This is a genomic window from Nocardia sp. CNS-044 (assembly GCF_059570515.1).
Genome location: NZ_JCANSX010000006.1, coordinates 1,094,734 through 1,210,076, shown reverse-complemented (window position 1 = coordinate 1,210,076; position 115,343 = coordinate 1,094,734). Strand labels below are relative to the sequence as shown.

At 68.9% G+C, this 115,343-nt stretch carries 81 protein-coding genes, 4 tRNA genes and 2 pseudogenes (2 of these 87 only partly in view); 61 read left to right on the top strand and 26 right to left on the bottom strand.

Annotation, left to right across the window (positions count from 1 at the left end; all coding sequences use genetic code 11):
* From T333_RS14045 to T333_RS14035, 3 genes are all read right to left on the bottom strand, one after another.
* On the bottom strand, nucleotides 1-88 hold the 5' end (the start) of the coding sequence (locus T333_RS14045; RefSeq protein ID WP_354998911.1) for a demethylmenaquinone methyltransferase. It extends 617 nt beyond the left edge of the window; only the first 88 of its 705 coding nucleotides appear in the window; the start codon lies at nucleotides 86-88; the stop codon falls past the left edge of the window.
* 75 nt (nucleotides 89-163) lie between these two features.
* The gene (locus tag T333_RS14040) at nucleotides 164-1,306 is read right to left on the bottom strand and encodes a glycosyltransferase family 4 protein (protein WP_496424666.1); all 1,143 of its coding nucleotides are present in this window, start codon (nucleotides 1,304-1,306) and stop codon (nucleotides 164-166) included.
* A gap of 99 nt (nucleotides 1,307-1,405) precedes the next feature.
* A complete protein-coding gene (locus tag T333_RS14035; RefSeq protein WP_496424665.1) occupies nucleotides 1,406-1,873 on the bottom strand; it encodes a MarR family winged helix-turn-helix transcriptional regulator in 468 nt (155 codons plus the stop codon).
* 68 nt (nucleotides 1,874-1,941) lie between these two features.
* Here T333_RS14035 and T333_RS14030 point away from each other — a divergent pair, with 68 nt between their 5' ends.
* Entirely contained in the window at nucleotides 1,942-2,307 is a 366-nt protein-coding gene (locus T333_RS14030) for a cupin domain-containing protein (protein WP_354998914.1), read from the top strand.
* Nucleotides 2,308-2,331: 24 nt separating this feature from the next.
* Here the strand turns inward: T333_RS14030 and T333_RS14025 are convergent, their stop codons facing one another.
* The gene (locus T333_RS14025) at nucleotides 2,332-2,793 is read right to left on the bottom strand and encodes a DUF3592 domain-containing protein (RefSeq protein WP_496424664.1); all 462 of its coding nucleotides are present in this window, start codon (nucleotides 2,791-2,793) and stop codon (nucleotides 2,332-2,334) included.
* A 40-nt stretch (nucleotides 2,794-2,833) separates the two neighbouring features.
* Between T333_RS14025 and T333_RS14020 the strand changes: the two genes are divergently transcribed.
* Complete coding sequence (locus T333_RS14020; RefSeq protein ID WP_496424663.1) at nucleotides 2,834-3,340, top strand: DUF2505 domain-containing protein; 507 nt, start codon at nucleotides 2,834-2,836, stop codon at nucleotides 3,338-3,340.
* A 64-nt stretch (nucleotides 3,341-3,404) separates the two neighbouring features.
* Here T333_RS14020 and T333_RS14015 read toward each other — a convergent pair whose 3' ends face one another.
* Nucleotides 3,405-4,676 (bottom strand): geranylgeranyl reductase family protein, encoded by a 1,272-nt coding sequence (locus T333_RS14015; RefSeq protein ID WP_496424662.1) that lies wholly within the window; start codon nucleotides 4,674-4,676, stop codon nucleotides 3,405-3,407.
* A gap of 187 nt (nucleotides 4,677-4,863) precedes the next feature.
* Between T333_RS14015 and T333_RS14010 the strand changes: the two genes are divergently transcribed.
* Together T333_RS14010 and htpX are read left to right on the top strand one after the other, a co-directional pair.
* Nucleotides 4,864-5,886, top strand: a complete 1,023-nt coding sequence (locus tag T333_RS14010; RefSeq protein ID WP_067791412.1) for a polyprenyl synthetase family protein — start codon at nucleotides 4,864-4,866, stop codon at nucleotides 5,884-5,886.
* Between the two features lie 275 nt (nucleotides 5,887-6,161).
* Entirely contained in the window at nucleotides 6,162-7,040 is an 879-nt protein-coding gene (gene htpX / locus T333_RS14005) for a zinc metalloprotease HtpX (protein ID WP_496424661.1), read from the top strand.
* Between the two features lie 137 nt (nucleotides 7,041-7,177).
* Here the strand turns inward: htpX and T333_RS14000 are convergent, their stop codons facing one another.
* A complete protein-coding gene (locus T333_RS14000; RefSeq protein WP_141808626.1) occupies nucleotides 7,178-7,669 on the bottom strand; it encodes a YajQ family cyclic di-GMP-binding protein in 492 nt (163 codons plus the stop codon).
* A 172-nt stretch (nucleotides 7,670-7,841) separates the two neighbouring features.
* Here T333_RS14000 and T333_RS13995 point away from each other — a divergent pair.
* From T333_RS13995 to T333_RS13940, 12 genes are all read left to right on the top strand, one after another.
* Nucleotides 7,842-7,924 (top strand) — tRNA-Tyr (locus tag T333_RS13995).
* Nucleotides 7,925-8,670: 746 nt separating this feature from the next.
* Nucleotides 8,671-8,743 (top strand) — tRNA-Thr (locus T333_RS13990).
* Nucleotides 8,744-8,825: 82 nt separating this feature from the next.
* Nucleotides 8,826-8,901 (top strand) — tRNA-Met (locus T333_RS13985).
* Between the two features lie 41 nt (nucleotides 8,902-8,942).
* The gene (rpmG, locus tag T333_RS13980; RefSeq protein WP_011211653.1) at nucleotides 8,943-9,113 is read left to right on the top strand and encodes a 50S ribosomal protein L33; all 171 of its coding nucleotides are present in this window, start codon (nucleotides 8,943-8,945) and stop codon (nucleotides 9,111-9,113) included.
* Nucleotides 9,114-9,299: 186 nt separating this feature from the next.
* Nucleotides 9,300-10,367, top strand: coding sequence for a fused (3R)-hydroxyacyl-ACP dehydratase subunits HadA/HadB (locus T333_RS13975; protein WP_354999044.1), 1,068 nt, complete (start codon nucleotides 9,300-9,302; stop codon nucleotides 10,365-10,367).
* Between the two features lie 239 nt (nucleotides 10,368-10,606).
* Nucleotides 10,607-10,679 (top strand) — tRNA-Trp (locus tag T333_RS13970).
* A 31-nt stretch (nucleotides 10,680-10,710) separates the two neighbouring features.
* Nucleotides 10,711-11,103 carry a preprotein translocase subunit SecE gene (gene secE, locus T333_RS13965; protein WP_354998919.1) on the top strand — a complete coding sequence of 131 codons (393 nt, stop codon included), beginning with the start codon at nucleotides 10,711-10,713 and terminating at the stop codon, nucleotides 11,101-11,103.
* A 115-nt stretch (nucleotides 11,104-11,218) separates the two neighbouring features.
* A complete protein-coding gene (nusG, locus tag T333_RS13960) occupies nucleotides 11,219-11,995 on the top strand; it encodes a transcription termination/antitermination protein NusG (RefSeq protein ID WP_354999045.1) in 777 nt (258 codons plus the stop codon).
* 244 nt (nucleotides 11,996-12,239) lie between these two features.
* On the top strand, nucleotides 12,240-12,674 hold the full coding sequence (rplK, locus tag T333_RS13955; protein ID WP_354998920.1) for a 50S ribosomal protein L11: 435 nt from the start codon (nucleotides 12,240-12,242) through the stop codon (nucleotides 12,672-12,674).
* Nucleotides 12,675-12,785: 111 nt separating this feature from the next.
* Nucleotides 12,786-13,499 carry a 50S ribosomal protein L1 gene (gene rplA / locus T333_RS13950; protein WP_354998921.1) on the top strand — a complete coding sequence of 238 codons (714 nt, stop codon included), beginning with the start codon at nucleotides 12,786-12,788 and terminating at the stop codon, nucleotides 13,497-13,499.
* A gap of 138 nt (nucleotides 13,500-13,637) precedes the next feature.
* Complete coding sequence (locus T333_RS13945) at nucleotides 13,638-13,889, top strand: AbrB/MazE/SpoVT family DNA-binding domain-containing protein (RefSeq protein WP_354998922.1); 252 nt, start codon at nucleotides 13,638-13,640, stop codon at nucleotides 13,887-13,889.
* The gene (locus tag T333_RS13940) at nucleotides 13,886-14,299 is read left to right on the top strand and encodes a type II toxin-antitoxin system VapC family toxin (RefSeq protein ID WP_354998923.1); all 414 of its coding nucleotides are present in this window, start codon (nucleotides 13,886-13,888) and stop codon (nucleotides 14,297-14,299) included. The genes T333_RS13945 and T333_RS13940 overlap by 4 nt, the downstream gene beginning before the upstream one ends.
* Nucleotides 14,300-14,345: 46 nt before the next feature.
* Here the strand turns inward: T333_RS13940 and T333_RS13935 are convergent, their stop codons facing one another.
* The gene (locus T333_RS13935; RefSeq protein WP_496424660.1) at nucleotides 14,346-15,968 is read right to left on the bottom strand and encodes an MFS transporter; all 1,623 of its coding nucleotides are present in this window, start codon (nucleotides 15,966-15,968) and stop codon (nucleotides 14,346-14,348) included.
* Nucleotides 15,969-16,417: 449 nt separating this feature from the next.
* On the opposite strand from T333_RS13935, the gene rplJ reads away from it, so the two are divergent.
* The 16 genes from rplJ to T333_RS13855 all read left to right on the top strand — a co-directional run bounded on the left by rplJ (nucleotide 16,418) and on the right by T333_RS13855 (nucleotide 37,272).
* Nucleotides 16,418-16,951, top strand: a complete 534-nt coding sequence (gene rplJ, locus T333_RS13930) for a 50S ribosomal protein L10 (RefSeq protein WP_067791433.1) — start codon at nucleotides 16,418-16,420, stop codon at nucleotides 16,949-16,951.
* A gap of 60 nt (nucleotides 16,952-17,011) precedes the next feature.
* On the top strand, nucleotides 17,012-17,392 hold the full coding sequence (gene rplL, locus T333_RS13925) for a 50S ribosomal protein L7/L12 (protein WP_067791435.1): 381 nt from the start codon (nucleotides 17,012-17,014) through the stop codon (nucleotides 17,390-17,392).
* Between the two features lie 244 nt (nucleotides 17,393-17,636).
* Nucleotides 17,637-18,713, top strand: a complete 1,077-nt coding sequence (locus T333_RS13920) for an ABC transporter ATP-binding protein (RefSeq protein WP_354998925.1) — start codon at nucleotides 17,637-17,639, stop codon at nucleotides 18,711-18,713.
* 96 nt (nucleotides 18,714-18,809) lie between these two features.
* Entirely contained in the window at nucleotides 18,810-19,517 is a 708-nt protein-coding gene (locus tag T333_RS13915; protein ID WP_357251547.1) for an MlaE family ABC transporter permease, read from the top strand.
* 3 nt (nucleotides 19,518-19,520) lie between these two features.
* Nucleotides 19,521-20,387: an MlaE family ABC transporter permease gene (locus tag T333_RS13910; RefSeq protein WP_354998926.1), complete on the top strand. Its 867-nt coding sequence runs from the start codon at nucleotides 19,521-19,523 to the stop codon at nucleotides 20,385-20,387.
* Entirely contained in the window at nucleotides 20,384-21,730 is a 1,347-nt protein-coding gene (locus T333_RS13905) for an MCE family protein (RefSeq protein WP_354998927.1), read from the top strand. The genes T333_RS13910 and T333_RS13905 overlap by 4 nt, the downstream gene beginning before the upstream one ends.
* On the top strand, nucleotides 21,727-22,803 hold the full coding sequence (locus tag T333_RS13900) for an MCE family protein (RefSeq protein WP_496424659.1): 1,077 nt from the start codon (nucleotides 21,727-21,729) through the stop codon (nucleotides 22,801-22,803). The genes T333_RS13905 and T333_RS13900 overlap by 4 nt, the downstream gene beginning before the upstream one ends.
* Nucleotides 22,803-23,813: an MCE family protein gene (locus T333_RS13895; RefSeq protein ID WP_354998929.1), complete on the top strand. Its 1,011-nt coding sequence runs from the start codon at nucleotides 22,803-22,805 to the stop codon at nucleotides 23,811-23,813. Before T333_RS13900 ends, T333_RS13895 begins: the two co-directional genes overlap by 1 nt.
* 1 nt (nucleotide 23,814) lies before the next feature.
* Nucleotides 23,815-25,086: an MCE family protein gene (locus T333_RS13890; protein WP_496424658.1), complete on the top strand. Its 1,272-nt coding sequence runs from the start codon at nucleotides 23,815-23,817 to the stop codon at nucleotides 25,084-25,086.
* Entirely contained in the window at nucleotides 25,083-26,333 is a 1,251-nt protein-coding gene (locus tag T333_RS13885) for an MCE family protein (protein ID WP_496424657.1), read from the top strand. Before T333_RS13890 ends, T333_RS13885 begins: the two co-directional genes overlap by 4 nt.
* Nucleotides 26,330-27,571, top strand: a complete 1,242-nt coding sequence (locus T333_RS13880; protein WP_496424656.1) for an MCE family protein — start codon at nucleotides 26,330-26,332, stop codon at nucleotides 27,569-27,571. The genes T333_RS13885 and T333_RS13880 overlap by 4 nt, the downstream gene beginning before the upstream one ends.
* Before the next feature lie 30 nt (nucleotides 27,572-27,601).
* Nucleotides 27,602-28,222, top strand: coding sequence for a hypothetical protein (locus tag T333_RS13875; RefSeq protein WP_496424655.1), 621 nt, complete (start codon nucleotides 27,602-27,604; stop codon nucleotides 28,220-28,222).
* Entirely contained in the window at nucleotides 28,219-28,899 is a 681-nt protein-coding gene (locus tag T333_RS13870; RefSeq protein ID WP_496424654.1) for a hypothetical protein, read from the top strand. Before T333_RS13875 ends, T333_RS13870 begins: the two co-directional genes overlap by 4 nt.
* A gap of 477 nt (nucleotides 28,900-29,376) precedes the next feature.
* Nucleotides 29,377-32,868 carry a DNA-directed RNA polymerase subunit beta gene (gene rpoB, locus T333_RS13865; protein ID WP_354998934.1) on the top strand — a complete coding sequence of 1,164 codons (3,492 nt, stop codon included), beginning with the start codon at nucleotides 29,377-29,379 and terminating at the stop codon, nucleotides 32,866-32,868.
* A 109-nt stretch (nucleotides 32,869-32,977) separates the two neighbouring features.
* Nucleotides 32,978-36,931, top strand: a complete 3,954-nt coding sequence (locus T333_RS13860) for a DNA-directed RNA polymerase subunit beta' (protein ID WP_354998935.1) — start codon at nucleotides 32,978-32,980, stop codon at nucleotides 36,929-36,931.
* Between the two features lie 140 nt (nucleotides 36,932-37,071).
* Complete coding sequence (locus tag T333_RS13855; RefSeq protein WP_496424653.1) at nucleotides 37,072-37,272, top strand: hypothetical protein; 201 nt, start codon at nucleotides 37,072-37,074, stop codon at nucleotides 37,270-37,272.
* 469 nt (nucleotides 37,273-37,741) lie between these two features.
* Here the strand turns inward: T333_RS13855 and T333_RS13850 are convergent, their stop codons facing one another.
* Both T333_RS13850 and T333_RS13845 read right to left on the bottom strand, forming a co-directional pair.
* Nucleotides 37,742-38,224, bottom strand: coding sequence for an NUDIX hydrolase (locus T333_RS13850; protein WP_496424652.1), 483 nt, complete (start codon nucleotides 38,222-38,224; stop codon nucleotides 37,742-37,744).
* A gap of 41 nt (nucleotides 38,225-38,265) precedes the next feature.
* Nucleotides 38,266-39,663 (bottom strand): AAA family ATPase, encoded by a 1,398-nt coding sequence (locus tag T333_RS13845; protein WP_496424651.1) that lies wholly within the window; start codon nucleotides 39,661-39,663, stop codon nucleotides 38,266-38,268.
* Nucleotides 39,664-40,067: 404 nt separating this feature from the next.
* On the opposite strand from T333_RS13845, the gene T333_RS13840 reads away from it, so the two are divergent.
* The gene (locus T333_RS13840; protein ID WP_496424650.1) at nucleotides 40,068-40,742 is read left to right on the top strand and encodes a hypothetical protein; all 675 of its coding nucleotides are present in this window, start codon (nucleotides 40,068-40,070) and stop codon (nucleotides 40,740-40,742) included.
* Nucleotides 40,743-40,832: 90 nt separating this feature from the next.
* On the opposite strand, the gene T333_RS13835 is transcribed toward T333_RS13840, so the two are convergent.
* The gene (locus tag T333_RS13835; protein ID WP_496424649.1) at nucleotides 40,833-41,204 is read right to left on the bottom strand and encodes a VOC family protein; all 372 of its coding nucleotides are present in this window, start codon (nucleotides 41,202-41,204) and stop codon (nucleotides 40,833-40,835) included.
* Between the two features lie 85 nt (nucleotides 41,205-41,289).
* Here T333_RS13835 and T333_RS13830 point away from each other — a divergent pair, with 85 nt between their 5' ends.
* Nucleotides 41,290-41,754, top strand: coding sequence for a MarR family winged helix-turn-helix transcriptional regulator (locus T333_RS13830; RefSeq protein ID WP_354998939.1), 465 nt, complete (start codon nucleotides 41,290-41,292; stop codon nucleotides 41,752-41,754).
* A 120-nt stretch (nucleotides 41,755-41,874) separates the two neighbouring features.
* Complete coding sequence (locus T333_RS13825) at nucleotides 41,875-42,522, top strand: DUF8020 domain-containing protein (protein ID WP_354998940.1); 648 nt, start codon at nucleotides 41,875-41,877, stop codon at nucleotides 42,520-42,522.
* Nucleotides 42,523-42,621: 99 nt separating this feature from the next.
* On the opposite strand, the gene T333_RS13820 is transcribed toward T333_RS13825, so the two are convergent.
* A complete protein-coding gene (locus T333_RS13820; RefSeq protein WP_357251475.1) occupies nucleotides 42,622-43,092 on the bottom strand; it encodes a PaaI family thioesterase in 471 nt (156 codons plus the stop codon).
* 248 nt (nucleotides 43,093-43,340) lie between these two features.
* Between T333_RS13820 and T333_RS13815 the strand changes: the two genes are divergently transcribed.
* Together T333_RS13815 and T333_RS13810 are read left to right on the top strand one after the other, a co-directional pair.
* Nucleotides 43,341-43,673, top strand: coding sequence for an ArsR/SmtB family transcription factor (locus T333_RS13815; protein WP_354998942.1), 333 nt, complete (start codon nucleotides 43,341-43,343; stop codon nucleotides 43,671-43,673).
* Entirely contained in the window at nucleotides 43,670-44,149 is a 480-nt protein-coding gene (locus T333_RS13810; protein ID WP_354998943.1) for an SRPBCC family protein, read from the top strand. The genes T333_RS13815 and T333_RS13810 overlap by 4 nt, the downstream gene beginning before the upstream one ends.
* Nucleotides 44,150-44,321: 172 nt before the next feature.
* Here T333_RS13810 and T333_RS13805 read toward each other — a convergent pair whose 3' ends face one another.
* From T333_RS13805 to T333_RS13780, 6 genes and pseudogenes are all read right to left on the bottom strand, one after another.
* Nucleotides 44,322-45,311, bottom strand: a complete 990-nt coding sequence (locus tag T333_RS13805; RefSeq protein ID WP_496424648.1) for a pirin family protein — start codon at nucleotides 45,309-45,311, stop codon at nucleotides 44,322-44,324.
* Nucleotides 45,308-45,616 (bottom strand): GNAT family N-acetyltransferase, encoded by a 309-nt coding sequence (locus T333_RS13800; RefSeq protein ID WP_496424795.1) that lies wholly within the window; start codon nucleotides 45,614-45,616, stop codon nucleotides 45,308-45,310. Before T333_RS13800 ends, T333_RS13805 begins: the two co-directional genes overlap by 4 nt.
* 21 nt (nucleotides 45,617-45,637) lie before the next feature.
* A pseudogene (locus T333_RS13795) lies at nucleotides 45,638-46,090 on the bottom strand (carboxymuconolactone decarboxylase family protein); the annotation flags it as partial.
* Nucleotides 46,091-46,193: 103 nt separating this feature from the next.
* Entirely contained in the window at nucleotides 46,194-47,213 is a 1,020-nt protein-coding gene (locus T333_RS13790; protein ID WP_496424647.1) for an aldo/keto reductase, read from the bottom strand.
* Nucleotides 47,210-47,665 carry a MerR family transcriptional regulator gene (locus tag T333_RS13785; RefSeq protein ID WP_496424646.1) on the bottom strand — a complete coding sequence of 152 codons (456 nt, stop codon included), beginning with the start codon at nucleotides 47,663-47,665 and terminating at the stop codon, nucleotides 47,210-47,212. Before T333_RS13785 ends, T333_RS13790 begins: the two co-directional genes overlap by 4 nt.
* Nucleotides 47,666-47,848: 183 nt before the next feature.
* The gene (locus T333_RS13780; protein WP_354998947.1) at nucleotides 47,849-48,217 is read right to left on the bottom strand and encodes a VOC family protein; all 369 of its coding nucleotides are present in this window, start codon (nucleotides 48,215-48,217) and stop codon (nucleotides 47,849-47,851) included.
* 87 nt (nucleotides 48,218-48,304) lie between these two features.
* On the opposite strand from T333_RS13780, the gene T333_RS13775 reads away from it, so the two are divergent.
* Nucleotides 48,305-48,508, top strand: coding sequence for a hypothetical protein (locus T333_RS13775; protein ID WP_354998948.1), 204 nt, complete (start codon nucleotides 48,305-48,307; stop codon nucleotides 48,506-48,508).
* 28 nt (nucleotides 48,509-48,536) lie between these two features.
* Here the strand turns inward: T333_RS13775 and T333_RS13770 are convergent, their stop codons facing one another.
* Nucleotides 48,537-49,028 (bottom strand): SixA phosphatase family protein, encoded by a 492-nt coding sequence (locus T333_RS13770; RefSeq protein WP_354998949.1) that lies wholly within the window; start codon nucleotides 49,026-49,028, stop codon nucleotides 48,537-48,539.
* A 193-nt stretch (nucleotides 49,029-49,221) separates the two neighbouring features.
* Here T333_RS13770 and T333_RS13765 point away from each other — a divergent pair, with 193 nt between their 5' ends.
* Entirely contained in the window at nucleotides 49,222-50,892 is a 1,671-nt protein-coding gene (locus T333_RS13765; protein WP_496424645.1) for an FAD-dependent oxidoreductase, read from the top strand.
* An 83-nt stretch (nucleotides 50,893-50,975) separates the two neighbouring features.
* Here T333_RS13765 and T333_RS13760 read toward each other — a convergent pair whose 3' ends face one another.
* The 3 genes from T333_RS13760 to T333_RS13750 all read right to left on the bottom strand — a co-directional run bounded on the left by T333_RS13760 (nucleotide 50,976) and on the right by T333_RS13750 (nucleotide 53,406).
* The gene (locus T333_RS13760) at nucleotides 50,976-51,749 is read right to left on the bottom strand and encodes an acyl-[acyl-carrier-protein] thioesterase (RefSeq protein ID WP_354998951.1); all 774 of its coding nucleotides are present in this window, start codon (nucleotides 51,747-51,749) and stop codon (nucleotides 50,976-50,978) included.
* A 191-nt stretch (nucleotides 51,750-51,940) separates the two neighbouring features.
* The gene (locus T333_RS13755; protein WP_496424644.1) at nucleotides 51,941-53,083 is read right to left on the bottom strand and encodes a transglycosylase SLT domain-containing protein; all 1,143 of its coding nucleotides are present in this window, start codon (nucleotides 53,081-53,083) and stop codon (nucleotides 51,941-51,943) included.
* On the bottom strand, nucleotides 53,080-53,406 hold the full coding sequence (locus T333_RS13750) for a WXG100 family type VII secretion target (RefSeq protein WP_496424643.1): 327 nt from the start codon (nucleotides 53,404-53,406) through the stop codon (nucleotides 53,080-53,082). The genes T333_RS13755 and T333_RS13750 overlap by 4 nt, the downstream gene beginning before the upstream one ends.
* Nucleotides 53,407-53,517: 111 nt before the next feature.
* Between T333_RS13750 and T333_RS13745 the strand changes: the two genes are divergently transcribed.
* Nucleotides 53,518-54,492 (top strand): NADPH:quinone oxidoreductase family protein, encoded by a 975-nt coding sequence (locus T333_RS13745; RefSeq protein ID WP_354998954.1) that lies wholly within the window; start codon nucleotides 53,518-53,520, stop codon nucleotides 54,490-54,492.
* Nucleotides 54,493-54,508: 16 nt separating this feature from the next.
* Nucleotides 54,509-55,621: a winged helix DNA-binding domain-containing protein gene (locus tag T333_RS13740; RefSeq protein WP_496424642.1), complete on the top strand. Its 1,113-nt coding sequence runs from the start codon at nucleotides 54,509-54,511 to the stop codon at nucleotides 55,619-55,621.
* 6 nt (nucleotides 55,622-55,627) lie between these two features.
* On the opposite strand, the gene T333_RS13735 is transcribed toward T333_RS13740, so the two are convergent.
* Nucleotides 55,628-56,146 (bottom strand): Lrp/AsnC family transcriptional regulator, encoded by a 519-nt coding sequence (locus tag T333_RS13735; RefSeq protein ID WP_496424641.1) that lies wholly within the window; start codon nucleotides 56,144-56,146, stop codon nucleotides 55,628-55,630.
* 160 nt (nucleotides 56,147-56,306) lie between these two features.
* Here T333_RS13735 and hppD point away from each other — a divergent pair, with 160 nt between their 5' ends.
* From hppD to T333_RS13690, 9 genes are all read left to right on the top strand, one after another.
* The gene (hppD, locus tag T333_RS13730; protein WP_496424640.1) at nucleotides 56,307-57,485 is read left to right on the top strand and encodes a 4-hydroxyphenylpyruvate dioxygenase; all 1,179 of its coding nucleotides are present in this window, start codon (nucleotides 56,307-56,309) and stop codon (nucleotides 57,483-57,485) included.
* 39 nt (nucleotides 57,486-57,524) lie between these two features.
* Nucleotides 57,525-58,052 (top strand): DUF3558 domain-containing protein, encoded by a 528-nt coding sequence (locus T333_RS13725; protein WP_354998958.1) that lies wholly within the window; start codon nucleotides 57,525-57,527, stop codon nucleotides 58,050-58,052.
* Nucleotides 58,053-58,063: 11 nt separating this feature from the next.
* Nucleotides 58,064-58,618 carry a DUF3558 domain-containing protein gene (locus T333_RS13720; protein WP_354998959.1) on the top strand — a complete coding sequence of 185 codons (555 nt, stop codon included), beginning with the start codon at nucleotides 58,064-58,066 and terminating at the stop codon, nucleotides 58,616-58,618.
* Nucleotides 58,619-58,891: 273 nt separating this feature from the next.
* Complete coding sequence (rpsL, locus tag T333_RS13715) at nucleotides 58,892-59,266, top strand: 30S ribosomal protein S12 (protein ID WP_014353064.1); 375 nt, start codon at nucleotides 58,892-58,894, stop codon at nucleotides 59,264-59,266.
* A 1-nt stretch (nucleotide 59,267) separates the two neighbouring features.
* Nucleotides 59,268-59,738 (top strand): 30S ribosomal protein S7, encoded by a 471-nt coding sequence (gene rpsG / locus T333_RS13710; RefSeq protein WP_011211611.1) that lies wholly within the window; start codon nucleotides 59,268-59,270, stop codon nucleotides 59,736-59,738.
* A 150-nt stretch (nucleotides 59,739-59,888) separates the two neighbouring features.
* Nucleotides 59,889-61,991: an elongation factor G gene (gene fusA, locus T333_RS13705; protein ID WP_354998960.1), complete on the top strand. Its 2,103-nt coding sequence runs from the start codon at nucleotides 59,889-59,891 to the stop codon at nucleotides 61,989-61,991.
* A 134-nt stretch (nucleotides 61,992-62,125) separates the two neighbouring features.
* Nucleotides 62,126-63,316 (top strand): elongation factor Tu, encoded by a 1,191-nt coding sequence (gene tuf, locus T333_RS13700; protein ID WP_354998961.1) that lies wholly within the window; start codon nucleotides 62,126-62,128, stop codon nucleotides 63,314-63,316.
* Between the two features lie 270 nt (nucleotides 63,317-63,586).
* Nucleotides 63,587-65,713 carry an elongation factor G gene (gene fusA / locus T333_RS13695; RefSeq protein ID WP_496424639.1) on the top strand — a complete coding sequence of 709 codons (2,127 nt, stop codon included), beginning with the start codon at nucleotides 63,587-63,589 and terminating at the stop codon, nucleotides 65,711-65,713.
* Between the two features lie 226 nt (nucleotides 65,714-65,939).
* On the top strand, nucleotides 65,940-66,755 hold the full coding sequence (locus T333_RS13690; RefSeq protein ID WP_496424638.1) for an alpha/beta fold hydrolase: 816 nt from the start codon (nucleotides 65,940-65,942) through the stop codon (nucleotides 66,753-66,755).
* A 6-nt stretch (nucleotides 66,756-66,761) separates the two neighbouring features.
* Here the strand turns inward: T333_RS13690 and T333_RS13685 are convergent, their stop codons facing one another.
* Complete coding sequence (locus T333_RS13685) at nucleotides 66,762-67,418, bottom strand: TetR/AcrR family transcriptional regulator (protein WP_496424794.1); 657 nt, start codon at nucleotides 67,416-67,418, stop codon at nucleotides 66,762-66,764.
* Between the two features lie 73 nt (nucleotides 67,419-67,491).
* Complete coding sequence (locus T333_RS13680; RefSeq protein ID WP_354998964.1) at nucleotides 67,492-67,863, bottom strand: SPW repeat domain-containing protein; 372 nt, start codon at nucleotides 67,861-67,863, stop codon at nucleotides 67,492-67,494.
* Between the two features lie 188 nt (nucleotides 67,864-68,051).
* Between T333_RS13680 and T333_RS13675 the strand changes: the two genes are divergently transcribed.
* From T333_RS13675 to T333_RS13665, 3 genes are all read left to right on the top strand, one after another.
* Nucleotides 68,052-69,248, top strand: a complete 1,197-nt coding sequence (locus T333_RS13675) for an NAD(P)/FAD-dependent oxidoreductase (protein ID WP_496424637.1) — start codon at nucleotides 68,052-68,054, stop codon at nucleotides 69,246-69,248.
* Nucleotides 69,249-69,290: 42 nt separating this feature from the next.
* Nucleotides 69,291-70,055: a glutamate racemase gene (locus T333_RS13670; RefSeq protein WP_354998966.1), complete on the top strand. Its 765-nt coding sequence runs from the start codon at nucleotides 69,291-69,293 to the stop codon at nucleotides 70,053-70,055.
* 120 nt (nucleotides 70,056-70,175) lie between these two features.
* The gene (locus T333_RS13665) at nucleotides 70,176-70,919 is read left to right on the top strand and encodes a DNA alkylation repair protein (RefSeq protein WP_496424636.1); all 744 of its coding nucleotides are present in this window, start codon (nucleotides 70,176-70,178) and stop codon (nucleotides 70,917-70,919) included.
* 163 nt (nucleotides 70,920-71,082) lie between these two features.
* On the opposite strand, the gene T333_RS13660 is transcribed toward T333_RS13665, so the two are convergent.
* Nucleotides 71,083-72,138, bottom strand: coding sequence for a 2Fe-2S iron-sulfur cluster-binding protein (locus T333_RS13660; RefSeq protein WP_354998968.1), 1,056 nt, complete (start codon nucleotides 72,136-72,138; stop codon nucleotides 71,083-71,085).
* A 76-nt stretch (nucleotides 72,139-72,214) separates the two neighbouring features.
* Nucleotides 72,215-72,853, bottom strand: a complete 639-nt coding sequence (gene mftR2, locus T333_RS13655; protein ID WP_245910086.1) for a mycofactocin system transcriptional regulator MftR2 — start codon at nucleotides 72,851-72,853, stop codon at nucleotides 72,215-72,217.
* Between the two features lie 271 nt (nucleotides 72,854-73,124).
* Between mftR2 and mftA the strand changes: the two genes are divergently transcribed.
* The 8 genes and pseudogenes from mftA to T333_RS13615 form a co-directional block, all read left to right on the top strand.
* Nucleotides 73,125-73,229 (top strand): mycofactocin precursor MftA, encoded by a 105-nt coding sequence (gene mftA / locus T333_RS13650; RefSeq protein ID WP_067784055.1) that lies wholly within the window; start codon nucleotides 73,125-73,127, stop codon nucleotides 73,227-73,229.
* A 13-nt stretch (nucleotides 73,230-73,242) separates the two neighbouring features.
* Nucleotides 73,243-73,482, top strand: a pseudogene (gene mftB / locus T333_RS13645) (mycofactocin biosynthesis chaperone MftB); the annotation flags it as partial.
* A 120-nt stretch (nucleotides 73,483-73,602) separates the two neighbouring features.
* Complete coding sequence (gene mftC / locus T333_RS13640; protein ID WP_496424793.1) at nucleotides 73,603-74,838, top strand: mycofactocin radical SAM maturase; 1,236 nt, start codon at nucleotides 73,603-73,605, stop codon at nucleotides 74,836-74,838.
* A gap of 230 nt (nucleotides 74,839-75,068) precedes the next feature.
* On the top strand, nucleotides 75,069-76,472 hold the full coding sequence (mftF, locus tag T333_RS13635) for a mycofactocin biosynthesis glycosyltransferase MftF (RefSeq protein ID WP_354998969.1): 1,404 nt from the start codon (nucleotides 75,069-75,071) through the stop codon (nucleotides 76,470-76,472).
* A gap of 71 nt (nucleotides 76,473-76,543) precedes the next feature.
* On the top strand, nucleotides 76,544-78,016 hold the full coding sequence (gene mftG / locus T333_RS13630; RefSeq protein ID WP_496424635.1) for a mycofactocin dehydrogenase MftG: 1,473 nt from the start codon (nucleotides 76,544-76,546) through the stop codon (nucleotides 78,014-78,016).
* A 125-nt stretch (nucleotides 78,017-78,141) separates the two neighbouring features.
* Nucleotides 78,142-79,512, top strand: a complete 1,371-nt coding sequence (locus tag T333_RS13625) for a GAF domain-containing protein (RefSeq protein WP_354998971.1) — start codon at nucleotides 78,142-78,144, stop codon at nucleotides 79,510-79,512.
* Nucleotides 79,513-79,938: 426 nt separating this feature from the next.
* Nucleotides 79,939-98,181, top strand: coding sequence for a non-ribosomal peptide synthase/polyketide synthase (locus tag T333_RS13620; RefSeq protein WP_496424634.1), 18,243 nt, complete (start codon nucleotides 79,939-79,941; stop codon nucleotides 98,179-98,181).
* A 3-nt stretch (nucleotides 98,182-98,184) separates the two neighbouring features.
* Nucleotides 98,185-115,343, top strand: the 5' portion of a protein-coding gene (locus T333_RS13615; RefSeq protein ID WP_496424633.1) for a non-ribosomal peptide synthase/polyketide synthase. It continues 8,563 nt past the right edge of the window; only the first 17,159 of its 25,722 coding nucleotides appear in the window; it begins with the start codon at nucleotides 98,185-98,187; its stop codon lies beyond the right edge, outside the window.

Genomic DNA, 115,343 nt, shown 5'->3' with positions numbered 1-115,343 from the left:
CGTATCGCTTGGCGACCCCGTCGAACATCGCTGCGACCTCGCTCGGCCGCTTGTCCAGGGAGGCTCGACCTGCATGCGTTTGCGCCACGCCAACGACCTTAAGCGACTGTCCGTTACGGACTCGCGTGTACCCGATCACAGACCCGCAGGAGTCGGGTTCGGGTTACGCCGTGTTCGAAAGGCGGAAATCCTGTCCGGTGACGTCGGCGTAGTGACCCATCAGCTCGTCGCACACGGCTGGCCAGGTTCGGTGCAGTACGGATTTGCGTGCGGCGCCGGCGAATCGGGCGCGCAGCGCCGGGTCGCGCAGCGCGGCCACGGCGCTGGGCAGCAGTTCGGTGAACCGGTCGACCGGGAGCAGATAGCCGTTGCGGCAGTGCGCGACGAGGTCGCGCGGACCGCCCGCATCGGGCCCGATGACCGGGACGCCGGAGGCCAGCGCCTCCTGCACGCCCTGGCAGAAGGTCTCGTGCTCGCCCGCGTGCACCATCACATCCAGGCTCGCGTACGCCTGCGCGAGTTCGTCGCCGCCGAGTTCGCCGGTGAACACCGCGTCCGGCATGAGCTGGGCCAGCCGGTTCCGCTCCGGTCCGTCGCCGACGATCACCAGCTGAATCGTGGGGTCGCCCGCCAGCACGGCCAAGCGCTCGACGTGCTTCTCCGGCGCCAGTCTGCCGACGAACCCGACCACGAGTCGCTCGTGCCCGTCGAGCCAGCGCTCGCGCAGTTCCGCGCGGTGCGCCGACGGGGTGAACCTGGCGATGTCCACGCCGCGACCCCACCGACGCACCCGCGGGATGCCATGCCTGGCCAGGTCTTCGGCGGCCGCGCGGGAGGGCGCCAGCGTGCGAGTCGCGCCCTCGTGGATGCGCCGCGTCCATGCCCAGGCCGCACGGCTGGCCAGCCCGAGCCCGTAGCTCTGCGCGAAGCCCGCCACGTCGGTCTGGTACACCGCGATCGTCGGCAGGTCCAGCCGCAGCGCCGCGCCGAGACCGCCCGCGCCGAGCAGGAACGGGGAGGCCAGATGCACCAGGTCGGCGTCGAATTCGGCGATCGCGGCGGTGATCCCCGGCTGCGGCAACCCGACCGGCAGCGAGCTGACCTTGGGCACCATCACCGCGGGGACCCGGTGCACCGGGAAACGGCCGTATTCACTCGCCGCGGCGGGCAGTCCGCGGGGCGTGTCCGGCGCGATCACCAGCGCCTGGTGTCCGTGTTTGTCCAGGTGATCGAGCACCCGGAGGACCGAATTGACGACGCCGTTCATGTTCGGCAGGAAGGACTCCGAAACGATGGCTACGCGCACCACCTCAGCGTGACCCGCGCAGCGCGCGTCGCAGCCACGCGGACGTGAAGCGCGCGGAAAGTTCCGGCGAACTCCTCGCGCTGTCGCAGACAGTGGTGCTCAGAGGTACAGCGCCCGCAGTTGCGGATCCGCCAGCCGCTCCTCGGTCGCGACCGCGCCGAGCACCGCGCGTAGCGTGCGCAGCGCGTCCGGACCGAATTCGCGCACCAGGCGCTGTTCCCGATTCCGGTGGAATCGCCTCGCGGCGGCGAGGGCGGCGTTGCCGCGTTCGGTGAGGTAGAGCAGTTTCGCGCGGCCGTCGGCCGGATCGGGGCGGCGTTCCACGTAGCCGCGTTCCTGCATGTCGTCGACGATCTGCGCGGTGCCCTGCTTGCTGATCCCGAGGCGTTCGGCCAGCTCGCTGACGTTCATCGGCCGCTTCGACAGACAGCGGAAGACGTAGCCGTCGGAGCGGCCGCTGTCGTCGAAACCCTGCTCCGCCAAGGACGCTCGTAATTCGACGACGAACTGTTCGTAGGCGAGCCCGAGGAGGATGCCGAGATCCGGGTCTTGCGGTGTGGATGCCATGCCGTCATGATAGACAAGCCAACTTGATCAAGCTGGCTTGTCTATTTTCCAGTCTTCGAGGAGTGTCAATGCACGTCATCAAGGCCGCCGAAGCGCAGCGTTTCGAGCTCCCCGGCGTCGAATTCAGCGCCATGGCGGCCCCCAGCCGCGGTTCGGCGGACGTCTGTACCTGGCGGCTCACCGTCGCGCCGCACCGCGACAGCGACGCGGCACACGTCCTGGACCGCGACGAGATCTTCATGGTGCTTTCCGGCGTGCTGGAGGTCAGCGGTCAGCGGCTCGGCGCGGGCGATGTCGCGATCGTGCCCGCGGGCGCGCCCATCGCCGTGGGCAATCCAGGCGACGAACCGGCCGTCGCGCACGTCGCGATCGCCGCCGGATTCCAAGCCACCATGGCCGACGGCAGCAAGCTCAGCCCGCCGTGGGCGCAGTGAATCCGCCCGCGAAGGCGGACCGGCTCAGCGCGCCGCGGTGACCTTCGGTTCGCGCCTGCCCGCGCGGACGATCAACAACAGCGCGGGCAAAGCCAACGCCCACACCACCACGATCACCGAGAGGGCGGGCTGGATGGCGACACGGACGTCGCGGCCCGCCACCCGGACCAGATCGGGATCGCTGCGGCTGTACTCGACATTGATGCGCTCGCCCGCGGTCAGGTTGGTCGGGTAGAGCACGCCGACCTTCGGATTGTGCGTCTCGCCGTCGGGTGTGACATAGATGACCGCCGAACGCAATCGGCCCGCCGAAAGCACCTCGCCGGTGGTCACGCCTTTGTCGGAACTGATCAGGTAGTCGTTGCGCCAAGCGGCGAGCACCAGCAACGCCATGAGCACGCTGACGACCGTCGCGGCGGTGAGCACGCCGATCCTCGCCCGCCGCAGGCGGACGGTCCGCCTTTCGGACTGGCTGGTTTCCGACACCGCCACAGGCTACCGACCACCTCGGCTAGCGTGTGCGCCCATGTCCCGAAAATTCAGCTTCACCGTGCCCTACGCCGTCCCGGTCGAAGATCTTCACCGGGCACTCATCACCGACGACGCCTGGCGCTCCCGCTTCGCCGGCACCGAGACCGCGACGCTCGAGTTGTCGCACCCGGGCGGCGCGGGCACCATCCGCATCCATATGACCGAAAAGGCCCGTCGGGACAAGATTCCCAGCATCGTCGGCAAGGTACTGAAGAACGAATTGGTGCTTTCGCGCACCGACGACTGGCAGGCGTTGGACGGCGAGATCGCCAAGGGTGTCTTCCGGGCGAGCACCACGGGCGTCACGAGCGAAATGTCGGGCTCCTTCGAATTGCGCCCCACCGCCGAAGGGTGCGAGATCGACGTCGTCGGCACCGTCTCGGTGAAGGTGTCGCTGGTCGGCGGCGCCATCGAGCCGCTGGCCGAACAGCTGTTTCACCGGGTGCTCAACAGCGAGCGCAAATTCTTCGAGGAGTGGTTGGCCGCGGAGGCCACCGCCTGATCTCGTCTGTCGAATCGGGCGCCCCGCGTCGGGCGCTCGATTCCGGTCGAGCCCGTCGCGCGCCTCAGGTGAAGGGCGGCAGGTCGTCGTAGCGCATGGACGCCCGTCCCGCGAGCCGCCAGGCGCGCGCGGTGATGTCCAGGTCCTCGTCGGTGACCAGGTTGCCCATCACACGAACCGCTGTGCGCTGCAAATACTTCGAGCGCATCACCGGCGGGCCGCCGGTGGGGACCATGCGGGGATGGGTGGCCAGGCCCGCGATCCGGCGCGCCGCCGAGAACGTGCGGCCGTAGCGTGCGCGCAGCAGATCCGGCCACAGGCCGGTGAAATCGGGCGCGTCCAGCAGGTCGGCGAGCATGTGCCCGCTTTCCAGGCCGTAGTCGATGCCCTCGCCGTTGAGCGGGTTCACGCAGCCCGCGGCGTCGCCGATCAGCACCCAGTTGCGGCCCGCGACATTCGACACCGCGCCGCCCATCGGCAGCAGCGCCGAAGCCACCGCGCGCAGCTCGCCCTCGAACTGCCACTCCTCGTAACGCTGCGAGGTGTAGTGGCGCAGCAGCGGTTTCAGCGCGATGTGCGAGGGCCGCCGCTCGGTGGCCAGCGAGCCGACGCCGATGTTCACCTCGCCGTTGCCGAGTGGGAACACCCAGCCGTAACCGGGCACCAATTGGCCGTCGGCATCGCGCAATTCGAGGTGCGAGGTGATCCACTGATCGTCGCTGCGGCCGGACTTGATGTAGGCGCGCGCCGCGGTGCCGTACGCGAAACGCCGGTGCCAGACGCGGCCGAGCAGCTTGCCGACCGGTGAGCGAACGCCGTCCGCGACGACCAGGATGTCGCAGGCGATCTCGCGGGACCCCTCGGCTGTTCGCACCGTCACACCCGTGACGCGGTCACCCGCGCGGGTGACATCCACCACCTTCGCGCCTTCCAGTATCCGCGCGCCGGACTTCACCGCCGTTTCGCGCAGCTTGTCGTCGAGTTCGGTTCGCGCGACGGCGCTTCCGTAGCTCGGAAACCCGCCGCCAGGCCAGTTGAGCAGGGCTTCCCTGCCGAAACCGGTCAGGCGCAGGCCGTGGTTGACCGTGTGCGCGCGCAGCCACTCGCCGAGACCGAGGTGTTCGAGCTCCTTGGTCGCCCGCGGCGTCAGGCCGTCGCCGCAAGTCTTGTCCCTCGGGAAGACCGCGGCGTCGGTGAGCAGCACGTCGCGGCCCGCGCGCGCGGCCCAGGCAGCGGCGGCGGAACCGGCCGGACCTGCGCCGACGACGAGCACTTCGGCACGATCGGGCAGCGGGTTCCCCCCGCGGTCCTCGACTGAGACATCCGGTGCACCCATGCGCTCAATACTTGCAGGACAGTCGGATCGGTGTCGACGCAGGACCGCGCGCCAGGTCGGCCGATCCGGCCCCGCCGAAGTGTGGAAAAGTGTCTGATACACCGCATAGTGACGGTGTTCATGGGCCGCGCGGGCCGAACACGCTAGGTTCTCTACCGTGGGGTCGGACGCGGCGCTGGGAGATGAGATGAGCACATCGGCTGTTAGTGACGAGAGCACGGTGGTCGCCGGGGTCGAACTCGGTGACCCCGAACTCGCGGCGAGCGTCCGCAACGGCCTGGAAGAGGTCGAGAAACTCCTGATCGCCGAACTCTCCGACGGCGAGGACTTCCTGCAGGACGCGGCGCTGCACCTGGCGCGGGCGGGCGGCAAGCGGTTCCGTCCGCTGTTCACCATCCTCACCGGCCAGCTCGGCCCGCGTCCCACCGATCCCGCCCTGATCACCGCGGGCACCGTCGTCGAACTCGTGCACCTGGCCACGCTGTACCACGACGACGTGATGGACGAGGCCCCGATGCGCCGCGGCGCGCCGAGCGTGAACTCGCGCTGGGGCAACAACGTCGCGATCCTGGCGGGCGACTACCTGTTCGCGCACGCCTCCCGTCTCACCTCGACGCTCGGCCCCGACGCGGTCCGCATCATCGCCGAGACCTTCGCCGAACTGGTCACCGGCCAGATGCGCGAGACCGTCGGCGCCCGCGACTCGCAGGACCCGGTCGAGCACTACCTGCGCGTCGTGTGGGAGAAGACGGGCTCGCTGATCGCCGCGGCCGGTCGCTTCGGCGGCACCTTCTCCGGCGCGCACCCCGAGCACATCGAGCGGCTCGCCCGCCTCGGCGACGCGGTCGGCACCGCCTTCCAGATCTCCGACGACATCATCGATATCTCCTCGGCCTCCGAACAATCCGGCAAGACCCCCGGCACCGACCTGCGCGAAGGCGTGCACACTCTGCCGGTGCTCTACGCGCTGCGCGACGAGGGTGCCGAGGGCGACCGGCTGCGCAAGCTGCTCGCCCGTCCGCTGGAGACCGACGAGGAGGTCGCCGAGGCGCTGGAACTGCTCGCGCACTCGCGCGGCATGGTGCTCGCCAAGGAGAAGCTGCAGGGCTACGCCGACCTCGCGCACGCCGAGCTGTCGGCGCTGCCCGCGGGCCCGGCCAACGACGCGCTCGAACAGCTGGTCCGCTACACCATCGAACGCGTCGGCTGAATTTTTGGCGCGCTGGCGCGCGCGAACGGTCGCTCGTCGGGCTCGCTCCGGGGGTGGTCGGGCGGGTGTGGACCGTGCGTTGGCGATTGTTCTGGGCCGAGTCCGGGAGCGGCCCGGGGTCGGTGACCGAGTGCGTCGGTGATCGTCAGGGCCGAGTCCGAGAGTGATCTGATCGACTACCGTCGGAGCAGGAGCTACCAGGAACTTTCGCCGGGGGCCCTATCGTTGATCTCGCATAACGAACTCGATGGACGGGGGAGTGGGCAAGGAGACCTATGCACGGGCACGGGTATGCGAACGGATTGAAGACATTCGGTCTGATGGTCGGGCTCTCGGCCATCATCGTGTTCGCCGGGGCCATGTTCCGCAGCCCGACGATCCTGGTCATCTCCATCCTGCTGGCCGTCGGCATGAACGCCTGGGCCTACTTCAACAGCGACAAGCTCGCGCTGAAGGCGATGCACGCGCAGCCGGTCAGCGAGCTCGAGGCGCCGGTCATCTATCGGATCGTGCGGGAACTCGCGACGACGGCGCGGCAGCCGATGCCGCGGCTCTACATCAGCCCGACGAACGCGCCCAACGCCTTCGCCACCGGCCGCAATCCCCGGCACGCCGCGGTCTGCTGTACCAGCGGCATCCTGCAGATCCTCGACGAACGCGAACTGCGCGCCGTGCTCGGCCACGAACTCTCGCACGTCTACAACCGCGACATCCTCATCTCGTCCATCGCGGGCGCGCTGGCCGCGGTCATCTCCGGCCTCGCCAACCTCGCGTTCTTCGCCTCGGCCTTCGGCGGGCGCGGCAACGGCGGCCCGAACATGCTCGGCATACTGCTCGTCTCTCTGCTCGGCCCGATCGCGGCCACCCTGATCAAGCTGGCCGTCTCCCGCTCCCGCGAGTACCAAGCCGACCAATCCGGCGCCGAACTCACCGGCGACCCGCTGGCGCTCGCCTCGGCCCTGCGCAAGCTGGAACGCGGCGTACAAGCCGCTCCGCTGCCCCCTGAGCCGCAATTGACCTCCCAGTCACACCTGATGATCGCCAACCCGTTCCGGGCAGGAGAGCGGGCCGCACGCTGGTTCTCCACGCACCCGCCGATGGCCGAGCGCATCGCCCGGCTCGAGGAAATGGCGGGCGGGCCGCGCAACTACTGAGCGCGCGTCGGCGGCTGTGGGCCTGCCACGGCCCAGGCGGATAGTCGAGTGCGAGCAATGAAGCGAGCCCGCCGACCATCCGGCCGACGGGCTCGTTCAGCTAGTGCACCGCCGCGAAAAACATTGCGGCGCAACAGCTATCGGTAGTTGACGAACTGCAGCGCGATACCGAAGTCCTCGCCCTTCAGCAGCGCGATCACGGCCTGCAAATCGTCGCGCTTCTTGCTGCTCACCCGCAGCTCGTCGCCCTGGATCTGCGCCTTCACGCCCTTGGGGCCCTCGTCGCGGATCTTCTTCGAGATCTTCTTCGCCTTCTCGGCATCGATGCCCTGCACCAGGCTGCCGGTGATCTTGTACGTCTTGCCGGAGGCCACCGGCTCGCCCGCGTCGAACGCCTTCAACGAGATGTCCCTGCGGATCAACTTCTCCTTGAACACCTCGAGCGCGGCCTTCACCCGCTCCTCGGCCTCGGCCGTCAACACGATCGTTTCCTCACCGGACCACTCGATCTTCGCGCCCGTGCCGCGGAAGTCGTAGCGGGTGTTCAGCTCCTTCTCCGCCTGATGCAGAGCGTTGTCGACCTCCTGCCGGTCGACCTTGCTGACGACATCGAAAGACGAATCGGCCACACTACGCTCCTGTTCCTGACGGTCCGACGGGCTCACTGCACCGGTGCAACCGGCATCGTCAGTTCTACCCGGAAGCCCGACCGTAGTCCCGTCGCAGGGCCGTTGGCCAGCCGGTTTGCATTCGGCACCGGGGTTCGTTGTATTCTCACTGCGCGCCGAAAAGCGCACGTAAGGCAGGTTGCCCGAGCGGCCAATGGGAGCAGACTGTAAATCTGTCGGTGAAAGCCTACGTAGGTTCGAATCCTACACCTGCCACGAGATCGCGAGAGGGCGAGCCATGCGCGCGGAGAGCGCGCGCCGGCTCGCTCTCTTTGTGTTTTGTGGGGGGTGCAACCCCCACGCCCCGCCCGGCGGGGCTTCGCCCCCCGGACCCCCCTTGCAGTGGTTGCGTTTCGTGGGGAAGTGGCGGTTGGTCCATCGCTCGATTTCGAGGTGGTTTCGAAACGCGGCTGCTCCGAGGACAAGGGGTTTGCCTCGCTCTCCGTCGAAGTGCGGAGTTCGCCAAGGCAAGTGCTGCTCGACATGGATGGTGTTTCAGGCGGGCCGGAGCTTTCCGGTGTGGTCGGGGGCTCCGCGGCCTGGATGCCTGTGATCTTGGACGCTCTTTGCGCTCCCAGGTCCTTGGGTGGACGCGAACCTTTGGCGGATTCGCTGGTCCCACTTGCTTTTCTGCGGGTGGATCTTCTCCTCAGGGGAGTCGGCTGCGAAAGAGCGGAAGCTGCACGGCCGGGAGGCTCTCGCCGCCAAACGTGCAGCTACTGACGGCAGCGCCCAAGGGCGAGTGTTGTGGAGCGTCCATCGCGGGTTCGGCTCGATGACTTTGCTCGAGTCGGGGTTGGTTGTCAGCGGTGCTCCAGGGGGTGCATTCGGGGTGTTTGCTCGTGTGCAAAAAACCGGCTCTGACCTCGGAATTTGGAAGTGTGAGCGTTGGGTGTGTAATCTCGTTCAAGACTTCGCCGCCCCGGGGTCGAGAAGACGGATCACGGTGCGGAAGTAGTCATGCCCCCTTAGCTCAGTCGGCAGAGCGTTTCCATGGTAAGGAAAAGGTCAACGGTTCGATTCCGTTAGGGGGCTCGCCGGATTGCCGGTGGTGACCGACTCGGCATCGCACCCATGGTCGTGGGGCTGGGCTCGCACCACTGCAATGCGACGCCGTGGCGGTGTAGCTCAGTCGGTAGAGCAAACGACTCATAATCGTTGTGTCGCCGGTTCAAGTCCGGCCATCGCTACCAAAACCGATTACGCCCATCAGGTACCGGAAAGAAGGAAAGTCGTGGCCGCGAAGTCCACCGATGTCCGGCCAAAGATCACCTTGGCCTGCGAGCAGTGCAAGCACCGCAACTACATCACCAAGAAGAACCGGCGCAACGACCCGGACCGGCTGGAGCTGAAGAAGTTCTGCCCGAACTGCGGCACGCACCGGGCGCACCGCGAATCCCGCTGATCCCATCCACGCGTGAAATCGCCGCGTGCAGGGCAACCGGGACGCTGATCCCGGGATCTCGGAACCGTGAAGCTGTGCAGGGCCGGACATCCGTCCGGCCCTGAGCGCTTTCTACGGTCGGGTGCGGTGGTGAACGCTCGCCGACCCCGGGGTGCGGGGTCAGATAGGTACATTCTTCCCGTGACAATCAACACCGGTACTGAAGAAGCGGTCCAGGTGAGCGAGGCGGATCTCGATCCCGCCACCCACGCCGCGGCCATGGTCGGTCACCACTACCGCGTCGACGACTACTACGAGGTCGGCCGCGAGAAGGTCCGCGAATATGCCCGCGCCGTGCAGGACTACCACCCGGTGCACTGGGACGAGGACGTCGCCGCCGAATACGGCTACGACGGCCTCCTCGCGCCCCTCACTTTCATCTCCCTGGTCGGCATCCTGGCCCAGCGCAAGCTCTTCGAGCAGATCGTCACGGGCTACGACCTCAGCCAGATCATGCAGACCGACCAGATCCTGGAATTTCACCGGCCCATCCGGGTCGGCGACCAGCTGACCTGCGACGTCTACCTGCACTCCTTCCGGCAGGCCTTCGGTGGCGACATCATCGTCACCAAGAACATCGTCACCGGGCAGAACGACGAGCTGGTGCTCACCACCTACACCACGCTCGTCGGCCGCAGTGGTGCCGACATCGACCCCAACCTCGCCGACGCGGTCCGCAACGTGCTCATGCACGGCATCGGCGAGGAAGTGCCCGATCACCACCCGCGCACCGCCGCGCGCAGCGAGCAGCCCATCCCGATCGCCGTCATCCCGGAGGTCGCGCCGAGCAAGCACGCGATCAATTTCGAGGACGTCTCCGTCGGCGACGAACTGCCCACCCGCATCGTCCGCCTCACCCGCGGCGATCTGGTCAACTACGCGGGCGTCTCGGGCGACGCCAACCCCATCCACTGGAGCGACGACGTGGTCAAGCTCGTCGGCCTGGACAACGTGGTCGCGCACGGCATGCTCACGATGGGCCTCGGTGGCGGTTTCATCACCTCCTGGCTCGGCGATCCCGGCGCGGTCAAGGAATACAACGTCCGCTTCACCAGCCCGGTCTATGTCGGCTCCGACGAGGCGGCCGAAATCGAGTACACGGGTAAGGTGAAATCCGTGGATCCGGAGACCCGGACCGCGGTCGTCGCCATCGTGGCGAAGTCGGCGGGCAAGAAGATCTTCGGCCGCGCGACGGCTACCGTGCAACTGGCCTGACCTGGTCGATCGACCCTGATTGGCTATTGGCCTAGGCGGTAACGTACACTCAGGTTTCTGGGGTCACCAGCCGCTGCGCGCTGCTCTGTGGGGCTGGTTCCAGGCGGTCCGGAGGACGATCTCCGAAGGACTGCCCATGGGAGCCGGCAACCGCCGAGGCAGCGCGCGTGTTGTGTGGACCAGAGCGACAACTGAATACAGACAATGGTTCGGACACCGAGTTCCACCGTCCAAACCAAAGGGGCGTAGCTCAATTGGCAGAGCAGCGGTCTCCAAAACCGCAGGTTGCAGGTTCAAGTCCTGTCGCCCCTGCCCTTAAGCCAGCGACGGAGAGAGGATCGACGTGAGTGACGAGCGGGAACCTCGCCACGGCGCGGCCGACGAAGGCGATGGCACCGCCGCGGTGAGTCGGCCGAGCGGAAAGCGGTCCGCGCGGCGGGCCCGTTCTGGCTCCACGTCGGTCGACACCGGCTCGATCGCCACGATCGACCGGACGTCGCCCAAGAAGGACAAGACTGCCGGAAAGGCCAAGCGCGAAGGATCGGGCAATCCGTTCTCGCGTTTGATCAAGTTCCTGCGAGAGGTCATCGCGGAACTGCGCAAGGTGATCTGGCCCAACCGGAAGCAGATGGTCACCTATACGAGCGTTGTTCTGGTGTTCGTGGTCTTCATGGTCGCGTTCATCAGCGGGATGGATCTGGCGTTCGTCAAGGGTGTCGACTGGCTGTTCGGCTAGTAGTACGACGCCGACGCCGGTAGCCGATCCCGGGGGCGGACCGGCGGGAGCAATCCGCCGCGCCCGGCCCGGCACGCAGAGGATGTACGTGACGACACAGGAAGCGAGTGCCCTAGTGAGCACCCCGGAGAACGACACAAACGACGAGTTCCCGGTCGACGACGCAGTGGTGGAGCCCGCCGAGAACGAGGCGGAAGAGGCCGCGGCCGTCGAAGAAGCTGTGGTCGAGGAATCCGCACCCGCTACCCCGATCGATGCCGAGCCGGCGGATCCCGTCGCCGAGATGAAGGCCGCGCTGCGGCGCGCCCCCGGTGACTGGTACGTCATCCACTCCTACGCCGGTTACGAGAACAAGGTGAAGGCCAACCTCGAGACCCGCGTGCAGAACCTGGACCTCGAGGAGTACATCTTCCAGGTCGAGGTGCCGACCGAAGAGGTCACCGAGATCAAGAACGGCCAGCGCAAGCACGTCAATCGCAAGGTGCTGCCCGGCTACATCCTGGTCCGCATGGAGCTCAACGACGAGTCGTGGGGCGCGGTGCGCAACACCCCCGGTGTCACCGGGTTCGTCGGCGCCACCTCGCGGCCCTCGCCGCTGTCCATCGATGACGTGGTGAAGTTCCTGGTCCCGGCCGCGCAGCAGAAGAAGGCCCCGGCCGCCGCCGCGGCTGCCGCGAGCGCCGAAAGCGCCGCCGAGGTGGCGCCCAAGCCGGTCATCGAGGTCGACTTCGAGGTCGGCGAGTCGGTCACCGTCATGGACGGCCCGTTCGCGACGCTGCCCGCCAGCATCTCGGAGGTCAACGCCGAGCAGCAGAAGCTCAAGGTGCTGGTCTCGATCTTCGGTCGCGAGACGCCGGTCGAGCTCGCGTTCACCCAGGTCGCCAAGATTTAATCCGATCTCCGCCCTCGCCCCGGCCGCCGGGACCGAGGGCGGAGTGCGTCCGACCGGATGGCGCGGGCAACCGGCCCCACCCGAAGGACGAGGGCAGGCCCCCCGGTAAGGTGTATGGGTTCGTGCGCGGATCCGAACAGCGTCAGCCGGATTCGTTCGCGAGCGCCGGGCCGCGTGCCCGGATGTGGGCTCAGCCCGCAACAGGCTTACGGCAACCGTAAGGACCCGAAACCAAGGAAGAAAGATGCCCCCCAAGAAGAAGAAGCTCGCCGGGATCATCAAGCTGCAGATCCAGGCCGGCGCGGCGAACCCGGCTCCGCCCGTTGGTCCCGCCCTCGGTCAGCACGGCGTCAACATCATGGAGTTCTGCAAGGCGTACAACGCGGCGACCGAGTCGCAGCGTGGCAACGTCATCCCGGTCGAGATCTCCGTTTACGAAGACCGGACCTTCGACTTCAAGCTGAAGACCCCGCCCGCCGCCAGGCTGCTGCTCAAGGCCGCCGGTGTGCAGAAGGGCTCGGCCGAGCCGCACCGCACCAAGGTCGCCAAGGTGACCATGGACCAGGTTCGCGAGATCGCCAAGACCAAGATGGAAGATCTCAACGCCAACGACCTGGACCAGGCGGCGAAGATCATCGCGGGCACCGCGCGCTCGATGGGTATCACCGTCGAGGCCTGAGCGAAGCGAAGGCTTCAGTCGAGCGCAGCGGCGTAAGCCGCAGAACTCGGTGGGAGGGTCGGCCAGACCCGGAAACCACTTCTGAACCAAATACTTTAAGGACAGAGAATCATGGCAAAGCGAAGCAAGGCGTATCTCGCCGCGGCCGAGAAGGTCGATCGCACCAAGCTGTACTCGCCGCTGGCCGCCGCGCGTCTGGCGAAGGAGACCGCGACCACCAAGACCGACGCGACCGTCGAGGTCGCCGTTCGGCTCGGCGTCGACCCCCGCAAGGCCGACCAGATGGTCCGCGGCACCGTCAACCTGCCGCACGGCACCGGTAAGACCGCCCGCGTCATCGTGTTCGCGGTCGGCGACAAGGCCGCTGAGGCCGAGGCCGCCGGTGCGGACGCCGTCGGCGCCGAGGACCTGATCGAGCGGATCCAGGGCGGCTGGCTGGACTTCGACGCCGCGATCGCCACCCCGGACCAGATGGCCAAGGTCGGCCGCATCGCGCGTGTCCTCGGCCCGCGCGGTCTGATGCCGAACCCGAAGACGGGCACGGTCACCCCCGATGTGACCAAGGCCGTCAACGACATCAAGGGCGGCAAGATCAACTTCCGCGTCGACAAGCAGGCGAACCTGCACTTCGTGATCGGCAAGGCCTCCTTCGAAGAGGCCAAGCTGGTGGAGAACTACGGCGCCGCGCTGGACGAGATCCTGCGTGCCAAGCCGTCGACCGCCAAGGGCCGCTACGTCAAGAAGGTGACGGTCTCGACGAACACCGGACCGGGCATCCCGGTGGACCCGAACCGCACCCGCAACCTCCTCGAAGAGGACGCGTAAGCAGCACCGAGGTCCCCTGACCTCACCAAGCCGCCGAGGGCGGGAACGCAACCGCGTTCCCGCCCTCGGCGCGTTTCCGGGGGCTTACCATTGCTGGCCGGAGGTATCCTTACTTCAAGGGGTAGGTAAGGAGAAATGATGGACGCGCTAGCTCGATTGACGTCGAAGGGCCAGCTGACGGTCCCGAAGGCGGTGCGCGATGCGCTGGATCTGCAGGTCGGTGACAACGTCCACTTCCGGGTGGAGGGACAGATCGTGGTGCTCGCTCGGACTCCGGACCTTCTGGAGCTGGCTGGAAGTGTGTCGGTTCCGCCCCAAGTGCGGGGAAAATCTTGGGACGAGATCCGAGACGCGGCGTGGGCCGCGCAATGGCGGGAAGGGGACGCGTGACCGTCTTCCTCGATACCAATGTCGTGGTCCGACATCTAACGCAGGATCCGCCGGAGATGGGCCGCCGTGCCACTTCATTTCTGGCACAAGCCGATGCTCTGCATCTCGCGGACTTGATCCTGGCGGAAACCGTGTATGTGCTCCAGAGCGTCTACCGAGTTGCCCGGCCGGAGGTGGCGGCATTGGCCAGGGCGCTGGTCGGTTCGCGGAACATCGTCACAGATGACCCCGCTCTGTTGATGCGAACGATCGACGTCTATGAGCACCACCGGCTCTCGTTCGCGGACGCGTACCTGATTGCGCTCGCAGAGGTCGACGCCGATTCCGGGGTCGCCTCGTTCGACAGAGGGATCGACAAGGTCGGCACGATCACCCGGATCGAACCCGGCGAGCAGGGGTCCGACGAGTGATTCCGTGGGCCGGCCACAACAGGACCACGGAATCAGGTCGTCGACCCTAGTCGGGCGAATCCTGATCGGAGCCAGCGGATTCCCGCCAGGCGAGGAGGACGGACTCGCCGCTTTGGGCGCCCCACGGGAGGAAGAGGGCGACGAGCAGTGCGCAGACGACGACCGCGCCCGCGGCGACCAGCGATGCCGCGTGGGAACCCTGGAGCGCGGCGGTTTTCATTGCGGTGATGAGGTTTTCGCGCTGGGATTCGAGGAACGCGGGGAGTTCGCGTTTACGGAGTTCCAGCACGCTGAGCGGGCTGGCCGCGACCAGGCTCTTCTGATCCTCGTTCATCAGGGTGCTCGGCACGCGGTCGAGCAGCGGCGAGACGCGGGTCGTGTAGTAGGAGGCCACGATCGAGCCGAGGACGGCGACGCCGAGGGTGCCGCCGATCTCGCGGGTGGTGTCGTTGACCGCCGAACCCGCGCCCGCCTCGTTCAACGGCAGCGAGGACATGATGGATTCGGTGGCCGGGCCCTGGACGATGGCCAGGCCGAGCGCCATCGACACCATCGAGGGCAGCACGTCGGTGACGTAGCCGCTGTCCACCGTCACCTGGCCGCCCAGGTAGAGCCCCAGTCCGGTGAGCAGCAGGCCGAAGACGATCACCGGCGTGGTGCCCCAGCGTTGCGCGAGCAATGTCGCGACGGGCGCGCCGATGGCGACCGAGAACGCGAACGGCAATGAGGCGATACCGAATTCGAGCGGCGTGTACTCGCGCACCCCTTGGAAATACTGGGTGATCAGGAACAGAAATCCGAACATCGAGAAATAGCCGACGGCAATCGACAACGCGGGCATCGAAAAACGCCGATCGCGGAACAAACGCATATCCAGAATCGGCGCCGCCGTGCGCAATTCCCACGCGATGAACGCGGCGAGCAGCGCGACGCCGAGCGCGCCCGCGGTCAACGTGGTGACCGACAGCCAGCCGTAGTGCGGCGCCTCGATGATGGACCAGACGAGCAGCGTGATGCCCGCGATGGACAGCGCGATGCCGGGCAGATCCAGCCTGCCGACATGCGCGGAGCGCGATTCCGGCACCCACAGCAGCGTGGCGACCAGCGCGACCAGCGCCACCGGCACATTGATCCAGAAGACCGAGTGCCAGCTGAAGTGCTCGAGCAGCCAACCGCCGGAGATCGGGCCGATGGCGATGGCGAAGCCCGCCATGGCCGTCCACGCCGCGATGGCCAGCGCCCGCTCGCGTCGGTCGGTGAAGATGTTGATGATCAGGGCGAGGGTGGCGGGGAAGACGGCCGCGGCGAACACGCCCATGGCCGCGCGGGCCGTGATGACCGCGCCCATCGAATCCGACAGTGCGCCACCGACGGACATGACGGCGACGCCGATCAGGCCGATGACCATCACCTTCCGGCGGCCGTAGCGGTCGCCGAGGTTGCCGAAAGCGAGCAACAACCCAGCGAAAGTCAGGGTGTACGCGTCGACGACCCATTGCAGGCCGCTGACACCGGTGGCCAGCTCGACACCGATCGAGGGGAGGGCCACGTTGACGATGGTGTTGTCGAGGACGACCAGCAATTCGGCAAGGCAGATGACTGCCAGAGCGAGAAAGCGCTGGTTGCGTCGTTCCAGCAACACCGGTGGATCGACTATGGAGATTGCCATAGTCCAGCAGCTAAGCAGGTATCTGTCACTCTTGGTAACACTTGCCGAGCGCGATGTCCGACACATTCGGTTCCGAAAAGTGACGTGCGCCACAACAATTCGGTCGCCGAACGGTTCCGATTCGCGCCGAACCAAGGGCCGTTTTGGCAGATGAGGGGGGCGCCAGGTACTGTGGACGACAGTTATCGACGAGTTCGATCGCTACCCAATCCGTTCTACCGAAGACCGTTGGTCGCCGATCCCGCATGGGTTCGGTCGAAGGTCCGGCGACATTGCCGGCGGCCCACGCAGGGAAGAACCGAGGCTGGGAGTCGATTCGAGTCCTGTGGCTCGTGTTGATTTTTCCTTCGCGCCCCGGAACGCCTTGCGTCCGGGGCGTTCGTTTTGTCGCCGGGCTCTTGGATCGGTAGTTCGTGTACCCGAACCGACATCCAGAGAGGAGGCGAAGTATGGCAAAGGCTGAGAAGGTCACCGCGGTCGAGGAGATCGCGGAACAGTTCCGGAACTCGACGGCCACCGTTGTCACGGAATACCGTGGCCTGTCGGTCGGCAAGCTCACCGAACTGCGGCGTGCGCTCGGCGCGGAGGCCACGTACTCCGTCGCCAAGAACACCCTGGTCAAGCGCGCTGCCGCCGAGGCGGGCGTGGAGGGCCTCGACGACTTGTTCGTTGGACCGACCGCCATCACCTTCATCCAGGGTGAGCCGGTCAACGCGGCCAAGGCGCTCAAGACCTTCGCCAAGGACAACAAGGCGCTCATCATCAAGGGCGGCTACATGGACGGCGCCGCGCTGTCCGTCGCCGAGGTCGAGAAGATCGCCGACCTGGAGACCCGCGAGGTCCTGCTGGCCAAGCTGGCCGGCGCCCTCAAGGGCAACCTCGCCAAGGCCGCCGGCCTCTTCAACGCTCCCGCTTCGCAGGTGGCCCGCCTGGCCGCCGCGCTGGAGGAGAAGAAGCGCGCCGAAGGCGGAGCCGCCGAGTAATTCCCCCTGTGCGCGGGCGACACGCCCCCACGGACACCAACTACCGAAAGGAAAACAACAATGGCCAACGTTGACGAACTGCTCGAGACCTTCGGCAACATGACCCTGCTCGAGCTGTCGGACTTCGTCAAGAAGTTCGAGGAGAAGTTCGAGGTCACCGCCGCTGCTCCGGTCGCCGTCGCCGCCGTCGGTGGCGCTGCCGCTCCGGCCGAGGCCGCCGAGGAGCAGGACGAGTTCGACGTCATCCTCGAGGGTGCCGGCGACAAGAAGATCCAGGTCATCAAGGTGGTCCGCGAGATCGTCTCCGGCCTGGGCCTGAAGGAAGCCAAGGACCTGGTCGAGGGTGCCCCGAAGCCGATCCTGGAGAAGGTCGCCAAGGAGGCCGCCGAGGCCGCCAAGGCGAAGCTGGAAGAGGCCGGCGCCAAGGTTTCGGTCAAGTAATTCCACGAATTACTTCGAACGGGCGGTCCCCAAATTTGGGGGCCGCCCGTTTCGCATTTTCCGGAGACATGCGAGCGGGTTTTGTGGAAAAGTGCGAGAGCGTTCGGCTTACTCTGGAGTCAGGTAGGGGTGTGCCCCGTCTCCCACATGGGTTACAGTGACCGAACCCACTGTGACGTGACGCACCGCGATAACCGAGCGCGGTTCGCCGGTGGGCTGCTCGCTGAGAAATGTGGAGGTTGGCGTGGGCGTCGAGGTCAGGACCGAGGGTGTAACCAAGTCCTTCGGTTCGCAGCGAATTTGGCAGGATGTCAGTCTGACCTTGCCCTCCGGCGAGGTGAGCGCGCTACTCGGTCCCTCGGGTACCGGTAAGTCGGTGTTCCTGAAGTCGCTGATCGGCCTGCTGCGGCCCGAGCGCGGCTCGATCTTCATCGACGGCACCGACATCACCACCTGCTCCAACAAGGAGCTCTACGAGATCCGCAAGCTCTTCGGCGTGCTGTTCCAGGACGGCGCGCTGTTCGGCTCGATGAACCTCTTCGACAACGTCGCGTTCCCGCTTCGGGAGCACACGAAGAAGAGCGAGTCCGAGATCAAGAAGATCGTCATGGAGAAGCTCGAGCTGACCGGTCTGCTCGGTGCGGAGGGCAAGCTGCCCGGCGAGATCTCCGGCGGTATGCGCAAGCGCGCCGGTCTGGCCCGCGCCCTGGTACTCGACCCGCAGATCATCCTGGTCGACGAGCCCGACTCCGGTCTGGACCCGGTCCGTACCTCCTACCTGAGCCAGCTGCTGATCGACATCAACGCCCAGATCGACGCCACGATCCTCATCGTCACCCACAACATCAACCTGGCGCGCACCGTGCCCGACAACATCGGCATGCTGTTCCGCCGCCAGCTGGTCATGTTCGGTCCGCGCGAGGTGCTGCTCACCTCCGAGGAGCCGGTGGTCAAGCAGTTCCTCAACGGCCGCATGATCGGCCCGATCGGCATGTCCGAGGAGAAGGACGAGGCCCAGATGGCGCGCGAGCAGGCGCTCGTGGACGCGGGCCACCATCACGGTGGCGCCGAAGAGGTCGAGGGCATCATCCCGCAGATGAAGGCCACGCCCGGCATGCCGGTGCGCCAAGCGGTGATCCGCCGCAAAGCGCGCGTTATGGAGATCATGCACACCCTGCCGCACGCCGCGCAGGTGGCGATCCGCGAATCGATGGCGGAGAACGACGACACACAAGTGATGTCGTACAACGCCCCCAGTGTCGCCAGCTACCAGGGCGACTCGTTCGACACCACCGTGCGCCACAACACAACCAACGGGTAACATACGCCCGTGAACTCGACTCTGGCCCGTGTGCGGACTCCAGTCGAGTCGGCGTTTGCCCAGGCGGGCAACGTCTTTGCGCTCTTCGTCGACGTGATGCGCAAGATGTTCCGCCGCCCGTTCCAGTGGCGTGAGTTCATCGAGCAATCGTGGTTCATCGCCAGCGTCTCGATCTTGCCGAGCGCGCTGGTGGCCATCCCGTTCGGCGCGGTCGTCGCGCTGCAGACCGGTTCGCTGATCAAGCAGCTCGGCGCCGAGTCGTTCACCGGAGCCACCAGCGTGCTCGCCACCGTGCAGCAAGCCGCGCCGGTGGTGACCGCGCTGATCATCGCGGGTGCGGCCGGGTCGGCGGTCGCCGCCGATCTCGGCGCGCGCACCATCCGCGAGGAGATCGACGCCATGGAGGTGCTCGGCGTCGATCCGGTGGCGCGGCTGGTGGTTCCGAGAGTGCTCGGCATGACGCTGGTCGCGGTGCTGCTCAACGGGTTGGTGTCGGTCGTCGGCATCGCGGGCGGCTATTTCTTCAACGTGCTGCTGCAGGGCGGAACGCCCGGCGCGTACCTCTCGTCGTTCTCCGCGCTGGCGCAGCTGCCAGACCTGTGGATCGGCGAGATCAAGGCGGCGATCTTCGGTCTGCTCGCGGGGGTGATCGCCGCGTACAAGGGGTTGCATCCACAAGGGGGGCCGAAAGGAGTCGGTGACGCGGTGAACCAGTCCGTCGTGATCACATTCCTGGTCCTCTTCTTCGTCAATCTCGTTCTGACACTGGTCTATCTGCAGGTCGTCCCGGCCAAGGGCTCCTGACAGATGGCCACCTCCTACCGCAGCCCGGTGCTCGCCAAATCGGCCCGCCGGGCGGGCGAGATCGCGCGCGGGCCGCTGAACGTCATCGACCGCGCGGGCGAGCAGATGTCGTTCTACTCGCGTGCCATCGCGTGGATTCCGCGCACCGCGGTGCACTACCGCAAAGAGGTCATGCGGTTGCTGGCCGAGGTGACCTTCGGCTCCGGCGCGCTCGCGGTGATCGGCGGGACCATCGGCGTCATCGTCTTCATGTCCGGCTCGGTCGGCGTCGTGGTCGGCCTGCAGGGCTTCAAGGCGCTCGACGCGCTGGGCAGCTCCGTGCTCACCGGCTTCCTCACCGCCTACATCAACACCCGGGAAATTGCCCCGCTGGTGGCGGCATTGGCGCTCTCGGCGACGGTGGGCTGTGGCTTCACCGCGCAGCTGGGCGCGATGCGGATCTCCGAGGAGATCGACGCGCTCGAGGTGATGGCGGTGCCCGGCGTGCCGTTCCTGGTGACCACCCGGGTGATCGCCGGCTTTCTCGCGGTCATCCCGCTCTACATCGTCGGCCTGCTCGGCGCCTACTTCGCCTCGCGCTCGGTCAGCATCTGGTTCAACGGCCAATCCAGCGGTTCCTACGACCACTATTTCAGCCTGTTCCTGCCACCGGAGGACGTGCTCTATTCGTTCCTCAAGGTGCTGATCTTCGCGTTCGTCATCATCCTGGTGCACTGCTACTACGGCTTCACCGCCACCGGCGGACCCGCGGGCGTCGGCGTCGCCGTCGGTCGCGCGGTGCGCGCCGCGATCGTGCTGGTGAACATCCTCGACTTCTTCCTCAGCCTGGCGATCTGGGGGACGACCACGACCGTGCGGGTGGCGGGATGAGTGGCCGCGCGTGGCGGTCCACGGAGAAGACCCGGGTGCGGCTGCTGGGGATCGCGTTCTTCGTGATCGTCGGGCTGTTCCTGTGGACGACCGTCGCGATCTACAACAAGCAGTTCGTCAGGACCGTCGACGTGGAGCTGATAACCGACAGCGTCGGCAACGTGCTGAGCAAGAACGCCGATGTGAAGGTGCGCGGTGTGCCGGTCGGCGAGGTGCGGTCGAGCCGGTCCGAGGGCGGCAAGGTCACCCTCGATCTGGCCATCGATCCCGGTAAGGCCGAGCAGATTCCGGTGAACGCGACCGCGCGGCTGCTGCCGAAGACCCTGTTCGGCGAGCGTTATGTGGATCTGGTGATCCCCGAGGATCCCAGCCCGCAGCACCTCACCGACGGCGTCACCCTGTACCAGGACGCCAGCGGCAACGCCATCGAGATCAGCAAGCTGCTCGACGATCTGCTTCCGCTGCTGCAGGCGATCCCGCCGCAGGATCTTGCCGCCACGCTCGGCGCGCTCTCTCAGGCGTTGTCCGGTCAGGGCTTCGCCCTCGGCGAGACCGTGGACAAGCTGGACACGATCTTCCGCGACATCAACGGCGTGCTGCCGGAACTGCAAGAGGGTCTGCGCACTTTCGCCGAGACCGCCGCGGTGTACTCCGACGCCGCGCCGCAGATCATCGACGCGCTGGACAACCTGCGCACCACCAATGCCACCATCGTGCAGCGGCGTTCGGACATCGACACCCTCTACGCCGTGCTCACGCCGACTTCGTCGAGCGCCGCCGACTTCTTTCTCGTCAACCGCGACAACATCATCGACGTCTCCGCCGATTCCCGGCCCGCGCTGGAACTGCTCGCCATGTACTCGCCGAGCTACCCGTGCGCGCTGGCCAACTTCGCGAAGATGAAGCCGCGCATCGACGAGCTCTTCGGCATGGGCACCGACCGGCCGGGCTCCCGGGTGACGATCGAGTTGACCAACACCCGCGGTAGATACCTGCCCAACCAGGACGAACCGCGCTGGCTGGACACCCGTGGGCCCTGGTGCCTCCCCGAATACCCGGTGAACGTCGACCCGGGCCAATACACCGGCGGCCCGAACAACGACGGCTCCTACGCGGTGCCGAGCCGCTACCCGGGTGACCAGGAGAGCGGCAGGTTGCCCGTGCCGCAGTTCGGCGTCTACCCGGCCGCGCAGGTGCCGACACTGGCGGGCTCGCCGCGGGAGCAGCGGTCGCTCGGCGCGATCTACGGTGCGGCGCAAGGTGTTTCGCCGGACGACGTGCCGAGCTGGATGACCAGGATCGCGGCGCCCGCCTTCCGTGGCAGCGAGGTGACGGTGCGATGAACGAGAAGCTACGCGGGCTCGGCGGACCGCTGACCAAGCTGATCATCTTCGTCGCGGTGACGCTGTTCGCCACCACGCTGCTCGGTCTGTCGATCGCCAACTACACCGGCGGCGGCACGCTGTTCAAGGCCAGGTTCACCGACGTCACCGCGCTCAACCCGGGCGACGAGGTGCGCATCGCGGGCGTGCGGGTCGGCAAGGTCACCGACATCGCGATCGTGGACAAGCGGCTGGCCGAGGTGAAATTCGAACTCACCGACCGCGATTGGCTGCCCGCCTCCACCACCGCGACCATCCGGTACCGCAACCTGGTCGGCCAGCGCTACATCGCGCTGGAGCAGGGCACCGGCGAACAGGGCCGCAAGCTCAACGAGGGCGGCACCATCCCGCTGGAGCAGACCAGGCCCGCGCTGAACCTGACCACACTGTTCAACGGTTTCCGCCCGCTGTTCCGCACGCTGACCGCCGAGGACGTGAACAAGCTCTCCTTCGAGATCATCCAGGTCTTCCAGGGCGAGCAGGGCACCATCCACGACCTGGTGGCCAGCACCGCGAGCCTGACCAACAAGATCGCCGACAAGGACGCGGTCATCGGCCAGCTGGTGGAGAATCTGACCGCCGTGCTGGAGACGGTCAACGAGCGCGACGACCAGTTCGACGAGCTCATCGTCAACACCGAGGCGCTGGTCTCCGGCCTGGCCGCCGAACGCGACACCGTCGGCCGCTCGATCAGCTCGCTGGGCGATCTGACCACGGCCACCTCGGAGCTGCTCGTCCCCACCAGGCCTTCGCTGCAGGGCACGATCGCGGGACTGAACCAGCTCACCGGGACGCTGAACGAACGCTCCGACGAGGTGAACCAGGCGCTGGCCACGCTGCCGGTGAAGATGGAAAAGCTCGGCAGGGTGGGCAGTTACGGTTCCTGGTTCCAGTTCTACCTGTGCGGCATCGACATCGTGGTCGGCCCGGGCGCGGTGGACGCGCCGCAGCTCGAGCTGCCGGCGAGCCTGCCGACGATCAACCAGCCGCTGTACACGAACGCCGCGCCGCGCTGCCACGGGAAGGCCCGCTGATGGACGATCGCATCCTCCTCGGCAAGCGCAGCCCGGTCTTCCTCGGCGTGCTCGGCCTGGCCATGGTCGTGCTGGTGACGATGTCGGCGTTCGCGCTGGACCGGCTGCCGATCATCGGCGCCGGCACCAGGTACACCGCCGAGTTCTCCGAGGCAGCGGGACTGAAGAAGGGCAACGAGGTCCGCATCGCCGGCGTGAAGGTCGGCTCGGTCTCCGATGTTCGCCTGGCGGGCGACCGGGTGGTCGTCGAGTTCCGCACCAAGGACGCCTGGATCGGCAGCGAGACCACCGCTTCGATCCAGATCAAGACGCTGCTCGGCCAGAAGTACCTCGCACTCGATCCGCGCGGCTCCCGTCCCGCCGACCCGGACAAGCCGATCCCGTTGTCGCGCACCGTGTCTCCCTACGACGTGATCGACGCGTTCTCGGACGCGGCGGCCAACATCGAGGAGATCGACACCGAACAGCTGGCCACCAGTATGCGGGTGCTCTCCGAGGCGTTCGAGACGACGCCGCCGGAGATCCGCGGCTCCATCGACGGCGTCGCGCGGCTCTCGGAGACGCTGGCCAAGCGCGACGAGGAACTGAAGCGGCTGTTCAAGGCCACGCGCCGGACCACCGAGGTGCTCGCCGACCGCAACGCCGAGTTCGAGCGGCTGCTCGCCTCCGGCGGTCAGCTGCTCGCCGAGCTGAACATCCGCCAGCAGGCCATCCACCAGCTGCTCGTCGGCGCCAAGTCGGTGTCGGTCGAGCTGAGCGCGCTGGTCGCGGACAACTCCGAGCAGATCGGTCCGGCGCTGACCAACCTGGCCGCCGCGATCGAGATGCTCAACGACAACCAGCAGAACATCTCCAAGACGCTGGAACTCGCGGCGCCCTTCTACGGCCTGTACGCCAACGTGCTCGGCACCGGCCGGTGGTTCGACGCGGTGATCGTCAACCTGCTGCCGCCCGCACTGCCGGAGATCCCCGGCTACCGGGATCCGGTACGCGAGATGGGAGGTAACTGACGTGGCCGCGAGCTGGCGCAGCGATCCGCTCACCGCGTTCCGGGAGTCGGGGCGGGGCACCAAGATCGGTATCACGCTCGGTGTCGTCCTGGTGCTCGTCGCAGGGTGGGTGCTGTGGTGGGGCTTCGACCGACTGACCACCACCAAGATCACCGCCTACTTCGACAGCTCGGTCGGCATCTACGAGGGCTCCGACGTGCGCATCCTCGGCGTGCCGGTGGGTCGGGTCGAGTCGGTCGAGCCGATGGGCGACCAGGTGAAGGTCGTGCTGAGCGTCGACCGGGGCTACGACGTGCCCGCCGACGCGCAGGCCGCGCAGATCACCCCGTCGGTCGTCGCGGACCGCTATATCCAGCTGACGCCGGTCTACCGCGGCGGGCCGAAAATGGGTCGCACTGCGACTATTCCGCGGGAACGCACGGTCACCCCGGTCGAGGTCGACGAGCTCTACCGGAGCATCACCGAACTCAGCGAAGCCCTCGGCCCAGACGGCGCCAACAAAGAGGGCGCGGTGAACGAGCTGGTGCGCACCTCGGCGGCCAACCTGGCGGGCAACGGCGAGGCGCTGGCCAACAGCATCAGCCAGCTCTCCGGCGCGGTCAGGTACCTGTCCGAGGCGCGTGGCGACATCTTCGAGACCGTCGAGAACCTGCAGAACTTCGTGAGCATGCTGGCGCGCAACGATCAGCAGGTGCGCGAATTCAACGGGCAGCTGGCCGATCTCGCCGGATTCCTGGCCGACGAGCGGCAGAACCTCGGCGACGCGCTGCACTTGCTCTCGATCGCGCTCGGCGACGTCGCCCGGTTCATCGATGACAACCGCGCGCTGGTCGCGGAGAACGCCGCCGCGCTGACCACGCTCACCAAGACGCTGGCCGACCAGCGCGACGACCTCGCCGCCGCGCTTCCGGTGATTCCGGTCGCGCTGAGCAACCTGGTCAACATCCACAACGCCGAGTCCGGCACCCTCGACATGCGCGCCAACTTCACCGATCTGCAGGATCCTTTCGGCACGATCTGCCGGATGCTCGACCTGTCGAAGCTGATGCCCGGCGATCCGCGCTTCGAGGCGCTCGGCCGTCAGATGCGTCCGCTGCTCGACCACTGCAAGGAGATCACCGACCAGATCACCGCGGGGGTGCAGACTCCCACGCTGATCCTGCCGTTCGGCATCCTCTCCGGGGAGAACCTGCAGCGCGACCCCGTGCCAGGGACGGTGCCCGGCACGCCGTCGAACCAGTTGCCGCCGTCCGAGCAGGGAGGTGAGCGATGAGGACGACCATCGCCCGCGGGCTGAGCGCGGGAGTGCTCGCGGTCTCGGCCGCGCTGATCAGCTCGTGCGCCTCCGACGGCATCTACAGCGTGCCGCTGCCCGGCGGCGCCGACGTCGGCCCGCATCCCATCCACATCGATATCCATTTCGACGACGTGCTCGATTTGGTGCCACAGTCCGCGGTGAAGGTCGAAGGCGTGCCGGTGGGCCGGGTCGAGGACATCGCGCTCGCGGGAGACGGCTGGACCGCCAGTGTTCGCGCGCTGATCGACTCCTCGGTCGACCTGCCCGCCAATGCCAGGGCCGAGGTACGGCAGTCGAATCTGCTCGGCGAGAAGTTCATCGAGCTCGCACCGCCCGTCGCGGACCCGGATCCGGCGAGGCTGACCGACGGCGCGGTGATCCCGGTCGAGCACACCAGGCACGCCACTGAGATCGAGCAGGTGCTCGGCGCCATGTCGCTGCTGCTCAACGGCGGCGGCGTCGCGCAACTGCAACCGATCGTCAGCGAGTTGAACAAGACCTTCGGCGGCCGCGAGGGCAAGGTTCGTTCGCTGCTCGAGCAGGCCAACACCTTGATCGGCGGGCTGAACGAGCAGGTGGACGACATCACGCGGGCCATCGACGGTCTCGCCACGCTCAGCAGCCGGGTCAGCACCCAGACCGAGTCGATCGGCAAGATTCTCGACGAACTGCCCGATGGCATACGGATCTTGGAAGAACAACGGCCGGAGTTGATTTCGTTGCTCGCCCAGCTGGACCGGCTGGGGCAGGCGGGCTTCGACGTCATCAATACCGCGAAGAACGACCTGATCCGCGATCTGAACTCGCTGCGCCCGACGCTGCAGGAACTCGGCCGCGCCGCGCCGGATCTGGTGACCGCGTTCCCGCTGATTCCGACCTACCCGTTCCCCGATTCCGCGCTGGAGGGCACCTTCGGCGGCCAGGTCAACACGTGGCTCTCGGTGGACCAGCAGATCGGCGTCACGCTGAGCAATCTCGGCGTCGGCAAACCGGATCCGGTGTACATCCCGCCGCCCTACGGCCCGCCGGTGAACGTGGACCCGTCCAACCCGTACTACGGCGGCAACGGTCCGCGGCCGGGCTGGCCGACGGTGTCGCTGATTCCGCTGCCGCCGACCATGGCGGTGCTGCCCGCGCCGGGCGCGCCCATGCCGAACCCGCTCGGCCCGCTGCTGGAACAACTCGGCGTGACGCCGCCCGAGGCAGGGGGTGAGCCGCGATGACCCGTCTCGTTCGCAACCAGCTGGTCGTCTTCCTGGTGCTCGCGGTGGTCGGCGTGATCTTCGTCGGCGCCAAGTACATCCGGCTCGATCACATGCTCGGCTTCGGCCACTACGAGGTGCGCGTCGACGCCGAGCAGACCGGCGGCATCTACAAGGGCGCCGAGGTGACCTATCGCGGCGTCCCGGTCGGCCGGGTCGGCGACTTGGCGCTGACCGACGAGGGCGTCAGCATGACGCTGGTCATCGACTCGGACTCACCGCGCATACCCGCCTCGGCCGAGGCCGTGGTGGCGAACCGCTCGGCCATCGGCGAGCAGTACGTCGACCTGCGGCCGGACAGCGACAGCGGTCCGTACCTGAAGGAAGGCTCGGTGATCAGCGGGGCGCAGACGCCCGTTCCGGTGGAACAGCTGGTCTCCAGCGTCGACCACTTCACCAGGACGGTGGATCTGGAGGCGTTGAACACCACCGTCACCGAGCTGGGCAAGGCCTTCGACGGCAAGGGCGAGGACCTGCACGTCCTCCTGCAGTCGCTCAACGAGTTCACCACCACGTTCCACGAGACGCTGCCGCAGACCGTCCAGCTGATCCGCGACGGCAGGGTGGTGTTCGGCACCCAGGCCGAGCAAGCCGCCGCCATCCGGCGCTTCAGCGACGGCCTCGACCGGCTGACCGCGCAGCTGCGCTCCAGCGACCCCGCGATACGCAGGCTGATCGGCACCGGCGCCGACGCGGGCGAACAGTTCGGCGCACTGCTCGACGAGAGCGGCGGCGCGCTCACCGAGGACCTGGCCAACCTGCGGGTGCTGCTGCAGGGGATCTCGCCCAAGTTCTACGCGCTGCGTCCGCTGCTGCAGATGCTGCCGCAGCTGTCCCTCGGCGCGTCGGCGACCGCGCCCGGCGACGGGACCAGCCACTTCGGCCTTGTGCTCGAGACCAACAACCCGCCCGCCTGCACCGTCGGCTACGAGGGCACCCAGCGCATTCTCGAGCAGATGAAGGCGCAGAACCCGGACTTCGACGACACCCGCGACGAGTTCCCGTTCAACACGGACGCGAAATGCCTTGTGCCGTTCGGCAATCCGACCGCAGTCCGGGGCGGCGAGCGGGCCGAGCTGGCCGATCCGAGCATCGCGCAGCCCTGGGACGACAACCCCAAAGTCGACCCGGACAAGCTGAACCTGAACCCGATCGCCGTGCAGCTCGCCACCCTGATGGGAGTCACGCCGAAGCGGTGACCAGGAAGGATGACGTTATGGTGCTGAGTCGTGAGTATTGATCCGTCTGGTTCGGGCCGCCCGCCGGTCGCGGTGCGCGCGCTGGCGCTCGGCGCGCTCGCCGTCGCCCTCGTGGCCGCGCTGTGGTTCGGCGGTGGCTGGGTGCGCGCGGCGTTCTTCACCGACGGTCCGCGGGCCGACGCGCGCGATTCCGCGCTGGACGCCGCGCGACAGGCCGCGCTCAACATGACCTCGATGAACCTCGACGACGTGCCCGGCTCGCTCGCACTGGCCAGGTCGTCGATGACCGGGCCGATCCTGGAGTCGGCGGAGAAGAATCGGCAGCAGTCCGAGCAGATGGCCGCGCAGTCGGGTGTCGCCATGAAGTCCAAGGTGCTCGGGGCCGCACTCACCTCGCTGAACAGCGAACGGGACAAGGCCTCGGCGCTGGTGGTGCTCCAGGTGACCGAGTCGAAGCCGGACAAGTCGGTCTCCGACTACCGGTACACGTGGAGCCTCGACATGACCAAGGACGGCGAGGTCTGGAAGGCCGAGCAGGTCGCTTCGCTCACCCAGCCGGTGCTGCTGGAGGGGCCCGGCCCGGCCGGGCTCGGACAGCCGGGGACGCCCGCGCCGACCGAGGGGGCGCCCGCGCAGGAGGGACCGCGATGAACACCCGCCGCCCGGTCAACCGGGTCACGCCGAAACGGCGCACCACCCAGCCCGCCGCGCGTCCGACGCGCAGGCCCAAGGTCACCTCGGCGCGCCCGACCGCGCCGCGCGACGTCCCGACCAGGGAAAAGCAGGCCGTCGCCGCCGAGCGTCGGCCGCGCCGGTTCACACCCCCTCGCCTTCGGTCGGCGGGTTCCTGGGCGCCCGTCGCGGCCGCGCTGATCGCGGCCGTGCTGCTGGCCGGATTCGCCGTCGTCGCCGCGCAACGTCCCGGCGTCCCCGACGAGAACCGGGCACTCCTCGACACCAGCGCGACCGAGGAGGTGCGCGCCGCCGCCGACCACGCGCTGCGCACGATCTACGGCTACGACATCGCGCACATCGACGGCTACGAGGCCGCGGTGCGCCAAGTCGTCACCGGCGAGATGCTCGCCGATCTCGACCAGTTCGCGGCCACCACGATCGACGCCATCCGGCAGGCCCGGACCAGCGCCGACGCGAAGGCCGACCCGATCGGGGTGACGATGCTCACCGAGGACCGCGCCGAACTGCTGGTGAATCTCGTGGTGAGCGCTACCAAGGACGGCGTGGCCCAGCAGAGCGTGGCGGGTCCCGTGGTGCTGCGGATGCAGAAGGTGGACGGTCGCTGGCTGGCCAGCGGCATCGTCGACCAGTGATCTTGGTCCGCGCGACCGTATTCCGGCGGGGGCAGGTCGGTCCGGGCACTTGACGAGTTTCGCCCGACCCGTCACGCTATTCACAACAGCGGCAGCTGTCACAAGTGGTTTCAGCCGCCCCGTGGCCCTCGACGCAGCCAGCGATCCGGGTGCCGGGCATCGCCCGCGCGGGGTCGGCAGACCGGCCGCTTGCCTACGACGCGGCGTGCGTGCGACCACGGCCCAGGGTGGCCAAGGCCACGGCGCGCCAGCGGCGTGGAGGATCACACGGGTGGTACTTTGACACCCCCGTGTTCAGGGGTGTAGGTTTGGACTTTGCGCTGGCTGCCTCCTGTCCATACCTCGATTCGCACACGTAAGTTTCGCCTTCCGGTGTTACTTCCGTTGTTGCCTGTTCGGGTTTCGTTCGGGTTGTGACCAGCGGAATTCGTAGCAGAAGCAAGCGACGGTCGCGGACCACCACGCGACGCGCGTGAGGTGCTGGAAGGACGCATCTTGGCAGTCTCCACCCAGACCAAGGCAGTTGCCGGTATCCCTGGAGCCCCCAAGCGGGTCTCCTTCGCGAAGATCCGTGAACCCTTGGAAGTGCCGGGTCTTCTCGATCTACAAACGGAATCGTTCTCCTGGTTGGTCGGTTCGTCGGAATGGCGTGAGCGCGCGGCCGCTCGCGGCGACGTCGGCCTTGTCGGTGGACTCGAGGAGGTGCTCGAGGAGCTGTCGCCGATCGAGGACTTCTCCGGCTCCATGTCCCTGTCCTTCTCGGATCCGCGCTTCGAAGAGGTCAAGGCCTCGATCGATGAGTGCAAAGAAAAGGACATGACCTACGCGGCGCCGTTGTTCGTCACCGCGGAGTTCATCAACAACAACACCGGCGAGATCAAGAGCCAGACGGTCTTCATGGGTGATTTCCCGATGATGACCGACAAGGGCACGTTCATCATCAACGGCACCGAGCGTGTCGTCGTCTCGCAGCTGGTCCGCTCCCCGGGCGTCTACTTCGATCACACCATCGACAAGGGCACCGAGAAGGACCTGCACAGCGTGCGTGTCATCCCGTCGCGCGGCGCGTGGCTGGAGTTCGACGTCGACAAGCGCGACACCGTCGGCGTGCGCATCGACCGCAAGCGCCGTCAGCCGGTCACCGTGCTGCTCAAGGCGCTGGGCTGGACCACCGAGGAGATCGTCGAGCGCTTCGGCTTCTCCGAGATCATGATGTCCACCCTCGAGAAGGACAACACCGCCGGTCAGGACGAGGCGCTGCTGGACATCTACCGCAAGCTGCGTCCGGGCGAGCCGCCGACCAAGGAGTCCGCGCAGACCCTGCTGGAGAACCTGTTCTTCAAGGAGAAGCGCTACGACCTGGCTCGCGTCGGTCGCTACAAGATCAACAAGAAGCTGGGCATCCACCTCAACGAGCCGGTCATCGGTTCGGTGCTGACGCGCGAAGACATCGTCACCACCATCGAGTACCTGGTTCGCCTGCACGCGGGCGACAAGGTCATGACCGCGCCCGGCGGCGAAGAGGTGCCGGTCGAGGTCGACGACATCGACCACTTCGGCAACCGTCGCCTGCGCACCGTCGGCGAGCTGATCCAGAACCAGATCCGGGTCGGTCTCTCTCGTATGGAGCGCGTCGTCCGTGAGCGGATGACCACCCAGGACGTCGAGGCGATCACGCCGCAGACCCTGATCAACATCCGTCCGGTCGTCGCCGCGATCAAGGAGTTCTTCGGAACTTCCCAGCTGTCGCAGTTCATGGACCAGAACAACCCGCTGTCGGGTCTGACCCACAAGCGTCGTCTCTCGGCGCTCGGCCCGGGTGGTCTGTCCCGTGAGCGCGCCGGCCTGGAAGTCCGAGACGTCCACCCGTCGCACTACGGCCGCATGTGCCCGATCGAGACCCCGGAAGGCCCGAACATCGGCCTGATCGGCTCGCTGTCGGTGTACGCGCGGGTCAACCCGTTCGGCTTCATCGAGACCCCGTACCGCAAGGTCGTCGAGGGCCGGGTCACCGACGAGGTCAAGTACCTCACCGCCGACGAGGAGGACCGCGAGGTCCGCGCCCAGGCGAACTCGCCGGTCGACGCCGACGGCAACTTCCTCGAAGAGCGGGTGCTCGCGCGCCGCGGCAACGAGGAGATGGAGTTCGTCGCCCCGACCGAGGTGACCTACATGGACGTCTCGCCGCGCCAGATGGTGTCGGTCGCGACCGCCATGATCCCGTTCCTCGAGCACGACGACGCCAACCGTGCCCTCATGGGCGCGAACATGCAGCGTCAGGCCGTGCCGCTGATCCGTTCCGAAGCCCCGATCGTGGGCACCGGCATGGAGCTGCGCGCCGCGACCGACGCCGGCGATGTCGTGGTGAACGAGAAGTCCGGTGTGGTCGAGGAAGTCTCCGCCGACTACGTCACGGTCATGGCCGACGACGGCACCCGCAAGTCCTACCGGATGCGGAAGTTCGCTCGCTCGAACCAGGGCACCTGCTCCAACCAGCGGCCCATCGTGGACGAGGGCCAGCGGGTGGAGAAGGGCCAGGTCCTGGCCGACGGTCCGTGCACCGAGAACGGTGAGATGGCCCTCGGCAAGAACCTGCTCGTGGCGATCATGCCGTGGGAAGGCCACAACTACGAGGACGCGATCATCCTGTCGCAGCGCCTCGTGGAAGAGGACGTCCTCACCTCGATCCACATCGAAGAGCACGAGATCGACGCCCGCGACACCAAGCTGGGCGCCGAGGAGATCACCCGCGACATCCCGAACGTCTCCGACGAGGTGCTCGCCGACCTGGACGAGCGGGGCATCGTGCGCATCGGCGCCGAGGTTCGCGATGGTGACATCCTGGTCGGCAAGGTGACCCCGAAGGGTGAGACCGAGCTGACCCCGGAGGAGCGGTTGCTGCGGGCGATCTTCGGTGAGAAGGCCCGCGAGGTGCGTGATACCTCGCTGAAGGTGCCCCACGGTGAGTCCGGCAAGGTCATCGGCATCCGCGTGTTCTCCCGTGATGACGAGGACGACCTGCCGCCGGGTGTGAACGAGCTGGTCCGGGTGTACGTGGCGCAGAAGCGCAAGATCCAGGACGGTGACAAGCTCGCCGGTCGTCACGGCAACAAGGGTGTGATCGGCAAGATCCTGCCGACCGAGGACATGCCGTTCCTGCCGGACGGTACCCCGGTCGACATCATCCTCAACACCCACGGTGTGCCGCGTCGAATGAACATCGGCCAGATCCTGGAAACCCATCTGGGCTGGATCGGCAAGGCGGGCTGGCAGGTCGAGGGCAACCCCGACTGGGCCAAGAGCCTGCCGGAGGAGATGTTGGGCGCGCCCGCCGACTCGAACATCGCCACCCCGGTGTTCGACGGCGCCCGCGAGGAGGAGCTGACCGGTCTGCTGTCCTCGACCCTGCCGAACCGCGACGGCGAGCGCATGGTCGACGACAACGGCAAGGCCACCCTGTTCGACGGCCGCTCCGGCGAGCCGTTCCCGTACCCGGTGGCGGTCGGCTACATGTACATCCTGAAGCTGCACCACCTGGTCGACGACAAGATCCACGCGCGTTCGACCGGTCCGTACTCGATGATCACCCAGCAGCCGCTCGGTGGTAAGGCGCAGTTCGGTGGTCAGCGCTTCGGTGAGATGGAGTGCTGGGCCATGCAGGCCTACGGCGCGGCGTACACGCTGCAGGAACTGCTCACCATCAAGTCCGACGACGTCGTGGGCCGCGTGAAGGTCTACGAGGCGATCGTGAAGGGCGAGAACATTCCGGAGCCGGGCATTCCGGAGTCGTTCAAGGTGCTCCTCAAGGAACTCCAGTCGCTGTGCCTCAACGTCGAGGTGCTGTCTTCGGACGGCGCCGCGATCGAGCTGCGCGAAGGCGAGGACGAGGACCTGGAGCGCGCCGCGGCGAACCTGGGCATCAACCTGTCCAGGAACGAAGCGGCCACCGTCGACGATTTGGCGAACTAGGCGGTCGGGCGCGGACGAACTCGGTCACCGACGACATCCGCGCCCATCGCGAACAACCAACTAGTGAACTTTTGCTCGAATTCGACCCGCACAGGGGAAAGGAAGTTACGTGCTAGACGTCAACTTCTTCGATGAACTCCGGATCGGCCTTGCCACCGCCGAAGACATCCGCCAGTGGTCCTACGGCGAGGTGAAGAAGCCGGAGACCATCAACTACCGCACGCTGAAGCCGGAGAAGGACGGCCTCTTCTGCGAGAAGATCTTCGGTCCCACCCGGGACTGGGAGTGCTACTGCGGTAAGTACAAGCGTGTCCGCTTCAAGGGCATCATCTGTGAGCGCTGTGGCGTCGAGGTCACCCGCGCCAAGGTGCGCCGTGAGCGGATGGGCCACATCGAGCTGGCCGCGCCGGTCACCCACATCTGGTACTTCAAGGGCGTGCCGTCGCGCCTCGGCTACCTGCTGGACCTGGCGCCGAAGGATCTGGAAAAGATCATCTACTTCGCCGCGTACGTCATCGTCGGCGTCGACGAGGAGCTGCGTCACAACGAGCTCTCCACGCTCGAAGCCGAGATGGAGGTCGAGAAGAAGGCCGTCGCCGATCAGCGCGACGCCGACCTCGAGGCCCGCGCGCAGAAGCTGGAAGCCGACCTGGCCGAGCTGGAGGCGGAGGGCGCCAAGTCCGACGTGCGCCGCAAGGTCAAGGACGGCGGCGAGCGCGAGATGCGCCAGCTCCGCGACCGTGCCCAGCGCGAGCTGGACCGGCTCGAGGAGATCTGGAACACCTTCACCAAGCTGTCCACCAAGCAGCTCATCGTGGACGAGGTGCTCTACCGCGAGCTGACCGACCGCTACGGCGAGTACTTCACCGGCGCCATGGGTGCGGAGTCCATCCAGAAGCTGATGGAGAACTTCGACATCGAGGCCGAGGCCGAGAACCTGCGCGAGACCATTCGCACCGGTAAGGGCCAGAAGAAGCTGCGCGCGCTCAAGCGGCTCAAGGTCGTCGCGGCCTTCCAGGCCAACGGCAACTCGCCGATGGGCATGGTGCTCGACGCCGTTCCGGTGATCCCGCCGGAGCTGCGCCCGATGGTTCAGCTCGACGGTGGCCGCTTCGCCACCTCCGACCTGAACGACCTGTACCGTCGCGTGATCAACCGCAACAACCGCCTCAAGCGACTGATCGACCTCGGCGCGCCCGAGATCATCGTCAACAACGAGAAGCGGATGCTGCAGGAGTCCGTCGACGCCCTGTTCGACAACGGCCGCCGCGGCCGTCCGGTCACCGGACCGGGCAACCGTCCGCTCAAGTCGCTGTCCGATCTGCTCAAGGGCAAGCAGGGCCGCTTCCGTCAGAACCTGCTCGGTAAGCGCGTCGACTACTCGGGCCGTTCGGTCATCGTCGTCGGTCCGCAGCTGAAGCTGCACCAGTGCGGTCTGCCGAAGCTGATGGCGCTGGAGCTGTTCAAGCCGTTCGTGATGAAGCGTCTGGTCGACCTGAACCACGCGCAGAACATCAAGTCCGCCAAGCGGATGGTGGAGCGGCAGAGGCCGCAGGTGTGGGACGTCCTCGAAGAGGTCATCGCCGAACACCCCGTGCTGCTGAACCGTGCGCCCACCCTGCACCGCCTCGGCATCCAGGCCTTCGAGCCGCAGCTGGTGGAAGGCAAGGCCATCCAGCTGCACCCGCTGGTCTGTGAGGCGTTCAACGCCGACTTCGACGGTGACCAGATGGCCGTGCACCTCCCGCTGTCGGCGGAGGCGCAGGCCGAGGCCCGCATCCTGATGCTGTCCTCGAACAACATCTTGTCGCCCGCGTCGGGTCGTCCGCTCGCCATGCCGCGTCTCGACATGGTGACCGGCCTGTACTACCTGACCCGTCAGGTCGACGGCGCCAAGGGCGAGTACAAGCCCGCGTCGGACGGCCAGCCGGAGTTCGGCGTGTACTCCTCGCCCGCCGAGGCGCAGATGGCGGTCGACCGCGGCGAGCTGACCGTGCGCTCCATGATCAAGGTGCGGCTCACCACTCAGCGTCCGCCGAAGGACGTCGAGGCGGAGCTGTTCCCGGAGGGCTGGCAGCGCGGCGACGCGTGGACCACCGAGACCACGCTGGGCCGGGTGCTGTTCAACGAGCTGCTGCCCGCGGACTACCCGTTCATCAACGAGCAGATGCCGAAGAAGCGGCAGGCGACGATTATCAACGATCTCGCCGAGCGCTACCCGATGATCGTGGTCGCGCAGACCGTCGACAAGCTCAAGGACGCAGGCTTCTACTGGGCAACGCGTTCGGGTGTCACCGTCTCCATGTCGGACGTTCTCGTTCCGCCGGAGAAGGCCGAGATCATGGAGCGCTACGAGGCGCAGTCGGATCAGATCGAGAAGAAGTACCAGCGTGGTGCGCTCGATCACCAGGAGCGCAACAACGCCCTGGTCAAGATCTGGCAGGAGGCGACCGAGGAGGTCGGTAAGGCGCTGCGCGCGCACTACCCGGCCGACAACCCGATCATCACGATCGTCGACTCGGGCGCCACGGGTAACTTCACCCAGACCCGTACCCTCGCCGGTATGAAGGGCCTGGTGACGAACCCGAAGGGTGAGTTCATCCCGCGGCCGATCAAGTCCTCCTTCCGTGAGGGCCTGACGGTTCTGGAGTACTTCATCAACACCCACGGTGCTCGTAAGGGTCTGGCCGACACCGCGCTTCGTACCGCCGACTCGGGTTACCTGACCCGTCGTCTGGTGGACGTCTCGCAGGACGTCATCGTGCGCGAGCACGACTGTGGCACCGAGCGCGGCATCGTCGTGCCGATCGCCGAGAAGCAGCTCGACGGCACCATCATCCGCGACGCGCACGTGGAGACCTCCGCGTACGCTCGCACGCTCGCCGCCGACGCGCTGGACGCGTCCGGCAACGTCGTGGTGAACAAGGGCGCCGACCTCGGCGACCCGGCCATCGAGGCGCTGCTCGACGCGGGCATCACCGAGGTGAAGGTCCGCTCCGTGCTGACCTGCACCACCGGCACCGGCGTGTGCGCGACCTGCTACGGCCGCTCCATGGCGACCGGCAAGCTGGTCGACATCGGTGAGGCCGTCGGCATCGTCGCCGCGCAGTCCATCGGTGAGCCCGGTACCCAGCTGACCATGCGTACCTTCCACCAGGGTGGTGTCGCGGGTGACGACATCACCGGTGGTCTGCCGCGTGTTCAGGAGCTCTTCGAGGCTCGTGTGCCGAAGGGCAAGGCGCCGATCGCCGAGGTCTCGGGTCGCGTGCGGCTCGAGGACGACGACCGCTTCTACAAGATCACCATCATCCCGGACGACGGTGGTGAAGAGGTTGTCTACGACAAGCTCTCGAAGCGTCAGCGTCTGCGCGTGTTCAAGCACGACGACGGCACCGAGCGTCTGCTCTCCGACGGTGACCACGTCGAGGTCGGCCAGCAGCTGCTGGAAGGCGCGGCGGATCCGCACGAGGTGCTGCGCGTGATGGGCCCCCGTCAGGTGCAGATCCACCTGGTCCACGAGGTCCAGGAGGTCTACCGCTCGCAGGGTGTGTCGATCCACGACAAGCACATCGAGGTCATCGTGCGCCAGATGCTGCGTCGCGTGACGATCATCGATTCCGGCGCCACGGAGTTCCTGCCCGGCTCGCTCACCGAGCGTTCCGAGTTCGAGTCCTCCAACCGTCGCGTGGTCTCCGAAGGCGGCGAGCCCGCCTCCGGTCGCCCGGTGCTGATGGGTATCACCAAGGCGTCGCTGGCCACCGACTCGTGGCTGTCGGCGGCGTCCTTCCAGGAGACCACCCGAGTCCTGACGGACGCGGCGATCAACTGCCGCTCCGACAAGCTCATCGGCCTCAAGGAGAACGTGATCATCGGCAAGCTGATCCCGGCCGGTACCGGTATCAACCGCTACCGCAACATCCAGGTGCAGCCGACCGAAGAGGCTCGTGCCGCGGCGTACGCGGTGCCGTCCTACGACGACACCTACTACAGCCCGGACAGCTTCGGCACCACCACCGGTGCCGCGGTTCCGCTGGACGACTACGGATTCAGCGACTACCGGTAATCGGTAGGCACCGATAGGCATTCGGCCCCCGCTCCCTTCCGGAGCGGGGGCCGTTCGCGTTTCGGATGGTGCCAGAAGCCGCGCCACCCTGCTGCGGCTTTGGAACCACGCCGACCTGCGTGGAGAATATTCTTGGGCGCATGAGCGTGGTGCACGACCACTATCCGGAGCTGCATCGGCTGATCGAACAATTGCCGCCCGAGTCTGCTCCCGAGGCGCGCGCTGTCCTGCTGCGACTGGTCAAGGGCGGTGCGGCGGATCGTCTGGCCGCCCTGCCGTCATTCGACGGACCTGAAGACCTCAGCGAACGGATGGCTACCGAGCTGTTCGAGGCGCCGTGACGCTGATCGTCGACGCGAACATCTTGGTCGCGGTGATGAACCGCAAGGACCGGCGCCACGCAGAGATGCGTGCCACTGTCGAAAGTAGTGTGCTCAAGCCACTTTGATGCTGTGTGGCCCGACTTGGACAGTGATGTCGACGTGGCCGCCCAGGGCGTGCGCGCAGGCGCGGAGGCGGCTGCTTGGGCCTCTGGTTCGGCCAGCTCGGGGTGCCGCCGATGGGCTTCGGCTTTTACTTCGCGCCAGTTGCGTGCGGGGCTCATGATTTCAACTCCTGATCTTGCTCTGCCCGATAGTCGGCATGCCGTTGCTCTGCTACCGGTATCGCGTCGTCGTACCACCGCGACCAACGTCCCGCCTTGTCTCCTGCGACAGGAATGATCGCCGAACGGTCCGGGTCGAAAACGAACAGTGGGGCGCTGATCGTCCGGTGGCGCAACCAGCGCTGGGCAACGCATGTCGGCGACGATCAGGCGATGGTGGGGGAGGGTTTGGTGAGGGCGTCGGTGATGCGCTTTCGGGCGGCGGGGTGAAGGGGGAGCTCGTCGATTTCGGAGGGGGTGAACCAGCGGACGTCGGAGGTTTCGCGGTTGTCGGGGCGGGGTGTGCCAGCGAGGTGGCGGCCGTGCAGGCAGACGGTGAATTCCTGGAGCACGACCCGGTCACCTGGGTCGATGTCGACCACCACGATGTGACCGGGGTCGGTGTAGATACCCGCGAAGCCGGTCACTTCGATGTCGATTCCCGTCTCCTCCAACGTTTCTCGCACCGCCGCTTGGGCGATCGTCTCGCCCAGTTCGAGCTTGCCGCCCGGCATCGCCCACCACCCGTTGTCGCAGCGCCGCACCAGCAATAGGCGTCCCACGTCATCTCGCACCGCCGCCACAACACCCGGCACCCGTCCCTGCGCGACCGGTGCGTTCTCGTCATCGAAGTAGTCGATCCGCCCCATCCCTCTATTCTGCGGTCTTCCGCCGCAATGCGAACCGCGAATCACGAACGCGCATAAAGTGTTTCGAGGTCGATCAGTAGCGGCTTCTCGGTGGAAGAGCGCAGGCCATCATCGAATCCCGCACCGCTGTAGCACGCGAGAACGGTGTCGGAGACGTCGTAACCCTTGCCGGACAGCAGCTCTCGCGCGCGAATGAGGCGGTCCAGATGCCCGGTCGTCATCGTGCGGTCCCACTTCACTTCCCCGAGCGAGAGGATTCGCCGACGGCGTCCGGGCTCCTCGGGCGCGAGGACCGCCACGTCGATCTGTATCTGGCTTCGCCGATCCGGATCCTTGACTACCGCGCCGGCCACTTGCCCCGGCAGTTCACCGAAAACGTCGGGTCCCGCCGACATCGCCCAGTCACGGCAGATGTTCTCGAAATGCGGTCCGACGACCTGGGAAAGGAATGTGGCCTGCGAACTGTGCCACGCCGCCGCCTGGTTGCCTCGTTCGAGCGGGGTCCAGTGACGTCGCATGATCGCTTCGTAGAAGACGATCAGCGGCTCGGCGATCCGGAAGACGGGCTTGCCCTTCTGGAAAGGGTCCGCCTCGCGAACGATCAGTTGGGAGTCTTCCAATACCGAAAGCGGATGTGCCATATCGGTTGAGCTACGGCCGATGGCGCTCGCGATACCGCCGCGTGTCGTGTTTCCGTTGGCGATGGCGGCCAGCACCGCGTGATACAGGGCCACGTCGCGGATTTCGGTTTCCTCGGCGAGGAGGTAGCGAGCCTCACGGAAGAGTGGAACCTGCGGGTTCAACACCGTCCGCAAGACCCACGAATCGAAATCCGCGAGCGATTCGGGGGCATCTCCGGCTACGAAATCGCGCCGATAGGCAGGAGTGCCGCCGACGATCGAATGGACGAGCACGGCCAGCCGTGGGTCGTCGATCCCCCAGAAGGCGGCCGCCTCCCGATATCCGAGGGGCCTCACGACCAATTCCAAGCTCGCTCGCCCGCGCAGCGGTGCACTGCCGGACAGCAGCCCGCCCATCACCGACATGGCCGACCCGCACAACAGGATGCGCGAGCCCGCGACCCGGGCCGGGCCGCGTGGATCCAACGCCCACTGGAGCAGCGAAGGGAGCGCGGGCGTGGCTTTGGTCAGGTACGGGAATTCGTCCAGGACGACGAGGTCATTGCCGACGACCGCGAACAACCGCTCGAGCGCCTCTTCCCAATTGCGAAAGACGTAGCGCCCGCCCCCCGCGTAGCGCGCGACGGCACGACCGAAGCGCTCGAGGGCCTCGACCTCGGTCGCCTCGGTCGCCGTGAAGAAGAAACCACCCACGACCTCGGACAGCGCGTCGAGCAAGAAGGTCTTGCCCTGTCGGCGACGGCCGCTGACGATGCCCAGTCGAACGTCCGAGCTGGGCGAGGTGGCGAAGCGCAGCAACCCGTCCCACTCTCGGTCGCGATCGAACACCCGCTCAGGTTTCCGCTTGGTGGTCACCATATAACTATACTTCTTATAACTACGCTTATACATGTGGCCGTCGGCTTAGGCTCGCCACCCATCGGCGTGTCCGGCATGACCCCGCTGGCGGGCGCGCTGATTCGGGGCGCGGGCGGGCGCAGGTCGGCTTTGGGTTGGGCGGCGTTCTTCGTTGTTGCGACCGAAAGGTGGTGGCGCAGTTAAGATGTGGCACGGCTTGGCGCTGGTTCGGTGTCGGGGCGGCCCGGACGGCTGAGTGTGCGTAAGGGGGCGCGTTCGTGGGCGGCAGTGCGTTGGGGTGGCGTTCGTTGCGGCGGGGGACCGTGCGTGGGCGGGCGGCGCGGGCTCGGGCGGCGGGGGCGCTGGTGAGTTTGGTTGTGTCCGTGGCGTTGTGCGTCGGGGCGGCGGCCTTGTGGGAGGCGGAGCGGCAGGGGGAGCAGCCGAGTTCCGGGCCCGCGACGTCGGTGATCGGGCCGCCGCCACAGGGGATGCCCGCCGCGTTGCCGAGGGAGGTGGCGCGGCGGCCCGCGGTGCTGTTGGTGCGCGACGGTGCGCCCGGTCCGGTGGTCGGGCCGACGTACGGCCCGCGTGCGCGGTTGGCGCCGATGCGCGGACTGCGCGGGATGCCTTTCGATTTCGACGTTCCGGAGACCTGGGGCTGCATCGGCGGCAGCAAGCGATTGCGGGCCGATGTGGTGTGGACCTGCGCCGACGAGCGCGGTGGGAGTCGGGCGGGCGGCTGGATCGGCGTGCACTCCTGCCTCTCGCCCTGTCGCGACGCGGAGCAGACCGGTTTCCGAACCGAACTCATCGGCCCGGAACCACGGTGGCGCGCCACCGATCCCACGACTGCCTTCACCGAATCCCGGGCCGACATCGACGGCGAGCCTCGGGTGCGAGTCGCGATGACCTACGCCTTCGCCGCCGACACCGGCGGCCCCGTCGACACCCTCGCCTTCGCCAGGCTGACCGGCCCACCCGCGACACTGGACACCCTGCTCAGCCTGGTGAACGAGATCCGTCTCCGCGCCGCCGGGTGAGCGCTCGGGCAGGCGCCCTGCCGTGATCTGCTCGCTCTTGCGTGCGCAGTGGTCCGACTTCGCCCGGCGTGGAATCAGTGCACACCGCTCCTACGGCACCACGGTGAACAACTCGTAGCTGTGCCCGTCCGGCGCAAGCACATACAACCCGCGCCCACCCCGCAAACGATTGATCTCGCGATCCCACCCGTTCTCCGGCCCCGACCCGTACGGCACGTCGGCCCAACTCTCGAGCCGCGCGAGCACGGCGTCGAACCGATCGTCGTCGACCAGAAACCCGTAATGCCCCGGCGTCACCGGCCCTCGGTCGTCGAAATCGAACGTGAGATCGGCATTGACGCGAACTGGCACGAACGGCCCGGCGGACTCACCAACCGACAAACCCATGAGCTCGGCGAAGAACGCCGCCGCAGCGGTTCGATCGGTGGCGCGAACGATCGTGTGATTCAAAACGATGGACATCTCGACCCTTATGATTGAATGCGATACGCATACATATTACATGTGATTCGCATGTAACTGCCGACGTGCGACTACCCTGAACCTCATGAACAGGACCCCCACCCCGGACACCGCCGTCGACGGCGGACCCGCACTGTTCCAGGTGGTCCGGTTCTGGTCTCGGCGGTGGATCAACCGCAGCTCGGCGCGCCTGCCCGAGGAACTGCGGCACGTGCAGCACATCCAAGTCGTGGAGGCGGTGGCGACGGAGACCGAGCGCGACGGGGAGCCCACCGTCACGGCCGTCGCGCACCAACTCGGGCTCGATCAGTCCGGCGCCAGTCGCATGGTGCGCGACGCGACGGCGGCGGGATTCATCGCCCGATCGGAATCGGAGGTCGACCGCCGCCGCACCGCCCTGCGCCTCACCGCCAGCGGCGAACGCCTGCTCGCCGACGCCCGCGACTGGCAGCGGACCGTCTTCGCCGAGCTCACCGCCGACTGGTCCGCCGACGACCGCCGCCGCTTCGCCGGCTACCTCCAGCGCCTCGGCGCCGAACTACGCGACTGAGTCCGGTTTGTTAGATCACACCAATTGCCTTGACGCTCTTCTGAAGCCGCCCGTCGGCCGGTAAGTTGTCGGCGGACAAACCGGACATCGTGAACCGGACGGCGCGACAGGAAGCACAGGATGAGGATCAGCAGAATCACCGCGACGGCGTTGCTGGCACTGGCGGCCACCGGTCTCTCCTCGGGCGTCGTGCACGCCGAGCCCGCGGACCCGCCCGCGCAGACCGCACCGGCCGCGGCGGCGCTGAACCTCAGCGGCGCGTTCCACGAGATCGCCTACCGAGTGGCCGTCGCCGAGGACCGCCGCTCCACCGTGACCACGCTGGAGGAGGGCACCTTCGGCCTGGTCAACGACGACCGCATCGTCACCATCGCCGACCGGGCGGGCCAGATCGTCGCCGCCCTGCCGATGACGTTGCACATCGAGGGCCACCGCGTCGATCTCACCCCGACCGTGGACGAGGCGGGCACCCGGCTGACCCTCGCGCCGACCGCGATGCCGGAAACCCCGGTGCGCGAGATCAGTTCGCAGGAGCGCTTCTTCGCCGAGGCCGAGAAGGCCATGCCGCAGATCCTCGCGGGCGCCGCCATCGGCGCGGGCATCGGCTTCCTGGTCGGATTCCCGCTGGGATTGTTCGTTCTCGACTTCATCACGGTCCCGATCACCACCGTCGTCGGCGGCGTGATCGGCGCGTTCGCCGGGCTCTACCAGGCGGGCGGTCAGCCTGCCATCGACGCGGCCCAGGCGTACCTCACCGGCCAGCCCTGACTCACGTCTCGTTCGAGGGCGCAGGGGTGAGCTCCTGCGTCCCGACGACCCGCGGCAGTTCCCTCTTCTCTGCGGCGTCGGTCCCCGGCACGGTGCGGCCTACTTCCTTCTCGGCCTGATGACAGCGGTGAAAGCCGCTGCGGCAACCGGCTTTCCGGAGCCATCGGCGATCGCGACCGGCACCTCGAGCTCCACCGCCACGCGTCCCGCGATATCCGAGCGCAGGCGCTCGAGGGTGTCCGCGTCGAATTCCGAGGTGGCGTGGAAGGGGCCGGCCGAACCCTTGGCCCGCGCCAGATACTCGATGCGGCCGTCGCGGGCGACGATGAACGTCTCGCCCATCAGGTCCACGATGCCCGAGACGGCTGCGCCCATCGCGGCCGTCTCGGCCAGGCCGAACAGCACGGCCGCGTGTAGATCGCCGTTGTGGTTGAGGTGTTCGGCGCGCGGGGCGATGGATACGACATTGCGCCCCGCGGCGAACTCCACGCCCTCGATGCCCGCGTACTGGATGAACCCCAGCTTCTGGAACCCGGCCATCACCAGGTCGCCCATGGTCGCGCTGTCCATCCGTACTCCCACCGAGCCGCCGTACTGAAACGTGTTTCAGTTTTACCCAGCCTGGCGGGACTTGTCCACTCCGAGTGCGCATTCACGGCGGCGCGGCCGGCGCGCGCCGTGAAGGCGCCGACGGCGGGTGTGCGTGGCCGTCGGCGGCGAGCGCGATCGGAAGGGTGACAGCCGCCGGCCGGATGGCTGCCGATCGAATTCGCGCACGGGTATTGACTCGGGGAAGCGGGCGCACAATACTGAACCTGATGGTTCAGTATGACTTCCTCGACGCCTCGTTCGGGGCGCTGGCGGACCCCACCCGACGTGGGATCCTCGAGTGCCTCGGCCGCGGGCCCGCGACCGTCAGCGAACTGGCCGAGCGTTTCGAGATGACCCTGACCGGCATCAAGAAGCACATCAGCCTGCTGGAGGACGCGGGCATGATCGTCACGGAGAAGCGGGGCCGGGTCAGGTATTGCCGACTCGGCGAGAACGTCTTCGACCGCGAAGTGGCGTGGCTGCAGGGTTATCGGCGAATGGTGGAAGCCCGGATGGACCGTCTCGGTGAATTCCTCGAACGAACGGAGCCAGACCAATGAGCACGACAACCCGCGATGCCGACATCACCACTCCCGTCGATCGGGAGATCCACGTCGAGCGGATCTTCGACGCCCCGCTGGACCGGGTGTGGGACGCCTACAGCCGGATCGAGCAGCTGGTCCAGTGGTGGGCCCGTGGCAATCGAATGGACGTGGAGCGCTGGGAATTCCGCAAGGGCGGCCACTACCGCTTCGTGGAGAACTCCGAGGACGGTTCGCACGGCTTCGAGGGGCGGTTCCGCGAGATCACCCCGAAGGAGCGGATCGTGCAGTCCTTCGAGTGGGACGGCATGCCCGCGCATGTCGCCATCGACGCGACCACGTTCATCGACCTCGGCGACGGTCGCACCAAGGTCGTCACCGACAGTCAGTTCCACACGCCGGAAGAGCGCGACGGCATGCTGCAGTCGGGCATGTCCGAGGGCCTCAACGCCAGCTACCGCGCGCTGGACGAACTGCTCGCCAAGTCGGCCTGAGCCGGATCGCCCGCGGGCGGGGTCGAGCTGCCTGCCGACTCCGCCCGGCGGGTCCAGCGATCGTGTGGGGTTCGGCTGCCGGACGATCTCGTCTGGGGTCACGCACGGTCGGCGCGCGGGTCGCCGAGTCCGACCGATACGGCCTCCGCGGAGCCTCGGGGCGGAACCTGATTCAGGAACGATCCGTGCCGATGCGCCGCTTGCGCGGCTTCAGGTGCAACGCGGGCATCGGCGGCGCGGGGATGCGTTGCTCGGGCGAGTGACCGGCGATGTCCGCGAATCGCTCGACGCGGCGGTTCTCCCAGTCCTCGCGGGCCGCCACGATCTCTTCGTGACTGCGCCCCACGAAGTTCCACCACATCACCAGTTCCTCGCCGAACGGCTCGCCGCCGATCAGCGCGAAGTGCGCGCCGGTGCCGCTGGCCAGCCGCAGCTCGGTGCGGTCGGAACCGAGGTAGAGCAGCGGACCCGGCTTGACCTCGGTGTCGGCGGCGGTCACCTCGCCCTCGATCACCAGCAGCGCGTGCTCGAAGGACGGGTCGAGCGGAATGGTGATCCCCGCGCCGGGATCGATCCGGACGTCGGCGCCGACGATCGGGGTGTAGGCCTTGGCGGGCGAGGTCAGCCCGGCGAACGAGCCGATCAGCACGATGGCACGCACGCCTTCGGCTTCGTAGACCGGCAGGTCCCGATGCTGCTCGAAGTGCGGGTCGATGCCGGTGCGGTCGCCGGGCAGTGCGATCCAGAGCTGGAGACCGTGGCCGGCCGGGGCGTCGGGAACGCCGTATTCGGAATGCGCGATGCCGCGGCCGGAGGTCATCAGGTTCAGCTGACCTGGATTGATCTCGACATCGGATCCGACCGAGTCCCGATGCCGGATGCGTCCCTCGAACGGCCAGGTCACGGTCTGCAGGCCGATGTGCGGGTGCGGATCGATGTCCGGTGGCGCGTCGGTCTTGGTGACCGTCGGCGAGCCGAAATGATCGAGAAAACACCAGGCGCCGACCGTCGGCAGATCCCGTTGCGGGAGCACCCGTTCCACGAAAACGCCGCGCACGCCGCCAAGTGGTACCTCGCGCGCGGGGTAGAGCTCGGCGATCGGGCCGGGGCCCGGCGCCGGTTCGCACACCGACTCCGCCGGATGTGGATCGAGATCGCTCACTGCTCGCCGCTCTTGCCGGTCAGGTGCTGGCCGTACTCCGGGTGCTTCTCGATGAACGCCTTGATGAACGGGCAGTGCGCGGTGATGGTGCGGCCGCGCGCGACCACGTCGTCGAGCGCCTCCTTGGCGAGTTTGCTGCCGAGGCCCTTGCCCTCGAAGGTCTTGTCGATCTCCGTGTGCACGAAGTCGCTGTCGATGCCGCGTTCGACGTATTCGGTGAAGCCCGCGAGCTCGCCGCCGTAGTAGATCTCGTAGCGGTTCTGCTCGGCATTGCGCGCGACCTTGATCTCCGCGAGATCGGTCATGGTTGCCTCCTCGTTGTGCGCCCGGACCGGGTGCTTGCTCATGATCGACACGCGGTTGAACGCGCCGATCGTGGTGGCTACCCAGACGATTACCGACATCTGGTCATCCGACAAATGCTCTCGTGCCAAAGCGTACTCACGCTCGAGTGTCGCTTCATCCGGCAGAACGGCCGTGACCTCGGCGAGGGCGAGCGCGGCGCGGTCCACCGCCGAGTAGGGTCCGCCGCGCCGCCAGCCGGGCAGGACCGCGATCTCCTGCTCGGTGGCGCCCGCCCGCAGTGCCGCCCGGTGATGGACGTCCAGGCAGTGCGTGCAGCCGTTGAGCTGGGAAACCCGCACGTTGACCAGTTCGACGAGCCTGCGGTCGAGCCCGGCCGCCGCGGCCGCGGCCCTGACCTCTTTCGCCGTGGCGAGCAGGGCGCGGTAAGCGACTGGTGTTTGTTTGTCGACCCACACCCGGTTGTCGAGGTTCATGGTGTCGAATCGTAGTCGCAATTGGTTGACATGTCACCCTGATGCCGAGCAGTCGACCGCCGCCCGGCCGTTTCCGGGCCGGGCGACGATCGCGCGAAGTGTCCTACTCCCGTCCGGCGGACGTGAAAGACATGTCCGCGTACCGGTTTCCGGCCACCTGCGCCGCGATCGGCTCGAGCGTCGCGAGCTCGTCGGCGGACAAGACGAGCGCGGCGGCGGCGACGTTGTCGGCCAAGCGCTTGCGGCTGCGGGTACCGGGAATCGGGATCACCGGCAGATCGTGCGCGGCCGCCCTGCTGTGCACCCAGGCCAGCGCGACCTGCGCGGGCGTGACGCCGCGCTCCTCGGCGATGGCGCGCACCGGGGTGAGCAGTTCGGCGTTGCGAGCCGCGTTGTCGCCGGTGAAGCGCGGCATCGCCCTGCGGAAGTCGTTCGCGTCGGCCAATTCGCTCGCCGCCTTGAACGATCCGGTCAGGAAGCCGCGGCCGAGCGGCGAATACGGGACGAAGGCGACGCCGAGCTCGGCGGCCGCGGGCACCGCGGTGTTCTCCACGTCCCTGGAGAACAGCGACCACTCCGACTGCACCGCGGCGATCGGGTAGACGGCGTGCGCCGCGCGCAGCTCCGCGCCGGTCACCTCGGAGAGGCCGAGCGCGCGCACCTTGCCGGCCTTCACGAGCTCGGCGAGGACGCCGACCGTGTCCTCGATCGGCACCCGCACATCGCGGCGGTGCATGTAGTAGAGGTCGATGGTGTCGATGCCGAGCCTGCGCAAACTGGCGTCGACGGCGGCGCGGATGTACTCGGGGGAGTTGTCGATGCCGCGGAAGGTGGGGTCTTCGGCCTTGCGGACGATGCCGAACTTGGTGGCCAGCACCACCCGATCGCGATTGGCCCGCACGAAATCGCCGAGGAATTCCTCGTTGTGTCCGGAGCCGTAGACGTCGGCCGTGTCGAACAGGGTGACGCCGAGTTCCAGCGCCCGGTCCAGAGTGGCGCGCGACTCGGTGAGGTCGGACTCGCCGTAGAACTCGCTCATGCCCATGCAACCCAGGCCCTGCGTCCCCACCTCGATGCCGCCCGCGCCGAGCGCGGTGGTGGGGAGCGTGTCGGTGGTGGTCATGCCTTGATCCCTTCACTGTTGTCCGTGGCGAGCGCGGCCGGTCCGGTCCAGGCGGATTTGCCCTCGTAGATGGCGATCTTGTAATCCAGGACGGCCACGGTCTGTTGCAGTTCGGCGATCTTGGCGAGTACTTCGGCGCGCGTATCCCGGAACATCGCGAGCCGCTCCGGGAAGGTGGAGTCACCGGCGCGGACCAGCTCCGCGTAGCGGAGCATGTCGGCGACCGACATGCCGGTCGTGCGGAGTTTGCCGATCAGGGCGAGCCACTCCAGGTCCCGATCGCTGAACCGGCGCTTGCCCGTGTGGTCGCGGCCGACGTAGTCCATCAACCCGATCCGCTCGTACCAGCGCAGTGTGTCGCGACTCAGACCCGACCGCTCGGCGGCCTCGCCGATCGAGTACCTCGGCCGTTCCCGGTCGCTGTCCCCGACGCGTGGTGCCGTCGCGGTCACGACTTCGCCCCGCTGGCGCGCGGCTTGGTTGTGCCCGAGAGCGCACTGTGCAGACGGCTCACTCGCTGACGCTCGCTCACTGAAATTCGCCCCTCTCGTCGAACACGGACGACGCTAGTCACCTGGAGTGCACTCCAAGCAAGACTGATTCTGCCGAACGCCCGCGACGTGTGCGAAGGGCTGTCAGTTGTACTTCGGCAGCTCCTGTACGGCCCACTTGTTGCCATCGGGATCGCTGAAGAAGGTGAACAGGCCCCAGCCCATGTCCTGGACGGGTGTGGCCTCCACACCGGCCTCGACCAGCTGCTGATAGGCCTTCTCGGCGCTGGCGACCACCATCTGCATGCCCTCGACGCTGCCGGGAGCCGCCTCGGTGATGCCGCGCCCGACGCAGATCGAACAGCCCGAACCGGGTGGCGTCAGCTGCACGAAGCGGATGTCCTCGCTCGGCGAGTGGTCGTGGTCGGCGTTGAAGCCGATGCGGGTGTAGAAATCCTTGGCCCGGTCGACGTCGGTGACGGGAATCGCGACGAGTTCGATTTTCCAATCCATCGGGTCAGCATCCCACCGCCCACCGACACTGATGGCCGATATCGGCGGTTCCGGGTCGGCGGGTCGAAACGGGCCTACCCTGGTGGCATGCCTGGAAAGGAAATCGACCGGATCCGGGCCCGCTCGGCCTGGGCCACGGTCAAGGAGAGTCCCGTCATCACCGCGATCGCGGTGGCGCCGTTCGTCGTCGCGCTCGGCGTCGTCTGGTGGCTGACAAACGGATTCGTCGCGTTCCTGCTACTGATCCTGCTCGGCGTCGTCGTCGTGGTCGGTGGCAGGCTGCTGAAGTGACCGCGGGAGCCCAGCACGGTAGATAGCTTCAGCGGGGGACGTGAAAGCGCACGAGTTCGCCGGTGCCCGGGTCGATGTCGGACCACGGGCGGTCGAATTCGAGGACCGCGAGCGCCGAGGTGGGGAACTTCCTGCTCAGCTCGACGGCCTGGTTCGAATTGCGGTTGGCCGCGAGTTCCCATGCGGTCCACGGCATTCCGGGTGCGTGGCCGATCAGCAGCAAGGTCTCGACGTCGTCGTCGCTGAGCTGGATCAGTTCGATGAGGGTCCGCGGCGACGCCTCGTAGATGCCGCGTTCGTAGACGACCGGCGCGGTGATCCCGGTGGCGGCCAGCGTTTCGCGGGTCCGAACGGCGGTCGAACAGCGCACCGCGTCGATCGGCGGCTGGGTCTCGCGCAGCCAGTCGCCCGCCAACCCGGCCTCCCGCTGGCCGCGCGGCGCGAGCGGGCGCTCGTGATCGCCGACGCCGTCCGGATAGCTGGACTTGCCGTGCCGCATCAGGATCAGGGTCCGAACCATGGCAATACCGTAAGCCTCCGCCTGTGACCGGGGTGTGATAGGCACGTAGGCACTCCGAAGAGAGGCGTACGCCACTCTCGAGGCACACTGAAAGCGGCGTCACATATCGCTATCCGCTCGCTGTGACACCGCGGCCCACCACCGCAACCCAGGGTGGCACCAGCCCACGCACATTTTCGAGGATCTGCACAATATGGCCTACGTAATCACGCAGCGTTGTTGCAACGACGCCAGCTGCGTCTCCGAGTGCCCGGTCGACTGCATTCGTCCCACGCCGGACCAGCCGGAGTTCGCGACGACCGAAATGCTCTACATCGACCCGGACACCTGCATCGACTGCGGCGCCTGTGTGGACGCGTGCCCGGTCGAGGCCATCTACTCCGAGGACGATCTGCCTGCCACTCTCGCGCGGTTCCGCGACATCAACGCGGCCTACTTCGAACGGCATCCGCTCGAATCCAACTTCGACCCGATCGTGGCTCCGCAGCGGCCGCCGAAGGAACTCGGCACGCTACGCGTCGCCATCGTCGGCGCGGGGCCCGCGGCCTGCTACGCGGCCGACGAACTGTTGCGCCGCTGCGACGCCGAGGTCGAGATGTTCGACCGGCTACCGACGCCGTGGGGTCTGGTGCGCGCGGGCGTCGCCCCCGACCACCCGGGAACCAAGACGGTCTCGGGCATGTTCGAGTCCGCGTTCCGCCGCGAGACCCTGCAGTACTACCTCAATGTCGAGGTGGGCACGCACATCTCGCACGAGGAACTGCTCGGGCACCACCACGCGGTGATCTACGCGGTCGGCGCGGCCAGCGATCGCCACATGAACATTCCCGGCGAGGACCTGCCGGGCAGCCACTCGGCCACCGAGTTCGTCGCCTGGTACAACGGCCACCCCGACTACGCCGAACGGCAGTTCGACCTGTCCGGCGAGCGCGCCGTGATCGTCGGCAACGGCAACGTCGCGCTGGACGTGGCGCGGGTGCTCACCGTCGACCCCGACGAACTCGCCAAGACCGACATCGCCGACCACGCGCTGGATGCCCTGCGCGGCAGCAATATCCGCGAAGTCGTCGTGCTCGGCAGGCGCGGTCCGCTGCAGGCGGCCTACACCTCGCCGGAGTTCCTCGCGCTCACCCACCTGAAGGGCGTCGACGTGATCGTCGACGAGGCCGAACTCGAACTCGACCCGAGCAGCAGCGCGCTGCTGGACGACCCGGACGTCGAGCCCTCGTTGCAGCTGAAGTACACCCTGGCCAAGGAGTACGCCGCGGGCCGCCGCGATCCCGCCAACAAGCGGATCGTCTTCCGCTACTTGGCTTCGCCGACCGCGGTCACCGGCGCCGAGCGCGTCGATGGCATCGAGTTCGTGCGCAACGAACTGGTCGAGGAGGGCGGCCAGCTGGTCGCCCGCGCGACCGACCAGACCGATCGGCTGGACGCCTCGCTGGTGCTGCGCTCCATCGGCTACCGCGGCGAGCCGGTCGCGGGCCTGCCGTTCGACGAGCGCCGCGCCGTGGTGCCCAACGAGCACGGCCGGGTGCTCGGGGAGGACGGCGTCCCGCTGCCTGGCGTGTACGTCAGCGGCTGGATCAAGCGCGGCCCGCGCGGGGTCATCGGCTCGAACCGCGTCGACTCCGAGGAGACCGTCGAGCAGCTCGTCGCCGACTTCATCTCGGGCAAACTCGCTGTGCCGCAAGGCGATCGCGCCGCGCTGAAGGCACTGATCGCACAGCGCCAGGCCGACCTCGTCGACCGCGCGGGGTGGAAGTCGATCGATCAGGCGGAGAAGACGGCGGGCAAGGCCGCGGGCCGTCCGCGGGTCAAGTTCACCACTCGCGAGGATCTGCTCAAGGCCGCTCGGGGCTGAATCCGGGACATGAGGCCGTCGGACGGGTCCGCGTGATCCGCCCGACGGTCTCCTGGTGAGCGGGGATCGGCCGTCGTCGCGTGTCAGCCGGGCAGCGGCATGATGCGCACGACGGTCGTGGTCGTCCCGCCGACCACGAACCACAGCCGCAGCACCGGCCGCCCGTTGCGATCGCCCGGTTCGTAGCGGCTGCGCACGCTGATGTGCTGGCGCGCGAGCACCGGGGCGACGTACTCGATCACCGCGCGGTGCGGACCCGCGACCAGCTTCGGATAGTCCACCAGGAACTGCTCGACGGCCTGCCAGTAGCAGGCGTTGTTCACGTGGTTGTACGAGTCGATGTCGGTGGCCCGCACCGGAAATGGCAGGTCGGTGTCCGATTCCGGGGGAGTCGAATCGGTCAGGTACGGCCGCCACCGCAGCCGGTGCTCGCCCGCGGTCCTGGCCAGGTAGGACAGGCCCTCGTCGCTGATCCGGGTCGGCCGGTTGGTCGACTCGTTGATATTGATCCAGAAGCCCTCGGTCTCGATCAGCCCGCCGTTGTCGCTGGTGATCCGTACCCGCATATTCGTCCACCTGGTCGACATGCTCGAACACCAGCGCAGCAGATGCACCTGGTCCGGCCAGACGATGGGGCGGATGACGTCGATGACCGTGCGGCGAACGATCCAGCTCGGATCAGACCGGTGCAGGAACGTCTGATGCAACTGTTCCCAAGCGATATCCTGCAGGTATCTGGCGACGGCGTCGAACCTCAATCGGTCGTACGGATCCACATCGCCAGCCCGTACCGGCCACGCCGAGGCATAGCCCATGCCCTCCTGGCTCAGCGGGGCGAGTGGCTGATCGAGTGACACTGGTGCTCCTCGCGCTGCACGTTGTGCCGCGTCTTCTTGCGGTGCTGTTGTGAGACGACTTTACGGGGCGTACGTCACACCCTCGCGTCGAGCCGCCTGTACTCACTGGTATGCGAACCGGCGCACCGCATCCGGAATCGTCCTCCGACCGGCGGCTCGGCGAATCGTCCGAGCCGTGAACCCGCTGGTGATCAGTAGCCGACGTACCCCTCTCCCCGGCTCATCGCCGCGATGCCTGGAACGTTGCTGAGCGATCCGTACCGTTCGATGGCGTAACGCGTTCCGGCGATGATGTTGTCGACGGGGTTCCAGATGTCGTCGTGGCCGGGCAGCTTGTAGGAGTTGAACGTCGGGTCGATGGTCTGCATCAAGCCCTTCGAGGGGATGCCCGCCGCGGCGTTGCTGTCCCAGAGGTTGATCGCGTGTGGGTTTCCGCCGGATTCCTTGTCGATGATCATCGAGATGATCGCGGCGTCGCTGTCGCTGATGTCGTACCCCTTGGCGCGCAGCGCCTGAATCGCCTCCTGGATCCACTTGGCCTTGTCCCCGGTCGGCATCGGCCCGGTCGGGGCGCTCGAGGACGACGGGCTGCCCGAATACGACGAATCGGAGGACGAGCCGGAGTAGCTGTTGTTGCCGCCGGACATCACGTAGTTCGGCTTGCTCGGGGATTGCGTCGTGGGTGGGGTGGTGGCGGCCGGTGCAGTGGTGGTCGACGGGGGTGGGATGAGGTTGGTGTCGGCGAGGCCGTCGAGGGCCGACTGGAGTTTGGTGATCGCGGTGTCGACCTTGCGCTGTGCTTCGGTGGCCACGTTCTCGGCGGTCTGCAGCGCGGTGGTGATCTGGGTTTCCCAGTTCGCGGCGTCGGTGCGGATGCGCAGGCGCAGGTCGTCGGCGGCTTGGCCGGTGAGGCCGCGGAGCAACTCGTCGGTGCGCGCGGTGGCGTCGACGGTGCCGTTGTCGTTCACGGTGAAGCCGGTGATCAGTCCCATGCCCGCGCCGGGGACGGGACCCGCGCTCGCCGCCTGGTCGCGCAGCCGCAGGACGTTGGATTTGGCTTCGTTCAGGTTGCCGACCTCGGCCTCGAAGGCGGTGGCGAGCTCGAGCAGGGCGGCGCTCACCGCGCCCGAGCGGGTCTTCTCGGTGTCCATCCGCTGGTTGGCGGCGTCGGCTGCCGCGCCGGACCACACCTTGTCGGTACCGAGCCGGGCGGTGTCGTCGGAGCCTTTGCGCACCGCGGCGTCGAGTTGCTCGGAGAGCTTGCGTGCGTTCGCGCCCGCGGTGCCGACCTGGTCGGGCTGCCAGGCGGAGACGTTCCCGATGGTGAGCGTCATGGCAGCTCGAGTGCGATGGTGCGGAGGCGGGCCGCGAAATCGTCCTCGGCGACCTCGTAGGCGCCCGCGGCGGTGCGGGTGCTCTGGGCGACCTTGTCCAGCCGGTCGGCGATGCGGTGCAGGCACTGGTTGGTCAGGTCGGTGGCGCGGCCCGCGGAGTTACCGAAGGGTGTGCCTTGCAGGGCCGATACAGCCGGATCGAACCCATTGCCGATGTTGAGCCCGCGAATCACCCCCGCCTCGGCACCCAAATCGTTCGCGAACGTCTGTAGCGCTTGCGGATTCACCTGCAATTGTGCAGGCGGCTGTGCGCCGTCGACCATGGAAAAGCCCCCTTCTCCCCGACCTGAAAGTCGCGCCCAGCTTAGCGTTATGTTGGTCACGGTGTCATCGACGACGACCGATGTCGTCGAATCGGACAGAGAGGTCGGCACATGCGCGCAGCCCAGGTCAGCAAGCTGGAGGGACCGGAAGCGGTCGAGGTCGTCGAGATCCCCGAGCCCGCCTCGTATCCGGGCGGTGTGGTGATCGACGTGCACGCCGCGGGCGTCGCGTTTCCCGATGTGCTGATGACGCGCGGGCAGTACCAGATGAAGCCGGAACTGCCGTTCGTCGTCGGCGGCGAGGTCGCGGGCGTGGTGCGCGAAGCGCCCGCCGACGCGCACGTGCGGGCGGGTGACCGGGTGGTCGCGTTGACGCTGCTCGGCAACGCCATGGCCGAGGTCGCGGTGGCGCCCGCGCAGATGGTGTTCAAGCTGCCGGACAACATCTCCCTGGAGGCCGGCGCCGGCATCCTGTTCAACGATCTGACGGTGCACTTCTGCCTGCGCAACCGCGGCAGGCTGGCCGAGGGCGAGACCGTGCTCGTGCACGGCGCGGCGGGCGGCATAGGCACCTCGACGCTGCGGATGGCCGCGGCGCTCGGCGCGGGCCGGGTGATCGCGGTGGTGAGCACGCCGGAGAAGGCCGAGGTGGCCAAGGCCAACGGCGCCACCGACGTGGTGCTCACCGACGGCTGGCTCGCCGCGGTGAAGGAGCTGACCGGCGGCCGCGGCGTCGACATCGTGCTCGACCCGGTGGGCGGCGACCGCTTCACCGACAGCATCCGCTCGCTGGCCTCGGCCGGTCGGCTGCTGGTCGTCGGCTTCACGGCGGGTGAGATCCCGACGGTGAAGGTGAACCGCCTGCTGCTCAAGAACGTCGAGGTGACCGGCGCTGCGTGGGGCGAATGGGTCATGACGCACCCGGGCTACCTGGCCGAACAGTGGGCCGAGGTGGAGCCGCTGCTGGCCTCGGGCAAGATCGCGCCGCCGCAACCGGTGCTCTACCCGCTGGACCGGGCCGCCGAAGCCGTCGCCTCGCTGGACAATCGCACCGCGACCGGCAAGGTCGTCGTCACCCTGCGCTGATCGCTGCTCGCGCGTCATGACGCTTTCCCGCCGGGTGTTGAACCGGACCTTGTTGCAGCGCCAGCACCTGCTGGAGCGATCGTCGCTGACGGTGGCGCAGATGTGCGATCACCTGGTCGGCTTGCAGGCGCAGGATGTGCCGCCGCCGTTCGTCGGATTGTGGAGCCGCCTTGCGGATTTCGATCCCGAGGTGGTCTCGGCGGGCCTGGAGGACCGTTCGCTGGTCCGGATCACCTTGATGCGCGGCACCATTCACCTGGTGACGCCGCCGGACGCGCTGCGCATCGCGCCGCACATCCAGCCGGAGTTGGAGAAGGTCCCGTTCCGCAAGGGCTTCAACTACGGCGCGATGGTCGGCCTGGATCCGGACGAAGTGCGGGCCCGCGGCGAGGAGGCGCTCGGCGACGAGCCGACGCCTGCCGCCGAACTGCGGGCCCGCGCCGCCGCGTTCTGGCCGGACCGCGATCCCGGAGCGGTGGTGCAGACCTGGCTGTATCAGCTGCCGGTCTTGCAGACGCCCCCGCGCGGGAAGTGGAAGGACAGCAGTCGTCCGGTGTGGTCACGGGTGGAGCCGTGGCTCGGCGCGCCGCTCGACCCCGGCTACCCGCTCGCGGAGCTGCTGGTCCGGTATCTGCGGGCGTTCGGTCCCGCGACGACCATGGACATGCAGACCTGGTCCAAGCTGACCGGATTGAAGAAGGCCGTCGACGCGCTCGGTGACCGGCTGCGCACCTACACCGACGAGCGCGGCCGCACCCTCTACGACCTCGCCGACGCCGAACTGGCCGACCCGGATCTGCCCGCGCCGGTCCGGCTGCTCGGTTGGTACGACAATGCCGTTCTCTCGCACCAGGATCGGAGCCGGATCGTGCCGAACGGCGCGCCACCGACCCTGCGCGCCTACGCGACCTCGGTGTCTCCGGTGCTGGTCGACGGTTTCGTCGCGGGTGTGTACAAGGTCTTCCCGCAGTCCGGGGTCGCGCGGCTGCGGATCAGCCCGAGCCGCGCGTGGTCGGCCGCCGAGCGAGCCGAGGTCGAGGCGGAAGCGCTTGCGCTGCTCGGCTTCCTGGAGGACGACAAGCGGCCGAGCGTGGAGATTCTCGAGGTCGGCGCGGATCTGCGGCTGTGAGATGGGCTAGTGAGAGTCGCGGTAGGCGGGAGCCTTGCTGCTTCCGGTCGGCGTCAGCGTGCGCAGCAGCGGCAGCGTCCGGCGCGGCACCACCGTGGACAGCACGATGACGCTGTGCGACCGGTCCACCGAACTGGTCCGGTCGATGCTGAGCAGTACCGCTTGCAGCCCGGCGTGCGAGTCGGCGCCGATGCGGCACAACACATCACCCGATCCGGTCGTCGCGTACGCCTCGAGCACGCCGGGGATGGCCTCGAGTTCGGCGGCGACGGTGTCGAGCGCGCCCTGGGCGATCTCCAGCGTGACGAACGCCTGCACGTCGAAACCCGCTGCGGTGACATCTATTTGCGGGTCGTAAGAAGCGATCACGCCCGCCTCCTCCATGCGCCCGATGCGCGACTGCACGGTGGCTCGCGCGACGCGGGTGCGCCGGGAGAGCTCCAGGATTCCGGCCTTCTGGTGCTCGTGCATCGCAGTCAGGATGGCGAGGTCGAGTTCGTCCAGCTTCGCTGGAGTACGTGACATGGCGACCTCCTGTGGGGCGCGGGCGAGGGCAGCGTGGTGTCCCATCGGTACTATTCAAATTGTCCAGCATCGCGCGGCCTTTGCTAGCCGAATCCGCCACTGTGTCTACAGAAAATCGGAGCGGTTGCCTACCGGTTGGCGGCCGATATTTCCTTGATTCATGACCATCGAGCACCTGCCCACCGATGGCGAGCTACGCGGGCTCGTCGGCCTCGTGGATCACGACGACAGTGTCGACCCGTTCCCCGTCATCGGCTGGGATGCCCTGGTCTGGGTGGTCGGCAACGCGACGCAGACCGCGCACTTCATGCAATCGGCGTTCGGGATGCGGCTGGAGGCGTACTCCGGACCCGAGACCGGCAATCGCGACCACAAGGCGTTCGTGCTGCGCAGCGGCGCGGCGCGGTTCGTGATCACCGGCGCGGTGCATCCGGAAAGCCCGCTGATCGCCCATCACCAGCGGCACGGCGACGGCGTCGTCGACATCGCGCTCGAGGTGCCCGACGTGGACCGCTGCATCGAGTGGGCACGCACGCACGGCGCGACCGTCCTCGTCGAACCGCACGACGAGACCGACGAGAACGGCACCGTCCGCGCCGCGGCGCTGGCTACCTACGGTGAGACCAGGCACACCCTCGTCGACCGTTCCAACTATTACGGTCCGTATCTGCCGGGCTATGTGGCGCGCCGCTCCGGCTACCAGCCGCGTGCGGAGGCGCCGACCCGGCTGTTCCAGGCGATCGACCACGTCGTCGGCAACGTGGAACTCGGCATGATGGACCGCTGGGTCGAGTTCTACCGCCGCGTCATGGGTTTCACGAACATGGCCGAGTTCGTCGGCGACGACATCGCCACCGAGTACTCGGCGCTGATGAGCAAGGTCGTGGCGAACGGAAACCACCGGGTGAAGTTCCCGCTGAACGAGCCCGCCGTCGGCAAGAAGCGCTCCCAGATCGACGAGTACCTGGACTTCTATCGGGGGCCCGGCGTCCAGCACATCGCGCTGGCCACCAGCGACATCCTGACCTGCGTCGACAACCTGCGCCGGGCGGGCGTCGAATTCCTCGACACCCCCGACACCTACTACGAGGACCCGGAACTGCGCGCCCGCATCGGACGGGTGCGCGTGCCGGTCGCCGAATTGCAGCGCCGCGGCATCCTCGTCGACCGCGACGAGGACGGCTACCTGCTCCAGATCTTCACCAAGCCGCTTGCCGACCGCCCCACCGTCTTCTTCGAACTGATCGAGCGCCACGGCTCCCTCGGCTTCGGCAAGGGCAATTTCAAGGCCCTGTTCCAAGCGATCGAACGCGAGCAGGCCGCCCGCGGGAATCTTTGACCCGGAGGTCGCGCCCGCCGAACAAGTAGAGTTCGAATCATGCGGATCGCGTCGGCGCTCATCACTTGTCTCGCCCTGACATTGACGCTGTCGGCGTGCGACTCGGACGACGATTCCGGGTCCTCGAACACCCCGCTGCGCCCGCCGCCCAAGGTCGCGACGCTCGGCCCGTTCGTCGGAGAATGCGGGCACGTCACCGACGACGAGGTGCGCGAGCTGGCCGGGCTCGGCCAGCTCTCGACCGTGTTCAAGAACTCGGTCGGCTGCAACTACCAGTCCGCCGGATTGTCCTCGCCCAGCGTCACCTTCGCGTCCTACCGTGGCAGTCCGATCGACCGGGAGAAGGCTTGGGTGGCGAGCGTCGGCCGGGAGCCGGACAAGATCGAGGTGGGCGGCAGGCCGGGATTCCAGGCGCTGGATCCCAGCGGCACGGTCTGCGATCTCGCCGTGCAACTCGACGACGACTTCTTCGAATGGTCGATGTCGTACGGCGCGTTCGCGGCCGCCGGGAATCCGTGCGAGAAGACGCGCAAGCTCGCCGAGCTCACCGTGCAGCGGCTGAAGTGAGGGGGACGGGCATGAGTGCACATCCGAAGACACGGAACGTGGTGCTCGCCGCGACGGCGGCCGCGCTGGCGCTCACGATGACGGGCTGCGGCAGGACCATCGAGGGCGAGGCGTTTCCGGCGGGCGGCAGTCAGCAGATCAACACGAATTTCGACAAGCTGCTGCGCGAATGCGAGGTCGTGGAGCCCGACAAGATCGGCAAGGCGGTCGGCGACGCGCGGTTCGTGCAGGGCTCGTTCAACGGTGCGGTGTGCATGTGGGACGTCGAGGACGCGCCCGGCGGGCGGGCCATGGTCACCCTCAACTGGTACGAGATCGGTTCGCTGAACAACGAGAAGGCGACCAACGACAAGCTCGGCTACAAGTCGGAGAACACGACCGTGCAGAGCAGCCGCGCGTTGCAGACCCGCCGCCCCGGCGACCCCGATTCCTGCGGCGTCAGCGCGAGCGCGGCCGACAGTGGCGTGGTCGGCTGGTGGATCAACTACCGCGCGGGTTCGACGCATCCTGATCCGTGCGGCGCGGCCAAGCAGCTGGTGGAGCTGACACTGAATTTGGCCAGGTAAACCGCCACGCGCCGGACCCCGCTTTGACCCTTCGCGAAGCCCGCGAGTATCGTGGATCGCTGTGCCCGGAAGCATGCGGGCAAGTTCGTGCGTTCGACGTAGGCCAGCGAAAGCGGCCGACCTCCCCGGCGTGCCCGGAATCAGGGTCCTGTCTCACGCACGACACGCCCGACCTCGGGACGCGAGAAACGTGGTTGGACGTGCGAGTGAAGACTCGATGAACACAAGACATAAGTTCCAGACACCGCGTTAGACAACAAGGAAAGCCGGTCTATGCCAACCATCAACCAGCTGGTCCGCAAGGGTCGCCGTGACAAGGTCGCCAAGACCAAGACCGCGGCCCTCAAGGGGAGCCCGCAGCGTCGTGGCGTGTGCACCCGCGTGTACACCACGACCCCGAAGAAGCCGAACTCCGCGCTGCGTAAGGTCGCGCGTGTTCGCCTGACCAGCGCGGTCGAGGTCACGGCTTACATCCCCGGCGAGGGCCACAACCTCCAGGAGCACTCGATGGTGCTCGTCCGTGGCGGTCGTGTGAAGGACCTCCCCGGTGTCCGCTACAAGATCATCCGTGGCTCGCTGGACACCCAGGGTGTGAAGAACCGCAAGCAGGCCCGCAGCCGCTACGGCGCCAAGAAGGAGAAGAGCTGATATGCCGCGCAAGGGCCCCGCTCCCAAGCGTCCGTTGATCAACGACCCGGTCTACGGGTCGCCGCTGGTCACCCAGCTGGTCAACAAGATCCTGCTGGACGGCAAGAAGTCCACCGCCGAGCGCATCGTCTACGGCGCGCTCGAGCAGGCGCGCGAGAAGACCGGCACCGACCCGGTCGTCACCCTCAAGCGCGCGCTGGACAACGTCAAGCCGTCGCTCGAGGTGAAGCCCCGCCGCGTCGGTGGCGCCACCTACCAGGTTCCGGTCGAGGTTCGTCCCGGCCGTGCCAACACCCTCGCGCTGCGCTGGCTGGTCAACTTCGCCCGCGCGCGTCGTGAGAAGACCATGGTCGAGCGTCTGGCCAACGAGCTGCTCGACGCTAGCAACGGCCTGGGCGCTTCGGTGAAGCGTCGCGAGGACACCCACAAGATGGCCGAGTCGAACCGGGCGTTCGCGCACTACCGCTGGTGATTGCCGGCCGGCCCGTCGCTCCGTGTCGGCGCCGGAAGGCTCACAGTCGCGAGGCGGCACTTCGGTGCCCCTCCCGGCGTTGACATAGTGATGACCCGACAGGGTCTGGAACCCGAAGATCCCAACTAGCTACGAGCGGGGAAGATTTCCGTGGCACAGGACGTGCTCACCGACCTGAACAAGGTCCGAAACATCGGCATCATGGCCCACATCGATGCCGGTAAGACCACCACTACCGAACGCATCCTCTTCTACACTGGTATCACCTACAAGATCGGTGAGGTCCACGACGGCGCGGCCACGATGGACTGGATGGAGCAGGAGCAGGAGCGTGGTATCACCATCACCTCCGCGGCTACCACGTGCTTCTGGAACGACAACCAGATCAACATCATCGACACCCCCGGGCACGTCGACTTCACCGTGGAGGTGGAGCGGTCGCTGCGCGTGCTCGACGGCGCCGTCGCGGTGTTCGACGGCAAGGAAGGCGTCGAGCCGCAGTCCGAGCAGGTGTGGCGTCAGGCCGACAAGTACGACGTGCCGCGGATCTGCTTCGTCAACAAGATGGACAAGCTCGGTGCGGACTTCTACTTCACCGTGCGCACCATCAAGGAGCGCCTCGGCGCCAAGCCCCTGGTCATCCAGCTGCCGATCGGCGCGGAGGACACCTTCGTGGGCATCGTCGACCTGGTCGAGAACAACGCCAAGGTGTGGCGCGGCGAGACCAAGCTCGGTGAGCAGTACGAGGTCGTCGAGATCCCGGACGACCTGAAGGAGCAGGCCGAGCAGTACCGCCAGGAGCTGCTCGAGACCGTCGCCGAGTCGGACGAGGCGCTGCTGGAGAAGTTCTTCGGCGGCGAGGAGCTCACGATCGAGGAGATCAAGGGCGCCATCCGCAAGCTGACGGTGACCTCCGAGCTCTACCCGGTGCTCTGTGGTTCCGCGTTCAAGAACAAGGGCGTGCAGCCCATGCTCGACGCGGTCATCGACTACCTGCCCTCGCCGCTGGACGTGGAGGCCACCACCGGCCACGTGCCCGGCAAGGAAGAGGAGCTGCTGACCCGCAAGCCGAGCGCCGACGAGCCGTTCGCGGCGCTGGCGTTCAAGATCGCGGTGCACCCCTTCTTCGGCAAGCTGACCTACGTCCGCGTGTACTCCGGCAAGGTCGACTCCGGCGCCCAGGTCATCAACTCGACCAAGGGCAAGAAGGAGCGTCTGGGCAAGCTGTTCCAGATGCACTCCAACAAGGAGAACCCGGTCGGTGCGGCCTCCGCGGGCCACATCTACGCGGTCATCGGCCTCAAGGACACCACCACCGGTGACACCCTGTGCGATCCGCAGAACCAGATCGTGCTGGAGTCCATGACCTTCCCGGACCCGGTCATCGAGGTCTCCATCGAGCCCAAGACCAAGTCCGACCAGGAGAAGCTGGGCACCGCGATCCAGCGTCTCTCGGAAGAGGACCCGACCTTCTCGGTCAAGCTGGACGCCGAGACCGGCCAGACCGTCATCGGCGGTATGGGCGAGCTCCACCTCGACATCCTCGTGGACCGCATGAAGCGCGAGTTCAAGGTGGAGGCGAACGTCGGTAAGCCGCAGGTGGCCTACCGCGAGACCATCACCAAGACGGTCGAGAAGCTCGAATTCACCCACAAGAAGCAGACCGGTGGTTCCGGTCAGTTCGCGAAGGTGATCATCGCCCTCGAGCCGTTCGTCGGCGAGGACGGCGCGCACTACGAGTTCGAGAACAAGGTCACCGGTGGCCGTGTGCCGAGGGAGTACATCCCTTCGGTCGACGCCGGTGCGCAGGACGCCATGCAGTACGGTGTGCTCGCTGGCTACCCGCTGGTCAACCTGAAGGTCACCCTGCTCGACGGTGCCTACCACGACGTCGACTCGTCGGAAATGGCATTCAAGATCGCCGGCGCGCAGGCCCTGAAGGAAGCGGCCCGTAAGGCCGGTCCGGTGATCCTCGAGCCGATGATGGCTGTCGAGGTCACCACGCCCGAGGATTACATGGGCGACGTGATCGGCGACCTGAACTCCCGCCGTGGCCAGATCCAGGCCATGGAGGAACGCAGTGGTGCCCGTGTCGTCAAGGCGCTGGTTCCGCTCTCGGAGATGTTCGGTTACATCGGTGACCTGCGGTCGAAGACCCAGGGCCGGGCGAACTACTCCATGGTGTTCGATTCGTACGCGGAGGTTCCGGCCAACGTGTCGAAGGAGATCATCGCCAAGGCGACCGGCGAGTAGTCCCCTCCGGGGCAGGTGGCACACTTGCCCCGGAACTCACCGGGAGTCAGCAAGACCCCGAATTCCCGCACTCGCGGGGATGACCCCCGCACTGCTGCAACTGCAGGAACCAACACAGTCCAGGAGGACCCAAAGTGGCGAAGGCGAAGTTCGAGCGGACGAAGCCCCACGTCAACATCGGCACCATCGGTCACGTCGACCACGGCAAGACCACGCTGACCGCGGCGATCACCAAGGTGCTGGCTGACAAGTACCCCGATCTGAACGCGGCCTTCGCGTTCGACCAGATCGACAAGGCGCCGGAGGAGAAGGCTCGTGGTATCACGATCAACATCTCCCACGTCGAGTACCAGACGGACAAGCGCCACTACGCGCACGTCGACGCCCCGGGTCACGCTGACTACATCAAGAACATGATCACCGGTGCGGCGCAGATGGACGGCGCCATCCTGGTGGTCGCCGCCACCGACGGCCCGATGCCGCAGACCCGTGAGCACGTGCTGCTCGCCCGCCAGGTCGGCGTGCCCTACATCCTGGTCGCGCTGAACAAGTCGGACATGGTCGACGACGAGGAGATCCTCGAGCTCGTCGAGATGGAGGTCCGCGAGCTGCTGGCCGCCCAGGAGTTCGACGAGGACGCGCCGGTCGTGCGTGTCTCCGGCCTGAAGGCGCTCGAGGGCGACCCGAAGTGGGTCAAGGCCGTCGAGGACCTCATGGACGCGGTCGACGAGTCGATCCCGGAGCCGGTCCGTGAGACCGACAAGCCGTTCCTGATGCCGGTCGAGGACGTGTTCACCATCACCGGTCGTGGCACCGTCGTCACCGGTCGCGTCGAGCGTGGCGTGATCAACGTGAACGAGGAAGTCGAGATCGTCGGCATCCGTCCGGAGAAGACCAAGACCACGGTCACCGGTATCGAGATGTTCCGCAAGCTGCTCGACCAGGGCCAGGCGGGCGACAACGTCGGTCTGCTGGTTCGTGGTATCAAGCGCGAGGACGTCGAGCGCGGCCAGGTCATCGTGAAGCCGGGCACCACCACCCCGCACACCGATTTCGAGGGCCAGGCGTACATCCTGTCGAAGGACGAGGGCGGCCGCCACACCCCGTTCTTCAACAACTACCGCCCGCAGTTCTACTTCCGCACCACCGACGTGACCGGCGTCGTGACCCTCCCCGAGGGCACCGAGATGGTCATGCCGGGCGACAACACCGAGATGAGCGTCAAGCTCATCCAGCCGGTCGCCATGGAAGAGGGCCTGCGCTTCGCGATCCGCGAGGGTGGCCGCACCGTCGGCGCCGGCCGCGTCACCAAGATCATCAAGTGATTCGCTGAATCACCGATCTCCCCACGGCGCCGCTCCGCAAGGAGCGGCGCCGTTCGGCGTTTCCGGGGAGGAACTGTAATTCGGTGGACGGCCGGATGGGTGGGGCGGTAGACATGGGACATGGTTACTTCGGGTCCGCGAGCGCGGGGGTAGATCGGCGGCGTGTCTTCGGCGCCGGTCGGCGTCGCGCGACACGATGCTCGTGCCGTCACCGGAGCGCACCAACTAGGCGAGCGTCGACATCTTCGACGAAACCAGTTGGGGGATCCCATGACTCGCGGGACGCGGGCCGATCTCGGCCGGGTACGCAATATCGGCATCATGGCGCACATCGATGCCGGAAAGACCACCACTACCGAACGAATCCTGTTCTACACCGGCGTCACTCACAAGATCGGTGAGGTGCACGACGGCAACGCGGCGATGGACCGCATGGTGCAGGAGCAAGAGCACGGCATCACGATCGCCGCTGCCGCCACTACCTGCTTCTGGAAACAGCACCGCATCAACATCCTCGACACGCCCGGCCATGTCGACTTCACCGTCGAGGTGGAGCGTTCGCTGCGCGTACTCGACGGCGCCGTAGCGGTTTTCGACGCCAAAGAGGGTGTCGAGCCGCAGTCCGAGCAGGTGTGGCGGCAGGCCGACAAGTACGACGTGCCGCGGATCTGCTTCGTGAACAAGATGGACAAGCTCGGTGCGGATTTCGATTTCACCGTGCGCACCATCGCGGAGCGTCTCGGCGTGACACCGCTCGTCGTGCAGCTGCCGATCGGCGCGGAGGACGCATTCACGGGCGTCATCGACCTGGTGGAGTGGAAAGCGATTGTGTGGCACGAGGATACGGAGCTCGGTGCGCGCTACACCGTCGCCGACGTCCCGGCCGAGCTGCGCGAGCGGGCCGAGCGCGAACGCGAGCGACTGCTCGAAACCCTCGCCGACACCGACGAGGAACTGCTCGAGCAGTATCTCGCAGATGCGCCTACCTCCGCATTCGCTCCGGCCGTGCGCTCTGTGCCGACGATCGCGCAGATCAAGGCCGCCATTCGGCGGTGCACGGTCGCCTCGAAGCTTTATCCGGTGCTGTGCGGTTCGGCGTTCAAGAACAAGGGAGTGCAGCCGATGCTCGACGCGATCATCGACTATCTGCCCTCGCCCCTGGACGCGGGCGGCGTCGACGGTCACCTGCCCGGCCGCGAGGACACACTCGTGCACCGCGAACCCCGGGAGGACGCGCCGTTCGCGGCGCTGGCGTTCAAGGTCGCGGCGCACCCGTACTTCGGCAAGCTCACCTACCTGCGGGTGTACTCGGGCCGCGTCGAAACCGGTGCCGCCGTGCTCAATTCGACGAAGGGAGGAAAGGAGCGGCTGGGCAAGCTGTTCCAGATGCACTCGAACATCGAGCGCCCGATCGGAGCGGCGGCGGCCGGTGACATCTGCGCGGTGATCGGCCTGAAGGACACCGCGACCGGCGACACCCTGTGCGACCCGCACGACCAGATCGTGCTGGAGTCGATGACGTTCCCCGATCCGGTGCTCGAGGTCTCGATCGAGCCGCGAACCAGGTCCGATCAGGAAAAGCTGAGCGAGGCGATCCAGCGCTTGGCGGACGATGATCCGACGTTCTCGGTGCGGGTCGATGCCGAGACCGGGCAGACCGTCATCGGCGGCATGGGCGAGCTGCACCTGGAGATCCTGCTCGACCGGATGCGGCGCGAGTTCGGCGTCGCGGCGACCATCGGCGCGCCGCGGGTGTCCTACCGCGAGACCGTCACCGTCTCGGTGGACCGGTTCGAGTACACCCATCGCAAACAGGTGGGCGGACGTGGACAGTTCGCGAAGGTGGTGCTCGCGGTGGAACCGTTCGCGGCCGACGACGGCGCGAGCTACGAATTCGAGAGCCGGGTGACCGGCGGCCGGGTGCCGAAGGAGTACCTGCCCGCGGTGGACGCCGGTGCGCAGGACGCGCTGCGCAGCGGTGTGCTGGCCGGGTATCCGGTGTTCGGCGTGCGCGTTGTGCTGCTCGATGGCGCTGCGCACGTGCAGGATTCGTCCGAACTCGCGTTCCGCACCGCGGCCGCGCAGGCGGTGCGGGAGGCGCTGGTGCGTGCCGGGCCCGCGCTGCTCGAGCCGGTCATGGCGGTCGAGGTGGTCACCCCGGAGGAGTACCTCGGCGAGGTCATCGGTGATCTGAACGCGCGACGCGGCCGGATCCAGACCGTGGCGCAGCGCGGCGGCGCGCGAGTGGTGCGGGCGCTGGCTCCGCTGACGGAGATGTTCGGCTACATCGGTGACCTACGGTCGCGGACGCAGGGCCGGGCGAACTACGCCATGGTGCTGGATTCCTACGCCGAAGTGCCCGCCGCGCTGGCGAACGCGATCATCGCGGGCCGGTGACCGGTAGACGGCGCCGTTCCGTACGGAACGGCGCCGTTCGCGTGTCCCGTCGCAACGAACGGCCTACCCGCGTCCTCGCGGCCGCCGGACTGCTCCGACTCGGCGGCTGCGTGGTGCGGTCGTCCTGACGCTCGGGCGCGGCGACGCGGAGCCGCACCTGCGCGGATCTGTCGGGGCCTGCCGATACGGTCGACATGTCGAGCCGTCGTCGCCACCGGAGGGAAGCATGAGCAGGTCCGCACACACCGATCTCGATATCGTCGAGGGTGCGCTCCAGCACGGAATGCCCTATCTCGCCTTGGGTTCCGGCCGTCCGCTGGTGTTCCTGCGGTGGTTCACTCCGAACCACGCCAATCCCACCGGATGGATGCGCGAGTCCGAGATCAAGACCCTCGCGCCACTGGCCAGGCACTTTCGCGTGTACGCGGTGAACAGGGCGCCCGATATGGCCGAGGGCACCACGATGGCCGAGATCGCCGCCCAGCACGCCGAGGCGCTGCGCGCCGAATTCGCCACGCCCGTGGACATTCTCGGCATCTCCTCCGGTGGATCGCTCGCGTTGCAGCTGGCCGCCGACCATCCCGATGTCCTCCGGAGGCTCGTCATCGGCGCTTCGGGCTATCGCCTGGAGGACGCGGTGCGCACCTCGCAGCTGAACTACGCCGAAGCGGCGGCCGAGGGTCGCAGGGCGCTGCATCACATGATGCCGTCGCCCACCACCTTCACCGACCGCCTCACCAAGGGCGCCATGTGGCTGCTCGATCCGTTCGTGCGTCCGGCGAACCCGTCCGACACCCTCGCCTTCGTCCGCGCCGAGGACGCCTTCGACCTCTCGGACCGCCTCGGCGAGATCACCGCGCCCACCCTCGTCATCGGCGGCGAACGCGACGAGTTCTACTCCACCGCCACCTTCCGCCGCACCGCCGACGGCATCCCCGACTCCCGCCTCCACATCTACCCCGGCGCCTCCCACATGGGCACCGTCAAACACCCCCGCTTCGCCCCCGACGTGGTCGAATTCCTCACGGAATACGAGGATTGACGCCATTCAGCCGAGTTGGGTCATTCCGGCGGCGACGACCTGGGCGACGTTGAGGACTTCGTCGGTGGTGGGGAGGGGGATGCCGTCGAGGGCGTGCAGGCGGTCGGTGCTGGCGATGGCGAACATGGCCGAGACCCAGGCGGCGGCGCAGGCGCGCAAGGTGCCGGGGCGGACCGGGGCGGGCGCGCTGGCCTGGAGGACGCGGGCGGTCACGTCGAGGAGTTGGTCGCGCAGGTGGCGGAGTTGGCGGCGCACGTCGGGATGGGTGTCGGCCTCGCGCCACATGATCACCCGCAGCACCGAGGAATGGTGGTCGCGCAGGTTCAGCGCGGCGTCGAGGTTGACCAGGCTGGTGGCCGGGTCGCCGGGTGCGACGACGGCGCCGATGTCGTCGATCGGCTGCGTGGGCATGCGCTCGGCCATGAGCGCGGACAGGATCGAGTCCTTGGTGGGGAAGTAGTAGAAGACAAGGCCTTTGGGCACGCCGGCTCCCGCGGCGATGGCCGCCGTCGCGGTGGCGTCGAAACCCTGGGCCGCGAAGAGGCTTTCAGCGGCGTCCAGGATGAGCTGCCGGGCGTTGCCGTCGATCTTGGCGCTGCGGCGGCGCCCGGTCCGGGTGGGATCCACCGATCGCCGGACCAGGTGGCGACCGGGTTTGGGCATCTGCATCAGTGCTGCGTCCTCGTTGCCGTCCGGCCGAAGACCGGTGCGCGATGGGGGATTAGCACGTCACGCATCAGAGGTGCGGAGCCATTCCTCCGCTGGTCGTCCGGTGCATGCGCGCCGTGACCGCGGGCAGCGCCGCGACCGCGACGACTACGGTGACCACGCCGACGATCCACGAGGTCCAGGATGCACCGCGGAACTCGGTGTAGTCCATCGCCCAGGGCGCGATGAACAGCAGCGCACCGAACAGCGCCATGGCGTAGTCGGCCATCGCCATGGCCGGTCGGGCCATCTGGGCCAGGCCGGTGAGGGCGATCAAGACGCCGAGGACGATCATCGTCCACATTGCCCGGTCGTTCGTGTCCACCCAGATGGGGGACAGGGCGGTGAAGGCGCCGAGTATGACGGCAAGCAGGTCCTGCGCGCGACTCTCGGTGAACATGGTGTGCCTCCTAGGGCTCGAATTGTGCTCTGACCTCGGTATAGTCCTGATTGACCGCCCGATCAATATCGGTACGGACACGATTGCGTGGCGATAGCCGACCCATCGAGAGTGACCGCCGACACATCCGAACTTGACCAAGCAGACGCTAGGGTGAGGATCGTGCCGACGGATGAAGGGATTGCCGCATGACCGCGCCGATCGTGATCGTGGGGGCCGGACTCGCCGGGCTGCGCACCGCCGAGGAACTGCGCCGCGCCGGATACACCGGCGAACTGGTCCTGATCGGCGACGAGTCGCGGTTGCCCTACGACCGCCCACCACTGTCCAAGCAATTCGTCCGCGGCGAGACCGACGACACGACGCTGCGCCCCGCGGAATTCTTCGAGGAGAAGCGGATCGAGCTGCGCCTGAACACCGCGGCGACCGCCGTGGACACCGCGGCGCGGCGGATCACCCTGGCCGACGGCAGCGTCGTCGACTACGACCAGCTCGTCATCGCGACGGGTTTGCGTCCGCGCCGTCTGCCCGGCCTGCCCGAGCTGACCGGTGTGCACGTGCTGCGCGGGCACACGGACGCGGCCGCGCTGCGCGACGAATTGCGTGTCGCCACAAGGGCGCTCGTGGTCGGCGCGGGCTTCATCGGCTGCGAGCTCGCGGCCAGCTTCCGCGCGGCGGGTGTCGAGGTGACGCTGATCGAACCGCAGCCGACGCCGCTGGCCTCCGTGCTCGGCGAACAGGTCGGCGAGCTGGTCGCGCGCATGCACCGCGCCGAGGGCGTCGACCTGCGCTGCCACACCGGACTGGACACCTTCCTCGCCGACGACGCGGGCCGAGTGCGGGGCGCGTTGTTGTCCGACGGCACCGAGCTGGTCGCGGACTTGGTCGTGATCGGCGTCGGCTCGCGCCCGGTGACCGAATGGCTGACCGATTCCGGGATTGCGCTCGCCGAACCCGCCGACGGTGGCGGCGTGCTCGCCGACGAGGTCGGCCGGACCTCCGCGGACCGGGTGTGGGCCGTGGGCGATGTCGCCGCGTGGCGGCATGAGACCGGCCAACGCAAGCGGGTCGAGCACTGGACCAACGCGGGCGAACAAGCCAAGCTGCTGGCCTGCGCGTTGCTCGGCGCGGAGCCGCCCACCGCGGCGCGGGTCCCGTACTTCTGGAGCGACCAGTACGACGTGAAGATCCAGGCCCTCGGCACCCCGAGCGCCGCCGACGAGGTCACGGTTGTCACCGACGACGGCCGCAAGTTCCTCGCCTACTACGCCAGGAACGGCGTCCTCACCGGCGTCGTCGGGGCGGGGATGACGGGCCAGGTGATGAAGGCCCGAGCGAAGATCGCCGCGGCGGCGCCGGTCGCCGACCTGCTCGCGTCCACCTGAGACGGTTCGGCCGGCGGGTTCGCCTGTAATACGGTGGTCGATGTGATCGTCGCGCTCATCGACTCGGGGCTGGGTTTGCTGCCCACGGCCGCTTGGCTGCGCAAGCTACGGCCGGACGTGGACCTGCTGCTGCAACTCGACCCGGACGGCGCTCCGTGGGGCCCGAAGCCGGAGCGGTGGACCGTCGATCGCGTGGTCGGCGCGGCCCGCAGGTCGGTCGAGTCCGGCGCCGAAGTGATCGTGCTGCCGTGCAATACGGCCAGCGTCACCGCGTTGGAACACGTGCGCGCCGACGTCGGCCCGGGCGTCCCGGTGATCGGCACCGTGCCCGCCATCAAGCCCGCGGCCGCGGCCTGCCGCTCGGTCGCGGTATGGGCCACCGCGGCGACCACCGCGAGCAAGTACCAGGCCGACCTCATCGCGGAGTTCGGCGGCGACGCCAAGGTGGTCGGCGTCGCCTGTCACGGCCTCGCCGACGCCATCGACCGTGGCGATCTGGTAGCTGCCCGCGATTCCATCGCCCGCGCCGCCGAGCAGACGCCCGACGACGTCGAGGGCGTCGTCCTCGGCTGCACGCACTACCCGCTGGTCATCGACGCCATCGTGGCGGCGCTGCCGGTCGGCGTCCGCCTGTTCGACAGCGCGCAAGCCGTTGCCGCGCAGACCATTCGGCGGATGGACGCGCTCGGCAGGCCGACCACCGGCAACGGAGTGGTTCGGGTACTGAACAGCGGACGGCCCGGCACGCTGCCCGCGAGCGCCGCGGCCTTCGAATCGGGGCGCATCCTCGGCGCTGTATCTGATTGAACGCGCGTGTCCGATTGAACGCGCTGGTTCGATCCGGCTTTCCTGCTTCGTTCCCTCGGCGGTGTTGAATGATCGCGTGCGGGACGGATCCCGCGCCGCGCCGAGGGACGGGAGCCGTCGATGATCGAAACAGCGCCGACCGCGGCGGATGTTCGGCAGGCGCTCGCAGAGGTCGCCGATCCCGCCGACGCGATCCATCTCCAGCGCTTCTTCAAGACCGGTCCCGGCGAGTACGGCGAGGGTGACGTGTTCGTCGGTGTGCGCGTCCCGATGACCCGCGCGGTCGCCAAACGCTTTGCCGCACTGGAACTCACCGAGATCGACGACCTGCTCGACAGCGCCGTGCACGAGGAGCGCCTGGCCGGTCTCGTCATACTGAACGCCCGCTTCGCCAAGGCGGCCAAGCCGCGCACCCTCGACGTGGCGGGGCAGGAGAAGATGGTGCGGCTGTACCTGGACGCCGTGCGGCGCGGCCGGGTGAACAACTGGGACCTCGTCGACGTGTCCGCCGAGAACGTCCTCGGCCCGTGGTTGCTGGACCGGCCACGGGATCTGCTCTTCGAGCTGGCCGCCGCGGATTCGCTGTGGGAGCGCCGCGTCGCCCTGCTGACCACCTTCGCCTTCATCAAGGCGGGCGATGCGAGCACGACCTTCCAGCTCTGCGAGCAACTCCTGACCGACCGCCGCGACCTCATCCAGAAGGCGGTCGGCTGGATGCTGCGCGAGGTCGGCAAGCGCATCGACCGGGCGCTGCTGACCGGCTTCCTGGACGAGCACGCGCCCCGGATGGGCCGCACCGCGCTCGGCTACGCCACCGAACATCTCGGGGCCGCCGAACGAGCCGCCTACCGCGCGGCGCGGTGAGGGCGCCGATCGGCGCGGCGTCCGAAGACCTGCCCCACGCCACGGGCGGCCTCGGCGCCAGCTCCGAACGCCCACCCGGGCGGCGCGCTGAGCGCAGGCAGGATGCCGCGATGCGCGGTCGGCGTGCTGAGGCACAGGCTGAACCTGCGCGGTCGAGCGCCCCTCAGAACTGGATGCGCAACCGATCCGTGACCGGCCGCGCCTGGCAGCCGAGGATGTACCCGTTCTCGATGTCCTCGGGATCGAGGATCTCGGCGTTCTCCATCTCGACCTTGCCCTCCAGCACCGTGCAGGCGCAGGACCCGCATTCGCCCTCCTGGCAGGAGTAGGGCACGTCGAGACCCTTGGCGAGCATGATGTCGACCAGCGTCTGCTTGCGCGGCCAGCTCAGCTCGTGCACCTCGCCGTCGAGTTCCACCTCGACGGTCGCCGCGTCGGCGGCCTCCTCGTCGCTCACCTCGACCGGCGCCTGGTCGGCGAACGGGTCACCGGCAAGGGAATTGAACACCTCGGCGTGCGTGCGCGACCGTGGAACGCCGAGCCGGCCGAGCGCGTCGTGCACCAGGTCCATGAACGGCTTCGGCCCGCACATGAACGCCTCGTAGCCGGTGTAGGGCGCGACGAGGGTGGCGACCGTGTCGGCGGTCGGCAGGCCGAGCAGCGGCTCCAGCCAGTGGATCACGGAGAGCCGCTGCGGATGCTTGTCGACGAGTTCGCGCAGTTCGCGGGCGAAGATCACGGTTTCCGCGTCGCGGTTGGCGTAGACGAGCACGATCTTGCCGGTGCCGCGGGCCAGCGCGGACTTCAGGATGGACATCACCGGCGTGATGCCGCTGCCCGCGCCGAACAGCAGCAGGTCCTCGTCGAGGTTCTTCGGTGTGAAGACGCCGGAGGGCGGCAGCACCTCGAGCTGATCGCCCGCTTTCACGTTGTCGCACACCCAGTTCGAGCCGTAGCCGCCCTCGGTGCGCTTCACGGTGACCTTGGGCTGGTCGTCGGTGTGCGGCGAGCTGGCCAGCGAGTAGCAGCGGGCCACCGAGCCGGTCAGGTCGCTGGGGATGCGCAGCGTGAGGAACTGTCCGGGCTTGTACTCGAACTTCTCGCGCAGCTCGTCGGGGACGTCGAAGACCAGCGAGTTGGTGTCGGCCGTCTCGGCGATGACCGCGGCAACCCGCAGCACGACCGAGCGCGAGCCGTGGGGAACTTCGACGGTTGTCATGACGTCCTCTCGAATCCGGCACCGTCGGCGACCGCGGGTCCAGCAGCCGCCGAAAAAACTAGAACGTGTTTCAGTTTCATCGTACGTCGCGGTCCGGCTGGTGGACAAGCTGGGCCTCGAGACCGGCGATCAGCACCTCCATGCCGAAGTCGTAGGCGTACTTGCCGCGCAGGTCGGATATGTACTTCGTGGCCCGCTCCACCGACTCGGGCAGCGCGACTTCCGACAGCGGGGCCCGGTCGCGGGGATTCACCCGGCTGCGGCCGAACAGGTAGGTGTGGATCGTCGCGTAGGCGGCGAGCACGTTGCGGTCGGAGAACCCCGCCTCGAACAGGATCTCCATGATGGCGGCGATCAGGTCGAGCTGTTTGCCCAGCATCTGCTCGATGAGCACATCGCCGAGCCCGGGGTGCTTGCGCAGTTTCTCATCGATCTGATCGATGAGTTCGCGCAGGCGCTGCTGCCAGGGCCCGGATTCCGGCGGTGGCTTGCGCACGCCGGTGAGCGCGGCGCTGGCGACGAGGTCGAGCAGCTCGCGCTTGTCGGCCACGTAGTAGTACGGCGCCATGGGGGAGACGCCGAGTTCGCGGGAAAGTCGCCGCATCGACAGCTTTTCCACGCCATCCGCGCGAACCACGCGCAGCGCGGCCTCCACGATCTCGGACTCCGACAGTGTGTTTCCGCCCCCGCTCGCCTGCATTCGACCGACTCCCATGCCACCTCTACTGCCGCGGGCATGTGCCGCCCGTCACGTTCTGTTCAGCTGCGCTACACCCGAAGTCTAGAGTGCCGCGTTGTCGGCCGGTGGCGGTGCGGGCGGTGCCCGTGCGACCCGCGGTGGCGGCGTGCTGCCGCGGCGGCGCCGCGCGACGGCGGAAGAGTGGGTCCCATCGATTGGAACGTGTTTCACTTTTGCGGGGCTTGTCGCTATGGTGTGACAGGGACTACACAGGTGGTCGCGGTCCGTCGTCAACTCGGAGGTTCTCATGCCGCATCAGTTCATCGCACCGAGCGACACCGACGAAGCGGAGCTCGTCGAGGAGAGCCTCATCGAAGAGGTATCCATCGACGGCATGTGCGGCGTCTACTGACGGGGCGACCGGGATGCTCGATCTGGATGCCCGATGGCAACTGCATCCGAGGGTGGCGCTGCGGCCCGAGCCCTTCGGTGCGCTGCTCTACCACTTCGGCACGCGCAAGCTCTCGTTCCTGAAGAGTCCGCGCGTCGTCGAGATCGTGCGGTCGCTGCCGGAGCACGCTTCGGCGCGTTCGGCCCTGCGCGCCGCCGGTGTCGCCGACGAAGGCGCCGCGCCGTACGTGCGGGCGCTCGCGCAACTGGCCGAAGGTGACATGATCATCGGCGCGCCGGTGCTTTCGGCCGGCGCCGCGGGAGCCAAGCCCGCGCTGGCGCAGGCCGTCCGGCCGGATGCGGGGGTGGTCCCGCGGTCGGACGGCGCTGCGCCCATCGGCAGCGTGTCCACCGCCACAACCGCTGCGCCGCAAGCCGATCGGGCGGTCCGGCTGGTCGATCGTTTCGAGAGCGGCCTCGCCGCGCCGATCTGCCTCACCTGGGAGCTCACCTACGCCTGCAATCTGTCTTGTGTGCACTGCCTTTCGTCGTCGGGTCGGCGCGATCCGCGCGAGCTGAGCACCGAGCAGTGCAAGGCGCTGATCGACGAGTTCGAGCGCATGCAGGTGTTCTACGTGAACATCGGTGGCGGCGAACCCACTGTGCGCCCGGACTTCTGGGAGCTTGTCGATTACGCGACCGCGCACCACGTGGGAGTCAAGTTCTCCACCAACGGCGTTCGCATCACGCCGGAGGTCGCGGCCCGGCTGGCCGCGAGCGACTATGTGGACGTGCAGATCTCGCTGGACGGCGCGGACGCGGCGGTCAACGACGCGGTGCGCGGACCCGGCTCCTACGACATGGCGATCCGGGCGCTGGAGAACCTGTCGGCCGCCGGTTTCCGTGACGCGAAGCTCTCCGTCGTGGCGACCAGGCACAACATCGGCCAGCTGGACGAGTTCCGCGCTATCGCCGAAAAGTACGGCGCCACTTTGCGTCTCACTCGGCTGCGGCCCTCCGGGCGCGGCGCCGACGTGTGGGACGAGCTGCACCCCACCCCGGACCAGCAGCGGGTGCTCTACGACTGGCTGTTGCGCAACGGCGAGGGTGTGCTGACCGGCGACTCGTTCTTCCACCTCTCGGCCTTCGGGCAGGCGCTGCCCGGCCTGAACATGTGTGGCGCGGGTCGTGTGGTCTGCCTCGTCGACCCGCTGGGCGACGTGTACGCCTGCCCGTTCGCCATCCACGACCGCTTCCTTGCCGGAAACGTGGTGTCCGACGGCGGTTTTCGCAACGTCTGGCAGACCTCGGAGCTGTTCTCCGAGCTGCGCGCGCCCAGCGGCGGCGGCGCCTGCTCGGGGTGCGCGCACTACGACGCCTGCCGTGGTGGCTGCATGGCGGCGAAGTTCTTCACCGGACTGCCCGCCGACGGACCCGACCCGGAGTGCGTGCAGGGCTACGGCGAGGCCGCGCTCGCCGACACCGGACGGACCATTCCCCGCTCCACGGTGGACCACTCGCGCCGGGCGGCGCCACGCCGAGGCGGCGCGGCACGCAAGGCGGGGCCGATCCCACTCACCCTCTCGGCCCGGCGTCCGTCGCGCGCCTGCGACGAGAGTCCCCTGGCATGATCGCCCGCCGGTTGCCAGCCGTGCGCTGCCAGCCGGCAAGCGCAGCGGATCGAAGGTCCGTCGATGAATAGCCAACGAATTGCTGCACTGTGCGACCGAGTTGTCCGCAACTCCACCGCAACACGCCGCGGCGCGACGGGCGCACGGTCACGGGCCTATTCGCGCGGAATTCGATCTTTTTTTCGGGACCGATGATGCCCGCGCGCGAATCTCCGCCTAGCATGCCAGGAATGCGCCATGATCGACTGCCCGACGGCTTCGGGGTACGGATCGATCCACGGGTACGCGCATACTCCGGAGGACGCATCCTGATCGGGGGCTCACCCGCCAGGTTGCTACGACTTGCCCCGGAGGCCGCCGAGATGATCGGCGACGGGTACCTCGAGGTCACCGACCCCAAGTCGGCGGTTGTTGCCAGACGGCTGCTCGATTCCGGAGTCGCCAACCCGCGGCCGAGACTGCTGCCTTCGCCCGACGACGTGACCGTCATCGTGCCGCTGCACAACAACGCCGACGGCCTCGCCCGGCTGTTGACGACGCTGCGCGGCCACAACGTGATCGTCGTGGACGACGGCTCCGACCAACCGGTGCGGATCCCCGAGTCCCGGGGCACCCGTTGCCGGGTCACCGTGCTGCGCCACGACCGGCGGCAGGGCCCCTCGGCGGCCCGCAACGCCGGGCTGCGGGCGGCGACAAGCGAATTCGTCGCCTTCCTGGACTCCGACGTGGTGCCGCGCAGTGGCTGGCTCGAGGTGATGCTCGGGCACTTCAGCGATCCCGAGGTCGCCCTCGTCGCGCCGCGCATCGTGGCGCTGGATCCGGAGTCCAACGCGCTGGCCCGCTACGAGCACACCCGCTCCTCGCTGGACCTGGGCAGACGGGAAGCCGCCGTGCGCTCGCGCGGCCTGGTCTCGTACGTGCCGAGCGCCGCGCTGCTGGTGCGGCGGCAGGCGCTGCTCGCCGAGGGCGGCTTCGACGAGACCATGCGGGTCGCCGAGGACGTGGACCTGTGCTGGCGGCTGGAGCGGGCGGGCTGGCGGCTGCGCTACGAGCCCGCCGCGCACGTGGCGCACGATCACCGCGTCTCGTTCCCGTCCTGGTTCGGGCGAAAGCTGTTCTACGGCACCGGTGCGGCGCCGCTCGGCGCGCGGCACGGCGACGGCATGGTCTCGCCGCTGTCGGTGCCGTCCTGGACGGTGCTCGCCGCCGTGCTGTTCGGGACGATGTCGAAATGGGGCCTGCTGGGCGGCATCGTCACCCTCGCCACCGCGCTCGCGCGGCTGCGCAGGGTGTTCACCGCGCTGGACAACCCGACGCGCATCGCGGCCATCTACCTCGCCCGCGGGTTCTTCGCCGGGCTGTGGCGGCTGGCGTCGGCGATGTGCAGGCACTACTGGCCGGTGACCGTGCTCGCGATGCTGGTCTCGCGGCGCGTCCGGCGGATCGCGGTGACCATGGCGGTGGCCGACGGCCTCGCCGACTGGTTCACCCATCGCGACGCGGGCGGGCTCGACCCGTTCCGCTACCTGGCCTACAAGCGTCTGGACGACATCGCCTACGGCACCGGGCTCTGGCTCGGCGCCTACCGGGCGCGCAGCGTCGAGGCGCTCAAACCCACGGCGCCGTCGCGGTGAAATCCACCGCGCCGCCGCGCTGATCGTTTCTTGCCGGGCCGACGGCCCGCCCGTCGGATGAGCTGGTTCCTATGGTCGACACCCTGATCGTCGGTGGCGGCACCGCGGGCTGCGTGCTCGCCGCAAGGCTGAGCGAACAGCCGGACCACACCGTGCGCCTGCTGGAGGCGGGCCCGGTGTGGTCGGCCGCGGCCGAAATACCCGCGCCGCTGCGCGATGCCACGCGCTTGCCGATCGGGCCCGAGTCGCGGTGGCTGTGGCGATATCCCGCGACACTGGCGGCGAGCTCGGACGACGATCGCGCCGTCGAGGGGAACCTGGTGCGCGGGCGGGTGCTCGGCGGCTCGAGCACGATCAACGGCAGCTACTTCGTGCGTGCGCCCGCGGCCGATTTCGCGGCGTGGAGCGCGGCGCTCGGCGGGGCCGCGGAATGGTCCTTCGAGTCCGTGCTGCCCGCCTATCGCAAGCTCGAGGACGACCGCGACTACGGCGACCGGCCCGGCCACGGTCGCGGCGGCCCGATCCCGGTGCGCCGCATTGCCGTTCCGACGCCGGTGAGCCGCGCGTTCGCCACGGCCGCGCGCGCCGCGGGCTTCGCCGAGGTGCCCGATCTGAACGCATTGCCGGGGACAGGTCCCGCCGAAGGCGTCGGCCCGGTGCCGTGCAATGTCGACGGTGGCGCGCGGGTAGGCACCGCGTCCGCCTATCTGCTACCCGCGCTCGGCCGACCCAATCTGACCGTGCGTGGCGGAGTCGTGGTCTCGCGCATCCTTTTCCGCGGTACCAGGGCGGTCGGCGTCGACTACGAGCACGGCGAGACCACCGGCACGATGACGGCCGATCGGATCGTGCTGTGCGCGGGCGCGGTGGAGTCGGCGGCATTGCTGCTGCGGTCCGGGGTGGGGCCGCCGGATCAGCTCCAGGCGCTCGGCATACCGGTCGTGGCGCCGTCGCCCGTCGGCGTGCGGTTCGACGACCATCCCGAGATCGGTCTCGAATACCAGCTCGACGCTCCGACGCCCGCCACGGTGCCGCTGGAGTACGTGCTGAGTCTCGACGACATCGAAATCCGGCCTTACACAGTCCCGTTCGCCGGGGACCGGCACCGCATGGGCGTCGCGTTGATGCGTCCCGAGTCCGCGGGGGTGTTGCGGTTGCGCGGCCCCGATCCGCTCGTCCCGATCGGAATCGAGCACCGCTACCTCGCGGGCGCCGCCGATCGCGCGCGATTGCGGGAGGCCGTCGCACTGGCTGTCGATGTGCTGCGACGAATACCGGGTGCGTACCCGTCTCACCCGCCGCCGGAGGGCGGCGACGACGCCTGGCTTCGCGCGAATCTTTCCACCTCGCAACATCTCTCGGGAACCTGCCGGATGGGCGCCGAGCGGGACGAGCAAGCGGTGGTCGACGCGCGGTGCGCGGTGCGCGGGGTGAGCGGACTGTCCGTGGTGGATCTGTCCGTGGTTCCGGTGCCGCTGAGCCGGGGGCCGCAGGCCACGGCGGTGATGCTCGCCGAACATGCTGCGGGCTGGCTCACATCGTGAAGTGAAAGACGACTGGGTCACAAAATGAGGAGGTCCGCCCCGGGTGTGAGCTGGCGGACAAAGCGGAATAACCGCCCTTGCCCCTGAATACGCGCCGGTACAGTTTGGGTCGGAAAGAAAGGCAAATGGTCAGCAATCTTGCAGGTGGGCGGTCCCCACGGCACGGCGTCGAACCCGGCACGCAACTCGGCGCTTTGGAAGCCTATGCCGCACAAGCACACGGATATCTTAGCGCGGGTGGCGAACAGCTGTCGCAGCTAGCCGGTCTGCTGCGTCCGCTCGTGCTGGAATCCTGGCTGCGCAGCCTGCGTAGCGGCGTCGATCCGATGGACGTACTCAGCGAGCGCGGCCTGCGCGGCGCCGATCTGCGACGCTACCGCGACGCCCATCCGATGGCTGGCCTGATGCCGCTCATCGACAAATTGCTCGTCGAGGACGCGGCCCGCACGGGCTTGATCGTTTTGATCGCCGACCAATTCGGCCGGGTCCTTTGGGTACACGGCAAACCCGAACAAATCACCGCCGCGGCCGAAATCGGTTTGCGGGCGGGCGACGATCTCAGCGAACGCCGGGTCGGCACCAATGCCGTCGGTTTGGTGGTCCGCACCGGCCGTGCCGCCTGGATCCACGGGCCCGAGCATTTCCTGCACCGCATGCACCAGATCACCGGCGCCGCAGCGCCCGTGCACGATCCGGACGGCAGGCTCGTGGGCGTCCTGGTGATAGCTGGTGGTGTGCGGGTGGCGAAGCCGGAGATTCTCGCGCTGGTGAAGGCGACCGCCACCGCCGCGGAGATGGACCTCGTGCTCAGTGCGATGCGCTCGGGACGGCACGGCGGGCCTGGGCGGGACCGACCCGAACCCGCGGCGCCCGCCGAGTCGCGCGGGCTCGGGCTCGACGTCCTCGGCCTCGGGCAGCCGCAGCTGACCATCGCGGGCGATCGAGTTCCGTTGTCGCAGCGGCACGCCGAGATCCTGCTGTTGTTGGCCGAACATCCGGAAGGACTCGGCGCGGACCACCTCGCGCTGCTGCTGGACGACACCGATCTGGACAACGGGACGATTCGCGCCGCCATGTCCCGGTTGCGCTCGGTGGTCGGCCCAACCGTGTTCGGCTCGCGCCCATACAAGTTGCGCGTCCATGTCGCAACCGATGTGGAGGCGTTGCGGGCCGCGTTGGATTCCGGTGATGTCGATTCCGCATTACGTCTCTATGCCGGCCCGGTGCTGCCGCGTTCCACCGCTCCGGGAATTATCGATATTCGTGACGAACTGCGCGTCCGATTGCGCACCGCGGTTCTCGGTTCGCGCGAGGCCTCGGTGTTGCGGCGGTGGACCGCCGGTGCGGAGGGCCGCGACGACGCCGCGGCGTGGGCCGCGTACCGGTCGGTAGTAGATCGCGATTCTCCGCTGTATGCGCAGATCGAAGCCAAGATTCGGGTGCTCGATCGCCGCCTCGGCGCTGATGCAACGCGGATGCAACGTTCCGGCTCATAGTCTGCACATCCGAAAGTGCGGTAGCTCACATAGCGACCCTGTTTGTGGTCGCGCGCACAAATCTGCTCGGAGTTAACTGTCTCCCGAGATCGAGATGGACAAGCGTCCAGATTTTTTTAGCTGAACTTGTTCCTTTTTATTTCCCGACCGCCTAATGTTCGCAATGCGCGGTGACATCCGTGTGATGTAGGAAACACCACCGGGGGCGTGGACCGACCCCCCGGTAGCGGAGTTGGAGGAACGATCAAGAGTTAGGCCCGGTGGCTCCGGCCGCCGATCTCTTCTCACCCATTGTTGGATCTCGCGCCGGTGACGTCGTCACCGTCCGCGCTCTCGCCGAATCGCCTTCCGGTGGCACCCATGCCGTCTCTTTGTGCTGCCCAAAAGCGCTCGGCCAGCAGTTGTTTCGCTATCGAGGAGGCTCTGGTGCACGGTACGGAGTTGGGTGGGTTCAGCGCGCGGCCGAACGGGAACGCGGCGAGCCATACACCGTCCCCCACGCCGTTTTCGCTGGCTCCCGCACAGCTGGGCCTCTGGTACGCGCAGCTGCTCGAGCCCGAGATCCCGATCAACGTCGCGCAATACGTCGATGTGCGCGGTGAGCTGGACGCGGCTCTGCTGCAAGAGGTTTCGCGCGAGGCGGCACTCGACTACGGATCTACGCTGGTGCGGCTCGGCGAGGACGGCGGCACGCCGTACCAGTGTGTCGATCCCGAATTGGCCATCGAGATCCCGCTGATCGACTTCCGCTCACACGCGGATCCGATCGCCGCCGCGACGGAATGGATGCGCGCCGACGCCTGCGCCCCGGTGGATCTCGTGCGAGACCGCCTGTTCGCGGGCGCGGTACTGCGGGTCGCCGACCAGCGCTACTTCTGGTACCTGCGCGCCCACCACATCGTGCTCGACGGCTACGGCGCGCTGACCAACACCATGCGGGTCGCCGAGCGCTACACCGCGCGGGTGCTCGGCACCGAGCCGGAAGCGATCCGGCCGGGCAGCTTGGAAGCGCTGGTCGAGGGCGAGATCGCCTACCGGGAGAGCGGGCGCTACCAAACCGATCGCGCGCACTGGGCCGAACGAGTGGCCGGGCTGGACGGCGTGACGAGCCTGGACCCGCGCACCGCGCCGCGTGCGGCGACCAACCTCGTCGTCGGACTCGGCCTGCCCGACGAGCTGGTCGAGCGGATGAACGCCGTTGCCGAGAGCCAGGATTCGACGCTCGCGGTCGTGCTGCTCGCGGCCTTCGCCGGCTACCTCGGCCGCCTGACCGATCGCGACGACGTGGTGCTGAGTCTGCCGGTCACCGCGCGCACCACCGCCGCGATGCGGCGCTCGGCGGGCATGCTCTCCAATATCGTGCCGCTGCGGATGACGTTGGGCGCGGCCACCTGGGGTGACCTGCTGCGCGCCACCCGCGTCGAGGTCGCCGGTGCGCTGCGGCACCAGCGGTACCGGCACGAGGACATCCGCCGAGACGCCGAACACGACGGCCGCCCGGCCCGGCGCGCGCTGTTCGGGCCGCTGGCCAACATGATGCTGTTCCGTAGCGACCTCACGCTCGGCACCACGACCGGCCGGTACCACGTGCTCTCCACCGGGCCGGTGGAGGATCTGAGCCTGAACGTCTACTACGGCGAGCGCGACCGCGTGCACGTCGACTTCGAGGCGAACCCGAACCTCTACGCAGCCGACGATCTGGCCCGCCACCACGCGCGCTTCCTCCAGTACCTGGAGCGCTTGGTGGCCACGGACCTGGAAACGCCGATATCCGCGATCGACGTGACGACCGAGCTGGAAATCGAGGTGAGCACCAGGATTTGGAATGCCACCGGCTGCGACGTCGACGCGCTGCTCGCCGCCCGCGCCCCCGGCGCGCATTCGCCCGCGACGCTGGTGTCGATGTTCGAGGCGCAGGTCGCCCGCACCCCGGACGCGGTCGCGCTTCGTTTCGCGGGCGCTGAAGAAGCCACTCTGACCTACCGCGAGCTGGCCGCCCGGGTGAACCGGCTGGCCAGGTATCTCATCGAGCGCGGTGTCGGGCCGGAGAGCCTGGTCGCGCTGCACCTGCGCCGGTCGCCGGAGCTCGTCGTCGCCATGTACGCGGTGCTCACCGCGGGTGCGGCCTACGTGCCGCTGGACCCGGACCATCCGGCCGAGCGCACCGCGCACATCCTCGCCACCGCCCGCCCCGTCTGTGTCCTCGGCGCCGAGGACCTGGAGCTCTGCGCGCCGACGGTGCGGCTGGATCACCTGGATCTCTCCGAATACCAGGACGGTCCGGTGTGGGAGCGCGAACGGATCGCGGCGCTGCGACAGGACCACCCCGCTTATGTGATCTTCACCTCGGGCTCCACCGGCAAGCCCAAGGGCGTGCTGGTGACCCACGGCGCCATCGTGAACCGGCTGGTGTGGATGCAGGAGACCTACCGGCTGACACCCGCCGACGTGGTGTTGCAGAAGACGCCCGCCACTTTCGACGTGTCGGTGTGGGAGTTCTTCTGGCCCTTGCAGATCGGCGCCGAACTGGTGCTCGCGCAGCCGGACGGACACCGCGACCCGGCCTACCTGCGCAAGGTCATTGCCGAATATCGCGTCAGCGTCGCGCATTTCGTGCCTTCGATGCTGGAAGTGTTTCTGGCGCACCAGGACATCGCGCGCGAGTCGACCCTGCGAGCGGTGTTCGCGTCCGGCGAGGCTTTGCCCGCGTCGCTGGCGCAGCGACTGCGGGTGCTGACCGGCGCCCGGCTGCACAACCTGTACGGTCCCACCGAAGCCGCGGTGGACGTCACCTTTCACGAGGTGACCGATACCGATACCCTCTCGGTGCCGATCGGCGCGCCGGTGTTCAACACCCGGCTCTATGTGCTCGACTCGCGGCTGCGGCCGGTTCCGGTCGGGGCTCCGGGTGAGCTGTATCTGTCGGGGGTACAGCTCGCCCGGGGTTACGTGGCCAGGTCCGGCCTGACGGCCGAACGTTTCCTCGCCGACCCGTTCGCCGGTCCGGACGGCCCCGCCGCGCCGGGCGACCGGATGTACCGCACCGGCGACCTGGTCAGATGGATACCCGCATCGCGAAGCGATTCGATGGGGGGTGGTGGCCGGGCGACGGGTGGGCCCACCAACGGCGAGCTGGAATATCTGGGCCGCACTGATTTCCAGGTGAAGCTGCGCGGCCTGCGGATCGAGCTCGGCGAGATCGAGGCGGTGCTCGGCACGGTCGACTCGGTGGTACGCGCGGTCGTCGTGGTGCGCGACGACGCGGGCGCGGGCGAGCAGCTGGTGGCCTACGCGGTCGAGTCCGAGCCGGACACCGTGCGTCCCGAGCAGCTGCGGGCCGCGGCGGCCGCGGCGCTGCCCGGCTATATGGTGCCCGCGGCCTACGTGGTGCTCGATGCCCTGCCGGTCAACGCCTCGGGCAAATTGGATCGCGGTGCGCTGCCCGCGCCGCAGCGTCGCACCGCTGAATACCGCGCGCCGGTCACGCCGGTCGAGCAGGCGGTCGCCCGCGTGTTCGGCGAGGTGCTCGGCCGCGAATCGGTCGGCCGCGACGACGACTTCTTCGCACTCGGCGGCAACAGCCTGGTGGCCACGCAGGTGGCCGCCCGGCTGGCCGCCGACTTGGGCTGCCCGCTCGGGGTTCGCGAGTTGTTCACCGCCACCACGGTGACCGATCTCGCCGAACTGATCGAGCGGGCGGGCGGAACCGGCGGCGCGTCCGTGCCCCGCCTGCTGCGGGTGGTGCCGCGGCCGCCGCTGGTTCCGCTTTCTCTCGCGCAGCAACGGATCTGGTTCCTGAACCGATTCGAACGCTCCGCCGACTACAACATGCCGTTCGTGGTGCGGTTGCGCGGCGACGTGGACGTGACCGCGCTGCGGCTGGCGGTCGCCGACGTGGTGGCGCGGCACGAGGTGCTGCGCACCGTCTTCCCCGCCGTGCTCGACGAGCCCGGCGTCCCGGCCCAGCAGATCGTGCTGCACGACGACGAGGTCACCGTGCTCGCGGCGGCCGAGCCGATCGGCGCGGACGAGCTGGACGCGGTGCTCGCCGGTTTCGCCGCCACCGGATTCGACCTGGAGCGGGAGATCCCGCTGCGCGCCCGGTTGTTCGCCGTGGACGCCGACGGCTACGCGCTGGCCCTCGTGTTGCACCACATCGCCGCGGACGGACTTTCGCTGCGCGTGCTGGCCCGCGACGTGGCGACGGCGTACCGGGCCCGTCGGACCGGCGCCGCGCCGGACTGGGCGCCGCTCGCGGTGCAGTACGCGGACTACGGTCTGTGGCAGCGGGAGTCGCTCGGCGCGGCGTCGGACCCGGACGCGCCGCTGGCCCGTCAGCTGGCCTACTGGACCGAGGCGCTGGCCGAAGGCCCCGATCTGCTGGAGCTGCCCACCGACCGGCCGCGTCCCGCGTTCGCCACCGGACGTGGCGCGGTGTACCGCTTCGAGGTGCCCGCCGCGATCGCCGAGCGCGTCACCGCGACGGCGCGCGCCAACGGCCTTTCCGACTTCATGGTTCTGCACGCCGCGCTCGCGGTACTGCTCGCCCGGTTGTCGGGGAGCGCGGACATCGTGATCGGCACCCCGGTGGCCGGGCGCGGTGAACGCGAACTCGACGACCTGATCGGCATGTTCGTCAACACGCTCGTGCTGCGGACCCGGGTCGACGCCGCGGCGACCGGCGTGGAGTTGCTCGCCGCGGTGCGCGCGGCCGACCTCGCCGCATTCGGTCACGCGCAGGTTCCGTTCGAGCAACTGGTCGAGGCGCTGAATCCGCCGCGCTCCCAGGCCAGGCATCCGCTCTTCCAAGTGCTGCTCTCGGTCGACAATGCCGCCGACATCGAGTTCGCGCTCCCCGGAATGTCGGTGCGCACCGGTACCCTGGACACCGGGGTGACCAAGTTCGATCTCCAGCTCACGGTCACCGCAGGCTTCGCCGGTGCCGGACTCGGGGAAGGTTCGGCACCGGCGGGGGTTCCGGCCGAATTCACCTACGCCACAGATCTGTTCGACGAGGCCAGCGTCGCCGATTTCGCGCGGTGGTACCTGCGCGTGCTGGAAGGGCTGACCGGCGATGCGGAGACGGCGGTCGGTGATCTGCCGCTGCTGGATACCGCGGAATTGCGCTGGGCTATCGAGCTGGGGACGGCTCCGGAGGCGAATTCGGCGGCGGTGCTGGACTTCCCGGGTGAGCTGGGATCGGTTGCGGAGCAGAACTCGCCGGTCGAGCTGGGGTCGCCGGCGGCGCTGAACGCGTGGGCGCAGCAGGGTCCGTCGTCGGCGCGGGACTCGGCGGCGGCGGGTTTGTCGGCAGAGCTGGATGCGTCGACGGAGCAGGGTTCGTTTGCGCAGCGAGGCTCGTCGGCGGAGCTGGGTTCGTGGACGGCGCTGGGCTCGTCGGCGGTCCTGGGTTCCGCGCCCGCGACGCGCACCGCGGGGGAAACGGTGCTCGCGGCGTTCGAAGCGCAGGTCAGCCGCACCCCGGACGCCGTCGCCGTGATCGACGGCCACCGCACGCTGACCTACGCGGAATTCGCGGCCCGGGCGCGTCGGCTGGCCCGGCACCTCATCGACGCCGGGGTAGGCCCCGAGACGCTGGTCGTGCTCGGCATGCGGCGCAGCGCCGACTTCGTGATCGCCGCTTACGCGGTGCTGACCGCGGGCGGCGGGTACGTCCCGGTCGACCCGGATCAACCGGCGGCTCGGATCGCCCACGTGCTGGCCGCCGCGCGCCCGGCGTGCGTGCTGACCCGGTCCGCCGACGGCTGGGCGTCGGAAGACGTCCCGGTCATCGAGGTGGACACGCTCGACCTCACGGAGTACCCGGCCGCTCCGGTGCTCGACGGCGAACGCCAGCGCCCGCTGCGCGCCGCCGACACCGCCTACGTGATCTTCACCTCCGGCTCCACCGGACGCCCGAAAGGCGTTGCGGTGCAGCACGGCTCGATGGTGAATCAGATCCGCTGGATCGTCGGCGAATACGGTGTCGGCCCCGCCGATGTGGTGCTGTTCAAGACACCTGCGACCTTCGACGTCTCGATCTGGGAACTGTTCGCGCCGTTGACGAGCGGCGCGCGACTGGTGGTCGCGGCGCACGACGGGCACCGCGACAGCGCTTACCTCGCGTCGACCATCGCCGCGCACGGCGTCACGATGACCTCCTTCGTCCCCTCGATGCTCACGGTGTTCGCCGCGGCCGCGCCCGCCGCCTCGCTCGCCAGCCTGCGCACCGTCCTCGTCGCGGGCGAGGCGATGACCGGTGAGGCCGCCGCGTCCTTCGCCGCCGTCAGCCGCGCCGAACTGCACAACCTCTACGGGCCGACCGAATTCACCGTGCATGCCACGCACGCACCCGTCACCGCGACGGCGGGTCCGACCCCGATCGGGCGGCCGGTGCGCGCCAGCCAGGTGCTCGTGCTGGACGGCCGGCTGCGACCAGTGCCGGAAACCGTTGTCGGCGAGTTGTATCTGTCGGGGATACAGGTCGCGCGCGGCTACCACGGCCGCGCCGAGCTGAGCGCCGAACGGTTCGTCGCCAATCCGTACGGACCCGCGGGCGCGCGCATGTATCGCACCGGCGATCTGGTGCGGCGCAACCGGGATGGACAGCTGGAATACCTGGGGCGCAGCGATTTCCAGGTGAAGCTGCGTGGCCAGCGCATCGAGCTCGGCGAGATCGAGGCCGCCCTGCTCGCCGCCGCCGATGTGCGCGCCGCCGCGGTGCGGGTCTTCGCCCATCCGGCCGGTGAGCTGCTGGTGGCGTACGTGGTGACCGACCTCCCGGAGGACGAGGTGGCCGCGGTACTGACGAGCAGGCTGCGCGCGGCGCTGCCGTCCTACATGGTGCCGACCGCTTACGTCGCTCTGACGGCCATGCCGCTGACCACCTCGGGCAAGCTGGATCGCAACGCGTTGCCCGATCCGGTTCTGGCGGCCAAGGAGTTTCGCGCTCCCGGCACCCCGGCCGAACGGACGGTCGCCGAGGTGTTCGCCGAAGTGCTCGAGCTCGACCGCGTCGGCCTGGACGACGACTTCTTCGCGGTGGGCGGAAACTCGTTGGTGGCCACCCGAATCGCCGCGCGGCTCGCGGCACGGGCCGAAGTCGACGTGCCGGTCCGGCTACTCTTCGAACATCCCACCGTGGCCGCGCTGGCCGCCGCGCTCGCCGACGCGCGGACCACACGCACCCGTTTTCCGCTGGTCGCCGCCGAGCGCCCCGACTTCGTGCCGCTGTCCTACGCGCAGCAGCGGATGTGGTTCCTGAACCAGTTCGACGCGGCCTCCACGGCGAACAACCTGACCGCCGCGGTGCGCCTCACCGGCCCGCTGGACCGGGCGGCGCTGGCCGCTGCCGTCAGCGATGTCGTCGCCAGGCACGAGGCGTTGCGCACCAGGTACCCGGCCGTCGACGGCATCGCACGGCAAGAGGTACTGCCCGCCGACCGAGGCCCCGTCTTGGCGGTCGATGACGAAGCCGGTGACCTGCTCGAACGGGTACGCGACCTCGCCGCAACACCTTTCGTCGTGCCCCAAGCGCCGCCGGTGCGACTGACGCTGCTGCGCTGCGCCGACGATCTGTGGCGCACCGGCCCTGGCGGAGGGCATCGTGATGCCCGCGCCGCCGTGGTGGACGACGAACACGTGCTGGTCGTCGCCCTGCACCACATCACGGCGGACGGCTGGTCCATCGCGCCCTTCACGCGGGACCTGTTGCGCGCCTACGCCGCCCGCCGCGACGGCGCCGCGCCGGACTGGTCGCTCCTCCCGGTGCAGTACGCCGACTACACGCTGTGGCAGCGCCGAACCCTGGGCTCGGCGGACGATCCCGGCTCGCTGCTGGCCGAGCAACTGCGCTTCTGGTCCGCCGAACTGGCCGACCTGCCCGATCTGCTCGCCCTGCCCGCCGATCGGCCGCGCCCCGCAGCCGCTTCGGGGCGCGGCGCGCGCTACCCCTTCCGCATCCCCGCCGCGACCCACAGCCGCCTGCGCGAGATCGCCGAGTCCGCGAACGCCTCGCTGTTCATGGTGCTGCACGCGGCCTTCGCCGCCGCGCTGGCGAAGCTTTCCGGCCAGCACGACATCGCGCTCGGCACCCCGGTGGCGGGCCGCGGTGACCAGGCGCTCGATGAGCTGGTCGGCATGTTCGTCAACACCCTGGTGCTGCGCGCCGACGTGCGCCCCGACCGCACCTTCGCCGAACTGGTCGCGGCCGTGCGCGACGGCGACCTGCGCGCGTTCGCGAACGCCGACGTGCCGTTCGAGCGGCTGGTCGAGGCGCTCGAACCCGAGCGGTCGGCGGCAAGGCACCCGCTGTTCCAGGTGATGCTGGACTTTCAGAACACCGCGAGCGCCGCCGTCGAGCTGGCGGGGTTGCGCGTCGATCGGCTCGACATCGACACGCGCACAGCCAAATTCGATCTGCAGCTGACCCTCGCCGAGACGGCCGACGGCCTCGACGCCGCCTTCGAGTACGCGACCGACCTGTTCGACGCCGACACCGTCGCCGCGTTCGCGGCCCGGTTGCAGCGCGTGCTCGACGCGGTCTGCGCCGACCCAGGGGTGCTCGTCGGCGATATCGACACGCTCTCGGCCGGTGAGCGCACGCGACTGCTCGGCTCCTGGAACGCCACCGCGCGCGCCCTCGACCCCGCCGCGACGCTGGTGTCGCTGTTCGAGGCGCAGGTCGGACGCACGCCGGACGCGGTCGCGGTGAGCTTCGATGGCGAGTCGCTGGCCCACCTGGCGCCCGACCATCACCTCTCGTCGAGTCGCGACGCGACGCTTGCCCATCCGTCGCCCGACCACCTCTCACCGAGTCGCGACGCGACGCTGACCTATTCCGAGTTCGCGGCCCGGGTCAACCGCCTGGCCCGGCTGCTGGTGTCCATCGGCGTCGGCCCCGAGAGCACCGTGGCGATCGGCATGCGCCGCTCGGTGGACCTGGTCGTCGCCATGTACGCGGTGCTGACCGCGGGCGGCGCCTACGTCCCGGTGGACCCGGACCATCCGGCCGAGCGCATCGAGCACGTGCTGCGCGGGGCGCGGCCGGTGTGTGTGCTCAGCCGCACGGGCGACGGCCTGGTTCTCACGCCCTCCGAGCGCGATTCGCGGGTGTGGGCGGTGCTGGACGTCGACCAGTTCGACACCACCGACTACTCCGACGCCCCGCTGACCGACGCTGACCGGCTCGGTGCGCTCGTCCCGGGCAACGCGGCCTACGTCCTGTTCACCTCGGGGTCGACCGGCGAGCCCAAGGGCGTCGCCGTGTCGCACGCGGCGATCGTCAACCGGCTGCTGTGGATGCAGGCCGAGTACGAACTCACGGCCGAGGATGTCGTCCTCCAGAAGACGCCCGCGACGTTCGACGTCTCCGTGTGGGAGTTCTTCTGGCCGTTGCAGGTCGGCGCGAAGCTGGCCGTGGCGCGCCCGGACGGCCACCGCGACCCGCGCTACCTGGCCGAACTCATCGGCCGGGAACGGGTGTCGGTGACGCACTTCGTGCCGTCGATGCTCGCGGTGTTCGTCGCGGAACCGGAAGCGGCGCGGTGTGATTCGCTGCGCATGGTGTTCGCCTCCGGCGAGACGCTGACGCCGGGCCCCGCGCAGCGGCTGCGCACGCTGACCGGCGCTCGGCTGCACAATCTGTACGGGCCGACCGAAGCGGCCGTGGACGTCACCTACCACGAGGTCTCCGACGCCGACATCGACAGCGTGCCGATCGGCGTTCCGGTAGCCAATACCCGCGTGTACGTGCTGGATTCGCGCCTGCGTCCGGTGCCGGTCGGTGTGCCGGGCGAGCTGTACCTCGCGGGCGCGCAGCTGGCGCGCGGGTACGTCCGGCGGCCAGGCCTGACCGCGGACCGGTTCGTGGCCAACCCGTTCGCCTCTGCCGAGCGCATGTACCGCACCGGCGATCTCGTGCGATGGATGCCTGCGCGAAGCGATTCGATGGGGAGCGGTAGAACGGGTGGACCCGAGCGCGGTGAGCTGGAGTACCTGGGCCGCACCGATTTCCAGGTCAAGCTGCGCGGTCTGCGCATCGAGCTCGGCGAGATCGAGGCCGCGCTGGCCGCGCTGCCGGAGATCGACCAAGCCGTGGTCGTGGTGCGCGACGATTCCCAGCTCGTCGCATACCTGATAGGCACGCCCGCCATCGACGCCGAATCGCTGAAATCGGCATTGGCGCAGCGCATTCCGGCATACATGGTGCCCTCGGCGTTCGTGCCGATGGACGAGTTCCCGCTCAACGCCTCCGGCAAGCTCGACCGCAAGGCGCTGCCAGCGCCGGTGTTCGAGGCGGCGGCGTTCCGCGCGCCGGTGACGCCCGCGCAGCAGATCGTCGCGCGCGTCTTCGCCGATGTGCTCGGCGCGCCGCGAGTCGGACTCGACGACGACTTCTTCGCGCTCGGCGGCAACTCGCTCACCGCGACCCGGGTGGTGGCCCGGCTCGGCGCCGCGCTGGACACCCAGCTGCCGGTCCGGCTGCTCTTCGACGCGCCCACCGTGCATGCCCTGGCGACGCGGGCGGAAGCGCTGCGCGGTCGCGGCGGGCGTCCCGCGCTCACCACGCGCCCGCGGCCGGAGCGGTTGCCGCTCTCGCCCGCGCAGCAGCGGATCTGGTTCCTGAACCGCTTCCTCGCCGACGCCGACGGGCCGGGCGACGCGGTGAGCAACATCCCGGTCGCGCTCCGGCTCGGCGGTGACCTCGATGCCGAGGCGCTCGCCGCGGCGCTCGGCGATGTCGTCGAACGGCACGAGGCGCTGCGCACCGTGTATCCGGCCGGACCCGACGGCGCCGAGCAGGTGATTCTGCCGCGCCGCACGCCCGTGCTGCGCCGCGAAGCGGTGGCGGAGCCGGCGCTATTCGAGCGGCTCGCCGCGTGCGCCGCTGTCACTTTCGATCTCACCGAAGAGATGCCCCTGCGCGCCCACCTGTTCGCGCTGACCGGAACCGGAACGGCCGAGCACGTGCTGCTGCTCGTGCTGCACCACATCTCGGCCGACGGATTCTCGCTCGGCCCGCTGGCCACCGACCTGATGACCGCCTACGCCGCCCGCCGTGACGGCAGCGCGCCGCAGTGGGCTCCGCTGCCCGTGCAGTATGCGGACTACACCCTGTGGCAGTCCGAAATCCTCGGCGACGCCGACGATCCCGAGTCCCGCGCGCACCGCCAGCTGGAGTTCTGGCGGCGCGCACTCGACGACCTGCCCGATCAGCTGGAGCTGCCCGCCGACCGCAAACGTCCGGCCGTGTCCACCCACCGCGGCGCGACGCACCGGCTGCGCATCGACTCCGACCTGCACAGCGAACTGCGCGAGCTGGCACGTAAGCGGGAGACGACGCTGTTCAGCACCGTGCACGCGGCGCTCGCGGTGTTGCTCGCCCGGCTGTCGGGCAGCGCGGACGTCGCCATCGGCACCCCGGTCGCCGGGCGCGGCGAGGCCGAACTCGACGGCTTGGTCGGCATGTTCGTCAACACCCTGGTGCTGCGCAGCCGCATCGATCCGCGCGCCCGGTTCGAGACCGTCCTCGACGAGGTCAGAGCGCGCGATCTGGAGGCGCTCGCGCACGCCGACCTGCCCTTCGAGCGGCTGGTCGAACTGGTCGCCCCGAACCGGGCGCGCAACCGCCACCCGCTGTTCCAAGTGGCGCTCACCATGCAGAACTTCACCGCGCCCGTGCTCGAGCTCGCCGGACTCCGGGTGCGTCCGGTCGAGCTGGACGCGGTCGCGGCCGAGTTCGACCTCCAGTTCACCGTGCTCGCCGCCGACGACGCGGACGGCCGCGCCGATGGCATCGATATCGAGATCACCTACGCCACCGATCTTTTCGACCACGAGACGATCGCGGTGCTGGCCCGCCGTTTCACCCAGGTGCTCGCCGCGGTCGCCGCGGACGCGACGGTGGTGGTCGGCGACATCCAGCTGCTCTCCGCGGAGGAGCAGCGGCGGGCACTGGTCGAATGGGCTTGCACCGGAGCAGATCTGGCGGTCACCGACGAGACGCTGGTGGACCGCTTCCGCCGCGCCGCCGCGCTCGACCCGGCGGCAGTCGCGGTGCGCGCGGGCGAGGACGTGCTGACCTACGGCGAGCTGGCCGCCAAGGCGAATCGGCTGGCTCGTCGGCTGATCGCCGCGGGTGCCGGGCCGGAAACCCTGGTGGCGGTGGCGCTTCCGCGTTCGGTCGACCTGGTCGTCGCGTTGCTGGCCGTCCTGGAGGCGGGCGGCGCCTACCTGCCGATCGACCCCGACTATCCGGCCGACCGCATCGAGTACATGATCGACGACGCGCGCCCGATCTGCGCGGTCGGCTCCGCGGCGACGGACCTGCCGCGCGACTGGTTCGGCGGCCCGGTGCTGGATGTGCACGCCGACCCCGAGTCGGTGAGCGCCGAGCCGCTGACCGACGCCGACCGCCGCGCGCCGCTGGACCCGGCGCAGACCGCCTACGTCATCTACACCTCCGGGTCCACCGGCCGTCCCAAGGGCGTCGTCGTCCCGCACCGCAATGTGCTGCGGCTGCTGGACAACACCCGGCGTCACTTCGAGTTCGGGCCGTCGGACGTGTGGACGATGTTCCACTCCTATGCCTTCGACTTCTCGGTGTGGGAGCTGTGGGGCGCGCTGCTGCACGGCGGTGAACTCGTGGTGGTGGACTACTTCACGTCGCGCTCGCCCGAGCAGTTCCGTCGCCTGCTCGTCGAGCGCGGGGTGACGGTGCTGAACCAGACGCCGTCGGCCTTCTACCAGCTCATCGCCGCCGACGCCGCGGCCGAGCCCGCCGAATTCGCCTTGCGGCAGGTGGTTTTCGGCGGCGAGGCGCTGGAGCCGCAGCGGCTGGCCGGATGGTTTGCGCGGTATCCCGACGGGCCACGCCTGGTGAACATGTACGGCATCACCGAGACCACGGTGCACGTGTCGTATCGTCCGATCGAGCCGGGCGCGGGCTCGGCCAGCGTCATCGGCGGCGCGATTCCCGGCCTCGCGGTGCGGGTGCTCGACGCGCGGCTGCGGCCGGTCCCGGTGGGCGTGCCCGGCGAGATCTACGTCTCCGGCGGCCAGCTCGCCCGCGGCTATCTCGGCAGGCCCGCGCTCACCGCGAGCCGCTTCGTCGCCGACCCCTACGCAGCGGACGGCTCGCTCGCCTACCGCTCCGGCGACCTGGCGCGCTGGACCCCCGACGGCGAGCTGGAATACCTCGGCCGCGCCGACCAGCAGGTGAACTTGCGCGGGTTCCGCATCGAGCTCGGTGAGATCGAGGCGGCCGTGCTGGATACCGGCGCGGTCCGCGAGGCCGCGGTGGTGGTGCGCACCGATCTGGTGGACGAGGCGCGCATCGTTGCCTACGTCGTGGCCGACGGCCCGGTGGACGCGGCCGCGCTCCGCGGAGAACTGGCGCGGACGCTGCCCGAGCACATGGTGCCCGCCGCGATCGTCGCGCTGGAGCGAATCCCGTTGACTGTTAACGGCAAACTCGATCGCGCCGCGCTGCCCGCACCGGTCTTCGCGTCGACGGCCTACCGCAAGCCGGGCACGGTCGTCGAGGAGATCGTGGCCGGGGTGTACGCCGACGTGCTCGGCCTGGCCGCCGACGCGCGCCGGGTCGGCGCCGACGACGACTTCTTCGCGCTGGGCGGCAGCTCCCTGCTCGCCGCCAAGGCCGCCGCCCGGATCGGCGCGGCGCTGGGCGAACCGGTCGGCGTGCGCGCGCTGTTCGAGGCGCCGCGGGTCGCCGAACTCGCCGCGACCGTGAGCGCGGGCGAGGCCGGAACCGCGCGGCCGCCGCTGGTGGCCGGTGCGCGCCCGGAGACGCTGCCGCTCTCGCCCGCGCAGCGGCGGATGTGGTTTCTGAACCGTTTCGACGGCGCGTCCGTCGCCTACAACATCCCGCTGGCGCTGCGGCTGACCGGCGACGTGAACGTCGCGGCGCTCCAATCGGCGCTGGCCGACGTCATCGGCAGGCACGAAGCGCTGCGCACCACATACCCGGAGGCGGACGGCGTGCCGACGCAGCGCATTCTGCCTGCGGCGCAGGCAGTTCCGGCGCTGTATTCCGTCGACGTCACCGAAGCCGCACTGCCGGAGCGCGTTCGGGAGCTGGCGAGTTCGGCCTTCGATGTCACCGCCGAGATCCCTCTGCGCATGAGGTTGTTCCGGATCGGATCCGCCGATTACGTGCTGGCCGGCGTGCTACACCACATCGCCGCCGACGGATCTTCCGTCGCGCCGTTCGTGCGCGATCTGATGACGGCCTACACCGCGCGCTTGGACGACCGCGCGCCGTGCTGGTCGCCGCTGGCGGTGCAATACGCGGACTACGCGCTCTGGCAGGGGGAACTGCTCGGCGCGGAGGACGATCCGGATTCTCGCGCCACCGAGCAGATCGCCTACTGGACCGAGGCGTTGGCCGGACTGCCCGATCAGCTCGCGCTGCCCACCGATCACCCGCGCCCGGCGCGGCAGAGTCTGCGCGGCGCGAAGACGACCCGGCCGGTGCCGCCGCGGTTGCACGAGCAGCTGATCGGCCTCGGACGCGTGCACGGTGCGACGCTGTTCATGGTTGTGCACGCCGCGTTCGCCGGGCTGCTCGCCCGGTTGTCGGGCACCGGCGACATCGCCGTCGGCACCCCGATCGCCGGGCGCGGCGAGGCCGAACTCGACGACGTGATCGGCATGTTCGTCAACACCCTGGTGCTGCGCACGCGCGTCGAAGGCGGACAGACCTTCGCCGAGCTGCTCGGGCAGGCCCGAGGCGCCGACATCGCCGCCTTCTCGCACGCCGACGTGCCGTTCGAGCGACTTGTCGAGGTGCTCGAGCCGCAGCGCTCCACCGCGCGGCACCCGCTGTTCCAGGTCGGCTACTCGTTCCAGAACCACGAGCGCGGCGAGCTGCGGCTGCCCGGGCTCACGGTGCACGAGCTCGAATTCGACAACGGCGTCGCGCAATTCGACCTGCACCTGTTCGCCGTCGACCGATACGCCGCGGACGGCACGCCGGAGGGCATCGAGCTGACGCTCGGCTACGCGACCGATCTGTTCGAGTCCGCGACCGCCGAACGGGCGATCGGCCGACTGGTGGATGTGCTGGAATGCGTTGTCGCACAGCCCGGCACCCTGGTGGGAGAGCTGGATATGCTCGGCGAGGAGCGTGCCCGCGTACTGGGGGAGTGGAACGCCACGGCCCATCCGGTCGAGCCGGTGACGCTCGCCGATCTGGTGGACCGGCAGGCGGCACGGACACCGAACGCGGCCGCGCTGGTCGACGCCGACACCGGAAAGACGCTGAGCTACGCCGAGTTCGATGCTCGCGTGAACCGGCTGGCACGGGCGTTGATCGGTCATGGCGTCGGCCCGGAGCGCACGGTGGTGCTGGCCATGCGCCGGTCCGTCGAGCTGGTGATCGCCATGTACGCGGTGGTGCGAGCGGGTGGCGCGTACGTGCCGGTCGATCCGGATCACCCGGCCGACCGCATCGCCTACATCGTCGACACCGCCGCGCCGGTTTGCGCGCTCACCACCGTGGCCGACGGCATGCCGATCGAGACCTCGGTGCGGGTGCTGGAGGTGGACTGGCTCGAGGCGGCGCACCGATCGGCGGCGCCCGTCACGGACGGCGAGCGGATTCGGCCGCTGCGCCCGGAACACCCGGCCTACGTCGTCTTCACCTCCGGCTCGACCGGGCGGCCGAAGGGCGTCACCGTTCCGCACGCGGCGATCGTCAACCAGTTGGTCTGGCTGCGTGAGCGTTTCGCGCTCGGCGCGACCGACCGGACACTGTTGAAGACCCCCGCGACCTTCGATCTCTCGGTGTGGGAGTTCTGGTCCCCGCTGGTCACCGGCGGCGCGCTGGTGGTGACCCGGCCCGGCGACGAGCGCGACCCGGACCGGTTGCGCGCGCTGATGGCGCGGCACGGCGTGACGGTGCTGTACGCGGTGCCGTCCCTGGTCGGCATGCTGCTCGCCGCGACGCCGGATGCCCCGCTGCCCGCCGGGATGCGGCAGGTGTTCGCCATCGGCGAGGCGCTGGCGCCCGCTACCGCCGCTGAGTTTCTCGATAGAGCGGCAGGCACGCGGCTGCACAACCTCTACGGACCCACCGAGGCGGCGGTCTCGATCACCGCGCACGAGGTGGTCGCGCGGCCGAGCCGGACGGTGCCGATCGGCGCGCCCGCGTGGAACAGCCGGGTGTACGTGCTGGACGGCAGACTCCAGCCGGTCGCGGTCGGCGTCGCGGGCGAATTGTATTTGGCTGGCGTGCAATTGGCGCGCGGCTATCAGGGCAGGCCTGGGCTGACGGCGGACCGTTTCGTCGCGGACCCGTTTACCGGGGCGTCGCGGATGTACCGCACCGGCGATATCGTCCGGTGGCGCGCCGACGGCGAGCTCGAATACCTGGAGCGGGCCGATTTCCAGGTCAAGATCGGCGGTTTCCGCATCGAGCTCGGCGAGGTCGAGTCGGCGCTGCTGCGCCTGCCCGAGGTCCGGGCCGCGGTGGCGGTCGCCAAGACGGACGAGCGGGCGGGCGCGCGACTGGTCGCGTACGTCGTACTGGGTGACGGGCACGCCGAATCCGCAGCGGACCTGCGCGCGACACTCGCGACGCGGCTGCCGACCTATATGGTGCCCGCCGCCATCGTCGTGCTGGATTCCTTGCCGCTCAACGCCAATGGCAAGGTCGATCGCGCGAAGTTGCCCGAGCCGGTGTTCGCCGAGGCGGCCTTCCGCGCACCGGCCACCGAACTGGAGCGATTGGTCGCCGCCACCTTCGGCGAGGTGATCGACGGTGCGCACGACCCTGAGGCCAGCCGGGTCGGCGCCGACACCGACTTCTTCGCTCTCGGCGGCAATTCCCTGCTCGCGACGCGGCTCGCGGCCCGGCTCGGCGCCGAACTCGGCGTACGGGTGCCGGTCGCCGCGGTGTTCGAGGAGCCGACGGTGGCCGGGCTCGCCCTGCGGCTCGCCGAGCTGGACGACGCCGAAGCGCGACCCGCCCTCGTACGGCGCGACCACAGCCGCCCGGCCCGCCTCGCTCCGGCGCAGCAGCGCATGTGGGTGGTGAACCGGCTCGCTCCGGACTCCGCCGCGTACAACATCCCCGCCGCCATCCGGCTCACCGGCGCACTGAACCACGACGCGCTGACGGCGGCCGCCCGGGACGTCCTCGCGCGGCACGAGGCGCTGCGCACCCGCTATCCGGACCTGCCGGAAGGCCCGGTGCAGGACGTGTTGGACGCCGCCGCGGTGTCCTTCGACCTGACGCCGATTCCGGTACCGCCCACCGAGATCGACGCCCGCATCGCCGAATTCGTCGCCCTCGGCTTCGACGTGACCGTCGCACCTCCGGTCCGTGCCGCGCTGTTCGCATCGGCCGCCGACGAGCACGTCCTGGTCGTCGTGCTGCACCACATCTGCGCGGACGGCTACTCCATCGCACCGCTGACCGGGGATCTGGTCCGCGCCTACGCCGACCGCGCGGCGGGCCGCGCGCCCTGCTGGACTCCGCTCGCGATCCAGTACGGCGACTACAGCGAATGGCAGCACGCTCTGCTCGGCGCCGCGGACGACCCCGATTCGTCGCACGCACGGCAACTCGACCACTGGACAACAGAATTGGCGGGGGCGCCCGAAGTCGTGGCGCTACCGACCGATCGTCCACGCCCGGCGCACCGCGATATGCACGGCGGGGCTGTCGATTTCGAGGTCGACGCCGAGTTGACGACCTCGCTCGAGCTGATCGCGCGTGAGCACGGCACCACGCTGTTCACCCTGATGCACGCCGCGCTCGCGGTGCTGCTGGCCAAACTGTCCGGCACGTCCGACATCACCATCGGCGCACCGGTGGCCGGGCGCGGCGCGGCCGAACTCGACGATCTGATCGGCATGTTCGTCAACACCGTCGCGTTGCGCACCGAGATCGACCCGCGCTCCCGCTTCGCCGATCTGCTCCGCCAAGCCAGGGATCGCGACCTGGCCGCGCTCTCGCACGCCGACGTGCCCTTCGATCAGGTGGTCGAAGCCATGGGCCGCACCAGATCCAGCGCCTACACGCCGCTGTTCCAGGTGATGTTCACCTTCCAGAACATGCCCACCGGCCGGGTCGAACTGCCGGGCCTCGCGGTCGAAGTCCTCGATCCCGCGCCGGACGAGGCGAAATTCGACCTACAGCTCACCGGCATCGAGCGCTTCGACGCCGACGGTGCGCGCACCGGTATGGGGCTCCGATTCGGCTATGCCACGGATATTTTCGATGCGGCGACCGTCGAGCGATATGCCGAACGACTGCTGCTGGTGCTCGCCGCGGTAGCGGCGGACCCGACCGTCGCGATCCGCGCCATCGACATCCGCACCGACGGCGAGCAGCACCCCTCGGCAGCGCCGACGGCAACGGTCGCCGACCTGCCGGAGCTGATCGCGTCGGCCGCCGCTGTCGCTCCCGGCGCGCTCGCCTTCAGCCACGGCGCGCACCGGGTGTCCTACGCCGACCTCGCCGCGAAGCTGACCACCGTGGCCAAGGCCATGGGCGCGGCGGCGACACCGGAAGTCCTCATCAACGTCTCGCTCGCCGGGCTGGTGCCCGGCGTGCTCGCGGCGCTCGGCGGCGATGGCCTCGCCGCCGCGCTGCACCGCCTCCTCGCCGAGGCTCAGGCCGTGGTCTCCGAAAGGAATTAGCTGATGTCTCACGCAGAATCGGTCGCATCCAGCGGGCTCGGCAACCGCAACCACCCCCGACATGCCATGCTGCGCCGGGCCTACGGCGTCGAAGACCTACCCGGCCTAATCGAGACCGTGGCCGACCTGGCGCCCGACCGGATCGCGCTACGGCACGGGGCTACCGAGATCGGCTACGCGGCGCTGGCCTCCGAGATCGCGGCGCTCGGCGCGGCCATGGGCGGCGGCCTGAGCCCGGATGTCCTTGTCTCCGTGGTCATCTCCGGACAGCTGCCCGAACTGCTCGAGTCCGGCGACGGCGCGCTCGGCGCGGTGCTCGACCAGCTGCTCGACGACGCGCTGCTGATCGCCGCCGACGTGCTGCCGACCGCCTTCACTCCCGTGGAGACGCTGGTCAGCGAATTCGAGGAGCAGGTGCGGCGCACGCCGGACGCCGTCGCGCTGCAATGCGGCGACGCCACCCTCACCTACGCCGAGTTCGACGCGCGCGCCACCGCGCTGGCACGGCGGCTGCTCGAGCTGGGTGTCGGGCCGGACGCGCTGGTCGGGCTGGCCGTGCGGCGCTCGTTCGAACTGCTCGTCGGCATGTACGCGATCCTGAAGGCGGGCGGCGCGTACGTGCCGATCGACCCCGAGCATCCGGCCGAGCGCATCGCCTACGTGCTCCAAACCGCGGCGCCGACGCTCGTGCTCACCACGACCGCCGACCAGCCGGACTCGCTGGCCGACAGCCGGGTGTTGCGCATCGACGAATTCGAGGCCGCCCTCCGCGCAGCGGGTCTACAGTCCGGCCAGCGACCCGACGGCGAGCTCCTGCCGCTGCCCGCTGCGGACAACACCGCCTACGTCATCTTCACCTCCGGCTCGACCGGCCGCCCGAAAGGCGTCGCGGTCTCGCACCGTTCGATCCTGGCGAATCTGCGGTGGCGCCAGCGCTTGTACCGGTTGTCCGAGGACGATGTGGTGTTGCAGAAGACGCCGTTCACCTTCGACGTGTCGGTGTGGGAGTTCTTCTGGCCCTTGCAGATCGGGGCGCGCCTGGTGATCGCCGAGCCGGACGGCCACCGCGACCCGGCCTATCTGGCCCGCGCCATCGCCGAATACGGCGTCACCGTCGCGCATTTCGTGCCGTCGATGCTCGCGGTGTTCGTCGCCGAACCCGAGATCGAGACCGCTGTCGATACTCTGCGTCTGGTGTTCGCCTCCGGCGAGGCGCTGCCCGCGGCCACCGCGGCCGCGTTCCGCGACGTCAGCGGCGCGACCCTGCACAACCTGTACGGGCCGACCGAGGCCGCGGTGGACGTGACCGCCCACGAGGTGACCGCCGCCGACACCACGAGCGTGCCGATCGGTGTCCCCGCCGACGACACCGAACTGCTGGTCCTCGACGACAACCTGCGTCCGGTCCCCACGGGCGTGGTCGGCGAGCTGTACCTCTCCGGTGTCCAGCTGGCCCGCGGCTACGTGGCCCGCCCCGGCCTCACCGCGGACCGGTTCGTGGCGAATCCCGAGGGCGCGCCGGGTGAACGGATGTACCGGACCGGCGATCTGGTCCGCTGGACGTCGGGGGTGGACGGCGGCCCGTCCGAGCTGGAATACCTGGGGCGCACCGACTTCCAGGTCAAGCTGCGCGGGCTGCGTATCGAACTCGGCGAGGTGGAGGCGGGCCTGCTGCGCGATGAGCAGGTGGCCCAGGCCGCGGTGCTGCTGCACCGGCACGCGGGCGGCGATCACCTGGTCGGCTACGTGGTGGCGGCGGGCGGCGTCATCGACACCGCGGCCGTGCTGGACACCGCGCGTGCGCACCTGCCGGAGTACATGGTGCCCACGCTGGTGCAGGTGCTCGACGAGATGCCGGTCAACGCGAACGGCAAGCTGGATCGGCGAGCGCTGCCCGAACCCGACTTCGGCGTCGCCGCCGTCGAATACCGCGAACCCGCCACCGAGGCCGAGCGCCTGGTCGCGGAGATCTTCGCCGACCTGGCCGCCGCGCCGCGGGTCGGCGCGGACGACGACTTCTTCGCACTGGGCGGCAACTCACTGCTCGCGACGCGGGCGATCGCCAGGGTCTCGGCCGCGCTCGGCGTCGCGATCGACGTCAGAGACTTCTTCGATCGCCCGACGGTGGCGGCGGTGGCCGCGCTGTCGGGCTCGGCGACGCCGCGTCCGCAGCTGGCGGCGGGCCCGCGTCCGGCGCACGTCCCGCTCTCGCCCGCGCAGCGCCGCATGTGGTTCCTCAACCAGCTCGGCGCGGATTCGAACTCGGACCGGACCGCGCACAACGCCGCGGTGGACAACATTCCGGTCGCGCTGCGCATGCGCGGTGCGCTGGACGTCTCCGCGCTCTCGACCGCGATCACCGATCTCGTCGCGCGCCACGAGATCCTGCGCACCGTCTACCCGCAGACCGAGGCTGGCCCGGCGCAGGTGGTGCGGCCGGTGCACGCCGTCTTCGACCTGACGCCCTCGGAGATTCCCGCGGAGCGGCTCGCCGAGGCGGTGCGCGCTGTGGCCAGCCAGGGCTTCGACGTCGCCGAGGAGATCCCGGTGCGGGTGCGCCTGCTGCGCAGCGGCCCGCGCGACCACACCCTGGTGCTGGTGGTGCACCACATCGCCGCCGACGGCGTCTCGCTGGGCCCGCTGATGCGCGACCTGGTCACCGCCTACACCGCGCGCCGGGAGAGTACGGCCCCCGGTTGGTCGCCGCTCGCGGTGCAGTACGCGGACTACGCGCTGTGGCAGCGCGCGGTGCTCGGCGCCGAGGACGACCCGGACTCGGCGGCCGCGCGTCAGTTGAGTTTCTGGCGGTCCGAATTGGCGGAACTGCCAGCACAATTGGACCTTCCGTTGGACCGCCCGCGCCCCGCCGTCGCGTCTTACCGCGGCGCCACCCACGAATTCGCCCTCGACGCCGACCTACGCGTCGCCGTGGAACGGCTCGCCGCGCGCCGCGGAGCTACCCCGTTCATGGTGCTGCACGCCGCGCTGGCCGCGCTGCTCGCCCGGCTCTCCGGCACCTCCGACATCGCCATCGGCACCCCTGTCGCGGGCCGTGGCGAGCCCGCGCTGGACGACCTGGTCGGCATGTTCGTCAACACCCTCGTGCTGCGCACCGAGGTGTCCGCCGCCGCGAGTTTCACCGAGTTGGTCGGGCACGCGCGCGCACGTGATCTGCGCGCCTTCGCCCACCGCGACATTCCGTTCGAGCAGTTGGTCGAGGCGGTGAACCCGGTGCGCTCGCGGGGCAGGCACCCGCTGTTCCAGGTCGCGCTGTTCATGCAGAACATGGCGCCGGTCGCGCTGACCATGCCCGAACTCGACACGGAGCTGGTCGATTTCGAATCCGGCTTCGCCAAGTTCGATCTCCAGCTGACGCTGTCCGACACCGCCGACGGCTACCGTGCCGAATTCACCTACGCCACCGACCTGTTCGACGCCGCGACGGTCCGGGAGTTCGCCGCGAAGTTCGTTCGCCTGCTGCGCGCTGCGGTCACCGCGCCGGACGTCCCGGTCGGCGATATCGAACTGCTCGACGCGGGCGAGTTCGACTACGTGACCGCGAGCTGGAACGCCAGCGGCCACCGGGTCGCCGACCGCTTCCTGCACGAGGGCTTCGACAACCAGGTCCGCCGCACCCCGGGCGCGGTCGCCCTCGTCGCGGACGGCGCCGAGCTCACCTACACCGAACTCTCCGACCGCGCCAACCGGTTGGCGCGCTTGCTGATCGCCACCGGCGTCGGGCCGGAAACGCTTGTGGTGCTGGCGATGCCGCGCTCGATCGACCTCGTGGTCGCGATGTACGCGGTGCTGCGCGCGGGCGGCGCGTACGTGCCGGTGGACCCTTCGCAACCTGCCGAACGCATCGGACACATCATCGACACGGCCGCGCCGCACACCATCCTGACCACCCGCGCCGCCGGTTTCACACCGCCCGACACTGTGCCGCCGACCGTCCTCGTGCACCATCTCGACGAACTCGACCTCGACGAACACCTCGCCGCCAAGATCGCCGACGGACACCGGACGTCGCCATTGCACCCCGAGCACCCGGCCTACGTCATCTTCACCTCGGGCTCCACCGGGCGGCCCAAAGGCGTGGCGATCAGCCACCGCGCCATCGCCAACCAGCTGGCCTGGATGCACGACGAATACCGTCTCCGCACGGGCGATGTGTACTTGCAGAAGACCGCGACCACCTTCGACGTCTCGCTGTGGGGCTACTTCCTGCCGTTGCGCGCGGGCGCGACCCTGGTGCTCGCCGCCCCGGACGGCCACCGCGACCCGCGCTACATCGCGGAAACCATTGCCGGATACGGTGTCACGCTCACCGACTTCGTACCGTCGATGCTCGCGGTGTTCGCCGCGCACGCCGAGGCCGACGAATTGCGTTCGCTGCGCGACGTCTTCGTCATCGGCGAGGCGTTGCCGCCCGAGACCGTCGCGGCCTTCCACGCGGTGTGCGACGGCGGGCTGCACAACCTGTACGGCCCCACCGAGGCGGCCGTGTCCATCACCTACCGTGAGGTCACCGCCGACGACGCGCCGCTGGTGCCGATCGGTGAGCCCGAGTGGAATTCCCAGGTCTACGTGCTGGATTCGCGGCTGCGCCCGGCGCCGATCGGGGTGCCCGGCGAGCTGTACCTGGCGGGCGAGCAGCTGGCCCGCGGCTATCACGGCCGGGCCGACCTGACCGCGGACCGCTTCGTGGCCAACCCTTTCGGCGGCAACGGCGAACGCATGTACCGCACCGGCGATCTGGTGCGGTGGAGCCAGGACGGCGAACTCGTCTACCTCGGCCGCGTCGATTTCCAGGTGAAGTTCCGCGGCCAGCGCATCGAGCTCGCCGAGATCGAGACCGCGCTGCTCGCCGCGCCCGAGGTCGGTCAGGCCGCCGTGCGGCTGATCTCCACCGAGACCGGTGAATACCTGGCCGGGTATGTCGTCGCGGCACCCGGCGCGGAACTGGACCCGGACGCGCTGAAGTCCGGTCTCGGTCGGGTACTTCCCGGGTACATGGTGCCGACCGCGCTGGTCGAGCTGCCCGAATTCCCGCTGAACACCAGCGGCAAGCTCGATCGTGCCGCACTGCCGCTTCCGGTATTGCAGGCCAGACGTTTTCGCGCGCCCGTCGACGCGGCGCAGCGCCTTGTCGCGTCCGTGTTCGCCGAAGTGCTGCGAGTGGAGCAAGCCGGACTGGACGACGACTTCTTCGCCCTCGGCGGCAGCTCGCTGGACGCCACGCAGGTCACCGCGCGCACCGGCGCCGCGATCGGCGCGCGTGTCCCGGTGCGCACCCTGTTCGAGGCCTCGACGGTCGAGGGCTTCGCCGCGGCCGTTGCCGAGCTGGCCGAGGCGGGCGTGACCCGGCCGCCCCTGGCGCGGCGCGAGCGGCCGGACCGCATTCCGCTGTCACCCGCCCAGCGGCGGCTGTGGTTCCTCAACCGTCTGGAGAGCCAGGACGGATCGCCGGGCGTCTACAACCTGCCCGTAGTGCTGCGGCTGACCGGCAGGCTCGACGTACGCGCGCTGGAGCGCGCCGTGCTGGACGTCCTTGCCAGGCACGAATCGCTGCGGACCAGCTATCCCGAGAGCGAGGACGGCCCCTACCAGTCGATCCTCGACGCGGACGACATCGGCCTGAGTCTGAATCCGGCGCCGGTCGAACGCGCCGAACTCGCCGACACCATCGCGGCCATCGCGGGCGGCGGCTTCGACGTCACCACCGAGCTGCCCGCGCGAGTCGCGCTGCTGACCCTCGACCGGATCGACGACGCGCACGGCGTACCCGGCGACGAATACGCGCTGGTGTTCGTCGTGCACCACATCGCCGCCGACGCCCTCTCGATGACGCCGCTCGTCGCCGATCTGATCCGCGCCTACCGCGCCCGGCTGATCGGCCAGCGACCCGACTGGGCCGAATTGCCCGTCCAATACGCCGATTACAGCCTGTGGCAGCGCGAGCTGCTCGGCTCGCCGGAACGGCCCGGCGATCTGGCGCACCGGCAGCTGCGCTTCTGGCGCGACACCCTCGACGGCCTGCCCGCCGAACTGCCGCTGCTCACCGACCGTCCGCGCCCGGCACGGCCGAGCATGCGCGGCGCGGCCGTCGATTTCGCGATCGATCCCGAGGTGGCCGACGAGCTGCGCGCGCTGGCCGCCCGGTCGGGCGCGACGCTGTTCATGGTGCTGCACGCCGCCTTCGCGGCCACGCTGGCGCGTTCGAGCGGCGCCGACGACATCGTGGTCGGCTCGCCCATCGGCGGGCGCGGTGAACGCGAACTCGATGACATGATCGGCATGTTCGTCAACACCCTCGCGCTGCGCACCAGGGTCGCCTGGGACACCGCGTTCGAGGATTTCCTCGCCGAGGTGCGCGACGCGGATCTCGCCGCGTTCGCCAACGCCGAGCTGCCGTTCGAGCAGCTGGTCGACGCGATGGATGTCGACCGAAGCACCGGCGCGCATCCGCTGTTCCAGGTGCTGCTCAGCTTCGGCGCGGCCCCGCGGGCGCTGTCGGCCGTCGAGGTCCCGTGGCTGACCGTGGAGCCGATCGACATCCCGGACTACGGCGCGAAATTCGACCTGCACTTGGTGCTCGTCGAACGCGCCGACGGACTGAGCGGCAGCCTGCGCTACGCCACGGATCTGTTCGACGCCGCGACGGTCGCGGCGTTCGTCGCCAGACTGCGCCGGATGCTCGTCGCGGTGGCCGCCGATTCCACGGCGCGCGTCGGCGAGATCGAGCTGCTCGATGCCGACGAGCGCGCACTCGTGCTCGACCGGTTCAACGACACCGAACATTCCGTCGACGAAACGGCGACGCTCGCCTCGCTGTTCGCCGCACAGGCCGCGCGCACCCCGGATCGCCCCGCCCTCACCTTCGAGGGCGAAACCAGCGCCCACCCGTCGCCCGGCCACCGCCCCTCATCGAGTCGCTCCGCGACGCTAACTTATGGCGAGCTTTCCGCGCGGGTCAACCGGTTGGCGCGCTGGCTGATCGCGCAGGGCGTCGGCCCGGATTCGCTGGTGGCACTCGGCATGCGGCGCTCCATCGACCTGGTGGTCGGCATGTACGCGATCACGGCCGCGGGCGGTGGCTACGTGCCGCTCGACCCGGACCACCCGGCCGAGCGCACGGAACACATTCTCGCCACGGCGATTCCGGTCGCGGTGCTGACCTCCGGCGCGGATCTGGATCTCGCCGCGGCGCAGGTCCGCATCGACCGGCTCGACCTGTCCGGCTACTCCGACGCCCCGATCACCGACGCCGAACGCCGCGCCACGCTGCGCGCCGACAACACCGCGTATGTCATCTTCACCTCCGGTTCGACGGGCACACCGAAGGGCGTCGCGGTGAGTCACGGCGCGATCGTGAACCGGTTGCGCTGGATGCAGTCGGCGTATGTCGCGCTGGACGGCGACGATGTGCTGTTGCAGAAGACGCCGGTCGCCTTCGACGTGTCCGTGCCGGAGTTCTTCTGGCCCTTGCAGGTCGGCGCGCGGCTGGTGCTTGCCCGCCCGGACGGTCACCGCGACCCGGCCTACCTGGCCGAGCTGATCCGGCGCGAGGGCGTCACCGCGGCGCATTTCGTGCCGTCCATGCTCGCCGCGTTCGTCGCCGAGGAACCCGAGACGCCCAGCCTGCGGCACGTCTTCTGCTCGGGTGAGGCGCTGCCCGCCGCCACCGCGCAGCGGATGCGCGCGCTCACCTCGGCGCGGGTGCACAACATGTACGGGCCCACCGAGACGGCGGTCGAGGTGTCGGCGCACGAGGTGACCGACGCGGACACCGGCGCGCCGCCGATGGGTGGGCCGGTGTGGAACACCCGGATGTACGTCCTCGACGCGCGCCTGCGACCGGTCCCGGTCGGCGTGCCCGGCGAGCTGTATCTGGCCGGTGCGCAGCTGGCCCGTGGTTATCTCGGCCGTGCCGATCTGACCGGTGATCGCTTCGTGGCCAACCCCTTCGGTGAGCCGGGCGCACGGATGTATCGCACCGGTGACCTGGTGCGCTGGACGGCGGCGGGGGAGGTGCGGTTCCTCGGCCGCACCGATTTCCAGGTGAAGGTGCGCGGCCTGCGCATCGAACTCGGCGAGATCGAGACGGCGCTGCTCGCGGCTCCCGGGGTGGCTCAGGCCGCGGTGCTGGTGCGCGACGACCACGGCACCGGCGATCAGCTGGTGGCGTACCTGGTGCCGGAGACCGTGCTCGATCTCGACCTGGTTCGCGCGGAGATCGCCCGTCGGCTACCCGCCTACATGGCGCCCACGGAGTTCGTCGTGCTGGACGCCTTCCCGGTGAACGCCTCCGGCAAGCTGGATCGCCGGGCGCTGCCCGCGCCCGCGCCGCGGACAGTCGAGTTCCGCGCGGTCAGCGGCACGGCGGAAACCATTGTCGCCGAGACGTTTCGCGCGCTACTCGGCGCCGAGCGGATCGGTGCGGACGACGACTTCTTCGCACTCGGCGGCAACTCGCTCATCGCGACCCAGCTCGCCGCACGGCTGTCCAAGGCGACCGGAACGCAGGTGCCCGTGCGCGCCGTGTTCGACGCGCCCACCGTGCGTGAGCTGGCGCCGTACCTGAGGTTCGACGGCCCCGCAGCTCCGGTGACGCTGCCGCCGCTGCTCGCGCGGGAGCGCGGCGAGTCCGTCCCGCTCTCGATCGCCCAGCAGCGCATGTGGTTCCTCAACCGATTCGACAGCGCCGGAAGCGGTTACAACATCCCGTTCGCGCTGCGGCTGACCGGCGCGCTGAACGTGGACGCGCTGGGCGCGGCCGTCGCCGACGTGATCGGCAGGCACGAGACGCTGCGCACCCTCTACCCCGAACACGACGGCGCGGCCACCCAGCTGGTCTTGCCCGCGGGCACCCGGCTGGTCGACCTGGCGCCGCAGCCGGTGCGCGCGGCCGAACTGCCCGCGCTGATCGCCGCCGCGGCCGACGCCGGGTTCGACGTGACTTCCGAAGTACCGCTGCGGGTTCGGCTGCTGCGAGTCGAGGACGGCGGTGTTCCGCAGGAGCACGTGCTGCTGTTCGTCGTGCATCACATCGCGGCCGACGGCTGGTCCTTCGCACCGCTGACCCGCGATCTGGCCGCCGCCTACGTCGCGCGCTGCGCGGGGTCCGCGCCCGCCTGGCGTCCGCTGCCCGTCCAGTACGCCGATTTCGCGCTCTGGCAGCGGGACGCGCTCGGCGACGCACAGGACCCGACCTCGGTGCTGGCCGGGCAGCTGCGCTACTGGACGCACCGTCTCGCGGGTCTGCCCGAGGTGCTCGCGCTGCCTGCGGACCACCCGCGCCCGGCGGTGGCCTCGAACCGCGGCGGCGCTGTCATCGGACGGCTCGACGCGGCGCTGCACCGCGACATCCAGGAACTCGCCGCCGAGCACCGCGTCACCCCGTTCATGGTGCTACACGCCGCGCTGGCCGTATTGCTGAGCAGGCTGGCCGCCACCGGCGACGTCGTCGTCGGCGTGCCGGTGGCCGGGCGCGGTGACGAGGCGCTGGACGAGCTCGTCGGGATGTTCGTCAACACCCTCGTGCTGCGCACCGAGGTGCGCGCCGAGGCCACCCTCGCCGAGCTGCTCGCCGAGGTACGGTCCGCCGACCTGGCCGCCTTCGAGCACGCGGCGGTGCCGTTCGAGCAACTCGTCGACACGCTGAATCCCGTTCGTTCACAGGCGCATTCGCCGCTCTATCAGGTGGCGCTGACGCTACAGAACCAGACCGCGCCCGACTTCCGTTTGCAGCGCCTCGCCATCGGCGCGCTCGACATCGGCCCGGCTCCTATCCAGCTGGACCTGGACTGGACCCTGACCGACCGCTACGACGCGGACGGCGAGCCCGAGGGCATCGACGTGCACCTGCACTACGCGCTCGACCTGTTCGACGAGCACACGGTCACCGATCTCCTCGCCGCGTTCGAGCGGGTGCTGCGCGCGATGGCGCGCGACACCAGGACCGCGGTCGGCGATGTCGAGCTGATGTCGGTCGCCGAGCGCGGGATGCTGCTCTCCGACCGCAACGCGACTGCGCGCGCACTGCCCGCCGAGACCCTCGACGACCTGCTCACGGTGCGCGCCGCCGCGGACCCGGTCGGTCGCGCGGTGACCTTCGAGAACGAGTCGCTCGCCCACCCGTCACCCGGCCACCACCCCTCATCGAGTCGCTACGCGACGCTCACCTATGGCGAGCTGGCCGCGCGGGTGAACCGGCTGGCTCGGCGCCTGATCGCCGAGGGCGTCGGCCCGGAGACCATCGTCGGACTGGCCGCCCTGCGGTCGCTGGACATGCTCGTGGCGATGTTCGCGATCGTGCGCGCGGGCGGCGCGTACCTGCCGCTCGACCCGGCTCATCCGGCCGACCGGCTGGCGCAGGTGATCGAAAGTGCCGATCCCGCATTGATAGTGATCGTCGGCGGAGCGGAACTGCCGCCGCTGAACGCGCGCCTGCTTCGCCCCGCCGAGCTGGACCTGTCCGGCTACTCGGCCGAGCCGGTGACCGACGCCGAGCGCCGCGCAACGCTGCGCCAGGACAACACCGCGTACGTGCTGTTCACCTCGGGCTCCACCGGACGGCCCAAGGGCGTCGCGGTCACCCACCGCGCCATCATGAACCAGCTGCGCTGGCTCGAGCATCGCTACGAGGTGACCGCGGCCGACCGCATCCTGCAGCGCGCGCCGCTGACCTTCGACGTCTCGGTGTGGGAGTGCTTCCTGCCCGTCGCGGTCGGCGCGCCGCTGGTGATCGCCAGACCCGGCGGGCACCTGGACCTCGCCTACTTCGCCGGACTGCTGCGCGAGCACGGCATCACCATCGCCGAATACGTGCCGTCGGTGCTCGCCGCGCTCATCGGCGAGGGCATGGGCGACGCGCTGCGCTCGTTCCGGCACCTGCACTGCGGCGGCGAGGCGCTGACACCCGATCTGCTCGCCGCGATCCGCGGCAGTTTCGACGGCGCGGTGCACAACGCCTATGGTCCGACCGAGGCGGCCATTTCGGCGGTCTACCACGAGTTCACCGATGCCGACGTGGCTTCCGGTCGCGAGGTGGCGATCGGGCGTCCGTGCTGGAACACCCGCGTCTACGTGCTCGACGCGCGACTGCGGCCGGTGCCGGTCGGCGTGCCGGGCGAGCTGTACCTGGCGGGCGACCAGCTGGCGCGCGGCTATCACGGCCGTTCCGGGCTGACCGCCGAGCGGTTCGTGGCCGACCCGTTCGGCGTGCCCGGCGCGGTGATGTACCGCACCGGTGATCTGGTGCGCTGGAACCGCTCGGGTGATCTGATCTATCTGGGCCGCAACGATTTCCAGATCAAGCTGCGCGGTCAGCGGATCGAGCTCGGCGAGATCGAATCGGCGCTGGCCGGTGTGCCCGGCGTGCGCAACGCGGCCGTGCTTGTCGCGAAGGACAGCTCCGGCTACGAATGTCTGGTCGGCTATGTCAGCGGAGAGGTCGCGGCCGACGCCGTTCTGGACGCGGTGCGCGAGCGGCTGCCCGGCTACATGGTGCCCGCGCACTTGGTCGTGCTGGACGAGATGCCGCTCACCACGGTCGGGAAGCTGGATCGCGCGGCGCTGCCGACGGTCGAGGTCAGCGGCGGCGCGGTGGCCTACCGCGCGCCACGGGAGGGCGCGGAATCGGTGCTCGCGGCCCTGGTCGCCGATCTGCTCGGCGGGTCGGCGCGCATCGGTGCGGACGACGACTTCTTCGCGCGCGGCGGGAATTCGCTGCTCGCCATGCGGCTGGTCGCCCGCGCCAACGCGGCGCTGGGCTGCGCGCTCACGGTGCGCGAGGTGTTCGAGGCGCCGACGGTGGCCGAACTCGCGGTGCGCGTGCGCCATTCGGCCGACGACCCGCGTCCCGCCCTGGTGGCAGTCCCGCGACCGGAGCGGATTCCCCTGTCGCTGGCGCAGACTCGGATGTGGCTGCTGAACCGCCTCGATCCGGAGTCGGCGGTCTACAACATCCCGATCACCATCCGGCTGACCGGCGCGCTGGACACCGCGGCGCTGGCCGCCGCGCTCGGCGACGTGATCGCGCGGCACGAGTCGCTGCGTACGGTCTTCCCGTCCGACGGCGACGGCCCGTTCCAGTCGGTGCGGGCGGAAGTGCCCGCCCTGGAATTGGACCCGGTGGCGGTCTCCGAGGCGGAACTGCCCGAGTCCGTCGCGGTGTTCGCGGCGTTGCCCTTCGACCTGCGCGGCCAGATTCCAGTGCGCGCCTGTCTTTTCCGTGCCGCGGCGGATGACCATGTGCTGGTGGTCGTTGTGCACCACATCGCTGCCGACGGTGTGTCCTCCGCGCCACTGGCCCGTGATCTCATGGTGGCCTACACGGCGCGCAGTGCTGGCGCCGCGCCGCAGTGGCGACCGCTCCCGGTGCAGTACGCCGACTTCACGCTGTGGCAGCACGAGGTGCTCGGCGCGGCCTCCGACCCGGAATCGGTGTTGGCCGAGCAGATCGCGCACTGGCGCGCCGAGCTGGCCGACCTGGCGCCGGTGCTGGAACTGCCCACCGACCGCCCGCGCCCGCTGGTCGCCACCGGGCAGGGCGCCGCGGTGGAATTCGCGGTCACCGCCGAACTGACCTCGGCGATCGCCGAACTCGCGCGGCGACAGGGTGTTTCCTCGTTCATGGTGGTGCACGCCGCCTTCGCCGCCCTGCTCGCCAGGCTGGCCAGGACCGAGGACGTCGCGATCGGCACCCCGGTCGCGGGACGTGCCGAACAGGCGCTGGACGAGCTCGTCGGCATGTTCGTCAACACCCTCGTGCTGCGCACCGGGGTGCGCGCCGACACGTCCTTCGCCGACCTGCTGCGGCAGGTCCGCGAGGTGGACGTGCGCGCCTTCGCCCACGCCGACCTGCCGTTCGAGCGTCTCGTCGAAGAGCTCAATCCGGTTCGCTCGCAATCGAATTCGCCGATCGTGCAGACACTGCTGACCTTCGAGCATCGCGACGACACGGTTTTGGAGCTGCCGGGGCTCGAGGTGTTGGCCTACCCGCTCGACAATCGCGTCGCGCAGTTCGACCTGGCGCTGGAGCTGGTCGAGCATCAGCAGGGCGCGGGCACGGCGCTGCGCGCGCAGCTGCGCTACGCGACCGATCTGTTCGACCGCGCCACGGTCCAGTCCTTCGCGGCGCGATTCATCAGGATCCTGGAGACCGTGGTGGCCGACCCGGCTCTCCGAGTGGGCGACATCGAACTGCTGGACCCGGCCGAGCGTTCGCTCGTGCTCGAGCGGTGGAACGACACCGCGCACCCGGTCGCGGCCCGCCCGCACACGCTGGCGTCGCTGTTCGAGGAGCAGGTCGCGCGCACGCCCGAGGCGGTGGCGCTGACCTTCGAGGGAACCAGCCTGGCGTATGGCGAGTTCGCCGCTCGGGTGCACCGACTGGCCCGCTGGTTGGTCACCCAGGGCGTCGGCCCGGATTCCTTTGTGGCACTCGGCATGCGGCGCTCGCTCGACCTGATCGTCGGAATGTACGCGGTCACGGCGGCGGGCGGCGCGTATGTGCCGATCGATCCCGATCACCCGGCCGACCGCATCGACTACGTGCTGGCCACCGCGCGTCCGGTGTGCGTCCTGACTTCCGGGATGGATCTGGAAGTCGCCGCGGCACGGCAGGTTCGGATCGATCGCTTGGATCTGTCCGCCTTCGCCGAATCTCCGCTGACCGACGCCGACCGGATCGGCGCGCTCACGCCGGGCCACTCCGCGTACGTCATCTTCACCTCCGGCTCCACCGGTCGCCCCAAGGGCGTCGCGGTCTCGCATGCCGCCATCGTCAACCGGCTGGTCTGGATGCAGGATCGCTACGGGTTGCGTCCCGACGACGCGGTGTTGCAGAAGACGCCCGCCACCTTCGACGTGTCGGTGTGGGAGTTTCTCTGGCCCTTGCAGGTCGGCGCGCGCTTGGTCGTCGCGCGCCATGACGGTCACCGCGATCCCGCGTACCTGGCCCGGCTCATCGCGGCCGAACGCGTCACCACGGCGCATTTCGTGCCCTCGATGCTCGCGGTGTACCTCAACGAGCCATTGGCGCGCGAGCGCACCGCGCTGCGCCGGGTCTTCGCGTCCGGCGAGGCGCTGCCCGCCGCCGTCGCACAGCGCACGCGGCGCGTGCTCGGGGTCAGAGTGCACAACCTCTACGGCCCGACCGAGGCCGCCGTGGACGTGACCTATCACGAGGTCACCGACGCGGACACGGACTCGGTGCCGATCGGCAGGCCGGTGTTCAACACCCGGCTGCTCGTGCTCGACGACCGGCTGCGGCCGGTGCCAGTCGGCGTGCCTGGCGAGCTGTATCTGGCGGGCGGACAGCTGGCCATCGGTTATGTGGCGCGACCCGAGCTGACCTCGGATCGCTTCGTGGCCAATCCTTTCGGCGCCGCGGGCGAACGCATGTATCGCACCGGCGATCTGGTCAGATGGCTGCCTGCATCGCGAAGCGATTCGATGGGGGGCGGTGGCCGGGCGACGGGTGGGCCAGCCGGCGGCGAGCTGGAGTACCTGGGCCGCACCGACTTCCAGGTGAAGCTGCGCGGTCTGCGCATCGAGCTCGGCGAGATCGAAGCCGCTCTCACCGCGGTGGCCGCGGTCGACCAGGCGGTGGTGGTCGTTCGCGGCGGGCAGGTGTCCGGCGGTGATCAGCTGGTGGCGTACCTGACCGGCGCGTCGATCGACATCGATGCCGTGCGCGCGCGGCTGGCCGCCGAACTGCCCGGCTACATGGTGCCCTCGGCCTTCGTGGTGCTGGACGAGTTCCCGCTCAACTCCTCCGGAAAGCTGGACCGCAAGGCACTGCCCGCGCCCGTCGTGGCGGCGGCGGTCTTCCGCGCACCGGAGACCGACGCCGAGCGGACCGTCGCGGCGCTGTTCGGTGAGCTGCTCGGCGTCGAACGGGTCGGGGCGGGCGACGATTTCTTCGCGCTCGGCGGCAACTCGCTGATCGCCACCCAGCTGGCCGCGCGGCTCGGCGCCGAGCTGAGCACCGACGTCCCGGTGCGGACGCTGTTCGACGCGCCGACCGTCGCGGCACTCGCCGAGCGGGCTGTCGAGGGCACGGGAGCGGCCCGCCGCCCCGCTCTCACCGTGGGACCGCGCCCGGAAACGATCCCGCTCTCGCCCGCTCAGCAACGCATGTGGTTCCTGAACCGCTTCGATCCCGCGGAGACCGTCAACAACATCCCGGTCGCCATTCGCTTCGTCGGCGAGCTGGACACGGCGGCGCTGGCCGCCGCGATCGCCGACGTGATCGCCAGGCACGAGACGCTGCGCACCGTCTACCCGGACCGCGACGGCGTCGGCCACCAGCGGATCCTCGACGCCGCCGTCCCGTCGATCACCGAGCTGGACGCCGCCGACCCGGAAGCGGCCCTCGTCGGCTTCGTCGCCACGCCGTTCGACGTGACGGCCGAGGTGCCGCTGCGGATCGGGCTGGCGAAGCTGTCGGAGCACGAACACCTGCTCGCCCTCGTCGTGCACCACATCGCCGCCGACGGCTTCTCGATGGGACCGCTGGCCCGCGATCTCGCCACCGCCTACGCCGCGCGCGTCACCGGCGGGGAACCGGACTGGGCGCCGCTGCCCGCGCAGTACGCCGACTACGCGCTCTGGCAACGCGAACTGCTCGGCGCCGAGGACGATCCGGAGTCGATCGCCGCCCGTCAGCTGAAGTATTGGCGGCGTGCGCTGCGCGGTCTGCCCGCCCAGCTGGACCTGCCCGCCGACCGCCCGCGCCCGGCCGTCGCCTCGCACGCCGCCGCGAGCGCCACCCTGCTCCTGGACCCGGCGGTGAACTCCGGCATCACCGCGCTGGCCGCGCGGCACGACGCGACGCCGTTCATGGTGGTGCACGCCGCGCTCGCGGTGCTGCTCGCACGGCTGTCCGGCACGGCCGACATCGCCATCGGCGCGCCGATCGCCGGTCGCGGCGAACGTCGGCTGGACGAGCTGGTGGGCATGTTCGTCAACACGCTCGTGCTGCGCACCGAGGTGCCCGGCGCGGACTCCTTCGCCACCGTGCTGCGGCGGGTGCGCGAGGACGACCTGGACGCGTTCGCCAACGCCGAGGTGCCGTTCGAACGGCTGGTGGAGGTGCTCGACCCGCCGCGCTCCCAGGCGCGGCACCCGCTGTTCCAGGTCGCGCTGTTCTTCCAGAACCTTTCGCCGATCGGGGTCCGGCTCCCGGGCCTGAGCGTGGCGGAGTACGAGTTCGACTACGAGACAACGCGTTTCGACCTGCAACTCACCGTCTCCGACGACGCGGTGCGTTTCACCTACGCCACCGACCTCTTCGACGCCGCGACCATCCACACCATGGGCGAGCGATTCCTGCGGCTGCTGACCGCGGTGATCGCGGATCCGGAGCTGCCGGTCGGCGACATCGACCTGTTCGGCGCGGGCGAGCTGCACAGGGTGGTCACCGAATGGAACGACTCCGCGCACACCGCGTTCGTGGCGGAGATGCTGCTCGACGAGTTCGAGGCGCAGGCCGCGGCCACGCCCAACGATCCCGCGCTGGTCTACGTCCCGGACGGCGGTCCCGCCACGGTGCTCACCTACGGCGAACTCGATCAGCGCGCCAACCAGCTGGCCCGCCATCTCGTCGAGGCGGGTATCGGGCCGGAATCCCTGGTGGCCTTGGCCATTCGACGGTCCACCGACCTGGTGCTCGCCATGTACGCGGTGCTGAAGGCGGGCGGCGCGTACGTGCCGATCGATCCCGATCACCCCGCCCAGCGCATCGCCCACATCCTCGACACCGCGCGGCCCGCCGCGCTGCTCACCACCGAACGCGACCGTGCCGAACTCGGCTACACCGGGCGCACGGTGTGCGTGGACAGCGTCGCGCTGGACGGCTACGCCGACGATCCGATCGCGACCGAGGAGCGCGGCGTGCCGATCCACCCCGGGAACCCCGCGTACGTGATCTTCACGTCCGGGTCGACCGGAAAACCCAAGGGCGTCAGTGTTTCGCACGCGGCGATCGTCAACCAGATGACCTGGATGCAGTCGGAATACCGGCTGCGCGCCGACGACGTGTACCTGCAGAAGACCGCGACCACCTTCGATGTCTCGCTGTGGGGGTACTTCCTGCCGCTGCGCGTCGGCGCGACCGTGGTCCTCGCGACCCACGACGGGCACCGCGATCCCGG

Bases quoted from the DNA above. Each gene is read 5' to 3' on its own strand.
- hppD (WP_496424640.1), top strand. From the start codon at position 56,307: ATGACCATCGAGCACCTGCCCACCGATGGCGAGCTACGCGGGCTCGTC.
- T333_RS13660 (WP_354998968.1), bottom strand. From the start codon at position 72,138: ATGACAACCGTCGAAGTTCCCCACGGCTCGCGCTCGGTCGTGCTGCGG.
- T333_RS13770 (WP_354998949.1), bottom strand. From the start codon at position 49,028: ATGGTTCGGACCCTGATCCTGATGCGGCACGGCAAGTCCAGCTATCCG.
- T333_RS13855 (WP_496424653.1), top strand. From the start codon at position 37,072: ATGAGCGTGGTGCACGACCACTATCCGGAGCTGCATCGGCTGATCGAA.
- T333_RS13725 (WP_354998958.1), top strand. From the start codon at position 57,525: ATGCGGATCGCGTCGGCGCTCATCACTTGTCTCGCCCTGACATTGACG.
- T333_RS13755 (WP_496424644.1), bottom strand. From the start codon at position 53,083: ATGACGCTCACCATCGGGAACGTCTCCGCCTGGCAGCCCGACCAGGTC.
- T333_RS13825 (WP_354998940.1), top strand. From the start codon at position 41,875: ATGAGGATCAGCAGAATCACCGCGACGGCGTTGCTGGCACTGGCGGCC.
- T333_RS13740 (WP_496424642.1), top strand. From the start codon at position 54,509: ATGACGCTTTCCCGCCGGGTGTTGAACCGGACCTTGTTGCAGCGCCAG.
- T333_RS14010 (WP_067791412.1), top strand. From the start codon at position 4,864: ATGAGCACATCGGCTGTTAGTGACGAGAGCACGGTGGTCGCCGGGGTC.
- T333_RS13625 (WP_354998971.1), top strand. From the start codon at position 78,142: ATGGTCAGCAATCTTGCAGGTGGGCGGTCCCCACGGCACGGCGTCGAA.
- T333_RS13810 (WP_354998943.1), top strand. From the start codon at position 43,670: ATGAGCACGACAACCCGCGATGCCGACATCACCACTCCCGTCGATCGG.
- mftG (WP_496424635.1), top strand. From the start codon at position 76,544: ATGGTCGACACCCTGATCGTCGGTGGCGGCACCGCGGGCTGCGTGCTC.
- mftA (WP_067784055.1), top strand. From the start codon at position 73,125: ATGCCGCATCAGTTCATCGCACCGAGCGACACCGACGAAGCGGAGCTC.
- T333_RS13915 (WP_357251547.1), top strand. From the start codon at position 18,810: ATGCGCAAGATGTTCCGCCGCCCGTTCCAGTGGCGTGAGTTCATCGAG.
- T333_RS14030 (WP_354998914.1), top strand. From the start codon at position 1,942: ATGCACGTCATCAAGGCCGCCGAAGCGCAGCGTTTCGAGCTCCCCGGC.
- T333_RS13820 (WP_357251475.1), bottom strand. From the start codon at position 43,092: ATGGACAGCGCGACCATGGGCGACCTGGTGATGGCCGGGTTCCAGAAG.
- T333_RS13885 (WP_496424657.1), top strand. From the start codon at position 25,083: ATGAGGACGACCATCGCCCGCGGGCTGAGCGCGGGAGTGCTCGCGGTC.
- rplK (WP_354998920.1), top strand. From the start codon at position 12,240: ATGCCCCCCAAGAAGAAGAAGCTCGCCGGGATCATCAAGCTGCAGATC.
- T333_RS13945 (WP_354998922.1), top strand. From the start codon at position 13,638: ATGGACGCGCTAGCTCGATTGACGTCGAAGGGCCAGCTGACGGTCCCG.
- T333_RS13800 (WP_496424795.1), bottom strand. From the start codon at position 45,616: ATGACCGATCTCGCGGAGATCAAGGTCGCGCGCAATGCCGAGCAGAAC.
- T333_RS13815 (WP_354998942.1), top strand. From the start codon at position 43,341: ATGGTTCAGTATGACTTCCTCGACGCCTCGTTCGGGGCGCTGGCGGAC.
- htpX (WP_496424661.1), top strand. From the start codon at position 6,162: ATGCACGGGCACGGGTATGCGAACGGATTGAAGACATTCGGTCTGATG.
- T333_RS13870 (WP_496424654.1), top strand. From the start codon at position 28,219: ATGAACACCCGCCGCCCGGTCAACCGGGTCACGCCGAAACGGCGCACC.
- T333_RS13900 (WP_496424659.1), top strand. From the start codon at position 21,727: ATGAACGAGAAGCTACGCGGGCTCGGCGGACCGCTGACCAAGCTGATC.
- T333_RS13685 (WP_496424794.1), bottom strand. From the start codon at position 67,418: ATGCCCAAACCCGGTCGCCACCTGGTCCGGCGATCGGTGGATCCCACC.
- mftR2 (WP_245910086.1), bottom strand. From the start codon at position 72,853: ATGGGAGTCGGTCGAATGCAGGCGAGCGGGGGCGGAAACACACTGTCG.
- T333_RS13745 (WP_354998954.1), top strand. From the start codon at position 53,518: ATGCGCGCAGCCCAGGTCAGCAAGCTGGAGGGACCGGAAGCGGTCGAG.
- T333_RS13780 (WP_354998947.1), bottom strand. From the start codon at position 48,217: ATGGATTGGAAAATCGAACTCGTCGCGATTCCCGTCACCGACGTCGAC.
- T333_RS14035 (WP_496424665.1), bottom strand. From the start codon at position 1,873: ATGGCATCCACACCGCAAGACCCGGATCTCGGCATCCTCCTCGGGCTC.
- fusA (WP_496424639.1), top strand. From the start codon at position 63,587: ATGACTCGCGGGACGCGGGCCGATCTCGGCCGGGTACGCAATATCGGC.
- T333_RS14015 (WP_496424662.1), bottom strand. From the start codon at position 4,676: ATGGGTGCACCGGATGTCTCAGTCGAGGACCGCGGGGGGAACCCGCTG.
- T333_RS13750 (WP_496424643.1), bottom strand. From the start codon at position 53,406: ATGGTCGACGGCGCACAGCCGCCTGCACAATTGCAGGTGAATCCGCAA.
- T333_RS13895 (WP_354998929.1), top strand. From the start codon at position 22,803: ATGGACGATCGCATCCTCCTCGGCAAGCGCAGCCCGGTCTTCCTCGGC.
- T333_RS13680 (WP_354998964.1), bottom strand. From the start codon at position 67,863: ATGTTCACCGAGAGTCGCGCGCAGGACCTGCTTGCCGTCATACTCGGC.
- rplA (WP_354998921.1), top strand. From the start codon at position 12,786: ATGGCAAAGCGAAGCAAGGCGTATCTCGCCGCGGCCGAGAAGGTCGAT.
- T333_RS13720 (WP_354998959.1), top strand. From the start codon at position 58,064: ATGAGTGCACATCCGAAGACACGGAACGTGGTGCTCGCCGCGACGGCG.
- rplJ (WP_067791433.1), top strand. From the start codon at position 16,418: ATGGCAAAGGCTGAGAAGGTCACCGCGGTCGAGGAGATCGCGGAACAG.
- T333_RS13765 (WP_496424645.1), top strand. From the start codon at position 49,222: ATGGCCTACGTAATCACGCAGCGTTGTTGCAACGACGCCAGCTGCGTC.
- mftF (WP_354998969.1), top strand. From the start codon at position 75,069: ATGCGCCATGATCGACTGCCCGACGGCTTCGGGGTACGGATCGATCCA.
- rpsL (WP_014353064.1), top strand. From the start codon at position 58,892: ATGCCAACCATCAACCAGCTGGTCCGCAAGGGTCGCCGTGACAAGGTC.
- T333_RS13675 (WP_496424637.1), top strand. From the start codon at position 68,052: ATGACCGCGCCGATCGTGATCGTGGGGGCCGGACTCGCCGGGCTGCGC.
- T333_RS14020 (WP_496424663.1), top strand. From the start codon at position 2,834: ATGTCCCGAAAATTCAGCTTCACCGTGCCCTACGCCGTCCCGGTCGAA.
- rplL (WP_067791435.1), top strand. From the start codon at position 17,012: ATGGCCAACGTTGACGAACTGCTCGAGACCTTCGGCAACATGACCCTG.
- T333_RS13830 (WP_354998939.1), top strand. From the start codon at position 41,290: ATGAACAGGACCCCCACCCCGGACACCGCCGTCGACGGCGGACCCGCA.
- T333_RS13665 (WP_496424636.1), top strand. From the start codon at position 70,176: ATGATCGAAACAGCGCCGACCGCGGCGGATGTTCGGCAGGCGCTCGCA.
- T333_RS13790 (WP_496424647.1), bottom strand. From the start codon at position 47,213: ATGACCACCACCGACACGCTCCCCACCACCGCGCTCGGCGCGGGCGGC.
- T333_RS13775 (WP_354998948.1), top strand. From the start codon at position 48,305: ATGCCTGGAAAGGAAATCGACCGGATCCGGGCCCGCTCGGCCTGGGCC.
- T333_RS13910 (WP_354998926.1), top strand. From the start codon at position 19,521: ATGGCCACCTCCTACCGCAGCCCGGTGCTCGCCAAATCGGCCCGCCGG.
- T333_RS13935 (WP_496424660.1), bottom strand. From the start codon at position 15,968: ATGGCAATCTCCATAGTCGATCCACCGGTGTTGCTGGAACGACGCAAC.
- rpsG (WP_011211611.1), top strand. From the start codon at position 59,268: ATGCCGCGCAAGGGCCCCGCTCCCAAGCGTCCGTTGATCAACGACCCG.
- T333_RS13735 (WP_496424641.1), bottom strand. From the start codon at position 56,146: ATGTCACGTACTCCAGCGAAGCTGGACGAACTCGACCTCGCCATCCTG.
- T333_RS13880 (WP_496424656.1), top strand. From the start codon at position 26,330: ATGACCCGTCTCGTTCGCAACCAGCTGGTCGTCTTCCTGGTGCTCGCG.
- T333_RS13835 (WP_496424649.1), bottom strand. From the start codon at position 41,204: ATGTCCATCGTTTTGAATCACACGATCGTTCGCGCCACCGATCGAACC.
- T333_RS13690 (WP_496424638.1), top strand. From the start codon at position 65,940: ATGAGCAGGTCCGCACACACCGATCTCGATATCGTCGAGGGTGCGCTC.
- T333_RS13850 (WP_496424652.1), bottom strand. From the start codon at position 38,224: ATGGGGCGGATCGACTACTTCGATGACGAGAACGCACCGGTCGCGCAG.
- T333_RS13905 (WP_354998927.1), top strand. From the start codon at position 20,384: ATGAGTGGCCGCGCGTGGCGGTCCACGGAGAAGACCCGGGTGCGGCTG.